The organism is Paenibacillus sp. NFR01 (genome assembly GCF_900111565.1).
In the GTDB taxonomy this organism is placed as follows: Bacteria; Bacillota; Bacilli; order Paenibacillales; family Paenibacillaceae; genus Paenibacillus_AQ.
In genome coordinates this window covers 1-115,343 of record NZ_FOIK01000008.1, presented here as the reverse complement: position 1 = coordinate 115,343, position 115,343 = coordinate 1, and the positions used below count along the sequence as shown (strand labels likewise).

Sequence of the window (115,343 nt, the reverse complement as noted above, 5' to 3'; positions counted from 1 at the left end):
ACAGTTCAATCTCTTCGTCCTTCAAGCCGATCCGCCGGGCAAGGTTCGCATAATCTGCGGGATAGGATTCCCGGAGCAGGTCGGCCGTCTCGGCGGCGTACTCCAGCTGGCAGCGCACCATCAGGTTCGTATAGGCATTATTGTTCACGATCGCCGTATATTCGTCCGGTCCGGTCACCCCATGGATGCAGAAGGCACCGTCGCGTTCCGGATTGAAGAACCCGAGATCGGCCCAGAACCGCGACGTCTCGAACAGGATTTCCGCGCCTTGGGCAACGAGAAAGCCGGTATCGCCGGTCGCCAGTACATATTGGCGGATGGCGTAAGCAATGTCTGCATTGATATGAGCCTGTGCCGTGCCGGCCGGGAAGTAGGCGGAGTTCTCCGGCCCGTCGATCGTCCGCCACGGGTAGAGCGCGCCGCGCTGCGACAGCGTCGCCGCGCGCTCGCGGGCCGGGCCAAGCGTCCGGTAGCGGAACTCGAGCAGCGACCGGGCGATATCTGGCCGGGTGAACGTGAAGAAGGGCAGCATATACAATTCCGTATCCCAGAAATAGTGGCCTTCATACCCGTCCCCGGTCAGTCCTTTGGCGCCGATGTTGGTCATGCCGTCGCGGCCGACCGACTGCAGTAGCTGGAACGCATTGAAGCGGATACCCTGCTGCAAGGAGGGGTCGCCTGTAATCTCGACGTCGGCCCGGGCCCAGAAATCATCCAGATAAGCCCGCTGCTCCGCCAGTAGCGCCTCAAAGCCGGCTTCCGCCGCTTCGCGCAGCAGCGTTTCCGTCCGCGGCAGCAGCTCTTCCTCCGGGTAATCCCTCGATGTATGATAACTGATGTATTTCGTCAGGACGGCAGTCTCGCCGTCGTTAAGGTGGATGCGGAACCGGCAGGTCAACGCCTCGCCTTCGGCAGCATATTCCTGTTCGCCGCGGGCAGGGGACACGAGCTGATGGCTCATTCCCGTCAGCAGCGCGAACCGGGTATTCCGGGTCCGCTGCCGCATCCATGCGAAGCCGTCCTCATGCGCCATGTCCTCTGCCAGGAGATGGGGCAGCTCGCTCCCTGACCCGAGCCGCGGGTCGTTCGTCGCCGGCGGCCGGGCGATGCGTCCGTCCATCGCGGAAGCGATGACGACCTCGCCGGCAAAGCCCAGCGCCGTCACCTCATAACGGATGGCCGCCAGATGTTTGTTGCCAAATGCCGTCAGGCGGGTGATCCGGAGGCGCAGGCGTTGTCCGCCCGGCGATTCCCAGTCGATCTCGCGGCGCAGAAAGCCACCTTGCATATCGAGCGAGCGTTTATACTGATGCAGTGTGCCGGTATTCAAATGGAAGGCATGCCCCATGACGGACAAGCTGATTTTACGGGCATCGGTGACGTTCAGCATGGACTGGTTCCAATCCGGATAGCCGTACGCGCCCTCGGGATAATGGATCGGTTCGGCGTCGTAAAACCCGTTCAGATAATTGCCGTTGACCGATTTGCCCAGCTTGCCGTGGTAACCTTCCTCGAAATTGCCGCGCATCCCGATATACCCGTTACCGATGGCAAATACGCTTTCGCTCCGCTGATTGTCCTCGTCGGTATAATGCTCTTCCTCCAGGCTCCATTCCCGGTACGGATACAGCGGCTTAGGATGGACGTAGGGTTTCATTTTCATGGATACTCCGGACTCCTTTGCACGGCGGTCTGTCCCCGCCTGTTGATAGATGTGGCAGCGGTTAAGCGGTGGATGCGGGTGAGGACGCGCGGATCAGCCTTTGACCGAGCCGCCCATCAGTCCTCGGACGAAATACTTTTGCAGCAGGAAAAAAATCGCCAGCGGCATCAGCATCGAAATAAACGCTGCGGAAGTAAGCAGATGCCAGTCGTTGCCGCGGGAACCGACAAGATCGGCGATCTTCATCGACATGACCTGGACATCCGGCTGGTTGCCGATGAAGATCAGCGAAACCAGATAATCGTTCCAGACCCACAGGAACTGGAAGATGCCGATGGAAGCCAGCGCCGGAACCGAAAGCGGGAGAATGAGCCGGCTGAAGATGGTGAAATGGCTCGCCCCGTCGATAAAGGCGGATTCGAATAAATCCTTGGGCAGCTGGCTGATAAAGTTATACATAAAATACGTAACCAGAGGCAGGCCGAAGGCGGTATGCGCGAGCCAGATACCGAGGTAGCTGCCGTTCAGGCTGAGCGCCGTGTAATCCTTCAGCACCGGAATCAGCGCGACCTGAAGCGGGATGACCAGCATTGCGATGATGGTGACGAACATCGTTTTGCGGCCCGGGAACCGCAGCCAGGCGAAAGCATACGCAGCGAAGGAAGCGATCAGGATCGGGATAACCGTCGCCGGAACGGCAATGGTGAGCGTATTCCAGAACGCTTGTGAGAGTCCGCTGCCCTTTTGCACCTCTTCGCTGCCGTCGGCATTTTTCAATTTGTATTCCTTGCCGGAGAGCACGTTTTTGTAGTTATCGAGGGTAAGGTCAGGTTTGGTGACCCAGCCTTCTTTTTGCACGCTGATGGTGCGGGCCCGGCGGTTTTCCCACATCAGCTGCTTGCCGTCCTGCATGACGCCGGCTTTAAGCTGATCGTCGGAGTAGGTTTTGCCGTTCACTTCGATCGGCTGCCGCAAATCGACGTCTTTGGAGAGCTGGATGACGTCGCCCGACGCCGTCCATTCCTGATGCGGGAACACCTTCCACCATCCGGTCTCCAGAATGTCCGCCGCCGGGCGGAAGGAGGAGACGAGCAAGCCGAACGTCGGGATCAGCCAGATCAGGCAGATGACGCCAAGCACGAGATTGACGACGGTTTTACCGCCTTTTCTTTTCTTGGAACCGGCCATTTAGAATCCCCCCTGCTTGCGGAACTGCCGCAGATTGATGAGAATGACGGGCAGCACCGCGATCAGCAGCACGATAGCCAGCGTCGAGCCGTAGCCGAAGTTGCGGTACATGAAGAACTGCCGGTAGAATTGCGTCGCGACAACCTCCGTATCGTATTGACCGCCCGTCATGACCATGACGACGTCAAATATTTTCAGCGTGAAGACAATGATCGTTGTAGTAACCGTCAGTATGGTGGTGGAGATAAACGGAATGATGATTTGGAAAAAAATGCGGATTTCACCGGAGCCGTCGACCCGCGCCGCTTCAAGAATATCTTCCGGTACACCTTTGATCGCTGCCGAGAAGATGACCATGGCAAAGCCGGTCTGCATCCAGATGAGAATCAGGATAAGGAAAAAGTTGTTCCATGGCTGGATCATGCTGGTCCACGCCTGAGGCTCTCCGCCGAAGAAGGTGACGATGGCGTTCAGCAGACCGATCTGCTCATCGCCCGGCTGATAATAGTAGATGAACTTCCAGATGACGCCGGCGGCGACAAAAGAAATGGCCATCGGCATGAATATAATGGATTTGGCAATACGTTCATAACTGCTGCGGTCGGCCAGAATAGCGATCAGGAGGCCGAAAGCGACGCAGGCGAAGGTGCCGACAAAAACCCAAAGCAGATTGTTGCGCAGCGCCGTGCCGAGCAGCCGGTCGCTAAAGATCGCGCCGTAGTTGGCCAACCCGACGAATTTGTCGGATGAAGCGTTGAAGAAGCTTAAATACAGCGTTCGCAGCGCCGGAAGCACAAGCAGCCAGCCCAGCAGAAGCACCGCCGGCCCCACGAAGACGAACGGCAAAATCCGGCGGCGGATCTCGTCGGGATACTGCTCGGCGGCATAGGTCAGCGTATAGTAAATAAGATAGACGCCGACGACGCCCCACAATACGGCAAGCACCGCAGTCACCAGTGGATTCAGCGTCGAATCCCGGAAAAACAGGAAAATCAGGCCGTTGACCGCTATATTAGCCAGCAATGTGCCCAGGGATATCAAAACGGCCCGCATGCTGATTCCCGGCTTGGCTTTTGTCCCCATATGCGCTCCTCCTAAATAAATGGCTCTTCACTAAGCAAAAGGGGCGGAGCCCTAAATGTCTGCCGCCCCTTGTTTGGCTTGCCGGTTAGTTGTTCCAGCCTTTTTGAATTTGCTCCAGCGCCTGGTCCAGCGTAGCGGTGCCGCTGACGTAGTCGGTCATGCCTTTCCAGAAGCTGCCTGCGCCTACTTTACCTGGCATGAGGTCCGAGCCGTCAAAACGCAGCGTCGTGGCATCCTGCACCAATTGCGCCATGCGGCGGTCGGATTCGGATTGATACCAGTCGAGGGAAGCGTCGTTCATCGGCGCGATCACGCCGCCCGACTGTACCCAGCTCTTGATCGATTCCCCGGTCGTGAAGAATTCCATGACGGCCCGCACTTCCGGACGGTCGTTGAACATCGCGTAAATGTCGCCTGCTACGAGCACCGGTTTGCCGTATTGCTCGTCGATCGGAGGCAGATAGAACCAGTCGTAGTCTTCGTCAACCTTGGCGGTTTCCGGGAAGAAGCTGGTGATGAAGTTGCCCATCAGATTGAACCAGGCCTTCGGCGGGTTGTCGAACATCGGCTTCGGCGCGTCGCCGAAGGCGGTAGTCACTATGGATTTGGTGCCTCCGTAGACATAGTCTTTGTTCATCCAAATCTTCGACATGATCTCAACGGCGTTCTTGACCTCCGGCGAGGTGAATGGAAGCTCGCCTTTTACCCACTTGTCGTAGTTCTCCGGAGTGGTCGTCCGCAGCATGATGTTTTCGATCCAGTCCGTGGCCGCCCAGCCGGTAGCCGCGCCGCTTTCGATGCCGATCGCCCAGGCCGGGTCGCCGTCTTTGGCAATTTGCTCGGTAAGAGCCATCAGCTCATCCCAGGTTTGCGGAACGGTATAGCCCGCTTCGTCAAATTGTTTCTTCGGATACCAGACGGTACTTTTCACGTTGCTGCGGTTCCAGATGCCGGCCATGATTTTGCCGCTTGCGCCGTCCATTGTCGCCATGTCCAGCCAGCTCTTGTTGTAGTTGGATTCCAGCTTGGCAGGATCCAGAATCGTGTTCAGGTCGATGACCTTGCCGGTTTTGGCAATCGAGGCCAGGAGACCCGGCTGCGGGAAGTCGGCGATATCTGGGGCATTGCCGCCGTCTACGCGGACGTTGATGGTCGCTTCAAATTCCTTGGAGCCCTCGTATTGAATTTCGATGCCCGTTTTATCTTCAAATTCCTTGATGCTCTTTTCGAACTTCACCTGGTCGGCATCCACGAACGGGCCGAACATCGTCACTTTGGTGCCTTTATATTCGCCGTTCAGCGCTTTCTCCAACGGCGTATTTGCCGCAGCGGCTGTCGTCGCTTCCGGTGCGTTGGTGGCTGCCGCCGGCTCCGACGCCGCCGGAGCATTGGTCGCCGCCGCGTTGTTATTGTTGTTGCCGCCGCAGCCGGTTGCCAGCAGCGAAAGCGAGAGGCCAACCGCCGCCAGCGTAGAGAACTTGCGTCCCGTGTTCTTTTTCATCTTCCCATACATCCCCTTTAATTGGTTTTGAGAATGACTGCCTGAAGATCGTTGTAAGGCCGACCAGTTGTACGCCGGTCTGTTTTGCCGCCGGCCGCCCGGGCCGGTATCCCGTGTAAGCCGGATCACCTCCTTGTAAGGGTTTTCAAAAGCTTCGGTAAAAACAGCGGACAGTTCGAATGGGAGCCGAACGTTGATGCAGGTCATAGCGCTTGAATAGTGCATGGAGTTCGAAGTAGAACATAACGTTTAAATTAGAGCTTCGAGTTTGTTTGGTACACTAAAAAGTTTAATATAGCGAAAATAAGCTTGATTCAAAGCAAAGTGTGAAGTAGGACAGAAGTTCTGAAAAGCTTTTCAGAGTGTGCCGGAAGAATCCCGAAAATCAGATTCTTGCATCCGGTCCGGGTGGTTTACCGTTCCCGGGAGGATTCCCGGACAATCAGCTTGTGCTGCATTTTCTCCCGAAGGACCGCCACTTCACCGGTGGAGAGCAGCTCATGCAGCTTCTCCGCGGCACGGTAGCCAAGCTGGTAGATCGGCTGGGCAATCGTGGTCAGCTTCGGGATGAACATGTTCGCCATCCGCAGGTTGTCGAATCCGATGACCGATACTTGCCCGGGAACCAGGATGCCCCGGTCCTTCAGATAAGAGATCGTGCCCATCGCGAATTCGTCGGCCACGCAGAATACGGCGGTCAGGCCAGGCGTGTCGCTAAACAGCTCGTGTGCTGCCTGATAAGCATCTTCGTAGCGGTGTTCGGCGTTTTTCACGCGGTCTGCGTTATGCTCCAGCCCTGCTTCAGTGAGCGCCCGGACGAAGCCGTGATAGCGCGGCGGGCCGGCGATGGAATGATGGTGGCCGAAGCCGATCATGCCGATGTCCTTATGCCCCAGCTCAATCAGAAACTTCACCGCGTCGTAGGCCGCCACCTCGTCATCCACTTCAATGCTTGGAACCTCATATTCGTAGGAATGGGTGGACAGCAGCACGAAGGGAATCCGGCAGCCGGTCAGCTTCTCGTAATACTCGGGATGCAGCATGTCGCTTGCGAACACGATGCCGTCCACCTGCTTCTCGTGAAAGGCGTCGATGTACGACAGGAGCCGGTCCTTGTCGCGGTCGGTGTTGCAGATCATCAGGCTGTAGCCGAGCTTGTTGCAGGCGTCCTGCATGCCCCGGATAATTCCGGCGTAATAAAGATTCTCGATGTCCGGAATCAGAAGCCCCAGAGTATACGACTTTTTGTAGATCAATGCCCGCGCGAACGCATTCGGCTGATATTGCAGCTGCCGGATGGCCTCAAGGACACGGTCTCTCTTCGAGGCTACCACGGTCTCGGGCGCGTTCATGACGCGCGATACGGTGCTGATGGATACTTCGGCTAACCGTGCTACATCTCGGATCGTTGCTTTCATCTTGCCTTCTTCTTTCTGCGTTCTGTCAGCCAGAATTTTTGGTAACCTTTTCAAACGGATTATAACAAGGATTTCCAGGGCATGCAATAGAAAATTAAGCGTTTTCATAAAAATGATTTCCGGCCTGTCCACATGTTCTATTTTTCAAATATAGAGAGAATTACGGAGGCCTGAGTGGAATGTATAGCTACTGAGTGGCCGGATACCGTTGAGGAGGTTCAGAGGAGGAGGCGAAGTTGAAGCGGTGACAGGGTATGGCAAGGAGGTCAGAGTGCGGGGTGATTAAAGCATGGCTAGAGAAACAATGAAGGCTAAATTGTAAGGGATTATGGCTGGTGGTGCGCGTGAAAGGATGGGGGAGGCCAGAAAACGGAGTAACCGCAAAAGGATCGGTGAGAGGCAGAAAACGGAGTACCCGCAAAAGCCGGATTCCCGCTGAAAAGGGGAAGCTCCGACCAATATTCCTGTTGTGAGAAATCGAATGTTCTTCTGGAAATTCATCCGTTTCAGCCGGAATAGTTCGAATCGGTATTTCCTCGGCTAGCCTAATTTGTTACGGACACCAGGGCCGTTATTCGGAGAAAAAACGGTGATTTTTGAAACTAACGGACCCAGGAGCCGTTATTTCTGTAGAAACAAACGAAAATCACCAAAATCAAGCAAATAACGGCGTTGGTGTCCATAAACATGCAGAAAATGCCTGTTATTCATAAAATAACGGCTCTCATGTCCGCTAGGTCTGAGCAGCAGCGCGAAATCCCCACAGTGGTTTAAGCTGCCCCGAGCCGTGGCGAACCGAAAAAAGTGTATTTTGGAAAAAGGATGATGACTTGTCGATCTGAGTTACAGAGTGCGGAGTACGGGAGTGCCGTTAGATCAATTACAAGGGCTCGGCGCCGACGTTTTTGTCTCCGATGCTTTTATCCCCGACGGGTACGACGTCGTTGCGGTGAAGCGCCTCCAGGACTTCCTGGTGCAGGCTGTCGGTAAAGGCGGCCCAGACCTTTTTGCCGGCATCCAGTTCCTCGCGGCCGATTGCTTGGAGCGTGTCCAGCCAGACGCGTTTATCGTTGATTTCGCCAAGCTGATCCTGGATTTCCTTATAGATTTCTTCATCGGCCCGGAATTTCTGGTTCAGCGCAAAAGCGGCGGCGTTTGCGGTATACCGCAGGCGTTTTGCGGAAATACGCAGCTTGTGCAGCGCTTCGAAAGCTTCTTTGGGATCCGGTTCAGCAGTTTTGAACAAAGTTTTGCAGACCTTCTTCTGCTGCTCGAAGGCCACCTCCAGCTCGCGCATGACCACATTGGCATCACGTTTGCCGGCCAGCCCTTCCAGCGGTCCGGTCAGAAAAGCCTCCCAACGCTCGTCCAGATCGGACCCGGCGAGGTTCGCCAGCTCGTCCTTCAGCTTTTTGCGGTAGGTTTCCCGCTTTTTCTTCTGATGTTTGATCACGGCTTTAAGCAGATCGGCGGTTTTGTCCTCGCCGGCGTCTGCGGCCAGCTTGCGCCGTTCCTTGAAAGAAGCGATCAGGACGTCCGCGTCACGGACTTTGCCGAGTCTCTTTTGGGCCTGCTTAAAGGTTGTGTACAGATCAGCAGTTGCGGTATGCTCCGGATCCAGAATGGCCAGCAGTGTCAGCAGCTTGCGGCTATTAACCCGTGCCTGGTGGATATCCTCGTCGTCAAAATCGCGTCTTGCCGCCTTGCTGTAATCGCGGAAATTGACGTACAGCTTGTTCAGCGCTTGCTCCCATTGCCTTGACTTGCCGCTCTGTCGGTCTTTAGTGAGTTGTCCTGCGGTCATGCGCATCCCTCCTAAGCTCCTTATGCCTATAGGATAAAGGCAACTGCCACTGAATTCAAATGAGAAATGAACAAGGCGCTTCGCGGGCGGGAGCCGGATAAGGTAGAATAAGAGCCATGGATATCGTCTATCAATCATGAAAAGAGGCTGAACGGTGGGAGAACAGAACATCATTCCGGGCGTGCAGAGCGCTTTACCGGAGTATCTGGCGTTGTTTGAGCATTGGGAGGAGGCAAAAGGGGACATGCTGGTGCCTTTCGCCTTCGAGGAGACGTTATGCCGGGAGGTAGGCGCAGGCGCGCTGCCGCCCTCCGTCCATCTGTGGAGCCACCCCGGCGGCGTGGCGCTCGGGCTGCGCGACAGCAAGCTGCCGCATGCCGAAGCGTCCATGGCAGAGCTGGAGCGCCAGGGCTACCGCACGGCGGTCCGCCATTCCGGCGGCGCGGCGGTGCCGCTGGACGCGGGCATCGTGAACGTCTCGCTGGTCCTGCCGAAGGCGCCGGGCAAGCTGGACTTTCACGATGATTTCCGGCTGTTGGCTTCGCTCATCGCCGAAGCCGTTGCTGTAAGCCACCCGCAGGCCGGCGTGCGGGTGCAGGCCGGCGAAGTCGCGGGCTCGTATTGCCCCGGCGACTTCGACCTGGCCATCGGCGGCCGCAAATTCTGCGGCATCGCCCAGCGGCGCCAGCACGGCGCATACTTCGTGCATGCGTTCGTGATCGTCTCCGGCTCGGGCGAAGCACGCGGCGGCCTGATCCGCCGCTTCTACGACACCGCCGCCGGAGGCGACGGATCGCTCGACTTCCCGCGCGTCGAGCCACGGACCATCGCCGCCCTCGGCGAGCTGGGCGGCCCGGATACGGCGGCGGTGTTCGCCGCCGGCTTCCGCACGGCGCTGCAGCGGCGCGGCGCGCGCCTGACCCCCGCCTCCCTTCTGGAAGGGGAGGCGGCAAGGGCACTCGGGTATGACGATCCCCGAGTGCTCGAAGCGGCGCAGATGCTGCGCAGCCGCTACGCCCGTTAACGGGCTAGCGGTAGAGCTCCGGTCTGCGGTCGGCGAACACCGGGATTTGCGCGCGCACCTCCCGGACCCGCTGCAGATCGAGGACGCCGCTCAGCAGCTCCTCGCCTTCGCCGGCCTCGCCGATGATCTCGCCCCAAGGGTCGATGATCAGCGAATGGCCGGCGAAGACGTTGGCGGGATCGGCGCCGCTGCGGTTGCAGGCGACGACGTAGCACTGGTTCTCGATCGCGCGACTGATCAGCAGCGCGCGCCAGTGGGCCAGCCGGGGCAGCGGCCATTCGGCGCTCACAAAAAGAATCTCTGCACCCGAAGCGGCATGTGCGCGCACCCATTCGGGGAAGCGGATGTCGTAGCAGATCAGCCCGGCGCAGGGAATGCCGCCCAGCGTGAACAGCCCTTTCGTTTCGCCGGGCTGCAAATACAGATGCTCGTCCATCAGCTTGAAGAGATGCAGCTTGCTGTAGTCGCCGGTCAGCTCTCCCCGGCGGTCGAACACGAGCATCCGGTTCGTGACGCCGCCCCGGCTCCGACTGGCGACCGAGCCGGCGACAATGTTCACGCCGTATTCCCGGGCAAGGCGCGAGACAAGCAGGCGCGTCGTTTCGCCGCCCTCATCCGCTATCGCCTCCAACCGGGTCAAATCGTAGCCGGTCGTCCAAAGCTCGGGCAGAACGATAATGTCCGGGTTTTGCTGCGCCGCTTCCCGGATGCGCCGTTCAGCCATCGCGTAGTTGGCGGCAGGCTGTCCAAAGGCGATATCGCATTGAATCAGCGAAATTTTCATTGCGTTCAACTCCTTGTGGCATAAGGTTTGGTTCAGTTTTCCTTTTGCCCCAGCATATCCTATAATCATACGATATACCACTGTGCTCTAATCATCGGTTGAAAGGGGACAAACCCGTGAAGATAACAATCATGCGGCCGGGTCCTGGAATCGGCGAAGTGTTTTTCGCTTCGGAATACGGGGAAGGCCGGGGACGCTGGCATGGACCGCCGGCAGCGCCGGGGACGGTACTGGAAGCGGAAATGGAAGTGACGGAACTGCTGACCCGCTGGGCGGATATCATGCCCGCGGAGTACGGGGATCCGGGAATTCGAATCGAAGGCGGCAAAGTGCTGGTGACGGGAATCCTGGACAATATTGAGTCGGACGGGACGGGGATTCTGCTGATTGGCGGAGAAGAAGAAGTTCCGTTTGAAAGTCTGGGGGAACCGATGGTACTGGGGGCAATGGTCACCCTTGCCGCGGGAGAACTGCACCTGTATCCTGCGTTTAACGGACTGACGGCACGCGGCGGAGAGGAGGAGAAGCGGTGAAGGAACTGAACTATACGCGGGTGTTTGTGCTGCTGGCTCTGCTGTCGCTGGCAACGCTGGGCGTATATCGGGTCGTGGCGATACATACGGATGAGCGTTACCGCTTTTTGCTCTGGAACTTCTTTCTGGCCTGGATTCCGTTTATTTTCTCCATGGTCGCCTATTGGCTGGATAAACAGCGCGCCTCGAATCTGCTGATCCTGCCGCTCGGTGTCGCGTGGCTGCTGTTTTTTCCAAATGCGCCTTATCTAATGACCGATCTGCTGCATCTGACGATCCGCAAAAATATTTATCTCGTAGGCGGTGAAGTGCAAAGCCGCTACTGGTACGATCTGATTACCATCCTGTTGTTCACCTGGAGCGGCTGGCTCACTGGATTTTTCTCGCTGTATCAATTTCAGAGCATTATTTTCCGCAAGACGAATCCTTTGCTGTCGTGGATTTTTGCGTTGGCAGCCTGCGCTCTCGGCGGTTACGGGGTGCTGCTTGGCCGGGTATACCGGCTGAACAGCTGGGACGTACTGACAGACCGGCATGAACTGTACCGGCTGGTGGAACAGAGCCTGAACCGCCAGTCCCTGTTCTTCAGCCTGTTCGTGACGGCCGTGCTGCTCGTCATTTATGCCACCCTGTATTTCCTGCTGAACGGGCTTGGCGGCAACGGCGGGCGTTATGCCTCGCGCCGCAGCCGGGCCTAGAACTCCGGCTCCGGCTCATACCCGTATTCCCGCAGATCAATGCTGCCGTCCAGCTTGAATTCAACGCCCTCTCCTTCCAGATACAGCCGCTGCAGCGACTGGTCCTCGTCTTCGGACAGGGCGATTCTTCCTTTAACATTAACCACTCTATGCCAGGGCAGCTTATGCTTACGGCTCATCGAATGAAGAATCCGCACCACCTGCCTTGCTCCCCTTGGGCTTCCCGCTGCCCGGGCGATCCCCCCGTAGGTCATTACCCGGCCTTCGGGAATCGCCTGGATAATGGTTATCACTTTCTCCGTGAATGGCGTCACGGCAATCACTTTCCTTTCTTTCCGCAGATCATCCTCTGCGGGTTCACCCGGCTCCCGATAGCGAAGCGCCGAGCGGTACACCGGCGGCGGATGGATGGTCCCCGGCTTCCGCCGGCTTAAACTGGATGTTATATAATTCGGCATACAGCCCGCCGGCTTGCAGCAGCGATTCATGTGTGCCTTCCTCCACGATGCGGCCCCGGTCCATGACCAGAATCCGCGAGGCTTCGCGGATGGTGGATAACCGGTGTGCGATGACGAGCGACGTCCGGTTCCGCATCAGGGTATCCAGCGACTGCTGAACGAGCCGCTCGGATTCATTGTCCAGGGCGGAGGTAGCTTCGTCAAGAAGCAGGAGCGGCGAGTTGCGCAGGAATGCCCTGGCGATGGCCAGCCGCTGCCGCTGACCCCCGGAGAGCGTGGAGCCGTGCTCACCGATAACCGTATCATATCCCTGCGGCAGGCGGTCAATGAATTCCTCCGCTCCGGCAAGCCGGGCCGCCTCGCGGATGTCGGCTTCGCCGGCGCCGTCCGCGCCGAAGCCGATGTTATCCCGGATCGTCCCCGCGAACAGATACGGCGACTGCGGCACATAGGTGATCTGCGAGCGGGCTGCATCCAGGCCGGCGCAGGTCTCTCTTCCGTAGACGGAGATGCTGCCGGAATCCGGCGGATACAGCCCGCAGCACAGCCGCACCAGCGTTGTTTTGCCGGAGCCGCTCGGGCCGACCACGGCTACGGTCTCGCCATGGCGGATGTCCAGATTCAAGCCGTCGAATAAAGCTTCATCCTGCTCGTTCCGGCCCGGGTAGCTGTAACGGACCTCCCGCAGCGAGAGGGCCAGCTCCGCATCTTCTGCGGCAACGGGCTTAAGCGAAGCATCCGGAACCGTTCCCTGCTCATCCGGAGCGTCAAGAATGGCAAGCACGCGGTCCGAAGCGCCAAGCGCCTCCATGACTCCGCCCCAGGTGCGGGACATGTAGACAAACGGCCACTGGACGCGTCCCATCAGAATGAGAAAGGCCAGCACTTCGCCTGCCGATGCCCCGCCGCGCAGGGACAGGTAAGCGATCAGGCCGGCGCAGGCGATCAGTACTCCGTTGTTGATGAGCGACGACGTTTGCCACAACAGCCCGTTCATGGCGGTACGCCGTACCTGCATCTTGCGAAGCTCCTCGCGCACTGCCGAATATTTGTCCAGCAGCGTCTCTTCGAGGGAGAAGGCGCGGACGACCTTGATTCCCTGCAGCGTTTCCTGAAGAATGCCCCGCAGTTCGGCTTCTTTCTTATAGATGGCGGTGGACAGCCGCCGCAGCCGGCGGTCGAAAAACCGGCTCGACAGAAAGACGACCGGCCCTGCGCCGAGTGCCAGGAGGGCGATCCATACATCCGTGCGGGCCAGGTAGACAAAGGCGACCAGGCACAGCAGCAGGTTGTAGCCCAGCTCAAAGACGATGCTGTTGATCATGCCTACGGCAACGGAGGCATCCTTGTTGTTGCGCGAGATCAGATCGCCCGAGTGCATATTCTGAATCATCCGGTAGGGCAGCCTATGGGTTTTGGCGAACAGCTTGCCCCGAATCTCCCAGGCAATCCGGCTTTGGGTCACAAAGCGGAAATAATGCTGCAGCATGAGACAGAGAATAATAACGGTACAGACGATGGCGCAAATGACGGTCAACCGCGTCAGTTCAGACATGCCGGCGTCATTGATTGTGTCGATAAAGACCTGCTGGATCGCTGCGATCCCGATATCGACGACCAGTTTGGCGGAGAGCAGCAATACCGAGAGCGCGAGCCCGATCCGGTACGGCTTTGCATATACCATCAACCGGCGCAGTACGCTTCCAAGGCGCGGCTCCGCCGTATTTTTCGTGTTCATCGTCTACCCCCCGCTTGAGACGGCAGCCCGGCTGCCCGAAAGGGAAGCCTCTACCATCGCATAATATTTCCCCTGCAGCTCCATCAGCTGCTGATGCGTTCCCTGCTCGGCGATTCTTCCCGCCTCCAGGAAAAAGATCCGGTCGGCATTCTGGATTGTGGACAGCCGGTGGGCGATGACCACGGTGGTGCGTCCCTTCATCAGTTCGCCAAGCGCATGCTGGACAATCTCTTCATTATGGCTGTCGAGCGCCGCGGTCGGTTCGTCCAGCAGCAGCAGCTTCGGTTCCCGGATAAACGCGCGGGCAATCGACAAACGCTGCCGCTCGCCGCCGGATAAGGTTAATCCCCGTTCCCCGATGAGCGTCTCGTATTGCTGCGGAGTTCTCATGATAAAGTCGTGAATCCCCGCGAGCTGCGCCGACCTGACGACCTCGTCGCGGGATGCTCCGGGCGCTCCCCACAGGATATTGTCATACAAGCTCCCCGAGAAAAGGTAAGGCTCCTGCGAGACATAAGCGATCTGGCTGCGCCAGCTCTTGAGCGGGATGGAAGACAGCGGAACACCGCCCGCGCGGATAATGCCTTCGTCCGGCTCGTAGGAAGTGAGCAGCAGCTGCAGCAGCGTGCTTTTCCCGCCGCCGCTCGGTCCGGCGAACGCGGTGACCTTAGCGGGCTCGATGGTGAGATTGACGCCTCGCAGCACCCGTTCCTCCCCGTATCCGAAGCTGACTCCCTCTAAGGAAATCGGCATGGCGCCGCCGACTGCGGCCTCCACGTCATCCGGCTGCACCGGTTCGGCGGCTGCGCCGCTGCGCTCCTCCGGCAGATCCATCACCTCGAACAAGCGGCTGCCTTGCGCCAGGGAAGTTTGCAACGTCGTCCAGAGCATCGCCAGGCGCGAGGCCGGGTTCGTAATCTGCTCCGTGACGATCAGGAAGGCGGCAATCGCCCCCACGTCGAGCCGGCCGTGAATGACCAGATATCCCCCGTAGCCGAGAATGTACAGGATACCGCCAAGAATGACGGTGAAGTTCATGTTGAAGCCGACCGCCTCAATCCTCGTAAGAGGTATGTGGATGTTCAGATACTGCTTGACCCGCTCCGTAAATTGTCCCTGCAGCTTGGGAGCAAGCGAGAAGGCCCGCACGACCTCAGCACCTTGCACCGTGTCCTGGATCAGTTGCTGCTGCGCCGTCTCCACCTGCTGCCGGCGGATATAATACCCCCGCATCTTGGCATTGAACGGCAGCATGATGAACGGAATCAGCAGGCAGATGACGAGCGTGCCCAGCGTCAGAAAGCCCTGCAGCGACAGTAAGTAGGTGAATAAAAACACAATCTGCATCACATTGCCGACCAGCTCGACCAGCCGCTGGTTGATGCCCTGCTGGGCAACGGGTACGGAGTCGTCCACCCGGCTGATCAGATCCGCGGAATGGTAGCGGTCCAGATCTTTCATGCGTACGTTCAGCAGTCTGCCCAGCAGTGAAACCTGGAGCCTCGCGGTTGATTTGAATTCCAGAACGCCGGCCAGATAAACGGAACAGAAGTTGGCAAGCGCGTCAATGATAACGATTACAACGGCAAAGCCGATGTTTGATGCCAGCGCCGAGCTGTCCCGGTCGGTCGCGGCGTTGATGATTCTGCGCAGCGTCTCGGCGACGCCGACGGTCGTAAATGAGCTTACCGCCGCAAGCGCGCACAGCACGGCGTACCATCCCCAGTAAGGCCGGGCAAGCTTAAGTAAACCGCCCAATATTGCGGAAAGCCGTCTTTGCTTGATGTCCAAACGTCTCCCCCCTTTTCTATTATTTAAGCACGTGCAAAGAAACCTTATATCACCTTACCCTATATTCTGGAAATTGGGAACCGCAAGATTGATTAAAACGATGTCTACCGCCGGCTGCGCATATTTGGCAAAAGAAGGGGGGATAATCTGAGCATTGAACCAATGATAGGGGGAGATAACGGTGAAGATGACAGACGCGGCCGATAGCAGCACCGGATATTCCCACAAGGCGGGAGCCAGTCGGCCCCTGCCCTCGTCACTGGATGAGACGATCGCGCTGTTTCGGCACATCTTCAGAAACGACGACACGCTCCGGGTAAGGGTCATCGAGAACCGTCACGATCACCGGATCCGCTGCGGGCTGGTATATTTGGACGGGATGGTCGACGCAGACCTGATCCAAAGCGGAATTGCCGCACCGGTCATGTCCTTCGACTTTAAAGAATATGGGCAGGAAGAACGCGCCGAATGGATGGAGCATCTGCGGACACGGATCATCACGATCGGGGATATCATGGCTTCCATGAAGCTGGATGAGTTGATTGGGGCGGTGATGGGGGGAAAAACAGCGTTTTTCCTCGATGGCTACTGCGGCGGACTTGCCGTGAATACTGCGGGGTGGAACACGCGGGCCATCGAAGAGCCTACGACGGAAAAGGTCGTCCGCGGACCCCGGGAAGGCTTCACCGAATCGCTGCTTGTGAATCTGACGCTGATCCGGCGCCGCGTTCAGAGCTCCGATCTGAAATTCGTGTTTAGCGATATCGGGTCCCGGTCCAATACGCAGATTTGCATCTGTTATATGGAGGAGCTTGCTTCTCCGGCCATTCTTAAAGAACTGCAAGGCCGGCTGGAACGGGTGGAGATCGACCATCTGCTGGATACCGGGTACCTGACCGAGCTGATCCGCGATGAACCGTATTCTCCGTTTGAAACGATCGGGAGTACGGAACGGCCGGATACCGTGGTCAGCAAGATTATGGAGGGCCGGATCGCCGTATTGTGCGAGGGAAGTCCGTTCGTCCTTACACTGCCTTACGTTTTTGTAGAGAATTTCCAGTCGAGCGAGGATTATTACATCAACTATTATTATGCAACCTTTAACCGTTTGCTGCGGGTGTTCGGAGCTTTCTTATCCATGAGCATTCCGGCCGTTTATGTGGCGCTGATTACGTACAGCCAGGAAATGGTGCCATCGCTCCTGCTGCTGAGCATCGCGACGGCGCGAATGGCCGTTCCTTTTCCCACGGTGGTCGAGGCGGTGCTGATGCTAACGATATTTGAGATTCTGCGCGAAGCAGGGTCGAGAATTCCGGCCGCCATCGGACAGGCGGTCAGCATCGTCGGAGCGCTGGTGCTCGGTCAGGCCGCCGTCGATGCCCGCATCGTCAGCGCCCCGATGGTCATTGTCGTGGGGCTTACCGGCATCACGACGCTGCTCAATCCCAGGCTGCCCGGTCCCTTGATCATCGTAAGGATCTGGTTGCTGGGTTTTGCCTTCATGTTCGGCATTTACGGGTATTTCTTCGGGCTGCTTGGTTTGGTCATCCACCTCATGAGCCTACGTTCGTTCGGCGTGCCTTATATGCTCGGCGTCGGCTCCATCCGGCTGCAGGATATCAAGGATACGGCGGTCCGTCTGCCCTGGTGGGATATGTATCTCCGACCGGCACTGATCGGCGTGCGCAACAGGAGACGGCGGGCACACAAGAAGCCGGCCAGACGCCCATGAGCAAGGCCCGGAGGCTGCTCGCTGCCTTGCTTGTGCTCTTTCCCGTCCTTTCCGGCTGCTGGAACTACTCCGAGGTGGATGATATGTCCATTGTGGCCGGAGTGGCGATTGACAAGAACAGGGAGGAAGGAGGGCTGGTGATGACGACGGAGCTGGTCGATACCAAAAGCGGGCTGGATCAGGGTCTGCCCAGCTACAAAATCCTCAGCATCTCCGGCAATACCATCTTTGAGTGCGCCCGCAATATGATTTCCATGACCGGCAAAAAGCTGTTCTGGAGCCATTCCAAAACGATCATTCTCAGCGAAGAGTTGGCACGCAACGGGCTGATCAAGGTGATTGACTGGTACAGCCGGGATACGGAAACCCGCTCGGATGTGTATGTTTTTGTATCAGACGAAAAGAACGCGCGGGAGGTTCTCAGCTCCAGAGGCACCACGGATTCCATTTTGTCCTTTGAGCTGGCGCAAATGATGCGGGACGAACCCTTCACCAGTACGGCTCCGGTCGTGGAGATCTGGGATTTCATTGACAAGCTGGAGACGAATGGGGCAAGTGCGGTAGCTCCGCTCATCTATACCTATGAGAAAAACGGCCAGAAGTATGAACGCGTGAATGGGACTGCTGTATTCAAGCGGGACCGGATGGTAGGCAAGCTAGACGGTCCGGAAAGCAAAAGCATGCTGTTCGTACGGGACAAGATCAAGGGAGGCGTGCTTGCTGTGAATAATAAGGAGGGAAAACCTACGTACTCTCTTGAAATTTTATCGAGCAAAACGAAGCTTAAACCGCGAATGGTGAACGGCAAGCTGCATATGGAGGTGGATACCGTGACGAAGGTTGGGCTCGATGAAGTGATGACTACCGATGCTTTCAACAAAAACGAGAGCCTGAAGGCCATCCAGCAGCGTGCCGCCGAGAAATTGCAGGAGGATCTCGAGAACGTTATCCGCAAGGCCCAGCAGGAATACGATGCCGATATCTTCGGGTTCGGCCAATGTGTCCATGAGAATCTGCCTAAAGTTTGGAGGGAGATGGAGGACAGATGGCCGGAGGAATTTGCCCGTCTGGATGTGACCGTTCATTCGAAGATCATGATTGAGAGCACGGCCAAAACCTCCCGCGCGATTAAGCTGGGGGATTGACATGCCTGTATATACGGTGCTGATCTACATGGTTATCGTGATGATGGACCCTTACGGACTGTTGAAGCAGGGTAAAAAGAAGGATTTCTATGTCAGCGCGGCGCTCTGCCTGATTTCCTTCTGCCTGGCGTTTTCACTGGCCATGCACTGGCATATCCCCAGCCCTTCGCCGCCGATTGTGTATCTGATCAAGATGCTGTATTAAGCGCCTTGCGCAAAAGGAGGGAGCGGCTTGTCCAAAGAGATTATACCGGCGGGGCAATCCATCAGCATCGCCATCCTGTTCATTACCGGCAGTTCGTTGTTTATGGGAGTCTCGGGCGAATCCGGGAACAGCAAATGGATTGCCCTGATCATTGCCATTCTGCTGGCAATCCCCCTGATGCTGATTTATGCGCGGCTGCATGTGCTCATGCCGGAGAAAAACTTGTACGATATGCTGATTGCGGTCTTCGGCGCTGTCCTCGGGCGCGGAGTGTCCTGCCTGTATATCTGGTATGCCCTGCATCTTGGGGCGTTGGTGCTGCGCAACTTCGGGGAATTCAGCAAGACGGTTGCTCTGACCGACACGCCGATGCTGGCGCCGATGCTGGTGTGCGGGCTGCTCTGCATCTGGGTCGTACACGCCGGTATTGAGGTGCTGGGGAGGAGCGCCAAGTTCCTGCTCCTGTTCACGCTGACGGTGATCGTATTCGTGCAGATTCTTTGCGTGCCCCAATTCGAATACCATAACCTGAAGCCGCTGCTGGACAGCGGCTGGGGCCCTGTGTTCCGCGATGTAGCGGGCACGTTTACCTTTCCCTTCGGCGAAATTGTGATTATGTTGGGCGCATTCAGCGCTTTTCCCCGGAAAGGTTCGGCCAAGCGTGTGCTTCTAACCGCTACGCTGATCGCGGGTTTTATCATTCTGGCCGTTACGCTCCGCAATTTGCTGATGCTGGGGCCCCAGATTTTGTCCAGCCTCTATTTTCCCGCTTACGTAGCTGTCAGCCGGATCAATATCGGCGATTTTCTGACGCGGATCGAGGGCTCGGTGGCCATTGTTTTCGTGACGGCACTGTTCGTCAAGGTCAGCTTATGTCTGTATGTGGCCTGCCAGGGCATCGTTAAGGTCCTGAATCTGCAAAGCTATCGTTCCGTAGTGCTGCAGATCGGCCTGATTATGGTTTATCTGGCCAGTTTCGTATATGAGGATATTATGCAGATGCAGTATTTTGCGTATCACATCTATAAGGTATACGCCTTTCCGTTCCAGGTGATCATTCCGGTTATGCTTTGGCTGGGGGGGGAGTGGGTGCACCGGAAGCGCAGAGGGGGCAGCCCGGCATCCGGCACTTCGGAGAATCAGGTTTAGTTCTAGTGCTTTCCGGCGTACGGGACCGTACTACGTCAGGGGAGCTTTTTTATTTCCATTTATTTCAGCCTGCGGCTATAATTTAGAAGATCAAATTTCAGGTTGAACGGGGGAGCGTCTTGCTGGGGAAACGGATTGGCCAAGGACGGACTGCGGATGTATGGGAATACGGGGAAGGAAGGATTGTTAAGCTGTATTACGAAGAAACTCCGGTGCAGGGAATCGACTGGGAATACGCCGCCGGACGATATGCCTTCGAAGGCGGCGTAAGGACGCCCAAGCCGGCGGAGCGCCTGACGCTGGATGGGCGCGAAGGCATCGTATTCGACCGGGTGCATGCACCGACGCTGCTGAAACGGATCGGGGAACAGCCCTTGCGGATCAAAGCGTTCGCAGGGCAACTGGCCGGGCTGCAGTTCAGCTTGAATCAGCTGGAGTGCGGTAATGACATTCCAGACCTTAAGGAGCACCTGCGCTGGAGGATCTCTGCTGCGCCGATGCTGACCACGGGGGAGAAGTCGGATGTGCTCGCGGCACTTGAGCGGCTTCCTGCAGGCAACCGGCTTTTGCACGGCGATTTCCATCCGGACAACGTGCTCGCGGATGAACCGCCTTGGATCATCGACTGGATGAACGCCGCACGCGGGACGCCGGCGGCGGATGCCGCCCGGACGCTGCTGCTGCTCGAAATGGGCGCCATGCCGCCGGGAACGCCATTACCGGTTAAAGTCGTTACCGGAATCGTGCGCAAGCGGCTGGCCACGCAATATTTACGGGCTTATCTGCGTCTGTCCGGGCTTAGCTCCTCCGATATCGGCGCATGGATTGTGCCTGTCGCGGCGGCGCGCCTCTACGAGGGCATTCCGCTGGCGGAGAAGGAGAACCTGGCCCGCGAGGTGCGGCGGCGGCTTGGCAAGCGGCAGCATAATTAGGGGGATGAGGGCAGTGACTACTTATATCGCGCTGTTGCGCGGCATCAATGTGGGCGGCAACCGGATCATCCGGATGGCGGAGCTGAAGACAATGTGCGAATCGCTTGGCCTGGAGAAGGTCCGAACGTATATCCAGAGCGGCAACATTGTTTTCGGAAGCGCTGCGGAGGCTGGTGAACTGGAACGGCTGCTCCACCGCAGCATAGAAGAGACCTTCGGCTTTCCAGTTGATGTCATGGTCCGCAGCCTGGAGGAGCTTGAGGCGGTGATCGCAGGCAATCCGTTCCCGCTGACTACGGCCGAGGAATTCAAACGGCTGTACGTGACTTTTCTTAAAGAGGAGCCGAAGAAGGAAGGGCTGGAGAAAGTGGCGCAAATCGCGGACGGCGCGGACAAGATGATCATGAAGGGCAGAACCATGTATACGCTCTATGAGATCAGCGTGAGCAAGTCCAAGCTGTTTCAGATGCCTCTGGACAAATGGCTGGGCACCACTTTGACGGCCCGCAACTGGGCCACTACGGGCAAGCTGGCCGAACTTGGCCGCGGGCTGTGACTTTGGCCGGATTGTGATGTTCAACACATAGTATAGATTCTGCAGTAAGGCCCCGTCATGCGGGGCTTTTTTTGTTTTCAGCAAACATTCAGCTAGCGCTCATTATGAGTTAAGGTACAGGCGCGATAATACAGCTATAAAAATAGATTCAGCGGGCAGGCGGCTAAAGACTGTCCGATCGGGATAGGAGTGAAGAGATGAACGTAATCAGAAAAAGCAGGTTTGACGCCATATTGCTGCTCATTTCGCTGCTGGCGGCGGTTTTGTATGGCTATGGCATCTGGAATGATCATTATGTCAATACCTACTACACGACTGCGGTTGGCAGTATGCTGCAGAGCTTCCATAATTTCTTTTTCGCCTCGCTGGATTCGGCAGGCTCGGTGACGGTGGATAAGCCGCCGGTTACCTTCTGGATTCAAACACTGTTTGCCTGGGTCTTCGGACTGCATGGCTGGAGCGTCATTCTGCCGCAGGCGCTGGGCGGCGTCGGTTCGGTACTTCTGGTGTATGCGCTGGTAAAACCGTCCTTCGGACGGGCGGCGGCCAGACTGGCTGCCCTCGTCATGGCGGTTACGCCGGTTGCGGCAGCGGTCAGCCGTACCAATAACATTGATGCGATGCTCGTATTTACGCTGCTGCTGGCGGCCTGGTTTTTATTCAAGGGTGCACGTACCGGAAAGGCCGGCAGCCTGATTGCGGCTTTCGCCCTGATCGGCGTCGGCTTCAACGAAAAGATGCTGCAGGCGTATATGGTTCTGCCGGCGTTTTATCTGTTCTACCTGCTGGCGGTAAAGCTCAAGTGGAAGAAAAAGCTCGGCGTACTGGCGGCTTCCACCGCCGTCCTGCTGGCGGTTTCATTGTCCTGGGCGGTTATCGTAGATTCCATCCCTGCGGATAAACGCCCGTATATGGGCAGCAGCGGCACGAATTCGGTGCTTAATCTGGCCTTTGGCTACAACGGCGTATCGCGTCTGACCGGCGACCGGAGCACCGGCGGCGGAGGCGGCATGCCGGGCGGAGGCAGCGGCATGTTCCGGGGCGGCCAAGCGGGTGGCGGCATGCCGTCATGGAACGGCGGCGAAATGCCGGGGATGAACGGCGCGCCGGGGCAAGGCATCGGCAACGGCGAAGACGGCCGCGGCATGCGCGGTCAGATGCCAAGCGGAGACGACGGCTCAGGCCGCCAGTTCGGCGGGCAAGGCTTTGGCGAAGGCCGGGGCGGCGCTCCGGGCGGAAGCGGCGGCGGAATGTTCAACACCGGCACCGCAGGCCCGCTGCGGCTGTTCCAGTCCGCGCTGTCCGGTCAGGCCAGCTGGATGCTGCCGTTCGTACTCTTTGGCTGCATCGGGATATTTGCCTCCCTGCGGCGGAGAAACTTCATTCAGCAGCATAAAGAAGCGTTGTTCTGGCTGGCTTGGCTTGTGCCGGTGATGGGCTTCTTCAGTATCGCCGGGTTCTTCCACCAGTATTATCTGATCATGATGGCACCTCCGGTCGCGGCACTTGCCGGCGCCGGCTGGCAACGCCTGTGGACTTACTACAGCGAACGCGCCACTTGGCTGTCGTGGCTGCTGCCCGTCGCGGTACTTGCGACGGCAGCTTTCGGATGGTACATCGTCCATCCATACGACGCCACTATCGGCGCCGGCTGGTCGATCACCATTCTGGCGGCGGGCATTGTCGCCGCGCTGTTGCTGATCGTCCTGCGGGTCATCCGCAGCGCCGGCCGCCCGTTCACCCGGACGGCCGCGGTGCTCGGCCTCCTCGTTCTGCTCATCGGTCCGACCTACTGGGCGTTTACGCCGATCACATACGGCGGCAACAGCATGACGCCGGCGGCGGGACCGGAAGGGGGCGGTATGGGCGGCCGGGGCTTCGGCGGCCGAGAAAGCACCTCCGGCGTCAACGAAAGCCTGCTCACCTATCTCAAAGAGCATAATACGGGTGAGAAATATTTGTTTGCCGCGATGGATTATTCGACAGCCGGCCCGTACATTATCGACGAGGGCGAGAACGTCGTCATTCTGAACGGTTTTAATGCTTCCGACGTGCCTTACACGACGGATACGCTGAAAGAGATGGTCGCCAGCGGCAAAGTGAAATACTTCCTCGTCTCCAGCGGCGGCATGGGCGGCGGCCGGGGCGGCAATTCGGAGATCACAAGCTGGATCACCGAGAACGGCACCGAGGTTCCTGCATCCGAATGGCAGGGCAATGGCGGCGGAATGGGCGCAAGCGGCACGTTATATGAAGTGACGGTACAGTAATTTGGCATTCCGGAAATCTTTTTCGGGATCTTTACAATAAATCAGGAGGTGCAACCATGGACAAGGTTCGCTATTCCATTATTATACCGATGTACAACGAAGAGGCCGTCATCCAGGAGACGTACCGAAGAATCAAAAAGGTGATGGACCATACGGGAGAGTCCTATGAGCTGCTGTTCGTCAACGATGGCAGCACGGACAATTGTGCGGCCATGATCGAGGAGTACAGCTATTGGGACGGTAGCGTGAAGCTGATCGATCTGTCCCGCAACTTCGGCCACCAGATCGCCATCACGGCAGGGATGGATTATGCCGCCGGCGATGCGATTGTCATCATCGACGCCGACCTGCAGGACCCGCCGGAGTTGATCCTGGACATGATCAGCGAATGGCGCAAGGGCTACGAGGTGGTGTATGCCAAACGCGTAAAGCGGCGCGGGGAGTCGCTGTTCAAAAAGTGGACGGCGAGCGCCTTCTACCGTATCCTCCGTTATTGCACCGACATCGCCATTCCGGTGGACACCGGCGACTTCCGTCTGATCGACCGCAAGGTGAACGATCAGTTGAAGCGGCTGCCGGAGCGCAACCGTTTTGTCCGCGGACTGGTGAGCTGGGTCGGTTTCCGCCAGAAGGCGATCGAATACGAGCGCGACGAACGGCTGGCCGGGGAGACGAAATATCCGCTGAAACGAATGATCAAGCTGTCTCTGGATGGAATCACCTCCTTCTCGACCAAACCGCTGAAGCTGGCCGGCGTGCTTGGCGGCTTGCTGTCGGTATCGGGCTTTCTTTATCTGATGTATGTGCTGTACATGGCGATTTTTACGGATTCGGCGGTCAAAGGCTGGGCTTCCATGACCGGCATTTCCCTGGTCTTTAACGGCTTTGTTCTGCTCATGCTGGGCATTCTCGGTGAATATGTCGGCCGGATCTACGACGAGACGAAGGGCCGCCCGCTGTATATCGTGCAGGAGGTATACGGGCGGAGCGTCGAGGAAGAACCGAAGACGCCCGAAGCGACCCCGCAGGTCCGGACGGAGGTTGCTTCGCTCCGGCGCTGACGGCGAGCTCGGGAATCATGGCGTGCATAAGCTGCGATGGGGATGCCCACCCGCGTTATGCGCGCCATTTTTCGCGTTTGGGCTGAAATTTCTCCGCAAGTCGTTGCAAAAGTATGCGATTTCGTTGTCCGGCTGAATTTAGTTGCCCCCCCATAAGTCCGTATACTACAAGTGTAAACGGTTACATCCAGCTGATAGGGGGATTAGTCGAATGAAAAAGAAAAACGGGGCACTGCTGATGACGGGAGTGCTGATGGCTTCGATGCTGGCCGGATGCGGCAGCAATAACGGAGGCAATGGAAACGGAGCAGACCCGCAAGCTTCGGCGGCGGCGACCGAGGCGCCAGCATCCACGCAAGCTGCGGATTCGGGAGCGGTAGATACGTCGAAGGCTGTAGCGCTGAAGATGATTTTTGTCGGACCAAAGCCGCTGGATTATGATGAAGTCTTCGGCCAGATCAATACGAAGCTGCAGGAGAAAATCAACACCACCATTGAAGGCGAGTTTCTGGACTGGTCGGACTGGGCGCAGAAATATCCGCTGAAGCTGGCGGCCAACGAGGATTTTGACCTGATTTATGCCGCCAACTGGGCCGGCTACAACGATCAGGCGCTCAAGGGCGGCTTCCTGGAGATTACGGATGACATGATCCAAAAGTATGCGCCGATGACCTGGAAGGCGATGCCGCAGGTGAACTGGGATCAGGCGAAAGTACAGGGCAAGCTGTACATGATTCCGCAGAACCGCGGCGAGTCCACGGAGAAGCTGGTCGTATACCGGGAGGACCTGCGCAAGAAATATAATTTGCCGGAGATCACCAGCCCTGAAGCTTATGCCACTTATCTGAAGACGGTCTCCGAGAAAGAGAAGGGCGTCACGCCGTTCACGCCGGAGACGGGCGACTGGAAATTCCACAACCTCGACCACGTGCTGCTGATGCAGCAAAACGAATGGAATATGCTTACGTTCGATATGCCGGTAGCTTTCAAGATGGACGATCCGGCAGGCAAAGTATTCAATGTCTACGAGACGCAGGAATTCAAGGATCTGGTCAACTATTACAAGGATTTGGCCGACAACAACGCCTGGTCGAAGAGCGCGCTGAACAGCAAGCTCGACCATCAGCAGGAATTCCGCGAAGGCAAGACTGCTTCGATTACGCATAACCTGGGCACGCTCGGGGCACTCATGACCGACATGCGCGAGAAAAATACGCCTTACGAGCTGGCGCTGGCCGATCTCACGCCGGACAAGAAAAAATCTGTAGCCATCTCCACGCAAAACGGATTTGCGATCCACGCCACTTCGCAGAACGCGGAGCGTTCGCTGATGGTGCTGGACCTGCTCCAGAACGACAAGGAACTGCATGACCTCGTGATGTACGGCGTTGCCGGCGAGCACTACAATGCGGTCGGAGACGACAAGTATACGAACGCTGAGAAGAACGCTAACTACACCGGCTTCTCCAACTGGGGCTTCAACTCGCCGCTGAACCGCGACAACGCGACCTTCCCGGAAGAAGCAAATGCGCTGTCCGCCAAGTGGGAAGGCGAAGTGTATCATTATCCGCTGGAGACCTTTGTGTTCGATAACAGCCAGGTCAAGACCGAAGTCGCCAACGTCGGCAACGTGATGCTCCGTTACGGCATTCCTTTGGAATACGGCATGGTCAAGGATGTAGACAAAGGCATTGCCGAGCTGCAGAAACAAGTCAAAGCCGCCGGCATCGACAAAATCATCGCAGAAATTCAACGTCAGATCGACGAATTCCTGGCCAATTCGGCCAAGTAGTGCGAAAGGGGCTGCCGGCCATAAGCCGGCGGCCCTGCTTGCCTTTACGGATATGCAAAGTCTCCGGAGCTAAACCTATCTGGAAGCGTTCTTTCAGGGTATAATAAATGTCACAAATCCAGATGCGGGAAGTGCGCAATGAAAAAATACATGCCGTTCACCTACAAAACGATGATTCCCTATCTGCTGCTGGTGCTGCTGACGGACGCCATCATCGGTTATATCGCTTATTCCATGCTGGTTGGCTCGCGGACCGAAATGGCGGAGACAAACATCCGTACCGGCATGCAGCAGGCCCGGAGCAATATCAGCTACCAGATGGATGAAATCCAGCGGATGAGCGATACGCTGTTCGGGAGCATTTCCTTTCAGCGTGCCCTTCAAAAACGCGGCAAGCCGCTCGATATCTACCTCGTTATGATCGACGAGATCGTGCCGCAGATTCAGTCGCCGCTCAAGCTGTTCGGCAACAACATCCGCCTCATGCTGTATACCTTTAACGACGACCTCAACATCGTTTCCGGCGATAACCTAAGCGAGCAAATCAAGCGGAGCGATTATTATATCCTGCCTTACCAGGAGATTGTGGACAAAGAGTGGTACAAGCAGTTCAAGGATTCCCAGCGCGACAATATCTGGCTGCAGATCGATACCGACAAAAAGCTGGGCAATATCTCGCACATCCGCCGGCTGGTCTCCTACAGCGACTACAAAACGATTATCGGATACGTCCGGATTACCGCCTCGCTCAGCGATCTGCTGGGCAACTTCGATACGTTTCCGGTCGATCAGGGCATTACGCTGCGGCTGCTCGATTCGCAGTCGAATGCGCTTCTGTACGAGCGCGGCCAGAAACGGACCGCCGACGAAGTGGCGAGCGGCGCCTATCTGACGCTGCGCGAAGACATTCCCGGTACCGGGTTCGTCATCGAGACGCTGATTCCTCCCGGCTACCTGCATAAGGATGCGGGACGGATGCAGCAGCGCATCATTCTCGTGTGCAGCGTAAGCTTTATCGTAATGGCGGCGATCGGGCTGCTGGTTGCGCGTCTGTCCGGCCGTAAAATGTCGCGGATCGTCCGGCTGGTCCGTGCCTTCCAGGAGGGCAATTTCCAGAAGCGCATCAATTTCTCGGGCAACGACGAATTCGTGCAGATCGCGGATGCTTTTAACGTCATGGGGAAAAATATCCAGGAGCTGATCAGCCGCGTCTACGTGCAGGACATCCGCCGCAAGCAGGCGGAGCTGGAGGCGCTCCAGTCGCAGATCAATCCGCATTTCCTGTATAATACCCTCTCCACGATCAGCAGCCTGGCCAATCTCGGGGAGGCGGAGAAAGTGACGGAGATGGTGCAGGGGCTGTCGCGCTTCTACCGCCTGACGCTGAATCAGGGCCATGCTTATGTGGAAGTCGCGCAGGAGCTGCGCCAGGTTGAGACCTACCTGGAGATCCAGAAAGTCAAATATGCCGACGCCTTCAACGTGCATGTGCGGGTCGATGAGGACATCCTGCATGCCCCCATCCTTAAAGTGATTCTCCAGCCGTTTGTGGAAAATGTGTTCAAGCATGCCTGGTTCGACGAGTCCATCTCGATCGTGCTGGTCGCTGCGCGCATCGGTACCGATCTGGAGCTGAAGGTCATCGACAACGGCATCGGCATGAGGCCGGAGACGGTGCGGGCCATTATGGAGGGCAAGGTCGACTCCGCCGGCTACGGCGTCCGCAACGTGGACGAGCGCATCAAGCTGCGTTACGGCCCGTCCTACGGCGTCACGATCGCCAGTATTCACGGCGCCGGGACGACCGTGCGTATTCTGCTGCCGCTGGAGCAGCCGGCTTTGCCGGAGGCGTTGGAAGGGTAAGTGATGCCCAAAAGATAGAGGGCAGGAAGGAGCGGCGGAGGGGGAGGTTTGGAACTGGAGGAGCGGAAGCGACCGCCTTTGTCTCCGGATTTCAACCGCGAAAGCCGGTTTCAACCAAGAAATCTGGAGACAACAGCGGCCGAAAGTCCAAACATTCACCGGAGTGGTCTCCTGATCTGAACTCTGATCGATCCCAATCGTTGCAAAAGTATATGTTTTTATTGCCCCGCTCGGATATGCGGCGGCGGCATGACATTTTATGCTGGAAGAATAGAGGCGAAGGAGGGATGGGGCAGTGAGTATCAATGTGCTGCTGGTGGACGACGAGGCGGTGGATCTGGAATGGCTGCGCCGGCGCGTGCTGGGGAGCGGGCTGGACCTTACGGTCGCGGGCACGGCGAACAACGGCTTTGGCGCGCTGAAAGTGATGGAGGCGGAGCGGATCGATCTGATCCTGTCCGATATCCGGATGCCGATCATGACCGGGACGGAATTCGCCCGCAAAGCGAAAGAGATCAACCCGAAGGTGAAGGTGGTCTTCATCAGCGGGCATGAGGATTTCAATTACGCCAAGGAAGCGATCCAGCTCAGCGCCTCGGCGTACCTGCTGAAGCCGGTCGAGGATGCGGAGCTGTACCGGACGCTGGGCGAGCTGTGCCGCAGCGTGGAAGCGGAGCGCGAGGAGAGCCGCAGCTTTACGCAAGCGCTGTCGCTGGTGAACGAGGAGCTGCTGCTCAAGTGGCTGCACAGCGACGAGCGGCAGTGGGAATGCATCAGCTCGTTCCTTGACCCGATTCTGGAGGGCGGGACCGCTGCTGCGCTGATCGAGATCGACGATGTGGACTGGAAAATGAAAGGCAAAAGCGAAGCCGAGCGGCGGGCCGAGATCGGCGAAGCCGTGCGGCAAATGCGCGAATTCTCCGCCGAATATCAGCTGGGCACGTTCATACAAGGCCATCAGGACCGCTGTTTGCTGCTGGCGCTGCCGCCGGAGGAACGGTTTTTGGAATATGCCGCGGAACTGGTGCGCCATGTCGCCCAGCATACACCGTTTACCGTGACCCTTTCGGTCGGCGGCTTTGCCGAAGACGCGGCAAGCTTGTGGGAATCGTATCAGAATGCCCAGGCGGCGCTCAGCGCCAAATGGCTGCTTGGCAAAAACCGGGTGCTGCGGGAAGCGACGCCCGTCTCTTCGCCCGAGACCGTTACCCGTCAGTTCGACGAGCAGACGGAGGAGCTGGTGAAGGCGATCGAACAATACGATCTCGTCAAGATCGACGATTGCCTGCTCGGCTTGTTCGGCGGCAGCATGACTCCGGCCAGCAAAAACGAAGCGTACGAGCTGATCGTGCGGTTGACCTCGAAGCTGCATGCCGAGCTGCTGAAGATGAACGAAGATTTGTACGAGCTGCTCCGCTGGGAGAGCCAGCAGCCGGATCTCTTGTTCCGCTTCGAGACGGTGCATGACGTTGTCTCCTGGCTGCGACGGCGCTTTTTCGAGCTATCCGAGCTATTGTATGTGAAACGCCAGCGGCAGAAGCGCAAGCTGATCGATGCCATCATCGCTTATGTGGAAGACAATATTGAGACGAAAATTACGCTCAAGGAAGTGGCCGCGCATTTCGACTTCACGCCGAACTATCTCGGCTTCCTGTTCAGGGAAGAGACCGGAGAGCATTTCAGCGATTTTCTGAACGAGCGCCGGCTGAAGCGGGTATGCGAGCTGCTGACCGACCCGTCGCTTAAGATTTACGAGATTGCCGACCGGATGGGCTATAAAAATATCATCTACTTTAACCGCCAGTTCAAGCAGAACCTGGGCCTTACACCGGGCGAATACCGGAAGAAGCAGAAAATCTAGCAGCAACACTCGGGAAGCGGGCCGGTAGGCCCGCTTTTTCATAAGATCAGAAAATATGGGTTTTCGGGGTCCCTGCAAACCTGACTCCGCTTCGAAGTCGGAGCAATCGTAGAAAAAGTATTAGTTTTAATTGCTGGCGTCAATTTTGGCGGCACGCCCGATCCCCTATACTTGAGACATAGCAGAGAAGGAAAGAGGGAGTGACACAATGAGACAAGGCTTTTGGAGCGACGTGAAAAAATACCGGACATTGCTGCTGATGCTGCTGCCGGGCGTGCTGTTTTTTCTGCTCTTCGCTTATGTGCCGATGGCCGGTGTGGTGCTGGCATTCAAACGCTACGATTACAGCGGCGGGATCTTCGGCAGTCCGTGGAACGGCTTCGCGAACTTCCGGTTCTTTTTCGAATCGGGCGACGCATTCAGAGTTACGCGCAACACGGCGCTGTACAATATCGCTTTTATTATCGTGAATAACGTACTGCAAATCTTCGCCGGCATCCTGCTGTTCGAGGTTGCAGGCAAATGGTTCCGCAAGGTGACCCAGACCATACTGTTCCTGCCGTACTTTCTGTCCTGGGTTGTGGTCGGCGCCATTGCGTACAACCTGTTCAACTTCGACGTCGGCACGATCAACTCGCTGCTCACTTCGCTGGGCTTCGACAAGATCGACATTTACAATACTCCGGCTTACTGGCCGTTCATCCTCGTGCTCGTTTCCGCCTGGAAGGCGGTCGGCTACGGAACGGTTATGTACCTGGCCGCGATCACCGGGATCGATACCGAAATGTATGAGGCTGCCGAAATCGACGGCGCGAACATTTTCCAACGGATCATGAAGATCACGATTCCGAATCTGATGCCGACGATCATCATTCTGGTGCTGCTGGCGATCGGCAACATTTTCCGCGGCGACTTCGGGATGTTCTACAACATGGTCGGCAACAACGGGCTGCTGTTCTCGTCGACGGACGTTATCGACACCTTCGTATTCCGGTCGCTGATTACCTCCAACGATATCGGGATGTCGGCTGCGGCGGGCTTCTTCCAGTCGGTTCTAGGCTTCGTCACGATTCTGCTGGCCAACTACGCGGTACGCAAATACGACAGAGACCACGCCCTGTTCTAGGCGAAAGGAGAGATACCTATGAGTTCAACCGCAATTGGCGGCCAAGCAACGCTTCAACCGGCAGGCAAGACCAAGAGATCCCGGGACCGAATCATTCTTGCGGTAGTCGGATACACCTGCCTGACGTTGCTCGCCGTGTTCTGCCTGCTGCCTTTCTGGCTGGTGGTTTCGTCCTCGCTGACCGATGAACAGGCCATTACGCTGCACGGCTTCCAGCTTATCCCGGCGACATTCTCGACCGAGGCGTACCATCTGCTCTTCAAGTATCCGGGCGAAATGCTGCGGGCTTACGGCATCACGATTACCGTCACGGTGATCGGCACGGTCCTCGGGCTGTTCCTGACCTCGATGACGTCCTACGTGCTGGCCCGGAAGGATTTTAAATGGCGCAACCATTTCTCCTTCTACTTCTTCTTTACGACGCTCTTCAGCGGCGGCCTGGTGCCGTGGTACCTGCTGATCGTCAACTATCTGCACCTCAAGGACACGCTGTTCGCCCTGATTCTGCCGATGCTGCTGAACGTGTTCTACATCATCGTCATGAAATCGTTTATGGGCGGCATTCCGGAAGCCATTGCCGAATCCGCCAAGATCGACGGCGCCGGCGACTTCACGATCTACGCCAAGCTGATCATTCCGCTGTCGAAGCCGGTGCTGGCGACCATCGGGCTGTTCATCGCCCTGGCTTACTGGAACGACTGGTACAACGCGCTGCTGTTCGTCTCCAAGTCGGAATTGATGCCGCTGCAATATTATCTCTACAAAATGCTGGGCAACATGGACGGCATGCGCAAAGCGATGATGCAGGCCGGCGCCGTGGTGAATACGAACATTCCTACGGAAAGCCTGAAGATGGCGATGACCATCGTGGCGACCGGGCCGATCCTGCTGGCTTACCCGTTCATCCAGAAGTACTTTGTGCAAGGCATGACCATCGGGGCCGTCAAAGGCTAAGAGAAATGAACTTATATTCCTTAAGGGGGAAAAGAAACATGAAAAAGCTTAAAAAATCGTCCATTCTGGCCCTCGCCGCAACGATGACGATGGCCGCGGCGCTGACCGCCTGCGGAGGCAATTCCAATAACGGCAACGCTGCCGCTACGGCGGAAGCGTCCAACGCTCCTGCGGCTTCGGCCGATGCAAGCGGCGCTGTAGATACCTCGAAAGAAGTTAAACTCAAAATGATCATGGTCGGCGGACAACCGGCAGACTACGCGGAAGTATTCGGCAAGCTGAACGAGCTGCTGAAGGCCAAGATCAATGCCACTGTAGATGCCGAGTTCCTCGACTGGGCAGACTGGACGCAGAAATATCCGCTGAAATTCGCCGCAAACGAAGACTTTGATCTCGTCTATACCGCCAACTGGGCATTTTACAACGACCAGGCGCTGAAGGGCGGCTTCATGGAGCTGACCGACGATATGCTGCAGAAATATGCGCCGCAGACCTGGGCGGCGATGCCTTCCGTATCCTGGGACCAAGCGAAGGTAAATGGCAAACTGTACATGGTGCCGAACAACAACCAGGAAGTGACCGACAAAGCCGTGCTGGTCCGCGAGGATCTGGTTAAGAAATACAACCTTGAGCCGGTAACGAGTCCGGAAACCTATGCGACCTACCTGAAAACCATTGCCAAGAACGAAAAAGGCGTAAGCGCGTTCGGCGCCAAACCGGCGGACGGCTGGAAATGGCATGAACTGGATCAAATCCTGCTGGAACAAAAGAACGACTGGAACCTGGTCGACTACAGCTTCCCGCTGGCTTATAAGCTGGACGATGCCACCGGCAAAGTGTTCAACGTATACGACACGCCTGAGTTCGCCAGCCTGCTGAAATACTACAAAGATCTGGCTGACAACGGCGCCTGGTCGAGAAACATCGTCAGCAACAAAAACGACGTGTGGCAGGATATGAAGGCCGGCAAAGTCGGTTCTTATGCGCAAAACCTGGGTACGCTCGCTGCCAACATTCAGGAAGCCCGCCGCGATACGCCGAACGTAGAAATGGCTGTAGCCGACCTGACGCCGGACAACAAAAAAATCGGTGCCATCTCGACACAGAACGGCATGGCGATCCACGCGACTTCGAAGAATGCGGAACGTTCCCTGATGCTGATCGACCTGCTGCAGAACGACAAGGAAATTCATGATCTGACCATGTACGGCATCAGCGGCAAGCATTATGAGCAAGTAGGCGACGACAAGATGAAAGCCGGCCCTAGCGCGGCTAACTATACCGGATTCTCCAACTGGGGCTGGAACTCCCCGCTGAACCGTCAGGACGAAGCTTATCCGCAGGAAGCCAACGACATTCTGGCGAAATGGGAAGAAAAAGTATACCATTTCCCGCTTGAGACTTTTGTGTTCGACGACAGCAAGGTGAAAACGGAAGTCGCCAACATCGGCAACGTGATGCTGCGTTACGCGATTCCGCTGGAATACGGACTCATCGACAACCTGGAAGAAGGCCAAGCCGATCTGGTGAAACAGCTCAAATCGGCCGGCATCGACAAAGTGCAAACCGAACTGCAAAGCCAGATCGACGCGTTCTTGGCGAACCAGTCCAAATAAGACCGTCGCCCGTCCGAAGGCGTCCGCGCTCCCGCACGGGCCCCTTCGGGCAAGCGGCAACGCCGGTGCGTGTGCCCGGAAAAAGGGAGACGTCGTCTCCCTTTTGTTTTTTTACGGCAAGCCTGCCTGACCTGAACCTAACTACAAAGGAGAGTATCCCATGACTACGAAATTTCCGCCGATCAGCCCAAAACTGCCCGTGTTCATGCACGGCGCCGATTATAATCCCGACCAGTGGCAGCATGATCCGAAGGTGCTTGAAGAAGATATCCGGCTGATGAAGCTGGCCGGCTGCAATGTAATGGCTATCGGCATTTTTGCCTGGGCCGCACTGGAGCCGGAGGAGGGCGTATTCCAATTCGAATGGCTGGACCGCGTGCTCGATAGCTTTGCCGAGAACGGAATTTATGCCTGGCTGGCTACGCCAAGCGGCGCGCGTCCGGCCTGGATGTCCGAGAAATATCCCGAAGTGCTCCGGGTAGAGAAGAACCGCGTCCGCAATCTGCACGGCATGCGCCATAATCACTGCTTCACTTCGCCGGTCTACCGGGAAAAGGTGACGATCATGAATACCAAGCTGGCGGAGCGTTATTCCCAGCATCCGGCGGTGCTCGGCTGGCATATCTCCAACGAATACGGCGGGGAATGCCATTGCGATTACTGCCAGGAGGCCTTCCGCGGCTGGCTGCAGCGTAAATACGGCACGCTGGACAAACTGAATATGGCCTGGTGGGCCTCATTCTGGAGTCATACCTACACCTCATGGTCCCAGGTGGAATCGCCTGCGCCGCATGGCGAGAGCATGGTCCACGGACACAATCTGGACTGGCGGCGGTTCGTATCCGATCAGACAATCGATTTCTACAACCATGAGATCAAACCGCTCAAAGCGGTCAATCCTGACCTGCCGTGCACAACCAACTTCATGGACTGGTTCTATGGCATCGACTATCGCGAATTTGCCAAAGTGGTCGACGTCATCTCCTGGGATGCGTATCCGACCTGGCATGAAAAAGCTTCCGATGCCGCCATTGCCGCCTGGTTCTCGTTTAACCACGACATGTTCCGCACGTTGAAGCATAAACCGTTCATGCTGATGGAGAGCACGCCGAGCCTGACGAACTGGCAGCCGGTCAGCAAGCTGAAGAAGCCGGGCATGCACAAGCTGTCTTCGCTGCAGGCCGTTGCCCACGGCTCCGACACCGTGCAGTACTTCCAGTGGCGCAAGAGCCGGGGGGCCAGCGAGAAGTTCCACGGCGCGGTCATCGACCATGCCGGGCATGAGCATACGCGCGTCTTCGGCGACGTAGCCGAGCTGGGCCGGACGCTGGCCGGACTGACGGAGCTGCTTGGAACGAATGTGCCGGCGGAAGCGGCCATTCTGGCCGATTGGGACAACCGCTGGGCGGTGAACGATGCCCAAGGTCCGCGCAACGGCGGCCTGCACTATGAGCAGACGGTAGTGCAGCATTACAAGGCGCTGTGGGAGCTGGGCGTGCCGACGGATATCGTAGGCTCGGAGGACGACCTCTCCGCCTACAAACTGCTGATTCTGCCGATGGCTTACCTGCTTCGCGAGGAGACAGGCAAGCGGATCGACGCGTTCGTCAAAAACGGCGGCACGCTGGTGTCGACCTACTGGACCGGTGTCGTTGACGAAAATGACCTCTGCTATCTGGGCGGGTATCCGGGACCGCTGCGGGAGACGCTGGGCATCTGGGCGGAAGAAATCGACGGCCTGCACGACGACCAGCAGAACCGCCTGATTCTGGAGCAGGGATCCGCGCGGCTCGGCTTCGGCGGAGAATACGCGGTGCATGAATTGTGCGAGCTCATCCACACCGAAGGCGCCCAGACGCTGGCAGTGTACGGGGACGATTTCTACGCCGGCCGTCCGGTGCTTACCGTGAACGAACGCGGCGCCGGCAAAGCGTATTATCTCGGCGCGCGCGTCCGGGATGACGCCTTCTACGAGGCGTTCTACAATAGCCTCGCCTCCGAAGCGGGCGTGCGCCGCGCGCTGGACGCCGAGCTGCCGGCGGGCGTAACCGCCCAGCTGCGCAGCGACGGCGAGCACGATTATGTCTTCGTGCTCGGCTTCTCCGGCCGCGAAGAGACGGTCACGCTGGACGGCGCGGCCTACACCGACGTCGAGACTGGAGAGCCGGCCGCAGGAACCTTCACGCTGCCGCCTTACGGCTTACGCGTGTTGAAACGAAGCGCGCGCTAAGCGCAGGCAGGCAACCCGCCCGGGACTCCGGGCGGGTTTTTTTGCACATCAAGAATAGAACCAGGGGTTGTACCGCCGGGATGATATCAAAAATTTGCAGGATCGTTGAACGTATATAAGGATTCGTTGTTTGCCTCGCTGTCGGGCACGCGCGTTTCTGCCCTACAATGGTAGAGAAATTATGGAAGGGGGATCTATTGACGATGAAACGGGCCAACCGGAAACGAAAAGGTTTTATGCTCGTCATGGCATTTTTGTTAACGCTTTCACTCTGGGCTCCGGGAGCTGCCCGGCAGGCAAACGCCGCCGCGGTGCTGTCCGACCCGAACACGTTCATCAAAGGAGTGGACATCTCTACTCTCCAGGCAATTGAGGACAAAGAACTGAAATATTACGAGAACGGGCAGGAGAAAGATCTTCTGGCGATTCTCAAGGAGCATGGAGTCAACTACGTCCGGCTGCGGGTTTGGAATAACCCGACCGAATCGGACGGTTACAACAACAAGGCGAAGCTGCTCGAGCTGGCGCCCCGGATCAAAGCGGCGGGCATGAAGCTGCTTGTCGACTTCCACTATTCGGACTTCTGGGCCGACCCCGGCAAGCAGGTCAAGCCTGCGGCCTGGACGAACCTGAGCTTCGCCGACCTGAAACAGGCGGTCTACGATTACACGGCCGAAGTCTTGAATGCGCTGAAGGATGAAAACGCTTATCCGGATATGGTGCAGGTAGGCAACGAGATCAACAGCGGCATTCTGCTGCCGGACGGCGCGGTGGGCAGTTTCGACAATCTGGCCGCGCTGCTCTCCGAAGGCATCCAGGCGGTACGGGATACGACGCCGCAGGGGCAGACGACCAAAATCATGTTGCATCTGGCCGAGGGCGGCAACAACGCGAAATTCCGCAGCTTTTTCGACCAGGCTAAAGACAAGGGCCTCGATTACGATGTCATCGGCTTGTCCTATTATCCGTACTGGCACGGTACGTTCCAGCAGCTTAAAACCAACATGAACGACATGGTCAGCCGCTACGGCAAGGAAGTGGTAGTGGCCGAAACGGCCTATCCGTTTACGCTGGACGACGCCGACAACGCCGGCGGCAACATTGCCGGGGCGAACGAAACGTTGGCCGCGGGCTTTGAGGCTTCGGTCGAAAACCAGAAGCTCGTGACCGAGACGGTGCTGAACACGGTCGCGCATGTCGACGGCGGCAAAGGGCTTGGCGCGTTCTACTGGGAGCCGGCCTGGCTGTCCGGCGTAGGCTGGAAGTCCGGCGACGTCAACGGCTGGGAGAACCAGGCGATGTTCGATTTCAAGGGCAACGCGCTTCCTTCGCTGGAGGCTTTCGAATTTGAGCCGGGTGATATCACGACAGCGCCAATCAAGGTGTATGCCTCCGAAGGCGTAACGACAGTCAAAGGCGTCGCGCCGACGCTGCCTGCCACGGCAAGCGTGCTGTACAACGACGGCAGCATCCAGCAGGCGCCCGTGACCTGGGATGCCATCGCGCCGGAGCAACTGAGCAGCGCAGGGCAATTTACCCTGCAGGGCAAGGTGGACGGACTGGATGAAAAAGCGTCGATCGCCATCAAAGTGCTGGCGAGCCAGAATGTCGTGCTGAACCCCGGATTCGAAAGCGGGATGACAAACTGGACGGTTACGGGTACGGCGGCCGGGAAAATCGATAGCACAGCGAATAACGCTCATGCTGGCAGCAAGTCCTTTAACTACTGGTACGCGTCGGATTATGCCTACAAGCTGTCCCAGACGGTTACGGGGTTGGAGAACGGCGTCTACACCTTGAAGGCTTGGGCTTCGGGAGGAGGCGGCGAGACCAAACTGCGTCTGTTTGCGGAAGGGTCGGGCGGCGATGCGGCCTACGCGAATGCCGTCAATACTGGCTGGAATGTATGGCGTCAATACACGGTCGATAATATCGTGGTAACCAACGGGCAAGTAACGATCGGATTTGATGTGGAAGCGCCCAAGGAAATATGGGGTAACATTGATGACTTCGAGCTGATCCGTGCCACCCAGCCTGCAAGCACATTGAACGGCGGAGGCAGCACGGTGAATCCGGGTTCCTCGTTCGATTTGACCTTTGGCCTCGGCAGCCTGGAAAAACCGTTCCGCACCGCGGAGATGTCGCTGCGCTACGATCCGGCCAAGCTGGAATTCGTCGAAGCCAAATCCCAGTTGAACGGACTTGAAGTGGTGCAGCAGACGGTAAACACCGACAAGAGCGCAGCTTATGTTGTGCTTGCGGCAACCGGCGGTACCGTGTCGAATGAGCCGGCGCTGCTGAAGCTGACCTTTAAAGCCAAAGCCAATGCGGCCAGCGGCGCAGCGTCCGTAGAGGCGGCGAACGTTTCGGTATCGGACGGCGACAGCGTGACTTCGGCTGCCGGAGCAACGGCGACGGTAACGATCGCGGCGCAGGCAGATAAAACAGCGCTGGCGGCAGCCATTACGGCAGCGGAAGCCAAATTGGCCGCTACCAAAGAAGGCGCATTCCTCGGCGGGTATTCAACCGAGACGCGTAAGGCGCTTTCTGACGCCATCAACGAGGCCAAAACGACGAATGCCGATACCACGGCCGGACAGGCGGCCGTCGACGCCGCCGTAACGAAGCTGAATGCTGCGGTTCAGACGTATCTGGCTTCCGCGTATACACTGGATACGCTTGGTGCTCCGGTAACGATTAAGGATCTGGCGAATGTCTCCAAGGCCTATGGCCAAACGGACAGCAGCGCAGACTGGTATCTCTACAAGCCGTTCGACGCCGACCATAACGGCAAGATCGACATCCTGGATCTGGCTGCTACAGCGAAGAAGATACCTGGGAAATTTTAATCAGATAACGACGACGGCAGCAGGTGTCCTGGATCTCATCGTCAATCCAAGAAGTTCCGGGATGATTTGAGGCGGGGATGACGCTGGATGGCTTGCAGGACAGGATTACGGGACACATGCTGCCGGGTTCGCACACGGAGTCGCGGAGTTGGCCGTCCGTCGGCAGTTCAAGGAGGAGAACAGAGGATGAGAAGAGCAGGTACACAAGCGGGAAGGCGTTCTTTTCTGCTGCTGCTTGCGGCGCTGCTGATGGTGCCCGGAGGCGTGGCGGGCGGCATTGGGACCGCCGCCGCGGCGGGCAGCGGCAGCGATGCCGTTCAGGTTACAGACGGTACGCCGGATTTGGCCGGCGCGGTGCTGTCGCTGAGCGCGCCGGCCGGCAAGGTCGGGAGCGAGCTGACCGTTACGGTGAAGGGCGACCGTTTAGCGGATGTTTACGCTTATGAGTTTGAAATGGACTATGATGCGTCCAAGCTGGAATATGTCTCGGCATTTTACGGATCGCAGGGGTTAGGCGTGCCTGCATCCGGTCCGGCCGGGACGCTGAAGCTGGCGCATACGCTGGTCGGCGCGGAGACGGCAGGCATTGACGGCAGCGCAGCGCTGCTGACGGTGACGTTCCGGGCCAAGGCGGCCGGAACGGCGGCCTTGGCGCTGAAGAACGTCAAGCTGGTGGACAGCGCGCTGCACAGCGCGGCGCCGGCATCGGCCGGCAGCATAAGCGTCCCGATCGCCGCGGCAGATAGCGGCGGCAGTACAAGCGGCAGTGATAACGTGAGCTCCGGCAATCCGGCGGGGCAATCCGCCGGGACGAAGACACTCACGGTCACCGCGGCGCAAGCGGCGACAGCCGTCTCCGGCGGCACCGCTTCGCTGGCGGTGCCCGCCGGAACCGGAGCCGTGCGCCTGCCCGCGGAAACGCTGGCCGCGATTGACGGGCAGACGGTCGCGCTGGACGGCGGCAGCTTTACGCTGGAGCTGCCCGCCGCGCTGATGCAGACGCTCGGCCAGCGTGCGGCAGCGGCAAATGCCGCGCTCGTCATCCAGGCCGAGCCGGTTACCGCGGGGGATGCCGCAGCGCTGCTGGAGCGCGGGGCGTCCGGCCGCACTATGACCGGCGTAACCTCCGCCGGGGAAGCCTACACCTTCTCGCTGTCGCTGGAGAAGGCAGGAGCAGCGGCGGAGCACATCGCCGCCTTCGACCAGCCGCTGACGCTGACGCTCCGGGCGGCAGCCGGGGCAGACCGCGATGTGACCGGCATTTATTACATCGCGGCGGACGGCAGCCTGGATTACATCGGTGCCGCTTGGAACGGCGATGAAGTCTCGGCGCCGGTAAGGCATTTCAGCACCTATGCGGTGCTGAGCGTGGAACGCGGCTTCGCCGATGTTCCGGCGGGCCACTGGGCACACGGCGCCGTGCGGGCGCTGGCCGCGAAGGGCATCGCCGCAGGCAATGGCACGGCGTTCGAGCCGGGCCGGGACGTCACGCGCGCCGAATTCGCGGCGATGCTGACCCGGCTGCTGGGGCTCCGCGCCGGCAGCGCCAGTTCTGCCTTCACCGACGTGAAGGCAGGGACCTGGTACGCGGATGCGGTAGCCGCAGCCGCGGGGGCGGGCATTGTCACGGGGCGCAGCGCCGTGACGTTCGATCCGGCGGGTACGCTTACCCGCCAGGAGATGGCCGTGATGCTGCTGCGCGCATACACGTACCAACATGGCGGCGCCGCGGGCAGTCCCGCCGCAAGCGCCGCGGCCTTCGCGGACCTCGCTCAGGCCGCGCCTTGGGCGGCGGATGCGGTACGAAGCGCATCCGCGCTCGGGCTGGTGCAGGGGCGCAGCGCAGGCCGGTTTGCCCCGGCGGCGACGCTGACCCGCGCGGAAGCGGCACAGGCGCTGTACGGCTTACTGGAATAGGGGGTTTGCCGCGGATGTAATCCGTGCACGCGCTGAATCCTTTTGGCGCAGGGTACATGACTCCATGCAGGACATATGTTTCCGAAAGGGTACATCGCGCACGAGCCTTTATACAAAAAAGCAGAGCAGCTACTCCTTTACGGGAGGCAGCTGCTCTGCTTTTTAGAACGGAAGAAGGATAATCCTTCGGCTTCATTGTGTTTTATACAGCAGAACAGCCCCGAAAGGGTTCAAATTTCTGCTGACATAGGAAAACGGTTGAGAAAAAATCAAATGCCAAAGGTTAATTTCCCCTAAAGTGGGGATTTGCACACCAAATCACAAAAGGAGGAAGCTTGTCTCACATTTATCTCAAATTTTTGCTTCTCAGATGGTAGTGGTCAATTTTTACGTTGGAATGGCTTGGAAGAAAGGCATTCGGTACACAACCACTTCGCTCAAGCATTAACGGTGTGCAAAACCATGCGCTTAGACGCGGCGCGTGACCGTCTGCTTGGGCAACATGGGCGTATGCAATTGCAAATCGCTCCTTCATCCCCCACCCTAACGGACATAAGCGCCGCTATTTGCGGGAAATAGGCCTATTTCCCGCTATAACGGACACCAAAGCCGTTATTGCCTTCAATAACGCTGGAAATTAGCCATTTGGAGGGAAATAGCGGCTCTCAGGTCCGCAAGGTACACTCAATACGCGTTTTGGGCGAAATAACGGCTCTCAGGTCCGTTAAGCGTAAATTAGCAGTACATTTCGCCAAAGCTAACATAGGAAGGACAATTGGAAAAATAGTCTTACACAAAAAATTGGTTCCTCCTAAAGTGGTAGTTACCACACCACATCACAAAAGGAGGGAACTTGTCTCAAATTTTAGCTCCTCAGATGGTGGGTGGTCATGCCCGAAAACCCAAATTCCATTGTCCTAAATACAACGCGGCAAGAAAAAAGCGTGTTTTCGCCCGATCGATTGCACCAAATACAACGTAGCGTCCAGCAGCCTGCCGTAAAATGCAAAGGAGCCGACCATAACCGTCATTTCATGACGATAGGTCGGCTCCTTTTGCCTTCGGTCAGTGCTGAAGCCGCGGGATGCGGAAAGCCATTCGCTCACGTTCCTAGCGATTCGCGCACGCCCGCAGCCACTCGCTTACGCTTTCAGCAGGTCGTGATCCACATATCTTGCGCCGTTGAGCTCGCTGATAATGTTGATGGCGACCTTGGCGCCGTCTCCGGCGGTTATGATCGCATGCACGCTGACCCCGGCCAGCGTTCCGGCAGCATAGAGACCGGGTACGTTGGTTTGGCCTTGGGCGTCCACGACGGCCACGGTTTTAATTCTCGGCTCGGTGCCGTCCTTGGTCTCGGCGCCTGCTTTGGCCGCAAGGTCGCTGAGCACGCCGGTGGCAAGAATGACGTATTTGGCTTCGAAGGAGGTACCGCTTTCCGTTTCGATGACAAAACCTTCTTCGCCGCGCACCAGATTGACAGCCTGATCGCTGACGAACTCGGCCCCGAATTTGACGGCTTGCTTGTGGCCGGTCTCGACGAGATCCGGTCCGCCGATTTCGGCGATGCCGTAATAGTTCTCATACCAGCCTCTGCGGGTCATCCCTTTGTCGTTGTCGATCAGCAGCGTCTTTTTGCCCGCTTTGGCGGCGAACAGCGCTGCGCTGGCTCCGGCCGGGCCGGCGCCGATAATGGCGATTTCATACATGGACGATTCCTCCTGAATGCAAATGGAATAGTCCCATTATAACCCTATTTTGCGCCCGTTTGCGAATCGACGAGGCGCGGCAGCAGCACGCGGAAAAGCGACCCGTGCTGCGGCTTGCTCTCCACACTGATCTCTCCGCCATGCGCCTCGACGATCGATTTGGTAATGGAGAGGCCAAGGCCTGAACCGCCGTATTTGCGTGCCCGCGACGGATCGCTGCGGTAGAAGCGGTCAAACAGATGCGGCAGATGCTCGGCGGCGATGCCGGAGCCGTTGTCCCGGACGATCAGCTCTGCGAAAGCGCCCTTGGGCAGCAGGGAGATATGGATAACTCCCTGCTCGGGATGCGTATGCTGCACCGCGTTCTGGAACAGGTTCAGAATGAGTTGCTTCAGCTTGTCGGGATCATACCAGCCGGTCAGGTCAGGCGCGATTTTGAACGTCACCTGGCGTTCGCCGGCCAATACCAGCAGATGCGGCTGCATTTCCGCGATGATGTCGCCGAACGCCGATTGTTTGAGCCGAAGCTGCGGCGCACCGTCCATCCGGGCAAGCAGCAGTAGATCCTCGACCAGCTTGTTGATCCGTTTTGACTCTCCGTGCATGCTGTTCAGCGCATTGTAGAGCTGCTCCCGGTTGTCCGCAGCCCCGCGCAGCAGCACCTCGAGGAAACCGTGGATCGAAGTCAGCGGCGTCCGCAGCTCATGTGAAGCATCTGCCGCAAAGCGGCGCATCTGCTCCTTCGCTTCACGTTCATTGCGGAACGAAAACTCAAGCCGCTCCAGCATGCCGTTAAAGGAATGGGACAGCATGTCGATCTCGGTCTGCCCCTGATCTTCGGGAAATCGCACGTCCAGATTGCCTGCGTCGATGGATTGCGCGGCCTGGCCCATCTTCGAGAGCGGGACCAGCGTCTTGCGCAGCGCGGGAAGATACAGGAACAATCCGGCCAGCAGGGCTACGACCGACAAGAGGACGAAGATGAGCAGCTGGCGGAGGATGACGTCGCGCAGCGGCGCCGTTTCGACGGACATCTGTACCAGAATTTTGCCTTCGTCCGGCCGGAAAAATCTCATGAACACGGCTAGGTGCTGTTTGCCGTCCGGCGCGGTAATCAGCTTGTAATTTCCGCTGGCTTTTTCAGTAACGGTAGAAAGCAGCTTAGAGACTTCAGCCGCGGAAAGCCGCGGCGCAGCCGACTCCGAAAGCGTCTCCTCCTGAAAATCGCGGAATTTGCCGTCATTGCTGTAGATGGCGATAGTGGTGTGGGCATCCAACAGCAGCGGCCGGCGGTCGCCGCGGAAGCGCTGGTTTCCGGGATTGGCGGAGCCTGCACCACCGGTATTCCCGTTATTGGCAAACGACCCGGCCGACGCCGGCGGAGAATCGCTGATCCCTGATTTCCCATCGGGCTTCCCTTGCATAGCCCCATTTCCTGTCCCCGAAGTTCCTTCCGTCGCCTCGCCCTCCGCTTCCGTGCCTGAGGTTCCTTGCGTTACTGTACCTTCCGGCATGGCCAATAATCCAAAATACAGCTCGCGGGGGACCGAATGCAGCTGCGTCTCCATCGCTTCCGCCCGGTTGTTGTACGTGAAATTGCGCATCAGCGCATACTGCAGCACACCGATCAGCAGCAGCAGAACCGACAAAATCAACAGCGAGATGGTCAGCAGCTGCCTGCGCAGCGAGCGGAGGGCCGGGAACCGGCGAAGGAGGCCTTTAAGCCGGGAGGTCATACGAGATCCACCCGGTAGCCCGCGCCGCGGAGCGTGCGGATGATCTTATGCTCTTTGTCCCCGAGCTTCTCTCGCAGGGAGCGGATATAGACCTCGACGATATTTTCCTCGCCGCCGAAATCGTAACCCCACACCTTGTCGAGAATCATCGGCTTACTGAGCACCAGGCCGTGGTTAAGCACCAGGTATTGCAGCAGTTCGTATTCGGTCGGGGAGAGCTCGAGCACTTCGTCCCTGAAGCGGATTTCCTTGCGTCTTCCGTCGATCCGGAACGGGCCGCAGCGCACCTCGCCGAGCAGGCCCGGGAACTGGTTGCGCAGCCGGGCCTGAATCCGGGCGAGCAGCTCGTCGAAGCTGAACGGCTTGACCATATAATCGTCCGCTCCGATGGAGAGGCCTTTGACGCGGTCATCCACTTCATCTTTGGCCGTAAGCATAATGACGGCAACTTCGTTCTCTTCACCCCGCAGATAGCGGCACACCTCAAAGCCGTCCATACCGGGCATCATCACGTCGAGAATGACGACATGCGGCTTGAAATCGGCGGCAACCGCGAGCGCGGACGGCCCGTCACCGGCGGTCATTACATCAAAACCTTCATTGGATAATCCAAGCTCAAGAAACTGCAGAATATGCGGTTCATCGTCTACAAGCAGCAGGCGTACGCCTTGGGGGGCCTTCATAGCCATAACCTCCGTCATTTTTTCCGTGTATTTAAATAAAATATATATGCTGGTTTTCGGTTCCAAAGAGGAAGCTCCGCTTTGCGAGTAGCTTTATTATGACACAAAAAAATGAACGTTAGCTGAAGATCCGGCGCCGCAAAAGCTTTTTTTGCATTTTTACCGGCTCCGTTTTTTCGATTGCGCCCGGATTGGTTAATGAATTGGATACACATTGTTCATGTTTAAAGGGGATAATAAAGGGTTTTGACGAAGGCCAGATAAGCCTTTACAATAGGGGTACGAACCGGGTTTGAGAAACCTCTCCAGATCCGGAAAGCCATCCTAATCCTGTCCGTTTTCCCCCGTTCCAAGCCTTGTTCATTTCCTGTCTGATCTGACACATTTCTTTTCACGTTACTTCTGATGACCGACTTCTTTTTCCGCAACATTCAATCTCATTTATTCACGCTTTATTACCCATAAGTCGAGGAGGCTCTTCCATGAAGAAAAAAGAGATGGTGGCCATGCTGTTGGCGGGAGGCCAGGGGAAAAGGTTGAAGGGATTGACCAAGTCGCTGGCCAAGCCTGCCGTTTATTTCGGGGGGACATACCGCATTATCGACTTCCCGCTGAGCAACTGCTCCAATTCGGGCATCGACACCGTCGGCGTGCTGACGCAATATGAGCCGCTGGTGCTGCATTCGTATATCGGCGTAGGCAGCGACTGGGGACTGGACCGCAAGAACGGCGGGGTATACGTGCTGCCGCCCCATGAGCGCGAGAACGGAAGCAGTTGGTATCTCGGCACGGCCGATGCCATTTACCGGAATCTGAAATTCGTCGATCAATTCGACCCGGAGCATGTGCTGATTCTGTCGGGCGACCATATTTACAAAATGGATTACAACGCGATGCTACAGTACCACAAATCCCGCGGCGCCGACTGCACGATCTCGGTCATCGACGTTCCGCTGGCGGATGCGAGCCGCTTCGGCATTTTAAATACGGAAGAAAATCTGAAAATATACGAGTTCGAGGAAAAACCGTCCAAACCGAAAAGCACGCTGGCTTCCATGGGCGTCTACATATTCAAATGGGAGGTACTGCGCAAGCACCTGCTGGAGGATGGGGAGAACGAAGGCTCTTCGCATGATTTCGGCAAGGATATCATTCCGATGATGCTGGCGGACGGGTGCTCGCTTTATGCTTATCCGTTCGAAGGCTACTGGCGCGACGTGGGCACGGTAACGAGTTTGTGGGAGGCCAATATGGATCTGCTCAGCGACGCGCCGCCGCTCAACCTGAACGATCCGGACTGGCGCATCTTTACCCGCAACCCGAACCAGCCGGCGCAATACGTCGCTCCCGGAGCGAAGGTTAGCGGCTGCATCATCAACGAAGGCTGCACCGTCTACGGCGAAGTCAAGCACTCCGTGCTCTTTTACGGGGTAGAGGTCGGCGAAGGCAGCATCATCACGGATTCCGTCATCATGCCCAAAGTCAAAATCGGCAAAAACGTCCGTATTCATAAAGCCATCATCAGCGAAAATACCGTCATTGAAGATTACGCGGAGATCGGATCCCGGCGCGAGGACGACCACGAGGACGAGATCCTGCTCATCGACAAATGGAACAAGAAACGCAAATCAGCTGCAGCCAAAACCATATAATCTGTAGAGGACGGTGGACGGGGTGAAAGAGCTCCTGGGTGTAATCAATCTTGACCATGAACTGGACAAATTAAATGAATTGACCTATTTCCGCTGCGGTGCCGCCGTGCCTTTTGCCAGCCGGTACCGGCTGATCGATTTCGTGCTGTCGAACATGATGCATGCGGAGCTGGAGAGCGTGGGCGTGTTCGTCCGCCGCAAATACCGTTCCTTAATGGACCATCTCGGGGACGGGAAAAGCTGGGATATGAACCGCAAGCATGGCGGTTTGTTCATCCTGCCGCCGGACTGGAACGATCCGACCGACACTTCGCTCGGCGATCTGCAGCATTACCATAACAATCTCGATTTCTTCCGCCGCGCATCGGCCCAATATGTGGTCTTCTCCGGCAGCCAGCATATCAACACCGTGGACCTGCAGGACGTATTCCAGTTCCACCTGGAGAAGGGCGCGGATGTTACGCTGGTCTACAAGCCGACGGAGCAGCTTCAGCCCGAGCATGATCTGTGCCTGCGGCTGGATGTGAACGACGAGCAGTTCGTGACCGGTCTCCATCAGGAGAAGGATCATCCGAACGTGTACCTCGATATCTTCATCATGGAGAAAAAGCGGTTCCTGGAGGAGGTCGAATACTGCATCGCCCACGGCGAAACGTATTTCTTCCGCGACGCCATCCAGAAGCACCGCGATAAATTCAAAATTGCGGCGTACGAATATAATGGCTATCATGCGGTCATCAATTCGCTGGAGAGCTATTACAAGAACAGCCTTGCGCTGCTTCAGCAAGACAATTACTTCAGTCTGTTCCGCGAGAGTCCGGTGCAGACGAAGATTAAATACGAGGCGCCGACGCGTTATCTTGACAGCGCCGAAGTGAGCAATTCGCTGGTCGCCAACGGCTGCATCATCGGCGGCACCGTCGAGAACAGCATTATTTTCCGCGGCGTGCAAATCCGCAAAGGCGCCAAAGTTGTCAATTCCGTCATTATGCAGAAATGCGTAATCGAGGAGAATGCCGTCATCGAAAACGTCATTATGGATAAGGACGTCCATCTCAGCAAGGACCGCATTCTCGTGGGCGACAACAAACGCCCGTTTGTTATCGCCAAGAGCAGCAAAATTTAACCGTCAGGATCAGCCGGGCCGCGGATAGGCGTTCCGGCTGATCCTGAGCTATATTCAGCCTTAGTTTACACTAAAATAAACATCCGTCAGGAGGACCTGCTGTTGTTCAACGACAAAGACACCTTTAAACGCGTATTCCGCGAGACGCTGATCGGGAAGCTGGGCAAGCCGCTGGAGGAGGCGTCGAACGCTGACGCTTACAACATTCTGGGCAATATGATCCGTGAGGGTGCCGGCCGGCATTGGGCGGATACCAATTTGAAATACAAAACGGAGCAGAGCAAACAGGTCTATTATTTCTCCATGGAGTTTCTGATCGGCCGGCTGCTCGGCAACAATCTGCTGAACATGGGCATTCTGGAGCTGGTGCGGGACGGCCTGGCCGAACTGGGCTTCTCGCTGGACGAGGTCGAGGAAGTGGAGAACGACGCCGGCCTCGGCAACGGCGGGCTTGGCCGCCTGGCGGCCTGCTTCATGGATTCGCTGGCCTCGCTGCAATACGCGGGACATGGCTGCGGCATCCGCTATAAATACGGTTTGTTCGAGCAGAAGATTGTGGACGGCTACCAGGTGGAGCTGCCTGATTACTGGCTCCGCAACGACAACGTCTGGGAAGTGCGCCGCGAAGACAAGGCCGTCGAAGTACGGTTCTGGGGCCGGGTGGAGACGGATATGGTGGACGGCGAGCTGGTATTTTCGCATAAAGATTATGAGGCGGTGCGCGCCGTACCTTATGACATTCCGATCATCGGCGCCGACAGCCGTCATGTCAACACGCTGCGCCACTGGAGTGCGGAATCGATTACCCCGACATCCAAGGTGTCGGGCTCCTTGGCCGGCAGCGATTACCACAAGTTCCTGGAATACAAACGTTCAGTGGAATCGATCTCCGAATTCCTGTATCCGGACGATTCGCAATACGAAGGCAAGCTGCTGCGCCTGAAGCAGCAATATTTCCTCTGCAGCGCCGGCCTGCAAAGCATCCTGCGCACCTACCTGAAGCTGGGACTGCCGCTGTCTGCACTGCCGGACAAAGTGGCGCTGCATATCAACGACACCCATCCGACGCTGGTCATTCCGGAACTGATGCGGCTCTTGATGGATGTGCACGGCTTGGGCTGGGATGAGGCATGGGGTTTGACGACCCGGATGGTCTCCTATACGAACCATACGATCCTGAGCGAAGCGCTGGAGAAATGGCCGCTGGGCATGGTCCGCGAGCTGCTGCCGCGCATTTTCCTCATCATTGAAGAGATCAACGCCCGGTTCTGCGGGGAGATTATGTCCAAATATCCCGGAGACCAGAACCGGATTAACCAGATGGCGATCATCCACGACGATCAGGTGCGGATGGCCAATCTGGCCATCGTAGCCAGCCACAGCGTGAACGGCGTTGCCGCGCTGCATACGGAGATTCTCCAGAAGCGCGAGATGCGGCTGTTCAACGAAATGTACCCGCACCGATTCAATAATAAAACCAACGGCATAACCCACCGCCGCTGGCTGATGCATGCCAACCCCGAGCTGGCTGCGCTGATCACCGAATCGATCGGCACGCGCTGGGCGCATCACCCGCAGGAGATGATCGGGCTGATCAAATACGCCGAGGACGCTTCGTTCCAGGAGCAGATTGCAAAGATCAAACGGCACAATAAACAGAAGCTGGCCAAATATATCGAGGCAAGGCACGGCGTGCCGGTCGACCCGGATTCGATTTTCGACGTACAGGTGAAACGTCTGCATGCCTATAAACGCCAGCTGCTGAACATCCTGCATATCATGCATCTCTACAACCAGCTTAAAGACAATCCGTCGATGGATATCGTGCCGCGCACGTTTATTTTCGGGGCCAAAGCGGCGCCGAGCTACTATTTGGCGAAGCGGATCATCAAGCTGATTAACACCGTCGCCGATGTCGTCAACAAAGACCCGGATGTTAAGGGCAAGATCCGCATCTTCTTCCTGGAGAATTATTCGGTCTCCCTGGCCGAAAAAATCATTCCGGCTGCCGATGTCAGCGAACAGATCTCCACGGCCAGCAAAGAAGCCTCCGGTACCGGCAACATGAAGTTTATGATGAACGGCGCCTTGACGATAGGCACGATGGACGGGGCCAATGTCGAGATGCACGAGATGGTCGGAGACAACAATATGTTTCTGTTCGGCCTGCGCGCCGAGCAGGTCATGGATTATTATCAGTTCGGCGGCTACCATGCCCGCGATATGTATGGCGGCGACGGCCGTATCAAGGAAGTGCTGGATCAGCTTATCACGGCCGGTCCGATCTGCTGCCAAACCCAAGAGTTCGATACAATCTACCATTCGCTGCTGGACAATAACGATGAGTTCTTCGTGCTGAAGGATTTCGCCGACTATGTCGAGACGCATGTCGAAATCGATCTGGCGTACCGCAATCCGAAGGAATGGCTGAAGAAGTCGATCATCAACATCGGGCATTCCGGCAAGTTCTCCAGCGACAACACGATCAGCCGCTACGCCGCCGAGATTTGGAACATTACGCCGGTTCCTCTTTGATGCATGTGTTTTTATTGGATGAAAAAGCCGCTGCGCCCGCATGAAACAGTGCGGGCACGGCGGCTTTTTTTGAGAAGTGCTATAAGGGACGGCAGAGCCTGCCGTTACAGAACGTCCGCAACCATGGCGGCAAAACGTTCGAGGAAACGGCGTTCCTCGTCGTCAAAGCGGTGCTTCAGCGGGCTGTCGATATCCAGGACGCCGAGCAGCTTGTCATCCTTGATCAGCGGAACGACGATTTCGCTGTTGGAGGCGGCATCGCAGGCGATATGGCCGGGGAAGGCGTGCACATCGTCTACGACGAGCGTACGGCGCTCGGTGGCTGCCGTGCCGCAGACGCCGCGGCCGAGCGGGATGCGGATGCAGGCGGGCAAGCCCTGAAACGGGCCGAGCACAAGCTCCGTACCGTCATACAAGTAGAAGCCGGCCCAATTGGTATCGGGCAGCGAAAATTTCAGCAGAGCCGAAGCATTGGACAGATTGGCGACGGCGTTCGGTTCGCCTTCCATCAGTGCGCCGAGCTGGGTCAGAACCGCTTCGAAACGTTCGCTGCGGGTTCCGTCGTAAGGCATGGCCTGAAACATGGGAAATCACCTTCCTGTATCAAAAGTCTGTAAATAATTACTGTAACTATCAACATAGTACAGCAGCCTTACATACGTCAAGCATTCCCGCCGGACGGCTGCGTGAACAAATGATGGCAGGACGCCCGCCGGAGTGCCTGAACCCTGCTGTTTCCATCGTCCGGCCGCAGGGTAATGTTGTTTATACTTAAGGCTCATGCCGGAAGGAGTGGACTATGCGCGCCGATGTACAGAACTTGTTCATAGGTATTCATATGCTTTATATGGCACATGAGAAGGATTTGACCGTGTCCGATACGCTGACTGAGCTGGAGAACCTGAATTACCGCGTCGGAGAACGCGAAGTAAAGCTGGAGCTGGAGCGCCTGACCCAGGATAATTTCCTGACCGCCCATGGTGAAGCATTCAGCATTACCGGCACGGGGATCGAGGAGTTCAAGGACATTAAAACGAAGCTGAACGTACTGTGCAGCGAAGTGTTGAAACCGGTAAAAACCCCAAGCTGAAGTGTCGTATGACTTCTATAATGCAGAACCGCCTGAACCGCGAGGATGATTTCACCGCTTGGGTTCAGGCGGTTTTTGGCGTGAAGATATTGTATAATGATGGGGACTAACCCTTCATGAATGGAGCTGGAACGAGTGTATCGATGCGGAGGACAGATTCCGGTGCTCACCGGAAAGGCCGTACAGCTGTGCCCGATGGAGCCCGGACATGCCGGGGCGCTGTACGCCATCTGGAGCCACCCGGAGGTGGCGCCTTGGCTGGAAGCGCCGTCGCTGGCTTCGGCGGAAGAAGCAGAGCTGCTGATCCGGCAGCTCCGGCAGCTGGCCGAAACGGAAGACAGCCTGCGCTGGAGCATTCTTGGCCCGGACGGCCGGGTCATCGGCAGCTGCGGCTACAACTACTGGCAGCTCCCCGGCGCTTACCGCGGGGAGCTGGGCTGCGAGCTGGCGCCGGAGGCCCAGGGGCGCGGCTACATGCGCGAGGCGCTTGGGCTTGCGCTGACGTTCGGGTTCGGGACGATGGGCCTGAACCGCGTCGAGGCGTTTTGCCATCCCGGCAATAAACGGGCGCAGTCGCTGTTTGCCGGGCTTGGTTTCCTTCCGGAAGGACGGCTGCGGCAATACCGCCATAACGCCGCGGGCTTTCAGGATGTGCTGCTGTACGCGCTGCTGCGCGGTGACCGCATACCTGAACGGCAACCGGCGGCCTCCAATGACGCCGCTGGCGTATAACGAAAAGACGGCCACCCGCTCTCGGGAACGAGAACAGGTGGCCGTCTATGTTTAACAAGCGTTATTTACGGGGCAGCGGAGATAATTTCTCGGCTTGCAGACCCATTTTCTTCAGCAAAATAATCATTTGTTCCTTCTCTTCATCGTTCAGGCCGCTGAACGCCAGATGCAGGCGCTCCGAATATTTCGGATACATCTCGTTCATCAGCCGTTCGCCTTCCGAGGTCAGCTCGGCGAAGATAACGCGGCGGTCGCTTGGACAAGGCTTGCGCTGCAGGTAGCCGCGCTCCTCAAGCTTGTCAATCACGTAAGTGACGTTTCCGCTCTGCAACAGCAGTTTGGCGCCGATCTGCTGGATCGGCTGCGGTCCCTTATAATAGAGGACCTCCATGACAGCGAAAGCAGTCGGATTAAAGCCTTCGATTTTGCTTCCGGTAACGGCATGTTCGTTGATGCTCTTGAACGACTTAGCAAACACGCGGTACAAATGGAGCGTCAATTGAGTATCTCGTTCGTAGGATTGTATCATCTTTCTCACCCTTTTATCGTTAATCGTAAGAGTTCCCTTAACTTGGTTACCTTTACAATACGGCAAACAAAGGGATAAGAACATGTGATTTGTCACAATGAGCACACTTTTAATTATTAAAAATCAAACAATCTCCGGAATCTATGTATTTTTCTCGGGCTGCGCATATTTTTGCCCCGCGCAATCGGTCTGCAGCAGGAGAAAATGTTCAGTCCCGGGTTCGCGCATAGTTACGGCCATGGCAGGATGTTCCATGAGCGCGTTTTTTTTACTATGGATACAGGTAAATGAATTCGAACGGGAGTGGATATCCATGAATCAAACTGTAAGCGTGCCGGGAACGCCGGGAAAGCTGACGGGGAACAAATCGTTTATGCTGCTGATTACCGCGCAATTGATTTCCAATGTTGGAGACTGGCTGAACATGCTTGCATTGCTGACGATGGTGGGGCTGCGTTGGAAGGCAACGCCATGGGAGATCACGGCGCTGACGCTGTGCATGGCGGTGCCCATGCTGCTTGGAGGGCCGGTGTCCGGCTACTTGAGCGATAAAATAAACCGCAAAGCGATGATGATCGGCTCCGACATCGCCCGGGTAGGCATCGTTGCCGCATTTATTTTTGCCGGCTCGTTATGGCAGGTATATGTGCTGCTGCTTGTCAAAGGTGTGATGGACGTGATGTTCTCGCCGGCCAAAAGCGGCAAGATGAAGGAAATCGTCGCTCCGGAGCACATTGATCAGGCGATGCGCATCAGTTCTTCGATCGAACAGCTGACCAAAATTGCCGGACCTGCGGTAGGAGGCATCCTGCTTGCTTCCGCCGGCATCTCCGCTTGCTTTATCATCGATTCGGTTTCTTATCTGATTTCCGCCGTCTTGCTGCTGGGGTTACCCAAGATCGGCCAATACCGAACAGCTCGGAGTTCCGAAGCCGGCAAGGCTAAAGCAACGTTCCGGCAGGAGATGGGCGAAGGATTACGTTTCATTTACGGCATCCCGACGGTGCTGGGCGGTCTGGTGATGCTGCTGGCCGTACTGCTTGTAGTGCAAATTGCCGACTCGCAGCTGATCGTCCTGTTCCGCGAAATCCCCGGCATCAGCGACGGCCTGCTGGGCTGGTGCGTGGCGGCGAGCGGCGCCGGAACGCTGCTGGCGGCGGTGACGGCAGGGAAACTGGGCAGCGCCAAACATCCGCTCGCGCTGATGTGCGCCGGAACCATGCTGATGGGCCTCATCTTTGCCTCCTGCGGCATCCTGATCGTGAACCTTCCTGCCGGAATGCTCTTTAACGTGGTGCTGTATCTCTCGTTCATGCTGGTAGGAGCCGGCGCAGGCTATACGTTTATTCCATTCTTCTCCATGCTGCAGCGGCGGACGCCGGAAACGCATACGGGCCGGGTGTTCGGCACGGTTAACAGCATGACAAGCGCAGCGGTTATTCTGGGACCGGTAATCGGCGGCGCGCTGGTGACGGCTTCGGGCCCGGTTACCGCGTTTCTCCTCTCGGGTATCGTGACGGCGCTGCTGGGTGCATTATTCCTTCTGTTACGCGGAAAAATCGGAAAAAAAGAGCTGCAAGCCGGCGGTGCCGTCCCGGAATCGGCAGCCGTATAAAAAGAACATTGTCGATTGCTTCCCAACCTACGTATAATAGATGGGCAAGTCCGGCGCGGGCCGGAAGTTACGATACGTATTTTGGGAGATGAACCCTGTATGGAAGATACGGAAGTTGTTTTAAGCGTTGTGATTGACGAAGCGGGCTATGAAGCGGGCGACAAACGGATTACGGATATCTTTTTCGAGGTGCGCCGCGGCGAACTGCTCGGTATTATCGGTCCGAACGGCGCCGGTAAAAGCACGACGATCAAGACGCTGCTCGGATTATTGAAGCACGCCAAGGCGAATGTTGCCTTCGGAGGAGAGAGCCGTTCTTATGCCTATGTGCCGGAGCAGCCTGTCTTCTATGAAGACTTGACGTTATGGGAGCATCTCGACATGGCCGCAGCGGCATATGGACTTCCTTACGAAAGTTTCGAGGCTTCGGCGGAGCGGCTGCTGGCGCAGTTCGGGATGGAGCATGTGAAACATGATCTGCCGGCAGGCTTCTCCAAAGGGATGAAGCAGAAGATGATGCTGATGCTCGGCTTTCTGGTCAAGCCGGATGTATATATCGTCGATGAGCCGTTTATCGGCCTGGACCCGCGGGCAACCAAGGATTTCCTCAATCTGCTTGCCGCAGAGCGGGAGCGCGGGGCAGGCGTGCTGATGTCCACGCATGTGCTCGATACGGCGGAAAAGATTTGCGACCGTTTTGTGCTTATCTCCGGCGGGGAAATGACTGCCACCGGTACACTGGAAGATATCCGCTCCATTGCGGGGCTTGCGGAGGGGTCGTTGTTTGATTGCTTCGACGCATTGACATGAGCGGGCTTCGGCAAGAGGGAAAAGCGGCTAGGGCAAGGAAAGCCGGAGCATACGCTTTTCCTTCAGGGAAGGCGCTGTTCCGGCGCCGGCTGGTTTCCCATTTCCATGAACAATGGAAAATGATCCGCACCGCCGCCGACTGGACGGTGCTGCTCTATATTCTGATTCCCGGCGCTTTGCTCGGCGGACGGTTTTATTACGGCTTCTGGCAAGGCGAACTGCCGGATTGGGTAGGCAAACTGCCCTTTGCGTTATTCCTGCTTCCGTTGGTTTACTTGATTGTGTCCGGCAGCGTTCTGCTGTTCCTGCAGGAGGGCGATGCCTTATTCCTGCGGCAGCGGGAGCGCTGGATGCAGGCTCTGATACGGCGCGGCCTGCTCTACAGCCTTGGCGTAACGGCGCTCAAACTGGCCGCCGTATTCGCCGTCCTGCTGCCGTTTATCGTCCGCAGCCAGGGAGTCTCCTCTGGCGCCGCCTGGTCTCTGCTGCTGTTGACCGTGGCCTGCGGCTGGTGTGTCAAGCTGCTCGGCCATCGGGTTAAAGTGCGCTACCAGGGTTTTCGCCGCTGGCTGCGGCTGATCCCGGCGGTATCCGTTACCGTCGGCATTTATGTGCGCGTGGGCGCCTATGGGCGGGATGATCTTTGGCTGCCGCTGCTGACCGCGGCGGTATATCTGGCCGTAGGCGCCTGGGCGTTCCGCAGCCGGCTGCGGCTGCGCGGCACCTTCCTCGGCGATGTGCGCGAGGATTACAAGCAGCGGATGCGGATTGCCGCTTTGCTGCTGCGCGGCGTGCTGGACAAGCCGCGGCCGACCCGCTACCGGCCGTGGATCTTCCGCAAGTCCCAGCCGCTGCTGCGTTCCCGCGACGCGGTGACCCGTTTTGCGGCGGCAGCGATTAAGGCACTGTTACGCAATCCGTCTCATCTGAAGCTGTATCTGCAATTCACCGGCGTGGCGCTGATTGCGGTCGCAATTGTGCCTTCCTTCTTGAAATGGCCGATCTATGCCGTCCTGCTATTACTAATGGCGTATTGGCTGTCTTCATTCTGGCTGGTGTTCTCCGGCGACGATTATATCGGCATCCTGCCGTTTACGAAAGGCCAGAAAGCGGATGCCGGCACCAAGGCGCTGCCGATTATGCTGATGCCGGCCGCTCTTCTCTGTGCGCTGGTCGTGTGCCTGCAGATGTACGGCATCTGGGGCGTGATCCTGTTCATACCTAGCGGAGGAGCCGGGGCATTCATTGTCGGCAGAATGTTCAGCGGCTTCCGTTTCTCCAGATAACAGTTTGTAAGTTAGAATAAAGGGGATGCCCGCAAGCCGTAAGGCTGCAGGCATCCCCTTTTGTGCTGAGTTTATGGGCGGGATTACTGGATTTTCTCCGCAGCATGTTTGCCTGCCGTATAGCCGGTGGAGAAAGCGGCGGTAATATTGTATCCGCCGGTGTAGCCGTGAATGTCGAGAATCTCGCCGCAGAAATAGAGGCCGTCCATCAGCTTCGATCCCATCGTGCCGGGATGGATCTCCTTCAGGTGGACGCCGCCGCCGGTGACGAACGCTTCTGCCAGCGAGCGGGTGCCATGGGCCAGGACTGGCAGCCGCTTCAGAAGCGCGGCTAGCGCCTGAAGTCCGGTTTTGGGCAGGTGATGGAACGTTAAGTCCCCATCCAGCCCGGCTTTGTCCAGTATAAGTGGAATGAGCCGCTCCGGCACCAGGCCCTTGAGCGAATTGCGGATCGCCTTTTTGGGTTCCTGCTCCAGCTTGTCCTGGAGCCGCCGCTCCAGCTCCTGCAGATGCTCATCGGGGAACAGGTCGATGGACAGCTCCACGGCATTTTTGCCGGTTTGCCGCTGCACCTGCCGCAGAAACTGGCTGCACCGCAGCGCAATCGGGCCGGACAGCCCGAAGTGGGTAAAGATCATATCCCCCCGGTGGGCAATGACCTTCTTGCCTTTGGCGTTCCAGACGGTTAGCGTGACATCCCGCAGCGACAAGCCCTGCAATTCGCCCGAATGAATCCAGCGTTCGCCCGAGACGATGGGCACCTCGGTTGGATACAGCTCCGTAATGGTATGGCCTGCCGCCTCGGCCCACGGGTATCCGTCTCCGGTAGAGCCGGTTTGCGGCACAGACTTGCCGCCGGTGGCAATAATGACAGCGCCCGCGTTGACGGTCCGGCCGGACTGCAGCTTTACGCCGCGTACGGCTCCGCTGTCATAGATCACTTCGGCGACCGGGCTGTCCGTCATTACCTCTACGCCCAGGCTACGCACTTTGCCGACCAGCGCGGATACGACGCTGGAGGCTTTATCCGAAACGGGAAACATCCGCCCGTTGTCTTCTTCCTTCAGGGCAATGCCCAAATCCTCGAAAAATGCGATAATGTCGCGGTTGTTAAAGTGGCCGAATGCGCTGTGCAGAAAGCGTCCATTGCCCGGAATATAGGAGATCAGCTCGGAAAGCTCCTTATTGTTGGTGACGTTGCAGCGCCCGCCGCCGGAAATGCCCAGCTTTCGTCCCAGCTTGGTCCCCTTGTCGATCAGCAGCACAGCGGCGCCGTGTTCCGCAGCGGCGACTGCCGCCATCAAGCCGGACGGCCCGCCGCCGATCACGATGACATCATAATTGTTCATGACGGTTCGTTAACTCCTTTGTCTTGAGAGGCTGCTTTCTTGCAGCTCCAATAACGGCATCATATCATTCTGACCGGAGCAGCGCCAGAATTGTTGACAACTATTGTGATTTTCGTTGTCAGAATTGGGAGTCTATGCTTTAATTTAGGATAAAGAATATTGTGTAAAATTCAGGGAGTGATTGCAATTATTTATGCCGTAATGGATATTCTATTGCAGATCTCGGCTGCAAGCTCCTTTTTGATCCTGCTGCAGTGGTGGCTGGACCAAGGACGGCCGCATCCCAGAATCCGCTTTTTAGCCGATGCCCAGAGCGTACTGGCTGTAAGCTGCGCGTTAAGCGTCACCTTCTGCACCCTGCTCTCCTCCAGCCTTTTTGGAGCCGTTTACCTGAACCTGGCGATTATCCCGGCCTACCTTGGCGTTTTATACGCCAGCACCGGTTTGGGCCTCTACCTGATGGCTTACTTTTTGTTGTGTACCGTCGTCTATTCGGCGCCCGCCGGAATCAGCGACATCCTGCTGTACACAGGGTTCCTGCTATATCCTCTCTTATTCAGCATCGCCCGTTCTTCCTTTAAACATGTCAAAATGCATATGAAAATTATACTGCTTTGGAGCGCGCTTTTTCCGGCCATGCTGTTTATTACACTGGCTCCCCGGATGGGCGGAGGCTTCGCCTACGATTTGCATTCCTCCGAAGGAGTGCTCGTCGCGCTATATTTAGGGCTGGCCATGCTGCTTGGCGGAATCTTCATCTACTACATAGAGACGGCGCTGGAACGGCGGCAATCCCGGGAATACATGACAACCCTCAATGAGCAGATGCGGCGCGAATCCGAGAAGCTGCAGCAGATTACCGAGGTGGTCCAGCTCAATATGATGACGATGGCCGACGGTTACATTACTGAGCTTAACGAATTTATGCTTCGGCTGATCCAGCAGCATTACCCCGGCATATCGAGGGAGACCATTATGGCGCAGCCGGCCATAGAACTGTTCGGGAAAAATATGGACGAGGACACCTTGTCCCGGCTGAGCCGTGTCATCCGCCATCAGCAGCGGACCAACTCCAAAATCGTCTACGATTGCAAAACCTACCTGATCTATACGGCGCCGCTGCTGGGAGAAGCAGACCGAAACGGGGGCGTCGTCATCATTGCGCAGGATCTGACGGCAGAAGAAAAGATGCGCAGCGAGCTGGACAATGCCGAAAGGCTGACGCTCGTCGGCCAGATGGCGGCTGGCATTACCCATGAGATCCGCAATCCAATGGCGGTTGTCCGCGGTTTCCTTCAACTCATGCGTGAGAAAAGTCCGGATGAGCTGGATTCCTATTATCAGATCGTGATGGAGGAGCTGGACCGGGCCAACAGCATCATTAATGACTTTCTGTCGCTGGCGCAAAGCCGCATATCGGATAAAGAGATAGCGGATCTTCATCATGTGATCGAAGACCTGGCACCGCTGCTTTGGGCAGATGCGAATCTGCGCGGCCAGAGCGTGGAATTGCAGCTGGATCCGGCCCTGCCGCTGCTGCGGCTGAATGTGCGGGAGATCAAGCAAATGATTTTAAATCTGGCACGTAACGCGATGGAAGCGATGGGCCCGAAGGGAGTGCTGACGATGGTGACGCGGACGATTGGCGGGAACGTGGAATTGATCATCAAAGACACGGGGAGCGGGATACCGGAGGACATGCTTAAGAACATGTTTGTGCCTTTTTTCACAACCAAAGATCAGGGTACCGGTTTAGGGCTGCCGCTCTGTCTTAGCATTGCGGAACGCCATCAGGGGAAAATCCACGTGGATTCGGCAATGGGGCAGGGGACAACGATAACGGTATCTTTTCCGGTGGAGATTGAAGAGGCGGTATCCTTTTAGCGTGTAAAATGAAGTTTTGCCGCCCCCGGAGAACATCCTCTCCCTCCTTGCTTTCGCAGAGTATGCATGTATAATAAAGTTAGTGATTGCCGCATTGGTAAGCGGCTGTAACACTCAACTGTGCGAAGGAGCGTGTTGAACCATGTCCATGTCGTTTCATCAATATATGAGAGATTCCATTCAACCGATGCGTGACGATTTGACCAGTATCGGCTTCCAGGAGCTGCTGACGCCGGAGGAAGTGGAAGCGGCCCTTCCGACGGCCAAAGGCACCACGCTGGTCGTTGTCAATTCGGTCTGCGGCTGCGCAGCGGGACAATGCCGTCCGGGCGTTGCCGAAGCGCTGAAGAACGAAGCGCTGCCGGATCACCTGTTTACCGTGTTTGCCGGCCAAGAGAAGGAAGCGACAGCGAAAGCGCGGGAGTATTTTGCGCCATATCCGCCGTCTTCGCCATCCATCGCCCTCATGAAGGACGGAGAACTCGTCCACTTCATTGAGCGCCAAGGCGTAGAGAATCGTTCCGCAGGCGAAATTGCTGCCGAGCTGAAGGAAATCTTTAACCGTTACTGCTAATACGCTTATGCGGATGAATCCCAAAATCTCGCGGCAGCCGCTTTGCGGCTGTTAGCGGGATTTTTGCGGTTATACGCGCCATTTCCACATCATAATCCATGGAGGGTAACCAATGAGCATGCAGGAGGAGATTATCGCCGCTCTCGGCGTGAAGCCGACTATCGAGCCGGAGGCAGAAGTACGCAAACGGGTCGACTTCTTGAAGTCGCAGGTCAAGCAAGCCGGTGCCAAAGGACTGCTGATTGCTATCAGCGGGGGCGTGGACAGCGCGGTTGCCGCGGGGCTGTGCAAACGGGCGACTGACGAACTGAGTGCGGAGGAAGGCCAGTCTTATATGACGCTGGGCGTCTTCCAGCCTTATGGCGTCCAGGAGGATATCGAACACAGCTACGCTACGGCCAAAGCTTTCGCGCTGGAGCATACGGTAGAGACCAATATTGAAGAAGCGGTCAACGAAATCGCGCTGGAAGTGGAGTACGGCCTCAAGGCGCTGGGGCAGCATCGGCATATTACCCATCAGGGCAAAGGCAATGTCAAGGCCCGCACCCGTATGGTGATGCAATATGCGCTCGCTTTCGAGAACCATTTGCTGGTGGTCGGTACCGATCATGCTTCGGAAGCCATTACCGGTTTCTATACCAAATGGGGCGACGGGGCGGTCGATTTGACGCCGCTGTCCACGCTGAACAAACGGCAGGTTCGCCAGCTGGCGTCTTATCTCGGCGTTCCGGATGAGGTCATCACCAAAGCGCCGACAGCCGGACTTTGGCCCGGCCAGACGGATGAAACCGAGCTGGGTATCACGTACGACGATAACAGCGATTATTTGGAAGGGAAGCCGGTGGCGCCGGAGACGAGGGATAAGCTGGAGAGCTATTACCGGCGGACGGCGCATAAGCGGAATGCGATTCCCGGAATTTAAAGAAAAGTGCTTGCTTCGTTAAAAAAAATAACCGCCGTAACCGGCTGAGTTTGTCAGCGGTACGGCGGTTTTGTGATTCAGGCGTGATTAACTGGCAGCCGATTCGGCGAGTATCCGGTCCACAAATTGCAGCGTAAGCTCGAGAGCTTCCTCCAGCTGGGGGGTCGTACCGGCAAAAGGATGTTTTGCACCGAATGTATGATTGCCGCCGGGAATTTGCACCCACGGAATGTCGGGCCGGAGGGCCGTCAATTGTGCGGATCCGCGACGCAGATGGTCGCCGTCTTCGCTGCCTTGAATCAGAATGACAGGGAAATGCGCGTCTTTCATCCGTTCCAGCAGATTGTAACGTGCCGCATGGCGCTCCAAATCGTCCAGCAGCACGGCATCCAGCGGCATTTGCTGTCCGGTGCGGCCATTCAGGACATGGGAGCGGCCTTTTTCGCGCATATCGCGCTTTTGTCCTTCATTAAACAGATCAAGGTTCGTCACGCCGTTCCAGGAGATCACACCGGCAATTTCTCCCGGATGCTCCAGCGCGTAGAGCAGGCAATCGCCCCCGCCGCGGCTGTGTCCCAGCAGGAATACCGGGAGCGCCCCGAATTTGGGATGTTGGCTGAGGTAAGAGAGCAGAATCTCCATATCGCGGATTTCCCGGCTGTAGGTGTTGCGGGCGAATTTCTCGAGTTCGGTAAAATTTAGCAGATCTTCGCCGATCCCCGCATGGGAAAAATTAAACGTAATGACCTCATGCTCTGCGCTCAGTTCAGCGGCGGCATAGGGGAACATTCCCCAATCTTTAAAGCCTTTGAAGCCGTGGGCAATCACGATCAAGCTTTTGGCTTTGCTCCGGGCGGGAAAATGCGAACAGCGCAGCACGGCATCCTCCCCGGCGGGCAATTGGAAATTACGACTCATAGGGTGCTTCCCCTCTCATCGGACTATTTGAAAGCGCCGAAATGGACTTCGGCGGCATTTTCTTTTAAGATAGCAGAAAGAAATGAACTGCAATTCTAAGAAAAATATACCACTAATTTCATTGGCAGGATAGATGACATAGAAAAGTGTAAGGAAAGTCGGCGGCAAAAGGAGCGGGTGTGGTGATTTACGGGATCGGCCATGATGTGCTGGAAATTGCACGGATTACGGGTTTAATGAACAGGAATGCCGGGAAGCGGTTTGCCGCGCGGGTGCTTACCCCGCAGGAGCAAGCACTGGCGGACGAAAAGGCAGGCAGGGAAGCGGAGTTCATCGCCGGCCGGTTTGCCGCCAAAGAGGCGGTGGTCAAGGCGCTGGGCTGCGGCATCGGGGAGACGGTCGGCTTTCAGGATATCGGGATCATGCCTGACCCCCTGGGCAAACCCCTCGTCTCGCTTTCTCCGGAGGCCTGGGAACGTCTCGGCTTAAGGCATGGGGAATACACGGTCCATCTCACCATCACGCACGGCCGGGAGCTGGCTTCGGCGTTTGCCGTCGTGGAGCGTATCGCAGAACTTAAAGGAGTGTAAGGATGACGACGCAGGAACATCAAGAAGATCAGCAAGAGGCGAAGTCCTATTTCAGCCGCCATCTGCTGGAGTGGTACAAGCGGCAGAAACGGGACTTGCCGTGGCGCCGCCACCGCAATCCGTATTATATCTGGATTTCGGAAATTATGCTGCAGCAGACGCGGGTGGATACGGTCATTCCGTACTTTAACCGGTTCATTAAGCGGTTTCCTACCATAGAAGCGTTGGCCGACGCGCCGGAGGAAGACGTGCTGAAGTGCTGGGAGGGGCTCGGCTACTATTCGCGTGCCCGTAATCTCCAGCACGCGGCGAAGCATGTAAAGGAGCATTTCGGCGGGCAAGTGCCGAATGACCGGGAGGCGGTGTTCGCCCTGAAGGGCGTCGGACCCTATACCGCAGGAGCGATTCTCAGCATTGCCTTCAATCGGCCGGAGCCGGCGGTCGACGGCAATGTGATGCGGGTGCTTTCACGCTATTTTCGGATCGAAGACGATATCGCGAAGGGACCTACCCGCATCAAGATGGAGCGCCTGGCGGCCGAGCTGATCCCGGAGGGAGAAGCCTCCCATTTCAATCAGGCGCTGATGGAGCTGGGCGCGCTGGTATGCACACCGAAATCGCCGCACTGCCTCACGTGTCCGGTGATGGAGCACTGCGCTGCGCGGATCGCGGGCTGCGAAACCTCGCTGCCCGTCAAGACCAAAGCGAAGCCGCCGCGGCCGGAGCTGCGGCTGGCGGCGCTGGTGGAGGGCCGCGGCGAGCACGCGGGCCGGGTGCTCATCCGGCAGCGGCCGTCCAGCGGGCTCCTTGCCCGCATGTGGGAGCTGCCGCACTGGCCGGTTCCCGCGGAGGACGACGCCGAAACCGGCGCGCCGCCTGCGGAAGCGGCGGCGCTGGACCGGCTGCGCCGGTCTCTGCTGCAGGCCGGGATCTTCGCCCGGCCGGAGAAGCACTGGATGGCTGCCGAGCATACGTTCAGCCATCTGGTCTGGACCCTGCAGGTGTACGCCTGCAGGGAGGAGGCCGCTCCGGCGGTGCCGGGAGCGGCTGAAGCGCGGGCCGGATACCCCGCGGCCGAGCGCTTCATGGATGGCGCGGCGGCCCCGGAAGACCACGGGGCCGTGCGCTGGATCACCCGCGGGGATATGGCGAACTACGCGTTTCCGAACGTATTCCTCAAGCTGCTCAACCAGTACTTCGCCGAACGCGAAGCAGGCGAGTAGGCGGTCGGGCTCTGCGGATCAGGCTTTCACTTTCTCTGCATTCCGCTCTCCACGCTGCGCATCGGGTTTTGCGAGGGAACCCCTGGCCGGCCGAAGCGGGGTGTGATATTCCCGGTGCAATCGGCTGCACTCCAGCCTCTAACGCAAAAAAAGCTGCATTATCCCGTACGGGATAATGCAGCTTTTTCAATTCGGTAACCGGCTTGTCGATCGCCGGACCGCCTGCGGCTAAATGCCGCAGCTGGTTATTTCGCGCTTTCGTAGCGTTTGCCGACTTCTTCCCAGTTAACTACGTTCCAGAACGCCTTGATGTAGTCCGGGCGTTTGTTTTGGTAGTTCAGGTAGTACGCATGCTCCCAAACGTCGAGGCCGAGGAGCGGAGTTGCGCCTTCGCTGATCGGGCTGTCCTGGTTAGGCGTGCTGGAGATAGCCAGTTTGCCGTCTTTGACCGAGAGCCAAGCCCAGCCGCTGCCGAAACGGGTTGTTGCCGCAGCCGCGAAATCTTCTTTAAATTTATCAAAGCCGCCCAGCTCGCTGTCGATTGCCGCAGCCAGTGCGCCTGTCGGTGCGCCGCCGCCGTTAGGGCCGATAACTTCCCAGAACAGCGTGTGGTTGGCATGGCCGCCGCCATTGTTGCGGACAGCGGTACGGATCGCTTCAGGTACGGCGTTCAGGTCGCTAAGAAGCTCTTCGATGCTTTTGCTTTGCAATTCGGGTGCCTTTTCCAGTGCGGCGTTCAGATTCGTCACATACGTATTGTGGTGTCTGTCATGGTGAATTTCCATCGTCAGAGCGTCGATGTGCGGTTCAAGTGCATTGTTCGGATAAGGAAGTGCCGGTAATTGAAATGCCATGGAAAAATCCCTCCTGAGTTTATTGGTTTCATGCGATACCCGATGTGTCCTATCGGTTATGTACCTGATAAGATACTACTATTATTAAACCGCAACTGGAACAATAATGCAACATTAAACAAACATTAACGTATGTAAAGTGCAAATGCGAAAAAGCGAAACTTTGCTTTTGTAAACGTGATGTAAAAATCCACTCCAGTGGCACCTCTTCCACATCCTGTAACTTTTATTCCTTATATTAAGATTTTGTGGAAGTTTTAATAATGTAAACGCTTTATATCAAGCGCTTTCACAAGAAATGTGATGATATCCCTAGAAAAGTATGCTTTAATAGTCTTAAAAGCAGGTATTTCTCGGTTTTTGATGCTTTTTTCCTCGCTATACTGTTATGGGAACTCCTTCTTTTTGTAAAATTCAAGCCATAGAAAAGGGAGATTTAAAGAATGCACGTTCGTTCCTTTCAATTAAGCGACGTTACCCCTGTAACTGAACTGCTGCAGATCGCCTTGTCGGAAGAATGCTACGAAAGCACTATGGAGCCGTTCTCCAGGCAGCTTTCCTGGGACTCGGATCTCATTGTCGTTGCAGAGCATGAAGATGAAATTGTTGGTGCGTTGATTGGTACGATTGAGAAGAATCACGGATGTTATTTCCGCATTGCCGTCCATCCCGATTTCCGCAGACAGGGCGTAGGCAAAAGTCTGGTGGCTGCGATGGAGCATCGTTTTCAGGCCCGTAAGGTCAGCGGGATTTTCGTTGCCGTCGACGAGCACAACTCCTTTGCATTACCGCTGTACGAAGCGCTTGGCTACAACGAGAACCAAGTATTCAAGTCGGTACGCAAGCTTAGCATCGTTGGTTAATCCTCATTTTTAAAGCGTTTGCGAAAGCGGAAACATTTAACAGAGAGCCAAATAACCGTTGTTACACTATACTAAGGCATATCACCTCCATGGATTGTTGCAAATGGGAGGGAGATATGCTTTTCTATTCTTAAAGAGAGATTCTATTCAGAACGTCATGGGGTGACAGCAGGTGAACCGGAGGCTTGAGGAAGAGTGGGCGCGCAGCCGCAAACAGAGATACAGATCCGTGACGCACCGCGGCGGAAGGGTCGCCTACCGGAAGCGTTGGCTCAAAGAGTTTCGGGACTGGGGCATTGTGGCCGTCATCGTGTTCGGACTCATGACGCTGTTTAATATTTATGTGCTGAATGTTTCGACGGTGGTCGGGCAGTCGATGCAGCCTACTTTGTATCAAGGGGAAAAGCTGATCGTCAACCGGATCGCCCTCAGCTTCGGTCCGCCGAAGCGCGGGGATGTCGTCGTGCTGCATGATCCCAGCACAGGGCCCGACCGCAAGGAATATCTGGTCAAACGCGTTGTCGGCCTGCCCGGCGATATCGTCGAGGTCAAAGACCATAAGCTGTATGTCAACGGCGTGCAAGCCGAGGAGCCTTATATCGATACGGAAATTCAGGACCCGGATTTTGCCGCGGTGACGGTGGAGCAGGGCAATTATTTCGTCATGGGCGACAACCGGCACGCGGGAGCCAGCAAGGACAGCCGTTATTTCGGCACCGTATCCAAGAAGATGATTATCGGCAAGGCTGCCTATATCTGGTGGCCGTTCAGCAAGTTTAACGCGCTTTAGCAAGGAGAACAACAATGAACAACAACTGGTCTACCCTGAAGGAAGAAATCAAGGCTGCCGCACCGGAGCTCGGTATCGACGATATCGGGTTTGCGACCGCGGAGCCCTTTTTATATTTGCGTACCGTCTTGGAAGAGCATCGGAGAAAAGGCTATGAATCCGGTTTTGAGGAACCGGATCTGGATAAGCGGACTGTTCCGGCTTTGCAGGGCGGAGAGCCGATGTCCATACTGGCGATTGCGGTGGCCTATCCCTCCAAAATGGACAATCCGCCAAAATCGGAGCCCGGCGAGCGCCGGGGGATTCTGGCCCGCGCCTCCTGGGGCCGGGATTATCACCAGGTGCTGCGCGAGGCGCTGGGAAAGCTTGAGGCGTTTATCCGTGAGCGGGTTCCGGATGCCGTCATGGAAAGCATGGTCGATACCGGCGTGCTGTCGGACCGGGCGGTCGCCGAGCGGGCCGGTATCGGCTTCAGCGGCAAAAACTGTGCGATCATTTCGCCGAAATGGGGTTCCTGGATCTATCTCGGCGAGATGGTGACCAATATTCCGTTCCCGCCGGATGTGCCGGTCACCGAAGGCTGCGGGGACTGTACCAAGTGTATCGACGCCTGTCCGACGGGAGCGCTGGTCGGTCCCGGCCAGCTGAACGCGCAGGCATGCATCTCGTATCTGACCCAGACAAAGGGTTTTCTCAGCGAAGAGTACATGACCAAAATCGGCAACCGCCTGTACGGCTGCGATACCTGCCAGATCGTCTGCCCGCATAACCGGGGCAAGAACTGGAATCACCGGCCGGAGCTGCTGCCGGATTCCGAAGTGGTGAAGCCGCTGCTGCTGCCGATTCTATCGATCAGCAACCGCGAGTTCAAGGAGAAATTCGGCATCAGCTCGGCGGCCTGGCGCGGTAAAAAGCCGATTCAGCGCAACGCCATTATCGCGCTCGGCAATTTCAAGGAAGCCGCTGCCGTGCCGAAGCTGACGGAGATCGTTCTGGCGGAGCCGCGCCCGGAAATGCGCGGCACGGCCGCCTGGGCGCTGAGCCGGATCGGCGGAGAAGAAGCGCTCGCTGCGGTGGAGCAGGCGCTGGCGCGCGAACAGGACGAAGAGGTGCTTGGAATGCTGCGCCGGGCACAGGAGAAGCTGCGGGAAACGGCGCAGGCCGAAGGCTGAAAGCCCCGCGGAGGCTGGCTTTGCCAATTGCTGTCCAGAACTTGAAATGATATGATAGAAACGCATGCCCGTAAGCCGGGCGCTGCATATTATGAAGTGCAAAGGGAGATTTCAAATGAACTATGTGTGGCCTATTATTACACTGGTCATCGGCTTGCTCGGCGGGTTCTTTATCGGCGTTTATTATCTGCGCAGACAAATGACCAAGATGCAAAACGATCCGGACATGCTGCAAAAAGTGGCGAAGCAAATGGGGTATAATTTGAACGGCAAGCAAATGCAGCGCGCCCAGCAGATGATGAAGAACGGCGGCAACGCGCCGGGACGCGCGCCTGCAGCGAATAAAGGCAGCCGCAAAAAATAACATCCGGCCGAACAGAACGGGCCGGGCATGGCAAATACAGAGAGAATGGCGCGAAAGGGGGAGGTTTCATGGGGGGTATCAAAGAGTACGTTAACCATAATGTGGCGAACAACCGCGAGCAGATTGAATACCATATCGAGAAGATTCTGGAGCTGATCGGCGAGGAGCCCGGCCGCGAAGGGCTGCTTGAGACGCCGGCACGGGTCACGCGGATGTACGAGGAGATTTTCGGGGGATATTCGATTGATCCCCGCGATGCGCTCGGCGTGACTTTTGACGAATCCCACGAAGAGCTGGTTATCGTAAAGGATATCGTCTATTACAGCCAATGCGAGCATCACATGGCTCCTTTCTTCGGAAAAGCGCATATCGGCTATATACCAAGCGGCCGGATTGCCGGCCTCAGCAAGCTGGCACGGCTCGTGGAAGCGGTAAGCCGCCGCCTGCAGGTGCAGGAGCGGATTACGACGCAGATTGCGGACGTCATGATGGAGGTGCTCAGCCCGCACGGCGTCATGGTCGTGGTGGAAGGCGAGCATCTGTGCATGTGCGCCCGCGGCGTCAAGAAGCCGGGCAGCAAAACCGTGACCACCGCAGCGCGGGGCAAGTTCCGCGAGGATGCGGCGGCGCGCGCAGAGTTCCTGGCGCTGATCCGACAATCCTGAACCGTTTGGCTGAATAAACAAGAGCCTGCCCGGGCATTTGCCCCGGGCAGGCTCTTTAACATGTCAGCAGATCAAGCCGTCAGCTGCAGCGCCCCCGTCAATAAGGCTCCCATACCAGCTTGCGCGCCGACTCATAACGCTGGGAGACGTAAGGCCAATTTACGACCTTCCACCAGTCCTTGATATAGTCGGCCCGATTGTTCTGGTGCTTCAAATAGTAGGCATGCTCCCAGACGTCGAGGGGCAGCAGCGGGACGACATCCCATTGCGACAGGTCCTGATGTTTCTCCGCCGTCAGAATTTCCAGCCTGCGGCTGCGCGGGCTCCAGACAAGAATCGCCCAACCGCCGCCCTCTACCTTGTTTGCCGCTTCGGAGAACTGCGCCTTAAAGGCGTCGTAACTCCCGAAGCTGCTTTCAATAGCGTCCATCAGCGCCCCGGTCGGCCGTCCCCCGCCATGGGGCGACATTACGTTCCAGAAGATCGTGTGCAGATAATGCCCCGCTCCGTTGAACGCCAGCTCCCGCTCCCAGTGTTTGACGAGGTCGAAGTCGCCGCTTTTGCGGGCGGCGGCCAGCTTCAGCTCCGCCGTGTTCAGGCCGTCAACGTAGCTCTTATGATGTTTGTCGTGATGGATCTTCATGGTTTTTTCGTCGATGTACGGCTCAAGGGCATTGTAGGCGTACGGCAGCGGCGGCAGCGTATGCCCGCCGATCGGCACGGCGGCGGGCTCGCGCGACTCCGCGGTCTGCGGCTCCGCCCGCGGCGCTTCCAGCCGCTGCTGTGCTTCTGCCGCCGGCGGGGCAGCGAATGCCGTGCCCGGCGGCTGCCCCGCGGCAAACGCCGGCACCGGCTGCGCCAGCGGCACCATGGAGGCCGCCCAGCCGGTCAACCGGCCCGGCGTGCCGAGCTCGCCCAGCGCGGCGAGATAGCCCTGCGAGCCTTGGATCAGGCGGCGGAACAATTCCGCCGCCTGCGGCTCGCCGCCCGCCGCCGAGCGGGTGTCCGCCAGCGCCTGCAGCTGGCGGACGAATTCCTGCGACTGCGCGCAAGCGGTCTGCAGGAGCAGCTCCGTCTCGGCCGGATGCACGGCCACGCCGTTGCCGTCCGTCGCGAACGAGGCGTCCAGCAGCTCGCGGGCCGCCTGCCCCGTCGCCGCGAAGACGGCGGTCCAGTCGTCGAGGAGCCGGATGTAACGCTCCTCCAGCGGCGGCGACAAGGATTTCAGGGTCACGCTATGTTCCGTTTCCCTGGCCTTCCAGACTTCGATTTCTTCAAGAATGCGTATGGGCAGCAGCGGACCGTATACATACAGCATCGGCAATCCTCCCGTCCTTTGTTCATCGGTTCATTGTATGAGCCCGGATGATCAATTATTGCTGGAGACAGCAAAAAAGTCCGGTCGACGAGACCGGACTCTTGAAGGTATTATCTGTTATTATTGCGACTGCTGCAGCGAGGTCTGGACGTTGCCGAGGAAGGCCGACACCCGGCGCAGATATTCGCGCGGATGCTCCCGGAACAGCAGCTCGTGGTGGCTGCCTTCGACGATCCAGGACTCCGAATAAGGATTGGTCTGGTTGGCGGCCAGCTGTTCCGCAATCGGATAAGGCGCCTTTTCATCGTTCGTGCCATGGATGAACAGAACCGGGAAGGGATAATCCTCCGCTTTGACCTTGGCGTAAGGAATCTGGCCCAGTCCGGTGCCGTTCAGCACGGGGAACAGCAGCTTCATGATTTCCAGGGAAGGCTGGCGGGGCAGATCGATATTATTCTTGATGTTATGGTACAGCGTATCCGGCTCCAGCAAAAAAGTGCTGTCCAGGATCATCGCGTCGACATCCTTGGTGACCAGGCCGGCCTGCAGCGCGGTGCCTGCGCCCATGGAGAAGCCCCAAACGACGATTTCCTTGGCCCCATGTTCCTTGGCGTATTGCACGGCGCCCAGCAGCTGCTGGGACTCTTTTTTTCCGCCGGTGGCGATATCTTTATTGATTTGGCTGGCAAAACCGTAATCGAACATCACCACGTTGAAGTTCATGCTGTGGGCATAGTGGGCCAGGTCGTACATCGGAACCCAGCTTTCCTCGCGGTTGGCGCCATAGCCGTGGCTGAACACGATGGTTTTGGCCGAGCCTGCCGCCGGGATGTACCAGCCCTGCATCATCCGGCTGCCGTCTTTGGCCGGGAAGCGGATATCCTCGTATTCGAGGCCTTTGGCCAGCTTCGGAGTGGAGTACAGCGGCGCGACGACCGGATTGGAGAGCACCCAGGCAATGTAGGCATGCAGGGCGACAAAACAAAAGACAAAGAAGAAAAAGGCGGACAGCAGCAGCGAAACGACGATATGCTTAAGGCGGATTTTCCGCAAAGACAGCTTGGGGGAGACATTGTTGTCATCGGAGCCCGGCAAGCGGGAGATCGGGGCGCCGGTGCGCGTGGCCAAATCCATAGGGGTCCCCTCCTAAAAGTTCATATAATTAATCGTAGGATCGGACCTTAACAAAGTCAATGACTTTGCGCGTTTTGTAATGCAACTGTAAAATCCGTTCCAGCCTTTGCCGTAGCATGAATCTGCTGGACTTTCGTCCGGGGAATGCAATAAGATAGAAGTATCTAGAATATTGTAACCGTGTTTCATATAATGAAACATCCAAGGGGAGATCGCTGTGGAAGACCGTAAATTGACCGTACGCGCCGTGGAACGCGCGCTTGATATATTGCTGTGTTTTACGCAGGAGAGCGATTTGAGCCTGACTGAAATTTCCGCTATGATTCATCTGCATAAAAGCACGGTGCACCGCCTGCTGACGACGCTTGAGGAAAAGGGCTTTCTCCTGCGCAACGAAGCGACAGAGAAATACCGGCTGGGCATCCGCATCTGGGAGCTGTCGACCCATCTGCCGATTTCGGGCGAGCCGTCGGCGCTGCTGCTGCCGGCAATGGAACGGCTGCGCGACCGGCTGGGCGAAACGGTCAGCCTGTATCTGCGCGACGACCTGGAGCGCGTCCGCATTCAAGCCGTGCAGAGCCGCCAGGCGATCCGGCGGGTGGCGCAGATCGGCGCGCGCCTGCCGCTGTCCGTAGGCGCCTCCAGCAAGGTGCTGGCCGCGTTTGCCCCGCCGGAGGTACAGGGGAGGCTCCTGCAAAGCCCGGACTGGCCGGAAGCGGTCGACAAAGAGCAGTACATGCGGCAGCTTGCCGAGATCGTGCGCACCGGCTATGCAACCAGCTTCGAGGAGCGGGAGCCGGGCGCCGCGGCGGTGGCGGTGCCGATTTTTGGGCGAAGCGGGAAACTGGCGGCGGCGCTGTCGCTGTCGGGGCCGGTGAACCGCCTGTCCCGGGCTACGCTGGAGGAGTACGCGGCGATTCTGAAAGAAAACGCTGCCGAAATGGGGCTAATGCTGGGGTAATGGATAACGGCGCCGTTACTTTATTTTCCTTATAGGGTAATAGAATGTAAACGCACCGTTAAATAAAGGGAAGAATTGAGAAACGCCCGAAAATGAACTATGATAACAATCGTGAGTTTATTTACGCCGAACAGGCATTTTTTGCGATTATGGGTATGAGGTGAGTAGGATGAGAGCTGCAATACCCGATTCTATGGCCCCGGAAATTGAGCAGCTTCTAGAGATGTTCGGTGCGGCAACGGGTCAGATCGTCGCGCTGACGGATCAGGAAGGACGGCCGCTGGACCGTATGGCGGCGGGCAATCCATGGTATATGGAATGGTTAGGCAGGTCCGGTATGCCGGAAGCGTCGGGCGCCGCCCGTTCAAGAGTTTCTGCCGGCACCGCCTGGATGGCGGAATGGACGCCCGGCTTGAAATATGTGGTCAGCCCGCTGAAGACGGGAGATGGCCGCAGTTATTTTTTGTGGTCGGGATTTTATATGGAGGAAGGCTCGAAACATCAGGTCTTGCATGCCTTGGAGCATCTGATGAAGGATAAAGCCTGGTACGGAGAATTCCGCATGGAACTGGACGCGCTTCCGGAATGCAGCGGGCGCGGTATAGCACAAGCTTGCGATAAGCTGGCTTTTCTTAGCCGAACATTGGTTAAGCTGCTGGAGGAGCCCGATTTCTGCAGCGCGGACCCTGGCATAGAGCTGGACGGCGGCATCACGCCAAAGGTCAAGGAGGCCGTCAGTCTGCTGCCGGAAGCGGACACGCTGCAGGAGCTTGGCGAAATGCTGCTGGAGACTGTGGCAGGCGAGCCGTTTGCGCCGTTGTCCGCATTCGTCTGGTTTCCGGAGCACACTCCCGTCGACGGGCGCTATTTGGCGAGAGGCCTTGAGCCGGAGGAATGCCATTTTTATGTGCAGGATCTGGCATCGCGGTATTCTCCGCAGGCTTTTTTGTCGACGGCCATTATTCATGAGGCCCCGCATGGACAGATGCTGGAATGCCCGCTTTTGCTAAAGAGCCAGTTCAAAGGCGTGCTGGCTGCCGGTTTCACCCGGCGGGAAGAGGCCGAGCGCTGGATGGAGGGACTGGAGACCGTGGCTGCCGCCGCTTCGGCTGCGATCCGGTTTCTGGAGCAGGAAGCGCTGGCCGTCAAGCAATCGGAGGTTACGCTTAAAAATCTGCTCTTTTACCTTCAGGGCAATCATTATGCGTTGTACGCCTTGTCGCAGGAAGCCGCCTGCATGGCCTATGAGTTTGCCCGCTTTCTGGAGCTGCCGGAGCTTGAGGCGGAGGCGCTCCGGACTGCCGGCAGGATGGCGCCGTTCCGTCTCGGATTTTTGCAGGAATACGGCTTTTATCCGTATGAGGTTTCGCTGCTGGAGCAACTGGACCGGTATTACGCCGAAGGTCAGGCCGATCAGGCGCCTGCGCTTCCGAGCTCCGTCCAGCTGCTGGGGCTGACGCTGCGCAAGGCAAGCGAAGCGGCCCCGCCGGAGCTTTTTGAGGGCCCGCCCAAGCGCTGGATCGATCCGGCCCGTTTTCGGCTGAACGAGCATATGGCCGAAAGCCTGGACGGCGGACTGCGCGACGCATTCTGCGCCTTTCTCCGTACCCGGACGGATACGCAGCTGCCGCTGAGAAGCCAGGGCGCCGGACGCCTTGCCGTGGGCTCGCTTCCGCGCTCGCCGAAAGAAGAGTGGGGCATTACGCCTCGCGAAGAAGAGGTGCTGGAGCTGATCGTCCAGGGCAAGACGAATAAAGAAATCGCCGGCACGCTTGTGATCAGCGAGCATACCGTCAAAAATCACCTGAGCCGCATTTTTAATAAGATGAATGTGACCGACCGTTCGCAAATTATCGCCCTGATCTATAAACGCATGCTCGAATCGGAACGGATTGAATTGTAGTTGAAACGAAGAATATAGAAACAGCCCTTGGACGTTCCCGGCGGGGAGACGATCCAAGGGCTGTTTTTTGCAGTTTATGGGGTTTCGGTGAACGTTTCCGTTATTCCACCGGCACCGCGGATTCCGAGGACGCGTCCGCCAGCATTTGCCGGAGCACGGTCTGCAGAATGCCGCCGTTGCGGTAGTAATCGATGTCGACGGAGCTGTCAAGCCGCGCGATGACCGGGAAGTCAAATTTCGTGCCGTCTTCGCGGGTTGCCGTAACAGTCAACTCCTGGCCCGGCTGAACTTCGTTGCCGAGACCGGTAATGTCGAAGGTTTCGCGGCCGGTCAGGCCGATGCTGCTCCAGCCGTGGCCTTCCTGGAACTGCAGCGGCAGGACGCCCATGCCGACGAGGTTGCTGCGATGGATCCGCTCGAAGCTCTCGGCAATGACGGCTTTAACGCCGAGCAGCAGCGTGCCTTTGGCTGCCCAGTCCCGCGAGCTGCCTGTTCCGTATTCTTTGCCGGCGATGACGATCAGGTTCTGTCCGGCCGACTGGTACAGCATCGAGGCGTCGTAGATGGACATCACTTCGTCGCTTGGCAGGAATGTCGTAACCCCGCCTTCGGTTCCCGGCGCAACGGCGTTGCGGATCCGGATGTTGGCGAAGGTGCCGCGCATCATGACTTCATGGTTTCCGCGGCGCGAGCCGTAGGAGTTGAAGTCGGCGCGCTCGACGCCGTGGCCGCGCAAGTATTCGCCGGCCGGGCCGGAGGTCGAAATGTTGCCCGCAGGCGAGATATGGTCCGTGGTAACGGAATCGCCAAGAAGCGCCAGCACCCGGGCATTATTGATGTTGGCAATGTCGCCTACGCCGTCCGCAAGATGTTCGAAGAACGGCGGATTCTGGATGTAGGTGGAATTGGCATCCCATTCATAAAGTTCGCCCTGCGGCACAGGGATGGAATTCCAGCGTTCGTTGGCGGTAAAGACATTTTCGTATTTCCGGCGGAACATGTCAGGATTCAGCGAGAGCGAAATCGCTTCGCGGATCTCTGCGGATGTCGGCCAGATATCTCTTAGATAGACCGGCTCACCTTGCGGATCGTAGCCGAGCGGATCATTGGCCAAGTCGATGTTGACCGTGCCGGCCAGCGCATAAGCGACGACGAGCGGCGGAGAAGCCAGATAGTTGGCCTTCACCTGCGCATGCACGCGGCCTTCAAAGTTACGGTTGCCGGAGATGACGGCAGCAACGGTCATGTCGTTGTCGGCGATGGCCTGGCTGACTTCGTCCGGCAGCGGGCCGGAGTTGCCGATGCAGGTCGCGCAGCCGTAGCCGGCGAGGTAGAAGCCCAGCGCTTCCAGCGGCTTCAGCAGGTCGGCCTTCTGCAGGTATTCCGTAACGACCAGCGACCCCGGCGTCAAGCTGCTCTTCACGTAGCCCGGCTTGGTCAGGCCGCGTTCCACGGCCTTCTTGGCCAGGAGGCCGGCGCCGAGCATAACGCTCGGGTTGGACGTGTTGGTACAGCTGGTAATGGCTGCGATCACGACGGCTCCAGTGGACAGCTTGCTGGTGGTGCCGTTCTTGTGCTGAACTTCGACCACTTCGGCGATCTTCTCATCGCTCAGGCCGTAGCCGCCTTTATTAACAGGCGTACGGATAATGCCTTCGAAGTTCTCTTTCATCTGCGTAAGCTCCACGCGGTCCTGCGGACGTTTCGGTCCGGCCAGGGACGGCACGACGGAAGCCAGGTCGAGCTCAATGATGTCGCTGAACTGCGGGTCCGGCGTATCCGCGGTGCGGAACATGCCTTGCGCTTTGTAATAGGATTCCACGAGGGCGACCAGGTCATCCGGACGGCCGGTGCTGCGCAGGTAGGCCAGCGTCTCGTCGTCGACAGGGAAGAAGCCGATCGTTGCGCCGTATTCAGGCGCCATATTGGCGACCGTCGCGCGGTCGGCCAGGCTGATGTTGGCCAGGCCCGGACCGTAGAACTCGACGAATTTGCCGACAACGCCCTTCTTGCGCAGCATTTGCGTTACGGTAAGCGCCAGGTCGGTTGCCGTTGCGCCTTCCATCAGGCTGCCGGTCAGCTTGAAGCCGACGACATCCGGAGTGACGAAATAAAGCGGCTGCCCCAGCATTCCGGCTTCCGCCTCGATCCCGCCTACGCCCCAGCCGACGACGCCGAGGCCGTTGATCATGGTGGTGTGGGAGTCGGTGCCGACGAGGGAATCCGGATAGACAAGCGTTTCGCCGTCGATCGTTTTGGTCGCGGCCACGGACGCGAGGTACTCCAGGTTTACCTGATGCACGATCCCGGTGGCCGGAGGGACGGCGCGGAAGTTGTTGAATGCGGTCTGCGCCCAGCGCAGGAAGCGGTAACGTTCCTCATTGCGTTCAAATTCCACGTTCATATTGTATTCGAGGGCATCGGCCGTGCCGAAGGCATCCACCATAACGGAGTGGTCAATGACGAGATCGACCGGCACGAGCGGATTGATCTTTTTCGGGTCGCCCCCGGCTTTCTTAACGGTATCGCGCATGGCCGCCAGATCGACGACAACCGGGACGCCGGTGAAGTCCTGCAGTACGATGCGCGCCGGAATAAACGGAATTTCCTTGTTCCGGTCAATGTCGCCCGCCCAGCCGGCGAGCTGCTTCACATGTTCTTCCGTAATCGCATGCCCGTCGTATTGGCGGACCGCCGCTTCCAGAAGCACTTTAATGGAGAACGGCAGAGAAGATACAGAGCCTACGCCTTGCTCTTCCAGAGCGCCCAGATGGTAATAACGATACGTTTTGCCGCCCGACTCCAGACTGCGGGCCAGCGAAAAATGATCTTTGCTTGGCATGTACGCGCCTCCTTGTTTCATCTGATGAAACCACATTTCAAATTGCCTCTAGTTCAAGTATAACGGTTGCAAACAGGCGAGTAAAGGGTTTTTTCCCCGGAAGAACGTCCAATTTCAGCCTGTCCGCTCCGGCTCCGCCCCGGGTTTCCGCCGTATAGCGGGGGGGCTTCTCTCATATATATAGGACAGCAGCCAAACCGAAATGAAGGGGCGGGAAAAATATTATGGAGCAACAGTGGAAGGAAAGCTTGTATCAATACGTGGATCAGGTGAACAAGAGCCGCGTGGCTCCGGGGTCCCTGCCGCGCCGCAGCTCCGTTCGGGACCCGCAATTTTTGCTGGAGCAGGGCGAACGGGCGCGCCGGTTGGCCCTCTGGTATAAACGGCGGGGCATCACGCCGCTGCGCGGCGAGACGGGCGTACGCACGCTGCGGACGGTACGGCAGAATCCGGGCGAGGTCGTGGCCGACGTCGCGCTGCACAGCGCGTTGTATTACGAGAAGGGCGGCGTCCATCACCGCGAAGATATCATCGAATCGGAGCGGCTTACGTTTCTCCGGGACGGCGGCTCATGGGAGATTGCTTCGGTTATGCATAATGTTCCGGAACGCAGTTCCCTGCGAAAGGTCGCCGAAGCGGACCCGGCATTGCGGCTCTCCCCCTGGGGCGAGGTGCTGCAGCCTCCGCGTCCGTCCACGCCGCTGATCAACCGGGGAATGGTCCGGGCGGTAGGCGGCTTTAGAGAGGTGCGCTATAACCGCGAAGAAGCTGTGGCATACGCCGACCGGTGGTGGAAAGAGGGCAATCCGGAGTTCGAAATTTTCGAGGTGGACTGCACAAACTATGTATCCCAATGTCTCTTTGCAGGGGGAGCACCGATCAACTATACTGGTAAAAGAGAAACGGGTTGGTGGTACAAAGGCTACAACGGGGCGCAGGAATGGTGGAGTTACAGCTGGGCGGTGTCGGATAGCCTGGAGCGTTATTTGAGCGGTAGCCGGGGAACAGGCCTGCGGGCGGAAGCCGTGCAGCGGCCGGAGCAGCTGATGCTCGGTGACGTTATCCAATACGACTGGGACGGCAACGGGCATTTCCAGCACAGCACCATCGTCACCGCATTCGATGCGGGAGGCCTGCCTCTGGTCAATGCACGGACGGTCAGCAGCCGCCACCGGTTCTGGGATTACCGTGATTCCTATGCCTGGACCGACCGAACAGCCTACCGTTTTTTTCACATTAGCGACTACTTATAATATTCGGAAAGAGGTTACGGCATGGGAAATGCAAAATTGACCGTAGGTCTGGTATACGGGGGCAAATCCGGGGAGCACGAAATATCCCTCCAGACGGCTTTTGCGGTGATGAACGCGTTTGATTACGATAAATACGAAATTATCCCCTTTTATATTTCCAAGCAGGGCCAGTGGAAAATGGGCGGCGTGCTCGGCGCTCCGTTTGCTGCGATCGAGCAGCTGAAGCTGGAGAAGGAGCCGGTGGGTATGGCCGCTGCACTCAGCGCGGTGTTCAGCGGTCTTGAGGGCGGCGGGCAGACGATCGACGTGATGTTTCCGCTTCTGCATGGCACCAACGGCGAGGACGGCACGATCCAGGGCCTGTTCGAAATGGCGAACATCCCGTACATCGGAGCTGGCGTTTTGGCTTCGGCGGCGGGGATGGATAAGGTCGTCATGAAAAAGCTGTTCCATGAAGCGGGGCTGGAGCAGTGCGAATACTGTTATTTCAGCGCTTCGGCCTGGAAACGGCAAAGCCATGAGCTGGTCGTCGGCATCGAAGATAAGCTCGGCTATCCGATGTTCGTCAAACCGGCCAATCTCGGCTCCAGCGTAGGTATTTCCAAAGCGAACGACAAAGAGGGCCTGATCCGGGCGGTCGAAACGGCGTTCCGCTACGACACCAAAGTCATCGTCGAGGAATTCGTCGATGCCCGCGAGCTCGAGGTCAGCGTACTGGGCAACGAAGAACCGGAAGCTTCGGTTCCGGGTGAAATCGTCTCTTCCGGAGAATATTACGATTATGCCGCCAAATACATCGACGGCAAATCGCAGATGCTGATTCCGGCGCCGGTGGATATCGAGATGGCCGACCGGCTGCGCGAGCTGGCGTTGCAGGCATTCCGGGCGATTGAAGGCAGCGGCATTACCCGCGCCGACTTTTTCGTACGCAAATCCGATGGCAAAATCCTGATCAACGAAGTGAACACGATGCCCGGTTTTACGCCATTCAGCATGTACCCGCTCTTGTGGCGCGAAACCGGCGTATCCTATCAGGTGCTGCTCGACCGGATGATTACGCTCGCGCTTGAGCGTTTCCGGTTCCGGCAAAGCCTGAAATACGATAACGAATAATATCGCAGCGGCGGGAGCTTGTCTCCGGCCGGAAAGGAGCGTTACCGCATGGGATTTCAAACGGAATTCAATTCGGTCTGCAAATTCAAAAACGAGCAGGAGCTTTACGAGCTGCTGGAGTACGGGCGGACCAAGATGGTGAAGCAGGGCTTTCGCGTCTACCCGACCGGCGAAATGGTGATTGCGTACACGCCGGATAATACGGCAGTGGCGATCGTGAAGATTTCCGCATCGATTGCGGAGATCAACTTCCAGAGCCAGGAAGTGACCGCGGTTGAGATGGAGCTGGTCCGCAAGCTGAACGAGGAAGAGTCGCGGGTGCAGACGGCGCTGGCATACGAAATGTTTTTCGGGCTGGACAGATGATCGTCCGGTTCGGGTATGTTGCGATGTCCACCGTCATCAAGGATTGCTCGCCGTCAAAAACCATGACCATGGCGAGTTTCAGCAAGCTGGAGGACCGCGAAGCCGGACTGCGAAAGCTGGAAGCGATCGCGAAAATGAATCTGCACAACACGCTGCGGCTTCTGAAGCATAACGCCGGATCGGAAATTCAGGTCTATCGAATGACCTCGAAGCTGATTCCGCTGGCGACGCACCCGGAGCTGCAGGATTGGAATCCTTATGCCGCGCTTGAAGACAGCTTTGCCGAAGTGGGAAGCTATATCCGGAAGCGCGGCATGCGGGTGTCGTTCCATCCCGATCATTTTACCGTTCTCAGCACGCCCCGGCCGGAGGTGCTGGCCAGCTCGGTCCGCGATCTGGAGCACCATGTGCGCATGCTGGAGGCGATGGGGCTGCCGCGGACGGCCAAGAACAACATTCACATCGGCGGCGCCTATGGGGACAAGCCTGCGGCCGCAGAGCGGTTCTGCACGCATTTCGCGGCATTGCCGGAGGCGCTGAAGATGCGGATGACGCTGGAGAACGACGACAAGACGTTTAACGCGGCGGAGACGCTGGAGGTATGCCGCAGGCTGGGGCTGCCGATGGTGCTCGATATCCACCATCAATGGGTGAATAACGAAGGCGAGCTGCCCTGGGAGCTGTGGCCGGACATTCTCCGGACCTGGGACAGCCCGCTGGCCCAGGCGGATGCGGACCCGGGCGCGCCGCTGGTGCCGAAGATCCACGTCTCCAGCCCGCGCAGCCCGTCTGATCCGCGCAGCCATGCGGATCTGGTGGAGCCGGCGCCGCTGCTGGCCTTTCTGAAGCGCATCGCCCCGGATACCCCGGCGGTCGATGCGATGATTGAGGCGAAGGCGAAGGACCAGGCGTTGTTTGAGCTGATGGGCATGCTCCGCGAATTGGCGGAGAAGGACCCGGAAATTACGATTCTGGACGGAGCCAGCATACGTATCGGAACCTGATTGCGTACGGTGCCTAAGGTCCAATGTTTGACTTGATTCATCGATGGAAATAAGGTACGTTGGATGAAACATTAGACGGTAGCAGCATATGAACTGAAGCGTTTCATGGGAGAGCGAACATGTTCAAGAAAGCGGAGTGAGGTTATGAATTCTGTGAACCCTGATAACCGGATTGAACGGGAACCATACGTAGTCAGCGGCAAAGGATATACGGCTGTGGCGATCAACGTTGCAGCCAAGGCGGGGGAATGGATCAAGAGCAGACAAGGGCAGGTCAAGCAGCTCGGCAGCAAGACATCGGCGCAGGACCTGGTGACGGAGGTCGACAAGGGCGTGGAACAGATGATCCGCCGGCTGATCCTGACCCATTATCCCGACCACGCCATTCTGGGCGAAGAAGGCGTAGAGCCGGGAGCGGAGGCAGCCAAGGCCGCGCTGGCAGAAGGCCGGCAGCATGAGTTCCTCTGGATCGTCGACCCGATTGACGGAACGACCAATTTCGTCCACGGCTTTCCGTTCTACTGCGTGTCCATTGCGCTTGTCGTCAAGGGCGAGCTGGCGGTCGGCGTCATCTACGACCCGGTCCGCGACGAAATGTTTGTCGCGGAGAAAGGCAAGGGCGCCTACATGCACGGTATTCCGACGAAGGTTTCGGCGGAAACCGAACCGGGCAGCAGCCTGATCGCCATGGGCTTCCCGCCGGACCGGACGTTTGCGCAGCCAATGAATATGGCCGGCCTGCAGCATATTCTGCCGCAAATCCGCGGCATCCGCGCCGGCGGTTCAGCCGCGCTGCATCTGGCTTATGTAGCTGCCGGCCGCGTTGACGGCTATTGGGAAGTGGGCCTCAGCCCGTGGGATTGCGCAGCAGGCGTTTTGCTGGTGCTGGAGTCCGGCGGGAAGGTCACGGATACGCTGGGCAATCCTTATGATATCGGTACCCGCCACTTGGTCGCCAGCAACGGGAAGATCCAAGATTTCCTGGTGAATTCCTTGCAGGCTGCGGAGGCGACGGGATTTACGCGTTAAGGAGTTGGCAACCATGAACGAAAGCGAAGACCTGGAACGCAAGCTGAGCGAATTGCTGGAGGAAGGCGAACTGGACGAAGGTGACCGCCGCAAACGGGAGCTGGCCCGTGTATCGCCGAAGTACGAAATCCGGATTTCCACCCGGTTTGATCCGGTCGCGGAAGAAACGCGGAAATACAGGGAAATTGCCGAAGAACTGGATGACCGTTACGACAAATATTTGAAGCGTACAGAAGAATAACCGGAGGCTGACAGCATCAGGCGGACTTTCAGTGCTTGCGCCGGCTCTCCGCTAAGAGACGCAGAGCAGCGAAACTCCCGATAATGGGGAGGACGCTGCTCTGTTTTTTTGCCGTGCGGACAGCCGTCTAGGGTGCGCAGGCCTGAAACGCGAACAGGCTATGAGAGGGGATGGTTATGAAGATCCTAACGGACAAGAGAGCCGTTATTTATAGGAAATATGCCTATTTCCCGCTGTAACGGACACCAAAGCCGTTATTGTATTCAATAACGCTGGAAATCAGTAGATTGGAAGCTAATAACGGCGCTCATGTCCATAACATTGCAAAAAATGCGATTTTCGGCAAAATAACGGCGCTGGTGTCCGTAGGCAACTGGGCATGAGCGGCTAAAGGTTGGCGAGTGATCCGGTTGCCAGAACGTAACAAGCAAACGTCCCGAGTGGCGGGATCGTGCGAAGTTATCTGGGTATCAGTATATGGCGATTTCTCGCGGCTAGAGGCCTCTAGCCGATAAGCTTGCGGACTGCCCTCTTTTGCAGCGGCCGGTCCAATGCTAAAATATGAAGGAATCGGATTCATTCCAAACGATAAATTTATCCGGGAGGGATATCATGTTAAAGCTTTGGAGAACTTTATCTGGCATGGCCGCAGGCGCGGTGCTGCTGCTCGCCTCGATCGCCGTACCGGGCGTCAAGCCGGCTGCGGCCGCGGATGCACCGGACGTCTTCCGCATTGTCGCGCTGGGCGATTCCATTACGGCGGGTTATGAGCCGGGCATGACCGATCCCTCAGTGAAGGCTTACGGCTATCCCGAGCGCCTGCTTGAGCAGGGCTGGTACCACGGCCGGAGCGAGCTTGGCAACTACGGCATTCTGGGCTTGACGACCTCGGGGCTGCGCAATTACACGGAAGCCATCAAGAATGGAACGGCGACAAGCGCAGAGGCGATCCAGCAGGGGCTGCGGGATCCGCGGATCGGCGACTTTGCAGCGAAAACCCCGGACATCAAACTGGAGCTGGCGGATGCGGACCTGGTGACGATTACGATCGGCGGCAATGATGTCAGCAGTCTGTTTCTGCAGGCGAAGGAGCTGAGCGATGCCGACTTCAATACCCAATTGGCGGCAAAGCTTGCCGATTACAGCAGTAACGTAAAGAGTGCCCTTGAAAATATACGGGCGGTGAATCCGCAGGTGACGGTGCTGCTCGCGGATCAATACCAGCCAGCGCCAAAAATCGCCGCAGGCGCGGCGTACAGCCGGCTGATGGATGCAGCAGCCCAGCTGACAAAAGCCGCAGACACCGTGGCGCAAAGCTTAAATCAGCCTGGAGCTCCCGTCAAGGTGGCCCATGTCGCGGCAGCTTTTGCCGGGGTCGAAGGATCGCTGACGCATATCATCGGCGCAGGCGCAGCGGATTTCCATCCAACGCAGCTCGGGTATGAGGAGATCGCCCGCGTGTTTGCCGATCTGGTATGGGGCGAATACCGCGTTCCGGCAGCCGCAGTATCGACCTCCGGCGCCGCGCCGATGTCGATCGTGGTGAAGGGCGTGGAGCTGAATACGCCGAACAAGCCGATAATCCGGAATAATCAGAACTTTCTCGCGCTGAAAGATATTTTGAATGCGGTCGGCGCAACCGGCAAATGGGACAACAAAACGTCCAGCGCTATCATTGTCTACGGCGGCCGGACGGTGGTCATCACGATCGGCGCGAAGACGATCAAGGTCAACGGGGCGGATGTCGCCATTGCCACGCCGGCATTTTTGCAGCGGGTCGGCAAGGAAGATAAGACGTACCTCCCGCTCGCGGCGCTTGCCACGGGCCTCGGGTTCGACGTGAACTACAGCAGCAAGCTGCGTACGGCATTCATCAATCCGTAATACGGGCATACACTGCATTAAAATGAACGCTAAAGAAGATTACAGCCTGTACAGGCAAAGGTGGAGGAAAGGTTTGACGAATTCCAGATTTACAGCCGATTACATCATTACGATGGACGATATCGTGAGAGAAGGAGGCCCGGTACTCCGGCAGGTTGCCGAGCCGGTTCCGGTGCCTCTGAAGCAGGAGGACCGGGAGACGCTGCTGGCGATGATGCAGTTTTTGAAGAACAGCCAGGATCCCGAGTTGTCGGCCAAATACAAGCTCCGTTCGGGGATCGGGTTATCCGCTAACCAGATCGGCGTAGCGAAGCGGATGTTCGTGACGTATTTGAACAATGAGAAGGGCGACATTGTCGAGCATTACTGGGTGAATCCCAAAATCGTCAGCCATTCCGTATCCATGATTTATTTGCCGGAAAGCGAAGGCTGCCTGTCGGTGGACCGCCCGGTCGAAGGTTTTGTGCCGCGTTACGAGTCGGTAAAGGTCAAAGGCTACGATCTGAACGGCAAGGAAGTGGTCAAACGCTTCAAGGGCTATCAGGCCATCGTATTCCAGCATGAACTGGACCACTTGGACGGCGTCATGTTCTATGACCGGATCAATGCCGAGCATCCGTTTAAGCTTCCGCAAGGCGTGGAGATCCGGAGTCTTTACGATTTGCGCAAATAAACGCAGCGGTCCGCTGCCTAGGCGGGTCGCAGCAACGCATCCGCAAAAAAATCCCGCCCTTCTTTCCGGAAATCCGGAGGAAGAGCGGGATTTTTGATGAGCCGGCAGAATATACAGCTCTTGCTTAGCGTTCGGACGCCATGGCCGCGAAGGAAGCCTCTGCCGCTTCAAGCGTAACATCAATATCGGCGTCGGTGTGTGCCGTCGTCAGGAACCAGGCCTCGTATTTGGACGGAGCCAGGTTGATGCCCCGGTTCAGCAGGTGCCGGAAAAAGCTGGCGAACAGCTCGCCGTCGGTGTCCTGCGCTTCGTCGTAATTCGTAATCGGATGATTGCAGAAATGTGTGGAGAACGCGCCGCGAATCCGGTTGATCGTCAGCGGAATGCCGTGGCGGTCGGCCGAAGCCTGCAGCCCGTCGGTCAGGCGAATGGCCAAGCGCTCCATTTCCTCGTAGACGCCACTGCCCTGCAGAACCTCAAGGCAGGCGATGCCCGACGAGATCGACGCCGGGTTGCCGGCCATCGTGCCCGCCTGGTAGGCCGGTCCCAGCGGAGCTACCTGCTCCATCACTTCTTTGCTGCCGCCGTAAGCGCCGATCGGCAGGCCGCCGCCGATGATTTTACCTAGAGCGGTCAGGTCCGGAGCAATCTCCGCATGATTATTGAGTCCGGCGTATGTTTGCGCGGAGCCGTAATGGAAACGGAAGGCCGTGATGACCTCATCGTAGATTACGAGGGAGCCGTTCGCCCGGGTCAGCTTGCACAGCCCTTCAAGAAAGCCCGGCTTCGGCATGACCATGCCGAAATTGCCGACGATCGGCTCGACCATAACGGCGGCCACATCGCTGCCCCAGGTGTTCAGCGCTTCGCGCAGACCGTCCAGGTCATTGAACGGTACGGTAATGACCTCCTGGGCGATGCTGCCGGGCACGCCGGCGCTGTCCGGGATGCCCAGCGTGGACGGGCCGGAACCGGCGGCCACCAGCACGAGGTCGGAATGGCCGTGGTAGCAGCCGGCGAATTTAATGATTTTGCTGCGCTTCGTATAGGCGCGGGCCACGCGGATCGTCGTCATGACCGCTTCCGTGCCGGAGTTGACGAAACGGACCTTATCCATCGAAGGGATGGCTTCCTTCAGCATTTTGGCGAGCTTGATCTCGAGCGCCGTCGGGGTGCCGTACAGCACGCCGTTCGCCGCGGCTTCGGAAATCGCCGCCGTAATATGCGGATGGGCATGGCCGGTAATAATCGGGCCGTAGGCGGCCAGGTAGTCGATAAATTCATTGCCGTCCTCGTCGAAGAAATGGGAGCCTGCGGCCCGTTTCATGAATACAGGCGCGCCGCCTCCGACGGCTTTATAAGAGCGCGAAGGGCTGTTCACCCCTCCGACGATGTGCTGTAAAGCTTCCTGATACAATTGCTCCGAGGTGCTGCGGTTCATGGTTATCATCCTTTCGGGGATTACAGGCAAGGGAACGGGCGAACCGGCGGTCATTTCCGCCGCCGTTCGCCCGTTCAGCCTGCTGCTTAAAATTGTTTGATCTAATTACCGGTGGAATTCGTGGAACCTGTGTTGCCGCCGGCGGAATCGCTGCCCGGAGAGGCTTCCGGAGAAGCGCTTGGCACCGGATCGGCCATCGTATCCTGGACGAATTGCTTGAGGGCATCTTCGTCTTTGACGCCGATGACCGAAGCCCCGCCGTCGGTCCGCTCTTCGGCGAGCAGGTCCATCGGCGGAATCTGCTCGCTGCCGCCCATGGAGCTGTCGTAGCCGACGCTGGCCAGCTTCCACATATCGTCCAGACCGAGGTTCGTGTCGATGTAAGGCGTAACCTGCTTCAGGATATTCGGCAGCTTAAGAATCGACGTGGTGCTGATGACTTTGTCCGCCACGGCCTTCAGGAAGCCGCGCTGGCGTTCCGTACGGGTAAAGTCGGAGGTTGCATCATGGCGGAAGCGCACGTATTGCAGCGCCTTATTGCCGTCCAGATGCTGATAACCGGCTTTCAGGTCGATATCGTATTCCGGACCATCCGCAGTCGTCTTATACACCATGTCTTTTTCCACTTCATAATCGATACCGCCGACGGCATCGACCAGCTTGATGAATCCCTGGAAGTCGGTATAGACATAATATTGAATCGGAATGCCGAGCAAATCGCCGACTGCCTGCATTGCCGTATTGGGTCCATGGGTAATCGCGGTATTGATGCGTTCCTTGCCATGCTCTGGAACATCAACGTAAGTATCCCGGAGAATGGAGAAGACGTAGAACTTTTTCTTCACCGGATCCAGCGAAGCAACCAGCATCGTATCGGAGCGGGGAACCTCGCCCTTCTTGACGCCGCGTGCATCGACGCCCATGAGCAAAATGTTTACGGGCTCCTTGCCTTCCCACTTCGGCGCCTCAGGCTCCTGAATGTCGGTGTTCGCTACGCTTTGGAACGGCGAATTGTCGCCTTCCTTTTGCATATCGCCAAGCGAGTTTACAAGAGAGGAGAAATAGATGGCAGCTCCGCCGGCAATCAATAGTAGAAGAATAAGAAGAGTCCAGAGCAGCGGTTTCTTTTTCGATTTGCCGGCCTTTGCGTGCCGTTTCTTTCTTGGTGGCATTTCGTTCTTCCTTTCGCATTCACATTCTCTCTATTATAATTTCTTTTGGGAATACGCGCAATTTCGGAATATTTATACAAAATAGTCGTACATAGGAGTGGTGATTGATGAATAAGCCGCAGATCGGCGAGCCGGTTCCGGAGTTTGCCCTGCCGTCCTCGGAGGGACGGACGATTGCTATAAGCGAATACAGAGGCCGTAAGGTCGTGCTTTATTTCTACCCGAAAAATATGACCCCGGCCTGTACGCAGGAGGCATGCGATTTTCGCGACGCCCATGAGCGGATTTTGGCCCGGGGCGCCGCGATTCTCGGTATCAGCCTGGACCCTCCGGCATCCCATGCCAAATTTATCGCCAAGAACCGCCTGCCGTTTCCGCTTTTGTCCGACGAGGACCATAACGTCTGCGAGATGTTCGGCGTCTGGCAGCTGAAAAAACTGTACGGCCGTGAGTATATGGGCCTCGTCCGTTCGACCTTTCTAATCGATGAAGAGGGCAAGCTGCAGGCAGAATGGCGGAACGTGCGGGTTAAAGGCCATGTGGCGGCAATTCTGGAGGAAATTGCGAAATATTAAAGTATGATAGTAAATTATTGGTATTGTCTGTAACATTTTTAACAGCCTCTATCGGGCGCACTCATGATATAGTTGCCTCATAATTACTTCAAATTTTGAGCAAGGCATGGTGATTTCATGGTGATGCTGCGGATCGGGCTCGACATCGGGTCAACGACGGCCAAATTGGTCGTCATGGAGCAGGGAACGATACTTTATGAAGATTATGCCAGACATTATAGCGATGTAAAACGAGCCGCTTTGAGCCTGCTGACCGATGTGCAGCAGCGGTTCCCGGGCAGGGAAGCGGCGCTTACGGTCAGCGGCTCCTCGGGGTTGTCGCTGTCCAAGCTAGGCGGCGTCCCGTTCGTCCAGGAGGTCATTGCCTGTACCAAGGCGATCAGCGAGCTGATCCCGCAGTGCGATACGGCGATCGAACTGGGCGGCGAGGACGCCAAAATCATTTATTTGAGCGGCGGCATCGAGCAGCGGATGAACACGGCCTGCGCCGGGGGCACCGGCGCGTTTATCGACCAGATGGCCTCGCTGCTGCAGACCGATCCTGCTGGATTGAATACGCTTGCAGAAAAGCATGAGCGGATCTATCCGATCGCTTCCCGCTGCGGCGTGTTTGCCAAAAGCGACGTGCAGCCGCTCCTGAACGAAGGCGCGCGCCGCGAGGATGTCGCGGCATCGATCTTCCAGAGCATCGTCAACCAGACGATCAGCGGACTTGCCTGCGGCCGGCCGATCAAAGGCAAGGTCGCCTTCCTGGGCGGACCGCTGACCTTCCTGCCGGAACTGCGCAAACGGTTCGCCGAGACGCTGGATCTGCACGAAGGCGATATTCTCTTCCCGCCGCGGGCGCAGTATTTCGTCGCCATCGGCTCGGCGCTCGCGGAGAGCGAGCCGCTCGCACTGCCGCTCGGCGACTGGATTGCCCGGATCGCAGCGGTCGACTTCGCCGCGGATCGTGCCGCGGACGCGGAGTTGCCGCCGCTGTTCGCCCAGCCTGAGGACCTGGCGGCCTTCCGGGAGCGCCACGGCCGGGCGTCTGCGGCCCGCGCCGAACTGGCCGGGTACACGGGGCCTTGTTATCTCGGCATCGATGCCGGTTCAACGACGACGAAGCTCGTCATTACGGGCAAGGACGATGAAATCCTACATACCTTTTACGGCAGCAATAAAGGGAACCCGCTGCAGTCGGTCACCGATGCGCTGAAGGAGATTTACCGCATCCTGCCGGAGGGCTGCTATATTGCCGGCGCCTACGCCACCGGCTACGGCGAAGGGCTGATTAAGGCCGCGCTGAAGGCGGACGGCGGCGAAGTGGAGACGGTAGCCCATTACAAGGCCGCCTCCAAGTTTATGCCGGAGGTCGATTTCATCCTCGACATCGGCGGCCAGGACATGAAATGCATTAAAATCCGCGGCGGCGCGATCGACAGCCTGATGCTGAACGAAGCCTGCTCCGCGGGCTGCGGTTCTTTCCTGGAGAGCTTTGCTTCGGCGCTGGAGCTGGGCATCGGAGAATTCGCCGCCGCCGCGCTGGAATCCGCCAAGCCGGTCAACCTCGGCTCGCGATGCACGGTATTCATGAACTCCAAGGTGAAGCAGGTACAGAAGGAAGGCGCTTCACTGGCCGATTTATCTGCCGGACTGGCGTATTCCGTCATCAAGAACGCCCTGCAAAAAGTCATCAAAATCCGCAACCCCGAGGATCTCGGCCGCAACATTATCGTCCAGGGTGGAACGTTTTACAATGAAGCGGTACTGCGGGCTTTCGAGCTGCTGACCGGACGCACGGTGGTCAGACCGGATATCGCCGGCGTTATGGGGGCCTACGGCTGCGCGCTGCTGGCCAAGGAGCATGCCGGAGAATACGGCTACAGCACGCTGCTCGGGCCGGATGAGCTGGAGACGTTCACCTATGAGGTCTCGCCGGGCCGCTGCGGCCTGTGCGCCAACAACTGCGCCCTGACAATCAGCCGCTTCCCGGATAAGAGCTTCCATGTCACCGGCAACCGCTGCGAACGCGGCGCCGGCGGCAAAAAGAAGAAAAACAATCTGCCGAACCTGATGCAGTATAAATATGAACGCTTTTTCGAATATACCGGCTTGGCGGAGGGAGAGTCCGTACGCGGCAGCGTCGGCATTCCGCGGACCATGAACATGTTCGAGAACTATCCGTTCTGGCATACCTTTTTCACCGCGCTGCGCTACCGGGTGGTGCTGTCGCCGAAATCGAGCAAAAAGCTGTTTGAAAGCGGCATGGATACGATCCCCTCGGAATCGATCTGCTATCCGGCCAAGATGGCCCACGGGCATGTGCAGAGCCTGATCGGCAAAGGCGTCGACTTCATCTTTTATCCGGCGATTGTCTATGAGAAAAAAGAAGACGAAGCGGCGACCAACCACTTTAATTGCCCGGTTGTCGCTTCCTATCCCGAGGTCATCCGCAACAATATGGACGGCCTGCGCGAAGGCGGCGTGCCGCTCGTCAGCCCGTTTTTGACCTTTGACGACATTTCCGCGCTGATCAAGGGCCTGTCCAAAACCTTTACGGACATCTCCCGCGAGGAGATCGCCGCTGCGGTGCAGGCGGGGCTGGCCGAAGCGGAGCGCGCCAAAAACGATGTGCGGACCAAGGGCGAAGAGACGCTGAAATTCCTGGAGGAGACGGGAACAAAGGGCATCCTGCTCTGCGGGCATCCGTACCATGCCGATCCGGAAATCAATCACGGCATCGCCGATATGATTACGGGCATGGGACTGGCGGTGCTGACGGAAGATTCCGTCTGCCATCTGGACCGCAGTGAAGGCGACGTCGCCGTCGTCAACCAATGGACCTACCATGCGCGGATGTACCGGGCAGCCCGGCTCGCTTCCGGCCGGACCGACCTGGAGCTGGTGCAGCTGACTTCGTTCGGCTGCGGCATCGACGCCATCACCTGCGACGCCGTGCAGGAGATTATGGAGCGGCACAACAAGGTGTATACGCTTATCAAGATCGACGAGATCAGCAATCTCGGGGCGGCGCGTATCCGGCTGCGTTCGCTGATGGCAGCGATGCGCGAGCGGGAGAAGGGCAACGTTCAGCCGCAGCTTTTGTATAAGACGCAGGCAAATGTCCCGTTTACGAAGGAAATGAAAGAAACCTACACGATTCTGGCGCCCCAAATGTCGCCGATTCATTTTGAGCTGTTCGAGCGCGTGTTCCGCGATGCGGGCTACCGGCTTAAGGTGCTGGAGACGACCGGTCCGCAGGAGACGGAGGAAGGCCTCCGTTACGTGAATAATGACGCCTGCTATCCGGCGATCGTCACAATCGGGCAAATCCTGTCGGCGCTGAAGAGCGGAGACTATGATCCGAACCGCACCGCTGTGATCATGTCCCAGACCGGCGGCGGCTGCCGGGCAACGAACTATATTTCCCTGCTGCGCAAGGCGCTGAAGGATTCGGGCCTGGGCCAGATTCCGGTCATCTCGCTGAACGCCTCGGGCATGGAGAACCAGCCGGGCTTCAAAATCAACCTCAAGCTGGCGAACCGCCTCATTGCCGCTGCCTGCTACGGCGATCTCATGATGCGGCTGCTGCACCGATTCCGGCCGTACGAAGTGATTCCGGGCAATGCGGAAGAGCTGTTCCGCCAAGGCATGGAGCGCTGCAAGGCGAGCTTGTCGAACTTCTCGTTCCGTGAGTACAAACGGCTGACCCGGGAAATCGTCGCATCCTTCAGCCGCATGCCGGTGACGACGAAGCTGAAGCCGAGAGTGGGCATCGTCGGCGAAATCCTGATCAAGTTCCATCCGGATGCCAACAACCGCATCATCGATATGATCGAAGCCGAAGGCGGAGAAGCGGTGATGCCGGATTTCCTGGACTTTATTTTCTACTGTGTATACAACCCGATCTACAAAGCCGAGCAGTTCGGCAAAAGCAAAAAGCTCGGTTATATCAACCCGATGCTGATCTCTTATCTGGAAATATACCGCAAGCCGGTGAAAGCCGCGCTGGAACAGGCGGGACTGGCGAAAGGGCGGGAGAATATCTACGGTCTGGCCGAAAAAGCGAGCCGGCTCGTTTCCGTCGGCAACCAGATGGGCGAGGGTTGGTTCCTCACGGCGGAGATGATGGACCTGCTCGACAACGGCGTAAACAACATCGTCTGCATTCAGCCATTTGCCTGCCTGCCGAACCATATCACCGGCCGCGGCAGCATCAAGGGCCTCAAGGAATTGTATCCGGGCGCCAATATCTCGGCCATTGATTACGATGCCGGCGTCAGCGTGGTCAACCAGGCGAACCGGATCAAGCTGATGATGTCCATCGCCAAAGGACTGGATACCGGCAGCGAGAAGCCGCGCCAGCAAGCCGCCGGCAGAATAAAGCCAGCGCTGGGCGAGATCGTCGGCAGCACCCTTTAACGCAAATATTCAATGAAGAGCGTGTCCCTCTAAGGACGCGTTCTTTTTTTGCCTGGAAATGAAACAAGCTCTGAAACACCAATAATAATTTCAGATTGTTTTCAAAAATGCATTGACGGGTAATTACGTAAAGAGTAGAATAGTTCGCATGCGAAGTATTTGACCGAGGTGATTGGAGTTGGAGGAACAAGAGCGGCAACTGGATGAAATCCTGACATCCTTTCGCCGGATCAGCCAGGCCTATTCTCAGCTTCTGCGAAAAATCGCGGATGAACTTGAAATTACGTCCGTGCAGCTAAGCGTACTGCGCAAAATATCCATGCATCCCGACGTCGGAGTCACGGAGCTTGCCGAACTGCTGCATCTGGGCAACAGCGCGGCCAGCGGAATCGTCGACAGGATGGTCAAGGCGGGGCTTATTACCAGAGACCGCTGCGCGAGCGACAAACGGATGTATTTGCTTGCATTGACCAGCAAAGGACAGGGAATTATTGAATCAAGCAGGCAGGCCCTGCGGCGCCATTTGCAGCCGCTCCTGGCCGTAGAGCCGGAGGATGTCGACGAGCTGCTTCGTCTGCATTGCCGGATCGTGCAAATTTTAGAACAAGGGAGAGAAAACTACTAGTTATGAGTACACTAAGTGCAAGTGCTGCTGCCGAGACGAAGTCGTTTCGCCGGGGACCGATTATTGCGGCGCTGCTGATCGGCGCATTCGTAGCGCTGCTGAATCAGACGCTGATGAACGTGGCGCTGCCGAAAATGATGGAAAGCCTGAGCATTACCGCCAACACGGCGCAATGGCTGACGACGGGCTTTATGCTCGTGAACGGGGTCCTGATTCCGATCAGTGCATATCTGGTTGAAAAATTCACCACCCGCCAGCTGTTTATTACAGCGATGGTCCTATTCTCGATAGGGACGCTGGTGTGCGCCGTCGGACCGGGCTTTGAGACGATTATGGTCGGCCGGGTCATTCAAGCGGTCGGCGCGGGGATTTTGATGCCGCTGATGAACATTGTATTCCTGCGGATCTTCCCGATTGAAGAGCGCGGCAAGGCGATGGGCCTGATGGCAGTGGCGATGATTTTCGCTCCGGCGGTCGGACCGACCTTGTCCGGCTGGGTGGTACAGAACTACTCCTGGCGCGTGTTGTTCTACATCGTGCTGCCGCTGGCCGTGATTGCTACGCTGATCGGCATTGTGGGCATGCGCAACGTAGGCAAGCTCAGCACGCCTAAGCTCGACAAGTCGGGCGTGGTGTTCTCGACGCTGGGCTTTGGCGGATTGCTCTACGGCTTCAGCGACGCCGGTACGGACGGCTGGAACAGCCCGACGGTTATTACATGCCTTGCCGTTGGCGTTGCCATGTTCATTCTTTTTGTATGGCGTGAACTGAAGGCAGACACGCCGCTGCTCGAGTTCCGGATTTTCCGCTATAATATGTATTCTTTGACTACTGTTGTTAATATTGTCGTAACGATGGCGATGTATGCAGGCATGATCCTGCTGCCGATCTATTTACAGACGATCCGCGGCTTTACACCGATGCGTTCCGGCTTGATGCTGCTGCCGGGCGCGATTCTGATGGGTATCATGTCGCCGATCACCGGGATTATTTTCGATAAAATCGGCGCGAAATGGCTGGCGGTTGTCGGCCTCCTGATTACGACCGCAACCACCTGGGAGTTCAGCCAGATTTCGGATTCAACCACGTACACGCACCTGATTTTGGTATATACGCTGCGGATGTTCGGGATGTCCATGCTGATGATGCCGATTATGACCGCAGGTCTGAACCAGCTGCCGCAACGCCTGAACTCGCACGGAACAGCAATGGCCAATACGCTGCGTACCGTTGCCGGCGCACTCGGAATGGCTTTGTTCGTCAGTATCATGACCAACAAGACCAAAGACGAAGTTACTTCCGCCTTAATGAGCGGTTCCGTTTCGCAGACAGATAAGGCTGCCATGGCAAAACTGACGCAGGAAGCAACAATAACCGGTATCCAGCATGCCTTTACGGTAGCTACCTGGATCACCGTCATCGCTCTGGTGCTGGCCTTCTTCATCAAGAAAACATCGCCGCAGCCGGACTTCCAGAAGGTTGATGAAGTACAGCCCGAGCAAACGCGTAAACCGCAATTGGCGAATTCCCGCGAGGCTTAAGCCGCTTGGCTGAATAGAATAACAGATCGCTTAGACCCGTTGGTCACCGGATGGTGGCGGCGGGTCTTTTTTGTTTATTTCAAAAAGAAGCATTGCACTCCGATGTATATTAGACTACCATCTAATTAGATGATTAATTAATTTGTGTTTGGAGGATCTTATTATGCAACTAGCACGATCAGGCTCCAGGCTTGCACGAGGCTACAGCCGGCTATTTGCGGCCGGATTGATCAACGGGATCGGGGATCGCTTCAGCAGTGTCGCCATGCTCGCCTTGCTGCTGCGGGTGACCGGCTCCGGCATGGCGGTCGGCATTGCCCTGGGCCTGCGGGTGCTGCCGTATTTGTTTATGGCTCCGCTTGGCGGGCTGCTGGCCTCAAGAATACCGCGCCGCAGGCTCATGATCGCCGTCGATCTGCTTCGCGTGCCGGTGGCGCTCTCGTTCCTGCTGGTAGACTCGAAGGACATGATTTGGCTGCTGTATCTCGGCAGCTTTGTGCTGGCGGCGGGAGAGGCTGTCTATGCGCCGGTCCGCAAATCTTCGATTCCCCTCTTGGCAAAGCCGGAATCGCTGCTGCGCATCAACAGCCTGGAACAGCTGTTGACCGGCTGCGTGCTGATTGTCGGGGCGTTTGCCGGCGGCTTAATCTCCCTGTGGTTTGGTCCTGATGCAGCGTTTATTTTTAACGGGATTTCCTTTTTGGCCGCAGCCATGCTGCTGTGGGGGCTGGAGCTGCCGGAGGGACAATCGGCTTCGGGTGAAGATAAGCATAGAGTAGAGCCCGCAGGCAGTACGGAAACTGAAGAGCGCCGCGAAGCCGCGGGCAGCCGGAGGCGGGCGCTGGCCGGCGTACTCGCAGGCAGTCTTGTTCTGCAAGTGGTCCTTGCCTACGAATGTCTGGTACCGCTGCTGAACGGTTGGGACAACGTGCTGATCAGCGTGTACGCGGTGCAAGTGTTTCATGCGGGCGATGCCGGCGTGGGGGCGTTTTATGCGGCGCTCGGCATCGGGCTTAGCGTCAGCGCTTTGGCCGTGCGATATATCCGCCGCAGGCTGCTGTTCATCGTTTTGGTCTGCTTGCTGGCAGAAGGGCTGACGCTTATGGCAATCAGCGGCAGCCGCTCCATCGGCGTCGCCTTCATGCTCTACGTCCTGCTCTCGCTAGCCTCGGGACTGGGCAATGCCTGCCTGGATACGCTGGTGATGCGGGAGACGCCTGCTTGGCTGCAGCCGGCGCTGTTCGGAACCCTGGCCGCCGTTTCGGGTACGCTGATGGGATTGTCCATGCTGTTTGCCGGGTGGCTGCTGGATCGGGTGGAGCCGAGAACGCTGGGTTTTGCCGGGGGGGCAGGGTTTGCGTTTATCGCCCTCCTGCTGGCCGGGTATGCGGCAGTCCGCCAATGGCTCAACAGGCGGCCGAGAGCAGGCAGGGGCCACTCTGGCGCATAACAGGCCGAGGGTGCGCAGGAATCACTTTGGCGAATAACAAAAAGCCGCCCGGATGTCACATCGTGACAATCCGGGCGGCTCTTTTCCGCGATTTAACGTTCTTTTGAGGTTTGCTTGATTTTGGCTTTGACTTTAAAGCGGGCTCTCAGACGCAGCAGCTGTGCGCGCAGACTGCGCCGGCTGCGATAGACCACGATTAAAGCGACCAGAACAACCAGGCCGATGGCAATGCGCATCGCATAAGTCTCAAACAGATGGAAGATGCCCGTCCACTGCGGACCGAATACTTTGCCGACGCTCAGAAAAAGCAGAACCCAGAACAGCGCGCCGGAGTAAGCGTACATCGCGAATTTGCGGAAAGGCAGGGCAATGATGCCGGACAAATATCCCGTAAAATGGCGGACACCGGGAATAAAATAACCGATGAAGACAAAAAAGCTGCCGTACCGGTCAAACCAGTGCTGGGTTTTCTCCAGTTTGGCGGGCGAGAACAGAATCCACTTGCCGTAACGCTGGATAAAAGGCAAACCGGCCTTCAGGCCGATGAAATAGGTTATGGTCATGCCGACCGTCGTTCCGGCCAGCCCGACGGCAATTAGTGTCGCAAAGTCGAGTCTCCCCGTATATGAAAGGAAGCCTGCAAAGGCCATCGTCGTCTCCCCCGGGAACGGAAGGGCTATAAACTCCAGGAGCAATCCGAAAAAAAGCACGCTGTACCCGTAGCGGGCAAACAGCTCTTGAATATAATGCAGCATTTCCATCTGACGAAAATCACTCCCCGAGGCCGCTGCCTCATTCTATTTCCCGGCTTGTCTTCATACAATCTATCAATCGATTCCGCGGTAAACGCGAGATACCGGAGGTAGAGAAGATGAAGGCCAGCTCCAAACGTAAACTATACTTGCGCGTGATCCTGATCGGCATGCTGCTGACGCTGCCGATTTTTGCTTTTACGCCTCACCCTAAGAATAATCCCCTTGCCGCTGCGACGCAAATGTTGACCGTCGCGGCCGCGAAGCCGCAGCCTCACGCATCCGCAAACCCCGATTCCTCGCCGCCCGTCAAGCTCATAGCCGCAAGCGCCAAGCCTGCCCAGGCAGCCGCCAAATCTGCGGCCCAGCCTGCAGTCCAGTCGGCCGTGCGCCCGCAAAAAACCGTCTACCTTACATTTGACGACGGCCCGAGCATCGTCACCCGCAAGGTTTTGCAAATTTTACAAAACTATGGGGTCAAAGGGACGTTTTTTGTGCTGGGCAATCAGGCCCAGACCCGCCCGGAGCTGATTACCGCTATCGCGGAACAAGGGAATGTCATCGGAAATCATACGTATAATCATAATTATAGCGAGCTTTACAGCTCCTTCACCGTATTCTGGAAACAGATCAAGCAAACGGAGGAGATCGTCAGGGAGATCACCGGAGTCCGGCCGCAGCTGGTGCGGGCACCGGGCGGCACATACGGTCATTTTGACTCCACCTATTTTAAATTGTTGAAGCAGGCGGGATATAACGTCATGGATTGGACCGTGGACAGCGGGGACTCCAGGCGGAAGGGCGTTCCGGCGGCAGAGATTCTGCAGGAGGCCACAGCAGACCTGAAATCGCGGGAGGTGGTGCTGCTGCTGCATGACGGCGCGGGCCATGAAGCGAGCGCCCAGGCGCTGCCGCATATCATCGAGCGTTTCAAAGCCGCCGGGTATGCTTTTGATGTGCTTGATCCGAACGCCGCTCCGGTGCAGTTCCGCGTTTCGCCCAAAGCCGCAGCCGCCGGCCGCATCCCGCCCTCCGCGGCTTGGGTCGCCTCCAATATTGCGCCGAATGCCGCGCTGTTTGCTCCCGGCAAGCCGCTGGTACTCGAGGTCGGCAACATGCAGACGGAGCTGAAGCCGGGCGAATACAGTATCGTGTCCGGCCAATACATGGTGCCGCTGCGGGCGGTGGTCGAACGCTTTGGAGGCAAGGTGTATTGGGATGCCGCGACGCACAGGGGCAGGGTCGTCTGGGGCGGCCGCGTGGTGACGGCGGACCCGGAGCGCCAGCAATTGGTAATGGAACGTTTGGGAGCCACAGCAGTGACACGGGACGTGCGGATTTCGCTGATCGGCTCATCGCTTTGGGTAGGCCTCCGCGAGCTGCTTGAGACTGTAGGTTATCCGCCGAAGTCGGTGAGCGTCACGGCCGATGAGCGCAAGGTCAAAGCAGGGTGATTTGTGCGGGCGATGCCGTTTAGGACGGAAATGGCGGGGTTTGGTCACGCTTTTTTGTGGGAAGAATAGACAATATTAGGCTCCGCATCGGAGGCCGGCGCGCAGTACCGCAGACCGCCCCCGGGAGCTAGTCTACCCGATAAAGGAAGGATGCCTTTTGCCCTCATCATCTCTGAATAAGCAATCTCCACAGGCATTGCCGGAGCATGCCCCGCCGAGGATCGGCCGGGTGCGGCGGATGTTGGCCGAATGGCTGCGGATGGGCGTAATCGCCGCAGTGATCGGAACCCTGTATGCTTGGCGCGGCGGAGCCGCGCTGTTCTATCTGCTGCTGGCGGCCGGATTCCTTATGCTGGGCGGGCTGCTGGTGCAGCTCTTTGGCCCAAGGAACGTACAGATTACCCGAAAGCTCTCGCCGCCCAAACCGCTGGCGGGGGATTCAGTACATGTCGAGGTGGAGCTTGCCTTTGCCTCCCCGCTTCCGCTGCCATGGATGATTGTCGCGGACGACTGGGGCGGTGTATGCCACCGGGAGCTGCTGTTTCCGGGCTTCCGCCGCAAGCTGAAGTATGACTATCTGCTGAAAAAGACAACGCGGGGCGTTCACCGGCTGCGCGTCTGCGGCATCAGCTGGGGGGATATTCCCGGCTTGTTTACGGGCAGCCTTCAGCACGGCGGCGAAGCCAGCTTCAAGGTGCTGCCGAAGCCGCTGTATATGGGTGGACCGCTGCCGGTAGGCGGAGTATTGGCCGGAGGGGTTCTGCCGCATAACCGGGAGAGCGGGAGCGGTGATCCGGCCGAAACCCGCGACTACGCGCCGGGGGATCCGCTGAACCGGATTCACTGGAAGAACAGCGCCCGTAAGGGAACGCTGCAAAGCCGGGTACAGGAAAAAGAGCGCGGCAAGATGACCAGCATCGTGTTGGCCAATGATCCGGACAGCTATGCATCTCCCGTATCCGCTCTGCTGCCGCGTTCCCGGCGGAACGGCTCCACCCCGGCATTCGAGCGGGCGGTATCTGCCGCCATGGGCCTGCTGCTCTCCGCGGAACGTTCCGGCGCTTATGTGCAGCTGTTTACCGGCGGCTGGCCGGAAGGCCATGCCAGACATGAAGGCGTCGGCAAGCTGCCGGTCCGGGTACAGGACCTGCTGGCCGAAATTACGCCTGGCGGCGAACGTGCGCTGGAACAGCTGCTGGCCGATGCCTCCGCGGCGTGGCTGCCGGGGATGTCGGTAGCGGTCATCACCGGACGGCTGGAAGAAGCGGCCGCAAGAAAGCTGGCCCAGTTTATGCTCCACGGGGTTAAAGTGGAGCTGTATTATGTATGGGATCAGCCGTCTCCGGGCCGCGGACATGATACGATCAGCGCCAGCCTGGCCCGGCTCGGCGCGAAGCTGTATTGCCTGGATCCGATGCCGGGAGGAATGGGGCGCAGAGGAGAGGATCGGCATGAGTCCGCGGAAACGCCGAAAGTTCGCTAAACCTCTGCCGGTAGCTTCCGCAGGGGCTGGGACCAGTTGGCGACTGGACGACGGCTCCGGGAACGGAAGAATTCCGATTGCGGAAACATCGGCGGCTGCGGAGCGGACGAAGGGGCAGGAGACGATCATTCCTCCGGCCCCTTTGTATTTTCGTCTGCTGTTCTCGCTCCCCATTGCCGGTCTATTCGCGGAATGGCTGCTCCCGCTGCACCGGTTTGCCGGGACGGCGACCGCAAAAGCCATGCTGGAACATTTGCTGCTGCTGGCTTTGGCATTGCTGCTTACCGGAAGCTTCCGGTTGCCCGGAAGTATCAACGTTTCGGGCAGGCTGTTCCTGATAGTGCTGGCGTGGCAGCGTCTTTGCGCCACGCCGGAAGGGCCGGGCGGATGGTATAGCCACATCGCCCATGTGGCCGGAGATGCCCGGTCGCTTGTTTTTTTGCAGACCTCGGCTTTAAGCGAAGACAGCCGTTTGCTGCTGTTGGCCCTGGGCTGGGGGCTGCTGGTCTGCTCGGTCCAGCAGCTCGCGCTGCTGCGGGGCAGCGCGGCGCTGTTTGCGGTTTGTACGCTGGTGTATTTGCTGGCGCTGGATCTGTTTTTTCAAATCGACGTCACCGGGGATATTCCGCCGGTGCTCGGCTTTATCGTCTGGCTGCTGGCGCAAAGCCGTCTGCTGCGGCTTGCCGAGCGTACCCGCAGCTTTGCGCTGCCCTACGGCCGGTGGACGGCGGCGGGACTCGGCCTGGCTGCCGTTCTCTCCGGCGCCGTCTGGGCCGGGGGAGCCGTGCACGCCCCGCAGGAGGCAAAGCCGGTCTCCATCCGCAAGACGCTGGAAGAGTGGCGGGATTTTGCCGAAGCGAGGGCGGGCGAAAGCTATTCTGCTGCAGCCGAACCTGCATCCGGCGCCATTGCCGGCACTACCGGATATGGCGGCGTCGGCCAGGAAATGGGCGCTCCGCTTAAGCCCGGGAACAGGCCGGTGTTCACTGCGGTTACCCCCGAGCGGGTATACTGGCGCGGCGACAGCGCCGCCGTATATGACGGCCGCCGCTGGGCAGGAGAAGAGACGGAGCCCAAGCCGCAAAATCTGACGAGTCTGCCTGCGGCAGCTCCTGGAAGAGCGTTGACCGGGAGCGGCCGGACGCTGGTTCAGCGGATCGAGCTGGCTGTGCCGTCCGCAGGCGGCTTTCCGCTGTTCCATGCGGGAATCGTGCTGGATATCCGGCAGATCGATCTGGCGGACGGCAGCCGGCTTGGTTATGTGCTCACGCGAGGAGACGGCGCGTATTACCTGCCGGAGACGTCGGCCCGCGACGCTGGCATTACCGGGTACACCGTGGAGTCCGTACTGCCGGAGCGCCGGCCTGACCGGCTGCGGACCTTGACGGGGGCTGATCCCGCGGAGGTGGCTGATCGCGATCTGCAGCTACCCGGAACGCTGCCGGCGCGGGTTAAAATGCTGGCCGCCTCGCTGGTCGAAGCTGCTCCGAGCCGCTACGACGCAGCGGAAGCGGTAATGGCTTACCTTCAGCGGGGGTATACCTATACGCTGGATACCCGGATCCCTCCGGACGGCGCCGACTTTGCCGACGATTTCCTGTTTGTGACCAAACAGGGCTACTGCGTGCATTTTGCCACGGCGATGACCGTGCTGCTGCGGGCCGGCGGAATTCCCGCACGCTACGTGCAGGGATACGCGCCGGGCACGCCGGTGCCGGATTCCATGCCGCAGCGGGTTGCCGTCACCGAAGGCGACGCCCATGCCTGGGTGGAGGTGTACTTCCCCGGGGCGGGCTGGGTGCCGTTTGACCCGACGCCCGCCGGGCCGGCCGCAGCGGCGCTGGCTGCGGCCCCGGATTCCGCGGCGGGGCTCGCCGCGGAACCGGAACCGTCCGCGCATCCCGGCGCGGACGCACCGCTGCCCGCCCTGCCGCAGGCGGGCGGGCCTCCCGCGCCGCCTGCGCTGGCGGCGCTGGGGCTTGCCGCCGCCTGGCGCTGGCGGCGGGCGCTGGCACTGCTGCCGGCGCTGCTGCGCGGCGGCAGCGCGGGCCGCGGGCGGCAGCTGCGCGCCGCCGCCCTGGCCTGGCATGGGCTGACGGCGCGCTTCGGGGCGCCGCCGCCCGGGGTTACGGCCAGGGAGTACGCCCGCTCCCTGGCCACCGACGACGCCGCGCTGCGCGGCGCGGCGATGGGGTTTGTACGCCAGTGGGAGACGCTGGCGTACGGCGGAAGCGGCGGGGCGGGGCATCCGCCGCCGCGCGGCCCCTCCGGCTGGCCGCTGTCTCCTCCACAGCGTACAACCGGCGCTGTGTCCGCTGCGGACCCTTCCGCGGCATTTATCCGCCGCTGCTTATATATCGTCCTCCGGCTCGCCTGAACTGGAGGACGATTGTCTATGTACGGCGGACTTTTTTACATTTTTCGCCGCGTAAGCGCTGCGATTTTTCGAATCGCCTCCAAGTGTTTCCCTTTCCTTGACGGTGCGAATTGCTCATGAGTATAATGAATCCAATAATTAAGGGAGGCGCGTAATGAACAAGCCAAGTGAAATCATTGTTGTACTCGACTTTGGGGGCCAATACAATCAGCTGATTGCCCGGAGAATTCGCGATTTGGGCGTATACAGCGAGCTGTTGCCATACAATACGCCGATTGAGAAGATTAAGGCACTATCGCCGAAGGGGATTGTATTCTCCGGAGGACCGAGCAGTGTGTATGCCGAGGATGCGCCGCATGTGGACCCGGCGGTGTATGATCTGGGTCTGCCGATCTTCGGGATCTGCTACGGGATGCAGCTTATGGCCCAGCAGCTTGGAGGCAAGGTGGAACGCGCCGCCAAACGGGAGTACGGCAAAGCCGACGTCGATTTCGTCGAAGGCGCGGTATTGGCTACGGGGCTGGAGAGCAGCCAGACGGTATGGATGAGCCACGGCGACCATGTCGTTGTGCTTCCGCAGGGCTTTGTCCTGGATGCCGGCACCGAAAGCGCACCGATTGCAGCAATGAGCCACAGAGAGCGGAATTTCCATGCGGTTCAATTCCATCCGGAAGTGCGCCATTCGGTCAACGGAAATGACATGATCTCGAACTTCCTGTACGAGATTTGCGGCTGCGAAGGCAACTGGACGATGGAATCGTTTATTGAGGATGCCGTGAAGGAGATCCGCGAGAAGGTCGGCGACCGCAATGTGCTGTGCGCGCTGAGCGGCGGGGTGGATTCCTCGGTTGTTGCCAAGCTGATCCACAAGGCGATCGGTAACCAGCTGACTTGTATGTTTATTGACCATGGCCTGCTGCGCAAAGGCGAAGCCGAAAGCGTCATGGAAACCTTTGTCGGCAAGTTCGATATGCATGTCGTGAAGATCGATGCCCGCGAACGGTTCCTCGGCAAGCTGGCCGGCGTCTCCGATCCGGAACAAAAACGTAAAATCATCGGCAACGAGTTTATCTATTGCTTTGACGAAGAATCGGCCAAGCTGGGCGACTTCTCGTTCCTGGCGCAAGGCACGCTGTACACGGATATCGTGGAGAGCGGCACGGCGACGGCCCAGACGATCAAGTCGCATCATAATGTCGGCGGTCTGCCGGAAGACATGAAATTCAGCCTGATCGAGCCGCTGAACACGCTCTTCAAGGATGAAGTGCGCAAACTGGGCGAAGAGCTGGGGCTGCCGCATGCCATCGTCTGGCGCCAACCATTCCCGGGTCCGGGTCTGGCGATCCGCGTACTGGGCGAAGTGACGGAGGACAAGCTGGAGATCGTCCGCGAATCCGACTACATTCTGCGCGAAGAGATTGCCAAAGCCGGGCTCGACCGGGAGATCTGGCAGTACTTCACGGCGCTGCCGAACATGAAGAGCGTCGGCGTCATGGGCGACGAGCGTACCTACTCCTACACTGTAGGCATCCGCGCCGTAACCTCGATCGACGGCATGACCGCCGACTGGGCCCGCATTCCGTGGGATGTGCTGGAGAAGATTTCGGTCCGCATCGTCAACGAAGTCGACAACGTCAACCGTGTCGTGTACGACATTACCTCGAAGCCGCCGGCTACGATCGAGTGGGAATAGAGCTAATATGCAGCATCCTCATGAATTATAAAAGCGGGGCCGTCCAAGATGATCTTGGGCAGCCCCGCTTTTTTTGTAAGTTCGCAAGGACTCTTAATTCAGTTTGTCGATCAGATATAAGGATTGCCCGGCAACCTCGGGAAGCAGGTTGCGCGTACCGTTTGGCGCAAATTGCATGGCTAGTTACAATCTTTGGATCGCTGGCATAAAGATTCGCGGATGTGGTGCCGTAATCCGTGATGGCGTTTCCCGCGGAATCCTCCAGCAGGGTACCGGAAGATGCGATATGTATGGCCGTATCCTTGGCGGCAAGCTCGTTTTTTACCGTCAGGTAAAAGGCGACAAAGGCCTCATTGGCCGGGCGGATCGGCTTGTTCACGGTTGAAGCGATAGACAGAACGACTTCCTGCCGGCCATCGGCGGGATTCATGTCCTCGGGAAACGGATTTGCAATCTTGTACTCCGCTGCGGGTAACGTTTCGGACGGGATGAAGAGGGTGTCGTCTCTCCATACCGATTTTCCGAGCGCCTTATCAAACCGGATGTTGCCCTCTGTCGTAAATACATTTTCATCGTAGCTTACGGAAATTTTGGCCGAACGGAGCCCCGGGCGGGGATATTGGAGATTTTGACGCTCACAAGCACGCTTTTTCCGGCCGCCAAGGTTGCAGAATCGCTGATCACCTCAACAGACAGTCTCTTGGAGTCCGCCGCCGAAGCCAAACCTGTCAGGACATCGCCGACATAAGCAGGACGAGCGCGATTGCCGTGGTCTTCCTTAGTAAGTACATTTACATCCCCCATCCAATTTATAACAAAATTGCAGTCTACCTCTTATTATCGGCGCTGCGTTCATACTATTTATACCTTCCGGCTCGGCAGGCTGCACCGGATTATAAATTTACATATTGTGGGACAAATGCTAATGAAAAGAGGTTTTTTAAGGGGTGATAAAAGGAGTAATGGCCGTTCAGTGCGGAAAAATGGACGATTTACGAACGATTCGAAAAAGCTAACGTGAAATGTTCGTATTTACCATTGACAAGAGATGTCATGTAACTCTAAAATGAAAAAGCGTTGAACAGCATATTTGATTCGTATAATTCCGGGAATTGGCCTGGAAGTCTCTACGAGGTCACCGTAATGACCTGGCTACGATTTAAGGACATGCCCGCTTTCGCTTCCGGCTTTTTGCCGTAAGTGCAGGGAGACATGTTCTTTGCGGGCCGGTGTCTTTCCAAGATGCCGGCTTTTTTATATGGCTGTACGAAACATAACAAACACCTTAGGGGGAGAACAGTTTGAATCGCTTTTTCAAGTTGAAAGAAAACGGTACGACCGTACGCACCGAGATCATGGCCGGCTTGACCACGTTTATGGCAATGGCCTACATTCTGTCGGTGAACCCGGGCACATTGACTGCATTCGGCCGGATCGACATGGGCTGGTACTCCGTATTTTTGGCTACGGCGCTGGCAGCGGGCATTTTCACCATCGCGATGGGCTTGTTCATTAACTTCCCGGTAGCACTGGCTCCCGGCATGGGCTTGAACGCTTACTTTGCTTCCGTCGTGTTGTCGTCCGCCACGTCCGAGAACCACTTTACCTGGCAAATGGGTTTGACCGCGGTCTTTATTTCCGGTCTGATCTTCATTTTGCTGACAGTGACTCAAATCCGGCAAATCTTGCTGACGGCCATTCCTGACAGCTTGAAGCATGCGATTACCGTGGGTATCGGCTTGTTCATTACCATCATCGGCCTCAAGAACAGCGGACTGATGACAATCGGCGTTGAAGCCGGCAATGACATCGCTGCCAACAAATTTACCGACGTGCTCTCCTTCGAAACGGTTATTCATATGGGCAGCCTGGACAACACCAGCGTGCAGCTTGCCATTATCGGCCTGCTCTTGATCGGCATTCTTATGGTACTCCGCGTGAAAGGCGCCATTCTTTTCGGGATTCTCGGCACAACGGTTGTAGCGATCCTGATGGGCGCCGTGGACTTCAGCTCCCTGAACAACCCGCAAACGCCTTGGGTTCCTGACTTTACGCAACTGAACTTCTGGGACTTCGACTGGGACGGCATCATGCACACCGGTATCGTTTCCGCAATCGCAACCTTTACGTTCGTAGAACTGTTTGATACCTTCGGTACCCTGGTAGGTACAGCTGAACGCGCAGGCATTATGAAAAATGCCGAAGAAGGCAAAAAACGCGTCGGCAAAGCCATGTTCGTCGATGCCGTTGCCGTTGCCGGCGGTGCGGTACTGGGTACTTCCACAACGACTGCTTATGTAGAAAGCGCCGCTGGCGTTGCCGAAGGCGGCCGCACAGGTCTGACTGCAGTAACAACCGGCGTCTGCTTCCTGCTCGCCTTGTTCCTGGCTCCGGTTGCTGCGCTGATTCCGGGCTCCGCTACTGCTGCCGCGTTGATTATCGTCGGCGTACTGATGGCTCAATCGATCCGCGAAATTGATTTCCAAGACATGGTATTGGCAATTCCTGCGTTCCTGACTTTCGCCATCATGCCGTTTACTTACAACATTGCTAACGGTATCTCCTTCGGGATCGTCACTTATGTCATCCTGGCTGGCGTAGCCAACCTGGCGGGCAAGAAAAAATACAACATCCACTGGATGATGTGGGTTCTGGCAGTTCTGATCATTCTGCGTTATGTATTGATCGGCAGCCAAGGCTAATCCGGCTTTGCTTCAGAAATCAGGCTCCTTCCATTAGGAAGGGGCCTTTTCATGCTCCGGCGAATGAATTATATTGTTTGAAGAGGTGACGTGAAAATGAAAAGGCTCTGGAGTCAGAGGCTGAGGGACAATCGCTGGCAGCTGCTGCTGTTTATGGTCGGCGCTCTCGTGCGGGTATGGTATATCCATTCGCTTCCTCCCGGTCTGAATCAGGATGAAGCTTCCGTCGGCTATGATGCCTATGCCATTCTTCATTACGGGATCGACCGCAACGGCGTTCATCTGCCCGTTCATTTGATTGCCTGGGGCAGCGGGCAAAATGCGCTGTATGCATATCTTGCAATGCCATTTCTGCTTTTGTTCGGTTTGACGCCATTGTCGGTACGGGCGCTTAGCGTTGTAATGGGGCTGATCGGCATGCTTTTCTTCTATTTAATAATGAAACGTTTGTATTCGGATAAAACTGCGGGAGTTGCCGCGATGTTCTTCATCGCCATCAATCCGTGGCATATCATGATGTCGCGTTGGGCGCTCGAATCCAATCTGTATCCGACCATCATCTTGATTGCGGTATATTTCCTGATTCGTGCATTTGACTCCCCGGGGTGGCTATACGGTTTTACTGCGCTGCTTGCGTTATCGCTATATGCTTACGGGACCTCTTATTTTTTTGTGCCGCTGTTTGCGGTTGGCGCTTTGGCGCTGCTTTATTATGGAAAAGCGCCGCGTGTGCGTTCCTCCCTGTGGAATGCCGGACTATTTGTATTGCTGGCCCTTCCCATATTATTATTTATAGTAATCAATCATTACGGATGGAAGACTCTGGCGACGCCGCTGTTCTCCATCCCCCGGCTGACCATGCCGCGCGTGGAGGCGGTGTCTTCCATTTTCAGCGGGAACCTGCTGGGAACGGCGTGGGACAAATTCCATGTGTTTATCCAATTGATGATCAGCGGCAGCGACGGTTTGCCCTGGAACTCGATTTCGCCTTACGGATTTGCCTATCCGCTTGCACTGCCATTGGCCGTGCTTGGTCTGATCGTGATGCTGCAGGATTGTTGGAGCAGGAGACATGAAGGTGCGCGTTATGCCGTTATCCCTTTATGGCTGCTGATTGCCGTATTGATGGCTTTTATAACCGATGTGAATATTAACCGCATTAATATTTTGTTTTACCCTTTAATCGCATTGGTTGCCGTGGGCTTCTTCTGGATTTACCGTCAATTAAAACCTGCAGGCATTGCCTTTGCCGTGCTCTTCGGGCTGATGTTTCTGCTGTTTACGAATGCTTATTTCCGGCAGACGCCCCAGGTGCTCGGCCCCGCCTTTTATGAATCCTTCGGAGATGCGATTCGTTACGCTTCGGAGGCGAGCAGCGGCAGCATTTATGTAACGGATTCCGTGAATATGCCTTACATCTATGTGCTTTTTTATGAAAAGATCAATCCGCATGATTTTCTGGAGACCGTGAACTACCGAAACCCCGGAGATGCCTTTCAGCAGGTTTCATCTTTCGGCAGGTATGTTTTCGGGAAGGCGGATTACTTGCCGGGGAATACATATGTTATCGCGAACAGCGATCCGCTGCCGCAAAACGGGAATTACACGATTAAGCAATTTACCAATTATACTGTAGTTATTGGAACACCGGCTGGATCAAATTGAAGATGGGGAGTTAGGGACGATGTTCAAATGGACACGAAAGCTCGCGGTAGTCGCCATTATGGTGCTGGCAATGCTGCTTCCGGTATCAAGCGCTTTTGCGGAAGGCAATCTGCTGCAGAATCCGGGATTTGAGGAAGGGGATGGCGGCGTTCCGGCGGGCTGGACCCCGGATAGCTGGATTGCCGGAGAGACGTCGGGTTCAATCTCGGTCCAATCTGAGGTAGTCCACTCCGGAAGCCAAGCGGCGGTTATCGAGAATTTGGAGCCGAATCATCTGAAGTGGATTCAGACCATAGAGGTGGAGCCGGAAGGGTATTATAAAATCTCCGGATATGTCAACGTAGCCGGTGCTGCAGGGCAAGGCCTGGGAGCCAACATTTTTCCGGTCGGTATCGCTAGCGGCTATCCCGCTGTAACGGATACCGGCGGGCAATGGCAGTATCTGGAATTCTACGGGCAGACCGGCAAAGATCAGCACGAACTTAGCGTCGGCGCCGCTTTGGGTGGATACTCCAGCCTGATCCAGGGGAAAGCGTATTTTGATGACCTGTCCGTGGAGCAAGTCGACGCCGTGCCGGATGGCACAGCGGTCATTTCGCTGGACAGCGGCGCGGCTGCGCAGGATGGAGCTAGCAGCGAGGCGCAGGCGCCGCATAAAGTGTCTCCGGCCAAGATTCTGCTGCTTTCCGGCTTGTTCGGCATCCTTTTTGCGGTGATGTACCGCCGGTCCTTCCGCAGCAATAGGCTGCTTGATCGGCCGGCGGCGATTTACACGCGCTGGCTGTATGTCATTTTCGGGCTGGCGTTTATATTGCGGATCTGGATTGCGCTTACGGCCCAGGGTTACAAAAACGACATGGATACATTTATGTCCTGGGGACAACGGATGGTGGATGTCGGGCCAGGTAAATTTTATGCGGAAGGCTATTTTGCCGACTATCCTCCGGGTTATTTGTATGTGCTGTATGCGCTCAGCGTCATCAGAGGCTGGTTCGGGTTTGCCCACGGCTCCGGCGGCGAGACGCTGCTGTTCAAGCTTCCGGCCATTTTATCCGATCTTGCGCTTGGCGCCATTTTATACCGTTACGGACGAAAAAAGGTCGGTTCCGGCATAGCCGTCGGCCTGGTGCTGCTCTATTTGTTTAACCCGGCGGTGCTGATCGATTCGGCAGCCTGGGGCCAGGCGGATTCCTTCTTTATGCTGTTATTGATCCTGAGTATCATCGGTGCCGTGGAACAAAGATTCGTGTCTTCCGCTATCTGGTTTGCGTTGGCGGTGCTCGTTAAACCGCAGGCGCTTATCTTCACGCCGGTATTGATATTTGCCTTTTTCCATCATCGTGCCTGGAAGCAGCTCGGCCTTGGCGCTTTGTACGGGCTCGGCCTGTTCAGCCTGCTCTCGGCGCCGTTCTTCTGGTCCAACGGAGGTCTGGGCGGTCTGATCGATCTATACAAAAGCACGCTTACGTCCTATCCGTATTCAACCGTTAATGCGTTTAATTTGTATGCATTGACGGATCCGTTGTGGGCAGGCATCGATCAGACATGGCTTGGCATACCTTATCGGACATGGGGCTTTATCAGCATTCTGGCCGCTGTTGCGACCGCCGCTCATTTTTCATTCAAAAAGAATCCCAAAGAGCTGTCCAAATCGTTCTTTGTCGGCCTGCTGCTGATCGTGTTCATGTTTGTCCTGGGTACAAAAATGCACGAGCGCTATATGTATCCGGCTATTCTCCTTGGCCTGTTTGCTTATATCGAGAGCAAGGACCGGCGTTTCCTGATGCTGTTCCTCGGCCAGAGCCTGACGTTGTACATTAACGTTGCCTATACGCTGGCGCATCTGAATGCCGGAAACAATCCGCCATCGGACGGAATTGTGCTGGTGACGGCCATTGCGAATCTCATTTTGTTTGTTTATATGCTCTACGTGGGCAATGAAGTGTATCTCCGCAAACGGGTGAAGCCGCTGGCCCCGCCCCTTACCAAGCAAGAGTTTGATCAGGCGGATACTGAAACCGTCGAGGCGATCCGGCCGCTCTCTGCGGAGGGGATCCGTCCGCGCTTCAAGCTGGGGCGTAAGGACTGGATCTGGATGCTGGGTATCACGGCGGTTTATGCCGCGCTTGCGCTGTTTCATCTCGGTTCGGCGAAATCGCCGGAGACCGTCTGGCAGCCTGCCGCCTCCGGGGAGAGCTTCTACGTTGATCTCGGCGAGAGCCGGCAGCTGGAGCAAGTCAATATTTTCGGCGGCGTCGGCACGGGCAAATTTAAGCTGGAATTCAGCCAGACCCCTGATAATTGGAGTAACCCGCTGAATGTCGATGAGGATGTCGGCAATGTATTCATCTGGAAAAGCCAGCCCGTCAATGTTGCCGCGCGTTACGTGAAGCTGACCGTTGATACGCCGGGCTTCCTTCTGCATGAAATCGCGGTTTACGGCCAGGGGGGAACCGAGCCGCTTCCGGTTGCCAGCGTATCCCCGGACAGCGGAACCGCGAAGCGCGGAACGCCGGCGAATCTATTCGATGAGCAAGCGCTCGTTCCGGCTCATTCGGGGTATATGAACAGTACGTATTTTGACGAAATCTATCATGCCCGGACGGCCTACGAATACCTGCACGGCATTGTGCCTTACGAGAATACGCATCCGCCGCTCGGCAAACTGCTGATTTCCGTCGGGATGGAACTGTTCGGCGTCAATCCGTTCGGCTGGCGCATCATAGGTACATTGTTCGGCATCGGTATGCTGCCGCTGATCTACATGATGGCGCTGCGTCTGTTCCGCAAGACTGGGTACGCCGCGCTGGCGGCCGGGCTGTTCGCGCTCGATTTCATGCACTTCACCCAGACGCGCATCTCGACCATCGACGTTTACGGCGTGTTTTTCATTATGCTGATGTTCTACTTCATGCAGCGTTACGCGACGATGAACTTCTTCAAGCAGCCGCTTGGCAAAACGCTGGTGCCGCTGTTCTGGTCGGGGCTGTTCTTCGGCATCGGGGTAGCGTCCAAATGGATCGTGCTGTATGGCGGCGCCGGTCTGGCGGTCATGCTCGGCTTGTCGCTCTTTGAGCGTTACCGCGAATATAAGGCGGCGGGACGGCTGCTGGGCGAAGGCAAACTTGCCGATCAGGAGCTGAAAGAGGCCTGCCGGAAGGCGGACCGGTCGTTCTGGAAAAATACGATACTCACCTTGGCCAGCTGTGTGCTGTTCTTTGTGATTATTCCTGCGGTCAGCTACAGCTTGTCGTTTATTCCGGTGTTGTCCGTTACCTCCGAGGGTTATACTTTTAAAGGGCTCATTGAAGCGCAGAAAAATATGTACGACTATCACAGTCAGCTTGTAGCGACGCATCCGTTCGCTTCCTCCTGGTGGGAGTGGCCGTTCATGAAGCGGCCGGTCTGGTTCTTCAGCGGCGGCGATGGCCTTCCGGAAGGGCAGGTCAGCAGCATCGTTACCATGGGGAATCCGCTGATTTGGTGGACCGGGATCTTTGCCCTGCTGGCATCCGTCTGGCTTACCATCAAAAATAAAGAAAAGTCGCTCTACATGATCTGGATCGCCTTCTTTTCGCAGTATGCGCCGTGGATGCTTGTCCCGCGGGAGACGTTCCTGTATCACTATTTTGCGATGGTGCCGTTTTTCATTCTGGCCATTGTCTACATTTTCAAGCTGCTGGAGAGCAAGTACAAAGATGCGTTTAAGCTGCGGCTGGTCTATGTAGCCGGGGCCTTGATTCTGTTTATTATGTTTTATCCGGTGCTCTCGGGCATGCAGGTCAGCGGAGATTATGTAAAAGATGTGCTGCGCTGGTTCCCTTCCTGGGTATTCTAGGAAGGGGCGGCGCTGCCGCATCCTATTGAAGGGAAGGTACGAAGGTGAAAGCCAGATATAGTATAATTGTTCCCATGTACAACGAGGAGGCCGTCATTTCCCATACGTATGAGCGCCTCAAAGCCGTCATGGAGAATTGCGGCGACACGTACGAGTTGATTTTTGTGAATGACGGAAGCCGGGATCGCACCGTTGAGATCATGCAGGAGATCAGCGTACGCGACGCGCATGTGAAGCTGATTGATTTTTCACGCAATTTCGGTCATCAGGTCGCGATTTCAGCCGGAATGGACTATGCTGCAGGGGATGCGGTTGTCGTCATTGACGCCGACCTACAGGACCCGCCGGAAGTCATTCTGCAGATGATCGCCAAGTGGAAACAGGGCTACGAAGTGGTGTATGCGAAGCGGATTAAGCGCCACGGTGAAACGCTGTTCAAGAAAACGACGGCCAAAATGTTCTACCGCCTGCTGGCCAGCATGACCAGCGTGGAGATTCCAACCGATACCGGCGACTTCCGTCTGATCGACCAGAAAGTATGCGCCGTGCTGCGCGGGCTTAAGGAGAAAAACCGTTATGTCCGCGGTCTCGTAAGCTGGGTTGGCTTCAGGCAAACGATGGTGGAGTATGTCCGCGAGGAGCGTTTTGCCGGAGAGACGAAATACCCGCTCAAAAAAATGATCCGCTTTGCGCTGGACGGCATCACCTCTTTTTCGCATAAACCGCTGAAAATCGCTTCCTATATCGGGTTCGCTTTGTCCTTATCCAGCTTCTTATATCTGTTTTTCGTCGTGTTCCAGCGCCTCTTTACCAATTGGACGGTTCCGGGCTGGACCTCGATCGTCGGCGTCAACCTGTTGTTTAACGGCATCGTGCTGATGCTGCTGGGGGTGATCGGCGAATATATCGGACGCATTTATGACGAATCCAAGGATCGGCCGCTGTACATCGTACGGGAGACCTTTGGCTATGGGGATAAGGAGGACGAGACGCTAACCGGGGAAGGGCAGGGAGGGCATCCGCATGCCTGAAAAAAGCTACAAGGCGGAATTCGCCCGTTTTCTCAAGTTCAACGCGGTTGGCTTGCTCAATACGCTCATTGATTTTGCTGTATTTACGCTGCTGCATTCGCTGGGGCTGGCCAACACGCCCGCTCAGGTGATTTCATACAGTGCCGGTACGGCCAACAGTTTTTTCTGGAATAAAAAAGTGACGTTCCGCGATCAAGGACAAGGCGACCGGATGCAGCTCGCGCGATTTATCGTATTGAATCTGCTGGTGCTCGGACTTTCCGTGCTGCTGATTCATTTGTTGACGGATACGTTCGGTATGAACGTGCTGGTCTCGAAAGTGCTGGTGACCTTTGTAACGGTCATCGTTAATTTCTTCGGCAGCCGGCTATGGGTATTCCGCAGCGTCTCGCTTGCCAAAGAGGAGTAATGTCATTCGGGTCTAACAAAAGGAGAGGATCGGATGCGTAAACTTTCTTATTTGATTATCATCATTGGCGTGCTTGTCATGCTGTATCCGAAAGCGAGCGAGTGGATGAATGACCGGGAGCAGCAAAAGCTGCTGGAAGAGGCAGAACAGGCCTATACCGAACCGGCGAGAGCGCCGTCGTCCACTCCGGATTCCGATCTGACCCAATCCTATGCGGCGGTCACCGAACTGCTTGCCGAGGGAGCGGATGAAGCGGACGAGCCCCAGCCTTCGGCGACGGCCACGCCGGATATTAAGCCGGGCGGCAAAGTTATTGCGGTGATCACGATTGATAAAATCGGATTGAAGCTGCCTGTCCTGGAAGGGGCAACGAAAGCCAATATGAAATTTGCTGCGGCGCATATGAAGGAGACAACAACGTTTGGAGAGGTCGGGAATGCGGCCATCGCCGCACACCGGGCCAGAACGACGGGCAGATTGTTTAATCGTCTAAACGAGGTTGAAATCGGGGACGTCATTGACATTCAGACAAGCGGAGAGAAGTACCGGTACAAGGTATACGACATTTCCATCGTAGAACCAACGGATGTTTCTGTGCTGAAGGGCAACGGCAAAGACCAGTTGTTAACCTTGATTACCTGTGATCCGCTCGTTCATCCAACCCATCGTCTTATCGTCCATGCGAAGATTTTGTGAAAAAATGGAAAGAAATTCATCGATTCTGCGGTAATCTAGCAAATTATTCCTTGTATCCTGGCAAATATATGATACTATATAACTAGAAAAGCTAAACACGATAACGGCAAACCTGTCGAAAGGCAGGGACGCAAAGCTATAGGGTCTTCCCCAAACCTTGGGATGGCAGCCAGCTACCGAATGAAGAGGCTTTTTTTGTTGTTTATTGACGGTCATTCTTACTTTTCTATTAAACGGTTTTAGTAGATAAAGCTAAAACGATAACGGCAAACCTGTCGAAAGGCAGGGACGCAAAGCTACAGGGCCTTCCCCAAACCTTGGGATGGCAGCCAGCTACCGAAAGGAGTTTTATCCATGAAGAAATTATCATCCATGCTGATTGCCTTGTTTATTGTTTTCACTACGGTTTACGCCGGTTCCGCTCAAGCGAGTGCAGCCAACTGGCTGGATACCTCGAAATTGAGTCAAGGCGTTATTACAGTTTCTTATGATGTTCCGGCAGACAAACGCATTAAATTGATGATCGCCAAAGACGATAGCAGCTACAACTACAATCTGTACAGCAACGTTGCTTCGGAGAACTTCCCGCTGCAGCAAGGTAACGGGACCTACAAAGTATCCGTTTTGGAGAACACAAGCGGCAATAAATATAAAGTAGTCGCTTCCGAATCTGTAACGCTGCAATTGAGCAATCCTAACGCCGTATATTTGAGCTCCGTGCAAAACGTGAAATGGAGCCCTTCCGATAAAGCCGTACTGAAGGCAACGCAACTGACAGCAGGCCTCAAAACCGATGAGCAAAAAGTAAAAGCAATCTATAACTATATTGTTTCCAATGTGAAATATGACTATACCTTAGCTTCGAACGTAACCACGGATTATATCCCTAACAACGATAACACGCTGGTAACCAAGAAAGGCATCTGCTATGATTACTCTTCCCTGTTCGCTACGATGCTCCGCAGCCAAGGCATTCCGACCAAATTGGTTATGGGTAACACAAGCTATGTCTCTTCCTACCATGCTTGGAACGAAGTGTTGCTGAACGGCAAATGGGTAACGATCGATACTACTGTAGACGCCGGTTTGGCTAAAACAGCTGCTTCGACCCTGGTGAAAGCTGCCGATAAGTATACTGCCGTTAAATTCTATTAAGTATAATTCTGCTAGATCTACGGGATAATCTGCTTAATATTTAAGCGGATTATCTTTTTTGTTTTTAAGGGGTTGCTTTTTAGGTGTGATCTGGGGTATTATAGGTGAGCGTTGTTACAGCGCCTTGTGTTTGAAAGTGGGCATTGTAGCGAGCCACAAATCATTCGAAAAAAGAAATGCTTGCAACATACGAATGATTGTGATATAGTATAAGAGTTGCTGCTGATGAGAAATTGCAGCGGCGAAACAAAGTTTGATCTTTGAAAACTGAACAACGAGTGAGTATTAAAGAGAATGCAAATTCTCGTCAGATGTTTTAAATGAGCAAGTCAAACACCTTTATGGAGAGTTTGATCCTGGCTCAGGACGAACGCTGGCGGCGTGCCTAATACATGCAAGTCGAGCGGAGTTTATCCTTCGGGGTAAGCTTAGCGGCGGACGGGTGAGTAACACGTAGGCAACCTGCCCCATGAACTGGGATAACTACCGGAAACGGTAGCTAATACCGGATAATTCCTCTTTTCGCCTGAAGAGAGGATGAAAG

Annotated in this window: 88 protein-coding genes, 1 rRNA gene, 1 pseudogene and 3 riboswitches (1 of these 93 running past the window's edge); of the genes and pseudogenes, 65 read left to right on the top strand and 25 right to left on the bottom strand. The window is 57.1% G+C overall.

Annotated elements, in window-relative coordinates; genetic code table 11:
• The 6 genes from BMW84_RS22830 to BMW84_RS22805 form a co-directional block, all read right to left on the bottom strand.
• Positions 1-1,663 carry the 5' portion of a glycoside hydrolase family 65 protein gene (locus tag BMW84_RS22830; protein WP_091072502.1) on the bottom strand. It extends 683 nt beyond the left edge of the window, so only the first 1,663 of its 2,346 coding nucleotides appear in the window; the start codon lies at positions 1,661-1,663; its stop codon lies off the left edge, out of view.
• A gap of 93 nt (positions 1,664-1,756) precedes the next feature.
• Positions 1,757-2,851 carry a carbohydrate ABC transporter permease gene (locus BMW84_RS22825; RefSeq protein ID WP_091072499.1) on the bottom strand — a complete coding sequence of 365 codons (1,095 nt, stop codon included), beginning with the start codon at positions 2,849-2,851 and terminating at the stop codon, positions 1,757-1,759.
• A complete protein-coding gene (locus BMW84_RS22820) occupies positions 2,852-3,934 on the bottom strand; it encodes a carbohydrate ABC transporter permease (protein ID WP_091072497.1) in 1,083 nt (360 codons plus the stop codon).
• 85 nt (positions 3,935-4,019) lie between these two features.
• Complete coding sequence (locus BMW84_RS22815; protein WP_091072492.1) at positions 4,020-5,435, bottom strand: ABC transporter substrate-binding protein; 1,416 nt, start codon at positions 5,433-5,435, stop codon at positions 4,020-4,022.
• Between the two features lie 413 nt (positions 5,436-5,848).
• Positions 5,849-6,853: a LacI family DNA-binding transcriptional regulator gene (locus BMW84_RS22810; RefSeq protein WP_091072633.1), complete on the bottom strand. Its 1,005-nt coding sequence runs from the start codon at positions 6,851-6,853 to the stop codon at positions 5,849-5,851.
• An 880-nt stretch (positions 6,854-7,733) separates the two neighbouring features.
• Positions 7,734-8,657 carry a CHAD domain-containing protein gene (locus tag BMW84_RS22805; protein ID WP_091072491.1) on the bottom strand — a complete coding sequence of 308 codons (924 nt, stop codon included), beginning with the start codon at positions 8,655-8,657 and terminating at the stop codon, positions 7,734-7,736.
• A 154-nt stretch (positions 8,658-8,811) separates the two neighbouring features.
• Here BMW84_RS22805 and BMW84_RS22800 point away from each other — a divergent pair, with 154 nt between their 5' ends.
• The gene (locus BMW84_RS22800) at positions 8,812-9,681 is read left to right on the top strand and encodes a lipoate--protein ligase family protein (RefSeq protein WP_254773112.1); all 870 of its coding nucleotides are present in this window, start codon (positions 8,812-8,814) and stop codon (positions 9,679-9,681) included.
• A gap of 4 nt (positions 9,682-9,685) precedes the next feature.
• Here the strand turns inward: BMW84_RS22800 and BMW84_RS22795 are convergent, their stop codons facing one another.
• Entirely contained in the window at positions 9,686-10,465 is a 780-nt protein-coding gene (locus BMW84_RS22795; RefSeq protein WP_091072488.1) for a carbon-nitrogen family hydrolase, read from the bottom strand.
• Between the two features lie 116 nt (positions 10,466-10,581).
• On the opposite strand from BMW84_RS22795, the gene BMW84_RS22790 reads away from it, so the two are divergent.
• Positions 10,582-10,998 (top strand): hypothetical protein, encoded by a 417-nt coding sequence (locus BMW84_RS22790; RefSeq protein ID WP_091072487.1) that lies wholly within the window; start codon positions 10,582-10,584, stop codon positions 10,996-10,998.
• Positions 10,995-11,696 carry a DUF1361 domain-containing protein gene (locus tag BMW84_RS22785; RefSeq protein WP_091072484.1) on the top strand — a complete coding sequence of 234 codons (702 nt, stop codon included), beginning with the start codon at positions 10,995-10,997 and terminating at the stop codon, positions 11,694-11,696. Before BMW84_RS22790 ends, BMW84_RS22785 begins: the two co-directional genes overlap by 4 nt.
• On the opposite strand, the gene BMW84_RS22780 is transcribed toward BMW84_RS22785, so the two are convergent.
• The 3 genes from BMW84_RS22780 to BMW84_RS22770 are packed head-to-tail and all read right to left on the bottom strand — an operon-like array spanning position 11,693 to position 15,683.
• On the bottom strand, positions 11,693-12,010 hold the full coding sequence (locus tag BMW84_RS22780; RefSeq protein WP_091072628.1) for an MGMT family protein: 318 nt from the start codon (positions 12,008-12,010) through the stop codon (positions 11,693-11,695). The genes BMW84_RS22785 and BMW84_RS22780 overlap by 4 nt on opposite strands.
• A gap of 43 nt (positions 12,011-12,053) precedes the next feature.
• Positions 12,054-13,892 carry an ABC transporter ATP-binding protein gene (locus BMW84_RS22775; RefSeq protein WP_091072482.1) on the bottom strand — a complete coding sequence of 613 codons (1,839 nt, stop codon included), beginning with the start codon at positions 13,890-13,892 and terminating at the stop codon, positions 12,054-12,056.
• Between the two features lie 3 nt (positions 13,893-13,895).
• The gene (locus BMW84_RS22770) at positions 13,896-15,683 is read right to left on the bottom strand and encodes an ABC transporter ATP-binding protein (protein WP_091072480.1); all 1,788 of its coding nucleotides are present in this window, start codon (positions 15,681-15,683) and stop codon (positions 13,896-13,898) included.
• A gap of 187 nt (positions 15,684-15,870) precedes the next feature.
• On the opposite strand from BMW84_RS22770, the gene BMW84_RS22765 reads away from it, so the two are divergent.
• The 17 genes from BMW84_RS22765 to BMW84_RS22685 all read left to right on the top strand — a co-directional run bounded on the left by BMW84_RS22765 (position 15,871) and on the right by BMW84_RS22685 (position 40,941).
• Complete coding sequence (locus tag BMW84_RS22765) at positions 15,871-17,415, top strand: spore germination protein (RefSeq protein ID WP_254773121.1); 1,545 nt, start codon at positions 15,871-15,873, stop codon at positions 17,413-17,415.
• Positions 17,412-18,560: a Ger(x)C family spore germination protein gene (locus BMW84_RS22760; RefSeq protein ID WP_091072475.1), complete on the top strand. Its 1,149-nt coding sequence runs from the start codon at positions 17,412-17,414 to the stop codon at positions 18,558-18,560. The genes BMW84_RS22765 and BMW84_RS22760 overlap by 4 nt, the downstream gene beginning before the upstream one ends.
• A 1-nt stretch (position 18,561) precedes the next feature.
• Positions 18,562-18,765: a hypothetical protein gene (locus BMW84_RS22755; RefSeq protein WP_091072473.1), complete on the top strand. Its 204-nt coding sequence runs from the start codon at positions 18,562-18,564 to the stop codon at positions 18,763-18,765.
• 27 nt (positions 18,766-18,792) lie between these two features.
• Positions 18,793-19,914: a GerAB/ArcD/ProY family transporter gene (locus tag BMW84_RS22750; RefSeq protein ID WP_091072470.1), complete on the top strand. Its 1,122-nt coding sequence runs from the start codon at positions 18,793-18,795 to the stop codon at positions 19,912-19,914.
• Between the two features lie 119 nt (positions 19,915-20,033).
• Entirely contained in the window at positions 20,034-20,846 is an 813-nt protein-coding gene (locus BMW84_RS22745; protein ID WP_175499013.1) for an aminoglycoside phosphotransferase family protein, read from the top strand.
• Between the two features lie 13 nt (positions 20,847-20,859).
• A complete protein-coding gene (locus BMW84_RS22740; protein WP_175499011.1) occupies positions 20,860-21,402 on the top strand; it encodes a DUF1697 domain-containing protein in 543 nt (180 codons plus the stop codon).
• A 197-nt stretch (positions 21,403-21,599) separates the two neighbouring features.
• On the top strand, positions 21,600-23,672 hold the full coding sequence (locus BMW84_RS22735; protein WP_091072464.1) for a glycosyltransferase family 39 protein: 2,073 nt from the start codon (positions 21,600-21,602) through the stop codon (positions 23,670-23,672).
• 56 nt (positions 23,673-23,728) lie between these two features.
• On the top strand, positions 23,729-24,733 hold the full coding sequence (locus BMW84_RS22730) for a glycosyltransferase family 2 protein (RefSeq protein ID WP_091072462.1): 1,005 nt from the start codon (positions 23,729-23,731) through the stop codon (positions 24,731-24,733).
• A gap of 211 nt (positions 24,734-24,944) precedes the next feature.
• On the top strand, positions 24,945-26,525 hold the full coding sequence (locus BMW84_RS22725) for an ABC transporter substrate-binding protein (RefSeq protein ID WP_254773110.1): 1,581 nt from the start codon (positions 24,945-24,947) through the stop codon (positions 26,523-26,525).
• A 138-nt stretch (positions 26,526-26,663) separates the two neighbouring features.
• Positions 26,664-28,388, top strand: a complete 1,725-nt coding sequence (locus BMW84_RS22720) for a sensor histidine kinase (protein WP_091072460.1) — start codon at positions 26,664-26,666, stop codon at positions 28,386-28,388.
• 295 nt (positions 28,389-28,683) lie between these two features.
• The gene (locus BMW84_RS22715; protein WP_091072458.1) at positions 28,684-30,249 is read left to right on the top strand and encodes a response regulator; all 1,566 of its coding nucleotides are present in this window, start codon (positions 28,684-28,686) and stop codon (positions 30,247-30,249) included.
• A 208-nt stretch (positions 30,250-30,457) separates the two neighbouring features.
• Positions 30,458-31,375, top strand: a complete 918-nt coding sequence (locus BMW84_RS22710; RefSeq protein WP_091072456.1) for an ABC transporter permease — start codon at positions 30,458-30,460, stop codon at positions 31,373-31,375.
• Positions 31,376-31,393: 18 nt separating this feature from the next.
• Positions 31,394-32,329 (top strand): carbohydrate ABC transporter permease, encoded by a 936-nt coding sequence (locus BMW84_RS22705; protein WP_091072453.1) that lies wholly within the window; start codon positions 31,394-31,396, stop codon positions 32,327-32,329.
• A 38-nt stretch (positions 32,330-32,367) separates the two neighbouring features.
• On the top strand, positions 32,368-33,945 hold the full coding sequence (locus tag BMW84_RS22700; RefSeq protein ID WP_091072451.1) for an ABC transporter substrate-binding protein: 1,578 nt from the start codon (positions 32,368-32,370) through the stop codon (positions 33,943-33,945).
• 160 nt (positions 33,946-34,105) lie between these two features.
• Positions 34,106-36,175: a beta-galactosidase gene (locus BMW84_RS22695; protein WP_091072449.1), complete on the top strand. Its 2,070-nt coding sequence runs from the start codon at positions 34,106-34,108 to the stop codon at positions 36,173-36,175.
• Between the two features lie 203 nt (positions 36,176-36,378).
• Complete coding sequence (locus BMW84_RS22690) at positions 36,379-39,024, top strand: glycosyl hydrolase 53 family protein (protein ID WP_254773120.1); 2,646 nt, start codon at positions 36,379-36,381, stop codon at positions 39,022-39,024.
• Between the two features lie 186 nt (positions 39,025-39,210).
• Positions 39,211-40,941, top strand: coding sequence for an S-layer homology domain-containing protein (locus tag BMW84_RS22685; RefSeq protein WP_175499007.1), 1,731 nt, complete (start codon positions 39,211-39,213; stop codon positions 40,939-40,941).
• A gap of 1,142 nt (positions 40,942-42,083) precedes the next feature.
• On the opposite strand, the gene BMW84_RS22680 is transcribed toward BMW84_RS22685, so the two are convergent.
• The 3 genes from BMW84_RS22680 to BMW84_RS22670 are packed head-to-tail and all read right to left on the bottom strand — an operon-like array spanning position 42,084 to position 45,069.
• Positions 42,084-42,650 (bottom strand): FAD-dependent oxidoreductase, encoded by a 567-nt coding sequence (locus BMW84_RS22680; RefSeq protein ID WP_091072441.1) that lies wholly within the window; start codon positions 42,648-42,650, stop codon positions 42,084-42,086.
• 44 nt (positions 42,651-42,694) lie between these two features.
• Positions 42,695-44,386, bottom strand: a complete 1,692-nt coding sequence (locus tag BMW84_RS22675; protein ID WP_091072438.1) for a sensor histidine kinase — start codon at positions 44,384-44,386, stop codon at positions 42,695-42,697.
• Positions 44,383-45,069 (bottom strand): response regulator transcription factor, encoded by a 687-nt coding sequence (locus BMW84_RS22670; RefSeq protein ID WP_091072622.1) that lies wholly within the window; start codon positions 45,067-45,069, stop codon positions 44,383-44,385. The genes BMW84_RS22675 and BMW84_RS22670 overlap by 4 nt, the downstream gene beginning before the upstream one ends.
• Positions 45,070-45,551: 482 nt before the next feature.
• Between BMW84_RS22670 and BMW84_RS22665 the strand changes: the two genes are divergently transcribed.
• The 3 genes from BMW84_RS22665 to BMW84_RS22655 all read left to right on the top strand — a co-directional run bounded on the left by BMW84_RS22665 (position 45,552) and on the right by BMW84_RS22655 (position 50,382).
• Complete coding sequence (locus tag BMW84_RS22665; RefSeq protein WP_091072436.1) at positions 45,552-46,721, top strand: glucose-1-phosphate adenylyltransferase; 1,170 nt, start codon at positions 45,552-45,554, stop codon at positions 46,719-46,721.
• Between the two features lie 22 nt (positions 46,722-46,743).
• Positions 46,744-47,847 (top strand): glucose-1-phosphate adenylyltransferase subunit GlgD, encoded by a 1,104-nt coding sequence (glgD, locus tag BMW84_RS22660; RefSeq protein ID WP_091072434.1) that lies wholly within the window; start codon positions 46,744-46,746, stop codon positions 47,845-47,847.
• Between the two features lie 102 nt (positions 47,848-47,949).
• Entirely contained in the window at positions 47,950-50,382 is a 2,433-nt protein-coding gene (locus tag BMW84_RS22655; RefSeq protein WP_091072430.1) for a glycogen/starch/alpha-glucan phosphorylase, read from the top strand.
• 104 nt (positions 50,383-50,486) lie between these two features.
• Here BMW84_RS22655 and BMW84_RS22650 read toward each other — a convergent pair whose 3' ends face one another.
• On the bottom strand, positions 50,487-50,966 hold the full coding sequence (locus tag BMW84_RS22650) for a GAF domain-containing protein (protein ID WP_091072427.1): 480 nt from the start codon (positions 50,964-50,966) through the stop codon (positions 50,487-50,489).
• Positions 50,967-51,181: 215 nt separating this feature from the next.
• On the opposite strand from BMW84_RS22650, the gene BMW84_RS22645 reads away from it, so the two are divergent.
• Entirely contained in the window at positions 51,182-51,472 is a 291-nt protein-coding gene (locus BMW84_RS22645) for a hypothetical protein (RefSeq protein WP_091072424.1), read from the top strand.
• Positions 51,473-51,634: 162 nt separating this feature from the next.
• Positions 51,635-52,204, top strand: a complete 570-nt coding sequence (locus tag BMW84_RS22640; RefSeq protein WP_175499006.1) for a GNAT family N-acetyltransferase — start codon at positions 51,635-51,637, stop codon at positions 52,202-52,204.
• 61 nt (positions 52,205-52,265) lie between these two features.
• On the opposite strand, the gene BMW84_RS22635 is transcribed toward BMW84_RS22640, so the two are convergent.
• The gene (locus tag BMW84_RS22635; protein ID WP_091072420.1) at positions 52,266-52,733 is read right to left on the bottom strand and encodes a MarR family winged helix-turn-helix transcriptional regulator; all 468 of its coding nucleotides are present in this window, start codon (positions 52,731-52,733) and stop codon (positions 52,266-52,268) included.
• 313 nt (positions 52,734-53,046) lie between these two features.
• On the opposite strand from BMW84_RS22635, the gene BMW84_RS22630 reads away from it, so the two are divergent.
• From BMW84_RS22630 to BMW84_RS22620, 3 genes are all read left to right on the top strand, one after another.
• Positions 53,047-54,348, top strand: coding sequence for an MFS transporter (locus BMW84_RS22630; protein ID WP_091072417.1), 1,302 nt, complete (start codon positions 53,047-53,049; stop codon positions 54,346-54,348).
• A 99-nt stretch (positions 54,349-54,447) separates the two neighbouring features.
• A complete protein-coding gene (locus BMW84_RS22625; RefSeq protein ID WP_091072416.1) occupies positions 54,448-55,158 on the top strand; it encodes an ABC transporter ATP-binding protein in 711 nt (236 codons plus the stop codon).
• On the top strand, positions 55,137-56,444 hold the full coding sequence (locus BMW84_RS22620; protein WP_139209677.1) for an ABC transporter permease: 1,308 nt from the start codon (positions 55,137-55,139) through the stop codon (positions 56,442-56,444). The genes BMW84_RS22625 and BMW84_RS22620 overlap by 22 nt, the downstream gene beginning before the upstream one ends.
• A gap of 83 nt (positions 56,445-56,527) precedes the next feature.
• Here BMW84_RS22620 and BMW84_RS22615 read toward each other — a convergent pair whose 3' ends face one another.
• Complete coding sequence (locus tag BMW84_RS22615; protein ID WP_091072412.1) at positions 56,528-57,793, bottom strand: BaiN/RdsA family NAD(P)/FAD-dependent oxidoreductase; 1,266 nt, start codon at positions 57,791-57,793, stop codon at positions 56,528-56,530.
• Positions 57,794-57,952: 159 nt separating this feature from the next.
• Here BMW84_RS22615 and BMW84_RS22610 point away from each other — a divergent pair, with 159 nt between their 5' ends.
• The 3 genes from BMW84_RS22610 to nadE all read left to right on the top strand — a co-directional run bounded on the left by BMW84_RS22610 (position 57,953) and on the right by nadE (position 61,173).
• A complete protein-coding gene (locus tag BMW84_RS22610; RefSeq protein WP_091072410.1) occupies positions 57,953-59,677 on the top strand; it encodes an ATP-binding protein in 1,725 nt (574 codons plus the stop codon).
• Between the two features lie 142 nt (positions 59,678-59,819).
• A complete protein-coding gene (locus tag BMW84_RS22605; RefSeq protein ID WP_091072409.1) occupies positions 59,820-60,251 on the top strand; it encodes a BrxA/BrxB family bacilliredoxin in 432 nt (143 codons plus the stop codon).
• A 112-nt stretch (positions 60,252-60,363) separates the two neighbouring features.
• On the top strand, positions 60,364-61,173 hold the full coding sequence (nadE, locus tag BMW84_RS22600; RefSeq protein WP_091072406.1) for an ammonia-dependent NAD(+) synthetase: 810 nt from the start codon (positions 60,364-60,366) through the stop codon (positions 61,171-61,173).
• 87 nt (positions 61,174-61,260) lie between these two features.
• On the opposite strand, the gene BMW84_RS22595 is transcribed toward nadE, so the two are convergent.
• On the bottom strand, positions 61,261-62,091 hold the full coding sequence (locus BMW84_RS22595) for an alpha/beta hydrolase family protein (RefSeq protein WP_091072403.1): 831 nt from the start codon (positions 62,089-62,091) through the stop codon (positions 61,261-61,263).
• A gap of 182 nt (positions 62,092-62,273) precedes the next feature.
• Here BMW84_RS22595 and acpS point away from each other — a divergent pair, with 182 nt between their 5' ends.
• A complete protein-coding gene (acpS, locus tag BMW84_RS22590) occupies positions 62,274-62,681 on the top strand; it encodes a holo-ACP synthase (RefSeq protein WP_091072402.1) in 408 nt (135 codons plus the stop codon).
• A 2-nt stretch (positions 62,682-62,683) separates the two neighbouring features.
• Entirely contained in the window at positions 62,684-63,904 is a 1,221-nt protein-coding gene (gene mutY, locus BMW84_RS22585) for an A/G-specific adenine glycosylase (protein ID WP_091072400.1), read from the top strand.
• A 245-nt stretch (positions 63,905-64,149) separates the two neighbouring features.
• On the opposite strand, the gene BMW84_RS22580 is transcribed toward mutY, so the two are convergent.
• Positions 64,150-64,758, bottom strand: a complete 609-nt coding sequence (locus BMW84_RS22580; RefSeq protein WP_091072398.1) for a superoxide dismutase — start codon at positions 64,756-64,758, stop codon at positions 64,150-64,152.
• Positions 64,759-65,201: 443 nt separating this feature from the next.
• Between BMW84_RS22580 and BMW84_RS22575 the strand changes: the two genes are divergently transcribed.
• From BMW84_RS22575 to folE, 5 genes and pseudogenes are all read left to right on the top strand, one after another.
• Complete coding sequence (locus BMW84_RS22575; RefSeq protein ID WP_091072395.1) at positions 65,202-65,621, top strand: GNAT family N-acetyltransferase; 420 nt, start codon at positions 65,202-65,204, stop codon at positions 65,619-65,621.
• 172 nt (positions 65,622-65,793) lie between these two features.
• Positions 65,794-66,411, top strand: a complete 618-nt coding sequence (lepB, locus tag BMW84_RS22570) for a signal peptidase I (protein WP_091072393.1) — start codon at positions 65,794-65,796, stop codon at positions 66,409-66,411.
• A gap of 14 nt (positions 66,412-66,425) precedes the next feature.
• A pseudogene (queG, locus tag BMW84_RS22565) lies at positions 66,426-67,577 on the top strand (tRNA epoxyqueuosine(34) reductase QueG); the annotation flags it as partial.
• 121 nt (positions 67,578-67,698) lie between these two features.
• Positions 67,699-67,947 carry a YneF family protein gene (locus tag BMW84_RS22560; protein WP_091072387.1) on the top strand — a complete coding sequence of 83 codons (249 nt, stop codon included), beginning with the start codon at positions 67,699-67,701 and terminating at the stop codon, positions 67,945-67,947.
• Positions 67,948-68,015: 68 nt separating this feature from the next.
• Complete coding sequence (gene folE, locus BMW84_RS22555) at positions 68,016-68,612, top strand: GTP cyclohydrolase I FolE (RefSeq protein WP_091072385.1); 597 nt, start codon at positions 68,016-68,018, stop codon at positions 68,610-68,612.
• Positions 68,613-68,709: 97 nt separating this feature from the next.
• Here folE and BMW84_RS22550 read toward each other — a convergent pair whose 3' ends face one another.
• Together BMW84_RS22550 and BMW84_RS22545 are read right to left on the bottom strand one after the other, a co-directional pair.
• A complete protein-coding gene (locus BMW84_RS22550; protein ID WP_091072382.1) occupies positions 68,710-69,930 on the bottom strand; it encodes a Fe-Mn family superoxide dismutase in 1,221 nt (406 codons plus the stop codon).
• Between the two features lie 120 nt (positions 69,931-70,050).
• Positions 70,051-71,064 (bottom strand): alpha/beta hydrolase, encoded by a 1,014-nt coding sequence (locus tag BMW84_RS22545; protein WP_254773108.1) that lies wholly within the window; start codon positions 71,062-71,064, stop codon positions 70,051-70,053.
• Positions 71,065-71,281: 217 nt separating this feature from the next.
• Here BMW84_RS22545 and BMW84_RS22540 point away from each other — a divergent pair, with 217 nt between their 5' ends.
• Both BMW84_RS22540 and BMW84_RS24955 read left to right on the top strand, forming a co-directional pair.
• Positions 71,282-72,025 carry an IclR family transcriptional regulator gene (locus BMW84_RS22540; RefSeq protein WP_091072381.1) on the top strand — a complete coding sequence of 248 codons (744 nt, stop codon included), beginning with the start codon at positions 71,282-71,284 and terminating at the stop codon, positions 72,023-72,025.
• 169 nt (positions 72,026-72,194) lie between these two features.
• Complete coding sequence (locus tag BMW84_RS24955) at positions 72,195-73,928, top strand: helix-turn-helix transcriptional regulator (protein ID WP_254773106.1); 1,734 nt, start codon at positions 72,195-72,197, stop codon at positions 73,926-73,928.
• 100 nt (positions 73,929-74,028) lie between these two features.
• On the opposite strand, the gene acnA is transcribed toward BMW84_RS24955, so the two are convergent.
• On the bottom strand, positions 74,029-76,770 hold the full coding sequence (acnA, locus tag BMW84_RS22530) for an aconitate hydratase AcnA (protein WP_091072378.1): 2,742 nt from the start codon (positions 76,768-76,770) through the stop codon (positions 74,029-74,031).
• A 221-nt stretch (positions 76,771-76,991) separates the two neighbouring features.
• Between acnA and BMW84_RS22525 the strand changes: the two genes are divergently transcribed.
• The 8 genes from BMW84_RS22525 (at position 76,992) to def (ending at position 84,333) form a co-directional block, all read left to right on the top strand.
• The gene (locus BMW84_RS22525) at positions 76,992-78,023 is read left to right on the top strand and encodes an amidase domain-containing protein (RefSeq protein WP_254773119.1); all 1,032 of its coding nucleotides are present in this window, start codon (positions 76,992-76,994) and stop codon (positions 78,021-78,023) included.
• A 21-nt stretch (positions 78,024-78,044) separates the two neighbouring features.
• Positions 78,045-79,136: a D-alanine--D-alanine ligase gene (locus tag BMW84_RS22520; protein ID WP_091072373.1), complete on the top strand. Its 1,092-nt coding sequence runs from the start codon at positions 78,045-78,047 to the stop codon at positions 79,134-79,136.
• A gap of 48 nt (positions 79,137-79,184) precedes the next feature.
• Positions 79,185-79,502: a hypothetical protein gene (locus tag BMW84_RS22515; RefSeq protein ID WP_091072371.1), complete on the top strand. Its 318-nt coding sequence runs from the start codon at positions 79,185-79,187 to the stop codon at positions 79,500-79,502.
• Positions 79,499-80,506, top strand: coding sequence for a UV DNA damage repair endonuclease UvsE (uvsE, locus tag BMW84_RS22510; protein WP_091072368.1), 1,008 nt, complete (start codon positions 79,499-79,501; stop codon positions 80,504-80,506). The genes BMW84_RS22515 and uvsE overlap by 4 nt, the downstream gene beginning before the upstream one ends.
• A 144-nt stretch (positions 80,507-80,650) precedes the next feature.
• Complete coding sequence (locus tag BMW84_RS22505) at positions 80,651-81,535, top strand: inositol monophosphatase family protein (RefSeq protein ID WP_091072366.1); 885 nt, start codon at positions 80,651-80,653, stop codon at positions 81,533-81,535.
• A gap of 13 nt (positions 81,536-81,548) precedes the next feature.
• A complete protein-coding gene (locus tag BMW84_RS22500) occupies positions 81,549-81,776 on the top strand; it encodes a hypothetical protein (RefSeq protein WP_091072363.1) in 228 nt (75 codons plus the stop codon).
• 612 nt (positions 81,777-82,388) lie between these two features.
• Positions 82,389-83,660, top strand: a complete 1,272-nt coding sequence (locus BMW84_RS22495; protein ID WP_091072361.1) for an SGNH/GDSL hydrolase family protein — start codon at positions 82,389-82,391, stop codon at positions 83,658-83,660.
• Between the two features lie 112 nt (positions 83,661-83,772).
• Positions 83,773-84,333, top strand: a complete 561-nt coding sequence (gene def, locus BMW84_RS22490) for a peptide deformylase (RefSeq protein ID WP_254773117.1) — start codon at positions 83,773-83,775, stop codon at positions 84,331-84,333.
• A 124-nt stretch (positions 84,334-84,457) separates the two neighbouring features.
• On the opposite strand, the gene BMW84_RS22485 is transcribed toward def, so the two are convergent.
• Together BMW84_RS22485 and BMW84_RS22480 are read right to left on the bottom strand one after the other, a co-directional pair.
• A complete protein-coding gene (locus BMW84_RS22485; RefSeq protein ID WP_091072356.1) occupies positions 84,458-85,774 on the bottom strand; it encodes a glutamate-1-semialdehyde 2,1-aminomutase in 1,317 nt (438 codons plus the stop codon).
• A 101-nt stretch (positions 85,775-85,875) separates the two neighbouring features.
• A complete protein-coding gene (locus BMW84_RS22480; protein WP_091072354.1) occupies positions 85,876-86,946 on the bottom strand; it encodes an LCP family protein in 1,071 nt (356 codons plus the stop codon).
• A 107-nt stretch (positions 86,947-87,053) separates the two neighbouring features.
• On the opposite strand from BMW84_RS22480, the gene bcp reads away from it, so the two are divergent.
• The 5 genes from bcp to BMW84_RS22455 all read left to right on the top strand — a co-directional run bounded on the left by bcp (position 87,054) and on the right by BMW84_RS22455 (position 95,544).
• Positions 87,054-87,521 carry a thioredoxin-dependent thiol peroxidase gene (bcp, locus tag BMW84_RS22475; RefSeq protein WP_091072353.1) on the top strand — a complete coding sequence of 156 codons (468 nt, stop codon included), beginning with the start codon at positions 87,054-87,056 and terminating at the stop codon, positions 87,519-87,521.
• 123 nt (positions 87,522-87,644) lie between these two features.
• Positions 87,645-91,928 carry a 2-hydroxyacyl-CoA dehydratase gene (locus BMW84_RS22470; protein ID WP_254773115.1) on the top strand — a complete coding sequence of 1,428 codons (4,284 nt, stop codon included), beginning with the start codon at positions 87,645-87,647 and terminating at the stop codon, positions 91,926-91,928.
• 178 nt (positions 91,929-92,106) lie between these two features.
• On the top strand, positions 92,107-92,553 hold the full coding sequence (locus tag BMW84_RS22465) for a MarR family winged helix-turn-helix transcriptional regulator (RefSeq protein WP_091072347.1): 447 nt from the start codon (positions 92,107-92,109) through the stop codon (positions 92,551-92,553).
• A 2-nt stretch (positions 92,554-92,555) separates the two neighbouring features.
• Positions 92,556-94,094 (top strand): DHA2 family efflux MFS transporter permease subunit, encoded by a 1,539-nt coding sequence (locus BMW84_RS22460; protein ID WP_091072346.1) that lies wholly within the window; start codon positions 92,556-92,558, stop codon positions 94,092-94,094.
• A gap of 163 nt (positions 94,095-94,257) precedes the next feature.
• The gene (locus tag BMW84_RS22455) at positions 94,258-95,544 is read left to right on the top strand and encodes an MFS transporter (protein WP_091072343.1); all 1,287 of its coding nucleotides are present in this window, start codon (positions 94,258-94,260) and stop codon (positions 95,542-95,544) included.
• A 92-nt stretch (positions 95,545-95,636) separates the two neighbouring features.
• Here BMW84_RS22455 and BMW84_RS22450 read toward each other — a convergent pair whose 3' ends face one another.
• A complete protein-coding gene (locus BMW84_RS22450) occupies positions 95,637-96,305 on the bottom strand; it encodes a DedA family protein (protein ID WP_091072341.1) in 669 nt (222 codons plus the stop codon).
• A 110-nt stretch (positions 96,306-96,415) separates the two neighbouring features.
• Here BMW84_RS22450 and BMW84_RS22445 point away from each other — a divergent pair, with 110 nt between their 5' ends.
• The 4 genes from BMW84_RS22445 (at position 96,416) to guaA (ending at position 103,303) form a co-directional block, all read left to right on the top strand.
• Entirely contained in the window at positions 96,416-97,750 is a 1,335-nt protein-coding gene (locus tag BMW84_RS22445) for a polysaccharide deacetylase family protein (protein WP_091072338.1), read from the top strand.
• A 157-nt stretch (positions 97,751-97,907) separates the two neighbouring features.
• Complete coding sequence (locus tag BMW84_RS22440; protein ID WP_139209676.1) at positions 97,908-99,233, top strand: DUF58 domain-containing protein; 1,326 nt, start codon at positions 97,908-97,910, stop codon at positions 99,231-99,233.
• A complete protein-coding gene (locus BMW84_RS22435) occupies positions 99,202-101,610 on the top strand; it encodes a transglutaminase-like domain-containing protein (RefSeq protein ID WP_175499005.1) in 2,409 nt (802 codons plus the stop codon). Before BMW84_RS22440 ends, BMW84_RS22435 begins: the two co-directional genes overlap by 32 nt.
• A gap of 154 nt (positions 101,611-101,764) precedes the next feature.
• A complete protein-coding gene (gene guaA / locus BMW84_RS22430) occupies positions 101,765-103,303 on the top strand; it encodes a glutamine-hydrolyzing GMP synthase (RefSeq protein ID WP_091072327.1) in 1,539 nt (512 codons plus the stop codon).
• 25 nt (positions 103,304-103,328) lie between these two features.
• Here guaA and BMW84_RS24580 read toward each other — a convergent pair whose 3' ends face one another.
• The gene (locus tag BMW84_RS24580) at positions 103,329-103,733 is read right to left on the bottom strand and encodes a hypothetical protein (RefSeq protein ID WP_139209675.1); all 405 of its coding nucleotides are present in this window, start codon (positions 103,731-103,733) and stop codon (positions 103,329-103,331) included.
• Positions 103,734-104,378: 645 nt separating this feature from the next.
• Positions 104,379-104,478, top strand: a riboswitch (purine riboswitch).
• A gap of 126 nt (positions 104,479-104,604) precedes the next feature.
• Here BMW84_RS24580 and BMW84_RS22420 point away from each other — a divergent pair.
• From BMW84_RS22420 to BMW84_RS22385, 8 genes are all read left to right on the top strand, one after another.
• Positions 104,605-106,005: an NCS2 family permease gene (locus BMW84_RS22420; protein WP_091072322.1), complete on the top strand. Its 1,401-nt coding sequence runs from the start codon at positions 104,605-104,607 to the stop codon at positions 106,003-106,005.
• A gap of 96 nt (positions 106,006-106,101) precedes the next feature.
• The gene (locus BMW84_RS22415; protein ID WP_091072319.1) at positions 106,102-107,670 is read left to right on the top strand and encodes a glycosyltransferase family 39 protein; all 1,569 of its coding nucleotides are present in this window, start codon (positions 106,102-106,104) and stop codon (positions 107,668-107,670) included.
• A gap of 19 nt (positions 107,671-107,689) precedes the next feature.
• Positions 107,690-111,508 carry a glycosyltransferase family 39 protein gene (locus tag BMW84_RS22410; RefSeq protein WP_091072318.1) on the top strand — a complete coding sequence of 1,273 codons (3,819 nt, stop codon included), beginning with the start codon at positions 107,690-107,692 and terminating at the stop codon, positions 111,506-111,508.
• A gap of 44 nt (positions 111,509-111,552) precedes the next feature.
• Entirely contained in the window at positions 111,553-112,539 is a 987-nt protein-coding gene (locus tag BMW84_RS22405) for a glycosyltransferase family 2 protein (RefSeq protein ID WP_091072315.1), read from the top strand.
• Entirely contained in the window at positions 112,532-112,948 is a 417-nt protein-coding gene (locus tag BMW84_RS22400; protein WP_091072314.1) for a GtrA family protein, read from the top strand. Before BMW84_RS22405 ends, BMW84_RS22400 begins: the two co-directional genes overlap by 8 nt.
• A gap of 33 nt (positions 112,949-112,981) precedes the next feature.
• Positions 112,982-113,644, top strand: coding sequence for a class D sortase (locus tag BMW84_RS22395; RefSeq protein WP_091072311.1), 663 nt, complete (start codon positions 112,982-112,984; stop codon positions 113,642-113,644).
• Positions 113,645-113,739: 95 nt separating this feature from the next.
• Positions 113,740-113,825, top strand: a riboswitch (cyclic di-GMP riboswitch).
• 74 nt (positions 113,826-113,899) lie between these two features.
• A riboswitch (cyclic di-GMP riboswitch) is annotated at positions 113,900-113,985 on the top strand.
• A gap of 13 nt (positions 113,986-113,998) precedes the next feature.
• The gene (locus tag BMW84_RS22390; RefSeq protein WP_091072308.1) at positions 113,999-114,799 is read left to right on the top strand and encodes a transglutaminase-like domain-containing protein; all 801 of its coding nucleotides are present in this window, start codon (positions 113,999-114,001) and stop codon (positions 114,797-114,799) included.
• A 338-nt stretch (positions 114,800-115,137) separates the two neighbouring features.
• Positions 115,138-115,343 (top strand): 16S ribosomal RNA (locus BMW84_RS22385); the annotation flags it as partial.

Excerpts from the sequence above, each read along its gene's own strand:
- BMW84_RS22825 (WP_091072499.1), bottom strand. The coding sequence starts at position 2,851 with ATGGCCGGTTCCAAGAAAAGAAAAGGCGGTAAAACCGTCGTCAATCTC.
- BMW84_RS22820 (WP_091072497.1), bottom strand. The coding sequence starts at position 3,934 with ATGGGGACAAAAGCCAAGCCGGGAATCAGCATGCGGGCCGTTTTGATA.
- BMW84_RS22815 (WP_091072492.1), bottom strand. The coding sequence starts at position 5,435 with ATGAAAAAGAACACGGGACGCAAGTTCTCTACGCTGGCGGCGGTTGGC.
- BMW84_RS22810 (WP_091072633.1), bottom strand. The coding sequence starts at position 6,853 with ATGAAAGCAACGATCCGAGATGTAGCACGGTTAGCCGAAGTATCCATC.
- BMW84_RS22805 (WP_091072491.1), bottom strand. The coding sequence starts at position 8,657 with ATGACCGCAGGACAACTCACTAAAGACCGACAGAGCGGCAAGTCAAGG.
- BMW84_RS22795 (WP_091072488.1), bottom strand. The coding sequence starts at position 10,465 with ATGAAAATTTCGCTGATTCAATGCGATATCGCCTTTGGACAGCCTGCC.
- BMW84_RS22775 (WP_091072482.1), bottom strand. The coding sequence starts at position 13,892 with ATGAACACGAAAAATACGGCGGAGCCGCGCCTTGGAAGCGTACTGCGC.
- BMW84_RS22765 (WP_254773121.1), top strand. The coding sequence starts at position 15,871 with ATGACAGACGCGGCCGATAGCAGCACCGGATATTCCCACAAGGCGGGA.
- BMW84_RS22760 (WP_091072475.1), top strand. The coding sequence starts at position 17,412 with ATGAGCAAGGCCCGGAGGCTGCTCGCTGCCTTGCTTGTGCTCTTTCCC.
- BMW84_RS22755 (WP_091072473.1), top strand. The coding sequence starts at position 18,562 with ATGCCTGTATATACGGTGCTGATCTACATGGTTATCGTGATGATGGAC.
- BMW84_RS22735 (WP_091072464.1), top strand. The coding sequence starts at position 21,600 with ATGAACGTAATCAGAAAAAGCAGGTTTGACGCCATATTGCTGCTCATT.
- BMW84_RS22730 (WP_091072462.1), top strand. The coding sequence starts at position 23,729 with ATGGACAAGGTTCGCTATTCCATTATTATACCGATGTACAACGAAGAG.
- BMW84_RS22725 (WP_254773110.1), top strand. The coding sequence starts at position 24,945 with ATGAAAAAGAAAAACGGGGCACTGCTGATGACGGGAGTGCTGATGGCT.
- BMW84_RS22720 (WP_091072460.1), top strand. The coding sequence starts at position 26,664 with ATGAAAAAATACATGCCGTTCACCTACAAAACGATGATTCCCTATCTG.
- BMW84_RS22710 (WP_091072456.1), top strand. The coding sequence starts at position 30,458 with ATGAGACAAGGCTTTTGGAGCGACGTGAAAAAATACCGGACATTGCTG.
- BMW84_RS22705 (WP_091072453.1), top strand. The coding sequence starts at position 31,394 with ATGAGTTCAACCGCAATTGGCGGCCAAGCAACGCTTCAACCGGCAGGC.
- BMW84_RS22700 (WP_091072451.1), top strand. The coding sequence starts at position 32,368 with ATGAAAAAGCTTAAAAAATCGTCCATTCTGGCCCTCGCCGCAACGATG.
- BMW84_RS22695 (WP_091072449.1), top strand. The coding sequence starts at position 34,106 with ATGACTACGAAATTTCCGCCGATCAGCCCAAAACTGCCCGTGTTCATG.
- BMW84_RS22690 (WP_254773120.1), top strand. The coding sequence starts at position 36,379 with ATGAAACGGGCCAACCGGAAACGAAAAGGTTTTATGCTCGTCATGGCA.
- BMW84_RS22685 (WP_175499007.1), top strand. The coding sequence starts at position 39,211 with ATGAGAAGAGCAGGTACACAAGCGGGAAGGCGTTCTTTTCTGCTGCTG.
- BMW84_RS22680 (WP_091072441.1), bottom strand. The coding sequence starts at position 42,650 with ATGTATGAAATCGCCATTATCGGCGCCGGCCCGGCCGGAGCCAGCGCA.
- BMW84_RS22675 (WP_091072438.1), bottom strand. The coding sequence starts at position 44,386 with ATGACCTCCCGGCTTAAAGGCCTCCTTCGCCGGTTCCCGGCCCTCCGC.
- BMW84_RS22670 (WP_091072622.1), bottom strand. The coding sequence starts at position 45,069 with ATGAAGGCCCCCCAAGGCGTACGCCTGCTGCTTGTAGACGATGAACCG.
- BMW84_RS22665 (WP_091072436.1), top strand. The coding sequence starts at position 45,552 with ATGAAGAAAAAAGAGATGGTGGCCATGCTGTTGGCGGGAGGCCAGGGG.
- BMW84_RS22650 (WP_091072427.1), bottom strand. The coding sequence starts at position 50,966 with ATGTTTCAGGCCATGCCTTACGACGGAACCCGCAGCGAACGTTTCGAA.
- BMW84_RS22645 (WP_091072424.1), top strand. The coding sequence starts at position 51,182 with ATGCGCGCCGATGTACAGAACTTGTTCATAGGTATTCATATGCTTTAT.
- BMW84_RS22635 (WP_091072420.1), bottom strand. The coding sequence starts at position 52,733 with ATGATACAATCCTACGAACGAGATACTCAATTGACGCTCCATTTGTAC.
- BMW84_RS22630 (WP_091072417.1), top strand. The coding sequence starts at position 53,047 with ATGAATCAAACTGTAAGCGTGCCGGGAACGCCGGGAAAGCTGACGGGG.
- BMW84_RS22625 (WP_091072416.1), top strand. The coding sequence starts at position 54,448 with ATGGAAGATACGGAAGTTGTTTTAAGCGTTGTGATTGACGAAGCGGGC.
- BMW84_RS22615 (WP_091072412.1), bottom strand. The coding sequence starts at position 57,793 with ATGAACAATTATGATGTCATCGTGATCGGCGGCGGGCCGTCCGGCTTG.
- BMW84_RS22605 (WP_091072409.1), top strand. The coding sequence starts at position 59,820 with ATGTCCATGTCGTTTCATCAATATATGAGAGATTCCATTCAACCGATG.
- nadE (WP_091072406.1), top strand. The coding sequence starts at position 60,364 with ATGAGCATGCAGGAGGAGATTATCGCCGCTCTCGGCGTGAAGCCGACT.
- BMW84_RS22595 (WP_091072403.1), bottom strand. The coding sequence starts at position 62,091 with ATGAGTCGTAATTTCCAATTGCCCGCCGGGGAGGATGCCGTGCTGCGC.
- mutY (WP_091072400.1), top strand. The coding sequence starts at position 62,684 with ATGACGACGCAGGAACATCAAGAAGATCAGCAAGAGGCGAAGTCCTAT.
- BMW84_RS22580 (WP_091072398.1), bottom strand. The coding sequence starts at position 64,758 with ATGGCATTTCAATTACCGGCACTTCCTTATCCGAACAATGCACTTGAA.
- BMW84_RS22575 (WP_091072395.1), top strand. The coding sequence starts at position 65,202 with ATGCACGTTCGTTCCTTTCAATTAAGCGACGTTACCCCTGTAACTGAA.
- BMW84_RS22560 (WP_091072387.1), top strand. The coding sequence starts at position 67,699 with ATGAACTATGTGTGGCCTATTATTACACTGGTCATCGGCTTGCTCGGC.
- folE (WP_091072385.1), top strand. The coding sequence starts at position 68,016 with ATGGGGGGTATCAAAGAGTACGTTAACCATAATGTGGCGAACAACCGC.
- BMW84_RS22550 (WP_091072382.1), bottom strand. The coding sequence starts at position 69,930 with ATGCTGTATGTATACGGTCCGCTGCTGCCCATACGCATTCTTGAAGAA.
- BMW84_RS22545 (WP_254773108.1), bottom strand. The coding sequence starts at position 71,064 with ATGGATTTGGCCACGCGCACCGGCGCCCCGATCTCCCGCTTGCCGGGC.
- BMW84_RS24955 (WP_254773106.1), top strand. The coding sequence starts at position 72,195 with ATGAGAGCTGCAATACCCGATTCTATGGCCCCGGAAATTGAGCAGCTT.
- acnA (WP_091072378.1), bottom strand. The coding sequence starts at position 76,770 with ATGCCAAGCAAAGATCATTTTTCGCTGGCCCGCAGTCTGGAGTCGGGC.
- BMW84_RS22520 (WP_091072373.1), top strand. The coding sequence starts at position 78,045 with ATGGGAAATGCAAAATTGACCGTAGGTCTGGTATACGGGGGCAAATCC.
- BMW84_RS22515 (WP_091072371.1), top strand. The coding sequence starts at position 79,185 with ATGGGATTTCAAACGGAATTCAATTCGGTCTGCAAATTCAAAAACGAG.
- uvsE (WP_091072368.1), top strand. The coding sequence starts at position 79,499 with ATGATCGTCCGGTTCGGGTATGTTGCGATGTCCACCGTCATCAAGGAT.
- BMW84_RS22505 (WP_091072366.1), top strand. The coding sequence starts at position 80,651 with ATGAATTCTGTGAACCCTGATAACCGGATTGAACGGGAACCATACGTA.
- BMW84_RS22500 (WP_091072363.1), top strand. The coding sequence starts at position 81,549 with ATGAACGAAAGCGAAGACCTGGAACGCAAGCTGAGCGAATTGCTGGAG.
- BMW84_RS22495 (WP_091072361.1), top strand. The coding sequence starts at position 82,389 with ATGTTAAAGCTTTGGAGAACTTTATCTGGCATGGCCGCAGGCGCGGTG.
- def (WP_254773117.1), top strand. The coding sequence starts at position 83,773 with ATGGACGATATCGTGAGAGAAGGAGGCCCGGTACTCCGGCAGGTTGCC.
- BMW84_RS22485 (WP_091072356.1), bottom strand. The coding sequence starts at position 85,774 with ATGAACCGCAGCACCTCGGAGCAATTGTATCAGGAAGCTTTACAGCAC.
- BMW84_RS22480 (WP_091072354.1), bottom strand. The coding sequence starts at position 86,946 with ATGCCACCAAGAAAGAAACGGCACGCAAAGGCCGGCAAATCGAAAAAG.
- bcp (WP_091072353.1), top strand. The coding sequence starts at position 87,054 with ATGAATAAGCCGCAGATCGGCGAGCCGGTTCCGGAGTTTGCCCTGCCG.
- BMW84_RS22470 (WP_254773115.1), top strand. The coding sequence starts at position 87,645 with ATGCTGCGGATCGGGCTCGACATCGGGTCAACGACGGCCAAATTGGTC.
- BMW84_RS22460 (WP_091072346.1), top strand. The coding sequence starts at position 92,556 with ATGAGTACACTAAGTGCAAGTGCTGCTGCCGAGACGAAGTCGTTTCGC.
- BMW84_RS22455 (WP_091072343.1), top strand. The coding sequence starts at position 94,258 with ATGCAACTAGCACGATCAGGCTCCAGGCTTGCACGAGGCTACAGCCGG.
- BMW84_RS22450 (WP_091072341.1), bottom strand. The coding sequence starts at position 96,305 with ATGGAAATGCTGCATTATATTCAAGAGCTGTTTGCCCGCTACGGGTAC.
- BMW84_RS22445 (WP_091072338.1), top strand. The coding sequence starts at position 96,416 with ATGAAGGCCAGCTCCAAACGTAAACTATACTTGCGCGTGATCCTGATC.
- BMW84_RS22435 (WP_175499005.1), top strand. The coding sequence starts at position 99,202 with ATGAGTCCGCGGAAACGCCGAAAGTTCGCTAAACCTCTGCCGGTAGCT.
- guaA (WP_091072327.1), top strand. The coding sequence starts at position 101,765 with ATGAACAAGCCAAGTGAAATCATTGTTGTACTCGACTTTGGGGGCCAA.
- BMW84_RS24580 (WP_139209675.1), bottom strand. The coding sequence starts at position 103,733 with ATGAATCCCGCCGATGGCCGGCAGGAAGTCGTTCTGTCTATCGCTTCA.
- BMW84_RS22415 (WP_091072319.1), top strand. The coding sequence starts at position 106,102 with ATGAAAAGGCTCTGGAGTCAGAGGCTGAGGGACAATCGCTGGCAGCTG.
- BMW84_RS22410 (WP_091072318.1), top strand. The coding sequence starts at position 107,690 with ATGTTCAAATGGACACGAAAGCTCGCGGTAGTCGCCATTATGGTGCTG.
- BMW84_RS22400 (WP_091072314.1), top strand. The coding sequence starts at position 112,532 with ATGCCTGAAAAAAGCTACAAGGCGGAATTCGCCCGTTTTCTCAAGTTC.
- BMW84_RS22395 (WP_091072311.1), top strand. The coding sequence starts at position 112,982 with ATGCGTAAACTTTCTTATTTGATTATCATCATTGGCGTGCTTGTCATG.
- BMW84_RS22390 (WP_091072308.1), top strand. The coding sequence starts at position 113,999 with ATGAAGAAATTATCATCCATGCTGATTGCCTTGTTTATTGTTTTCACT.